The 112,252-nt window shown below is 70.2% G+C and carries 110 protein-coding genes, 1 tRNA gene and 1 riboswitch (1 of these 112 only partly in view); of the genes, 54 read left to right on the forward strand and 57 right to left on the reverse strand.

All coding sequences use genetic code 11. From position 1 onward, the window contains the following. Position 1 precedes the first annotated feature (1 nt). Both AKH00_RS04440 and AKH00_RS04445 read left to right on the forward strand, forming a co-directional pair. Positions 2-949, forward strand: coding sequence for a glycosyltransferase family 2 protein (locus AKH00_RS04440; RefSeq protein WP_327037260.1), 948 nt, complete (start codon positions 2-4; stop codon positions 947-949). 20 nt (positions 950-969) lie between these two features. Continuing rightward, positions 970-1,743: an SDR family NAD(P)-dependent oxidoreductase gene (locus tag AKH00_RS04445; protein ID WP_050721455.1), complete on the forward strand. Its 774-nt coding sequence runs from the start codon at positions 970-972 to the stop codon at positions 1,741-1,743. Between the two features lie 29 nt (positions 1,744-1,772). Here the strand turns inward: AKH00_RS04445 and AKH00_RS04450 are convergent, their stop codons facing one another. After that, positions 1,773-3,824, reverse strand: coding sequence for an ABC transporter ATP-binding protein (locus AKH00_RS04450; protein ID WP_050721456.1), 2,052 nt, complete (start codon positions 3,822-3,824; stop codon positions 1,773-1,775). 176 nt (positions 3,825-4,000) lie between these two features. On the opposite strand from AKH00_RS04450, the gene AKH00_RS04455 reads away from it, so the two are divergent. Beyond that, on the forward strand, positions 4,001-5,476 hold the full coding sequence (locus AKH00_RS04455; protein ID WP_050721457.1) for an MDR family MFS transporter: 1,476 nt from the start codon (positions 4,001-4,003) through the stop codon (positions 5,474-5,476). Positions 5,477-5,503: 27 nt separating this feature from the next. Here the strand turns inward: AKH00_RS04455 and AKH00_RS18100 are convergent, their stop codons facing one another. Then, positions 5,504-5,665, reverse strand: a complete 162-nt coding sequence (locus tag AKH00_RS18100; RefSeq protein WP_200903794.1) for a hypothetical protein — start codon at positions 5,663-5,665, stop codon at positions 5,504-5,506. A 94-nt stretch (positions 5,666-5,759) separates the two neighbouring features. On the opposite strand from AKH00_RS18100, the gene AKH00_RS04460 reads away from it, so the two are divergent. Beyond that, complete coding sequence (locus tag AKH00_RS04460; RefSeq protein ID WP_050721458.1) at positions 5,760-6,359, forward strand: 1-acyl-sn-glycerol-3-phosphate acyltransferase; 600 nt, start codon at positions 5,760-5,762, stop codon at positions 6,357-6,359. On the opposite strand, the gene AKH00_RS04465 is transcribed toward AKH00_RS04460, so the two are convergent. After that, positions 6,326-6,526, reverse strand: a complete 201-nt coding sequence (locus AKH00_RS04465; RefSeq protein WP_050721459.1) for a hypothetical protein — start codon at positions 6,524-6,526, stop codon at positions 6,326-6,328. The two genes, AKH00_RS04460 and AKH00_RS04465, sit on opposite strands and share 34 nt — an antisense overlap. 69 nt (positions 6,527-6,595) lie before the next feature. Between AKH00_RS04465 and AKH00_RS04470 the strand changes: the two genes are divergently transcribed. Next, positions 6,596-7,117 (forward strand): DUF6328 family protein, encoded by a 522-nt coding sequence (locus tag AKH00_RS04470; RefSeq protein WP_050721460.1) that lies wholly within the window; start codon positions 6,596-6,598, stop codon positions 7,115-7,117. 4 nt (positions 7,118-7,121) lie between these two features. Here the strand turns inward: AKH00_RS04470 and AKH00_RS04475 are convergent, their stop codons facing one another. Then, positions 7,122-7,658 carry a Dps family protein gene (locus tag AKH00_RS04475; protein WP_050721461.1) on the reverse strand — a complete coding sequence of 179 codons (537 nt, stop codon included), beginning with the start codon at positions 7,656-7,658 and terminating at the stop codon, positions 7,122-7,124. Positions 7,659-7,760: 102 nt separating this feature from the next. Between AKH00_RS04475 and AKH00_RS04480 the strand changes: the two genes are divergently transcribed. The 3 genes from AKH00_RS04480 (at position 7,761) to AKH00_RS04490 (ending at position 9,113) form a co-directional block, all read left to right on the forward strand. Beyond that, entirely contained in the window at positions 7,761-8,270 is a 510-nt protein-coding gene (locus AKH00_RS04480) for a GNAT family N-acetyltransferase (protein ID WP_050721462.1), read from the forward strand. A gap of 77 nt (positions 8,271-8,347) precedes the next feature. Further along, entirely contained in the window at positions 8,348-8,644 is a 297-nt protein-coding gene (locus AKH00_RS04485) for a Fe-S cluster assembly protein HesB (RefSeq protein WP_050721463.1), read from the forward strand. A gap of 124 nt (positions 8,645-8,768) precedes the next feature. Continuing rightward, on the forward strand, positions 8,769-9,113 hold the full coding sequence (locus AKH00_RS04490; RefSeq protein ID WP_050721464.1) for a LysR family transcriptional regulator: 345 nt from the start codon (positions 8,769-8,771) through the stop codon (positions 9,111-9,113). Positions 9,114-9,123: 10 nt separating this feature from the next. Here AKH00_RS04490 and AKH00_RS04495 read toward each other — a convergent pair whose 3' ends face one another. From AKH00_RS04495 to AKH00_RS04510, 4 genes are read right to left on the reverse strand one after another with little or no spacing between them, the layout of a single operon-like run. Next, complete coding sequence (locus AKH00_RS04495; protein WP_050721465.1) at positions 9,124-10,788, reverse strand: ABC-F family ATP-binding cassette domain-containing protein; 1,665 nt, start codon at positions 10,786-10,788, stop codon at positions 9,124-9,126. A 12-nt stretch (positions 10,789-10,800) separates the two neighbouring features. Further along, positions 10,801-11,361 (reverse strand): isochorismatase family protein, encoded by a 561-nt coding sequence (locus tag AKH00_RS04500; RefSeq protein WP_050721466.1) that lies wholly within the window; start codon positions 11,359-11,361, stop codon positions 10,801-10,803. A gap of 4 nt (positions 11,362-11,365) precedes the next feature. Continuing rightward, positions 11,366-11,926, reverse strand: a complete 561-nt coding sequence (locus AKH00_RS04505) for an alpha/beta fold hydrolase (protein WP_050721467.1) — start codon at positions 11,924-11,926, stop codon at positions 11,366-11,368. A gap of 57 nt (positions 11,927-11,983) precedes the next feature. Next, on the reverse strand, positions 11,984-13,147 hold the full coding sequence (locus AKH00_RS04510) for a condensation domain-containing protein (RefSeq protein ID WP_235556689.1): 1,164 nt from the start codon (positions 13,145-13,147) through the stop codon (positions 11,984-11,986). Positions 13,148-13,377: 230 nt separating this feature from the next. Here AKH00_RS04510 and AKH00_RS04515 point away from each other — a divergent pair, with 230 nt between their 5' ends. Continuing rightward, the gene (locus tag AKH00_RS04515) at positions 13,378-14,157 is read left to right on the forward strand and encodes an alpha/beta fold hydrolase (protein WP_050721468.1); all 780 of its coding nucleotides are present in this window, start codon (positions 13,378-13,380) and stop codon (positions 14,155-14,157) included. A gap of 49 nt (positions 14,158-14,206) precedes the next feature. Further along, positions 14,207-14,539: a hypothetical protein gene (locus AKH00_RS04520; RefSeq protein WP_050721469.1), complete on the forward strand. Its 333-nt coding sequence runs from the start codon at positions 14,207-14,209 to the stop codon at positions 14,537-14,539. A 23-nt stretch (positions 14,540-14,562) separates the two neighbouring features. On the opposite strand, the gene ychF is transcribed toward AKH00_RS04520, so the two are convergent. Together ychF and AKH00_RS04530 are read right to left on the reverse strand one after the other, a co-directional pair. Beyond that, positions 14,563-15,636, reverse strand: a complete 1,074-nt coding sequence (gene ychF, locus AKH00_RS04525; RefSeq protein WP_050721470.1) for a redox-regulated ATPase YchF — start codon at positions 15,634-15,636, stop codon at positions 14,563-14,565. 165 nt (positions 15,637-15,801) lie between these two features. Next, positions 15,802-16,542, reverse strand: a complete 741-nt coding sequence (locus AKH00_RS04530; protein ID WP_050721471.1) for a class I SAM-dependent methyltransferase — start codon at positions 16,540-16,542, stop codon at positions 15,802-15,804. Between the two features lie 59 nt (positions 16,543-16,601). Here AKH00_RS04530 and AKH00_RS04535 point away from each other — a divergent pair, with 59 nt between their 5' ends. After that, positions 16,602-17,195 carry an exonuclease domain-containing protein gene (locus AKH00_RS04535; RefSeq protein WP_050721472.1) on the forward strand — a complete coding sequence of 198 codons (594 nt, stop codon included), beginning with the start codon at positions 16,602-16,604 and terminating at the stop codon, positions 17,193-17,195. Positions 17,196-17,258: 63 nt separating this feature from the next. Further along, positions 17,259-18,584, forward strand: a complete 1,326-nt coding sequence (locus AKH00_RS04540) for a DNA recombination protein RmuC (protein WP_050721473.1) — start codon at positions 17,259-17,261, stop codon at positions 18,582-18,584. On the opposite strand, the gene AKH00_RS04545 is transcribed toward AKH00_RS04540, so the two are convergent. Together AKH00_RS04545 and glpX are read right to left on the reverse strand one after the other, a co-directional pair. Further along, positions 18,585-18,884, reverse strand: a complete 300-nt coding sequence (locus AKH00_RS04545) for a hypothetical protein (RefSeq protein WP_082297394.1) — start codon at positions 18,882-18,884, stop codon at positions 18,585-18,587. Positions 18,885-19,065: 181 nt separating this feature from the next. Beyond that, a complete protein-coding gene (gene glpX, locus AKH00_RS04550; protein WP_050721474.1) occupies positions 19,066-20,052 on the reverse strand; it encodes a class II fructose-bisphosphatase in 987 nt (328 codons plus the stop codon). 183 nt (positions 20,053-20,235) lie between these two features. On the opposite strand from glpX, the gene fbaA reads away from it, so the two are divergent. Then, positions 20,236-21,264, forward strand: coding sequence for a class II fructose-bisphosphate aldolase (fbaA, locus tag AKH00_RS04555; RefSeq protein ID WP_050721475.1), 1,029 nt, complete (start codon positions 20,236-20,238; stop codon positions 21,262-21,264). Between the two features lie 69 nt (positions 21,265-21,333). On the opposite strand, the gene AKH00_RS04560 is transcribed toward fbaA, so the two are convergent. The 3 genes from AKH00_RS04560 to AKH00_RS04570 form a co-directional block, all read right to left on the reverse strand. Then, positions 21,334-21,858 carry a DUF6264 family protein gene (locus AKH00_RS04560; protein ID WP_050721476.1) on the reverse strand — a complete coding sequence of 175 codons (525 nt, stop codon included), beginning with the start codon at positions 21,856-21,858 and terminating at the stop codon, positions 21,334-21,336. A gap of 254 nt (positions 21,859-22,112) precedes the next feature. Continuing rightward, the gene (locus AKH00_RS04565) at positions 22,113-22,904 is read right to left on the reverse strand and encodes an IclR family transcriptional regulator (protein WP_050722049.1); all 792 of its coding nucleotides are present in this window, start codon (positions 22,902-22,904) and stop codon (positions 22,113-22,115) included. 4 nt (positions 22,905-22,908) lie between these two features. Next, positions 22,909-23,988, reverse strand: coding sequence for a 4-hydroxy-3-methylbut-2-enyl diphosphate reductase (locus tag AKH00_RS04570; RefSeq protein ID WP_200903796.1), 1,080 nt, complete (start codon positions 23,986-23,988; stop codon positions 22,909-22,911). Positions 23,989-24,042: 54 nt separating this feature from the next. Here AKH00_RS04570 and xseA point away from each other — a divergent pair, with 54 nt between their 5' ends. The 6 genes from xseA to AKH00_RS04600 all read left to right on the forward strand — a co-directional run bounded on the left by xseA (position 24,043) and on the right by AKH00_RS04600 (position 29,404). Beyond that, positions 24,043-25,335, forward strand: a complete 1,293-nt coding sequence (gene xseA, locus AKH00_RS04575) for an exodeoxyribonuclease VII large subunit (protein WP_050721478.1) — start codon at positions 24,043-24,045, stop codon at positions 25,333-25,335. A 54-nt stretch (positions 25,336-25,389) separates the two neighbouring features. After that, complete coding sequence (locus AKH00_RS04580) at positions 25,390-25,629, forward strand: exodeoxyribonuclease VII small subunit (protein WP_235556690.1); 240 nt, start codon at positions 25,390-25,392, stop codon at positions 25,627-25,629. Then, on the forward strand, positions 25,626-26,270 hold the full coding sequence (locus AKH00_RS04585; RefSeq protein ID WP_050721480.1) for a DUF4245 family protein: 645 nt from the start codon (positions 25,626-25,628) through the stop codon (positions 26,268-26,270). Before AKH00_RS04580 ends, AKH00_RS04585 begins: the two co-directional genes overlap by 4 nt. Further along, positions 26,267-26,956: a carbonic anhydrase gene (locus tag AKH00_RS04590; protein WP_050721481.1), complete on the forward strand. Its 690-nt coding sequence runs from the start codon at positions 26,267-26,269 to the stop codon at positions 26,954-26,956. Before AKH00_RS04585 ends, AKH00_RS04590 begins: the two co-directional genes overlap by 4 nt. Next, a complete protein-coding gene (locus tag AKH00_RS04595) occupies positions 26,953-28,353 on the forward strand; it encodes a class II fumarate hydratase (protein ID WP_050721482.1) in 1,401 nt (466 codons plus the stop codon). The genes AKH00_RS04590 and AKH00_RS04595 overlap by 4 nt, the downstream gene beginning before the upstream one ends. Before the next feature lie 214 nt (positions 28,354-28,567). After that, entirely contained in the window at positions 28,568-29,404 is an 837-nt protein-coding gene (locus tag AKH00_RS04600) for a DUF559 domain-containing protein (protein WP_082297395.1), read from the forward strand. 174 nt (positions 29,405-29,578) lie between these two features. Here the strand turns inward: AKH00_RS04600 and AKH00_RS04605 are convergent, their stop codons facing one another. Next, positions 29,579-30,961 (reverse strand): PhoH family protein, encoded by a 1,383-nt coding sequence (locus AKH00_RS04605; protein WP_050721483.1) that lies wholly within the window; start codon positions 30,959-30,961, stop codon positions 29,579-29,581. 189 nt (positions 30,962-31,150) lie between these two features. Continuing rightward, entirely contained in the window at positions 31,151-31,930 is a 780-nt protein-coding gene (locus AKH00_RS04610; protein WP_050721484.1) for an isoprenyl transferase, read from the reverse strand. A 97-nt stretch (positions 31,931-32,027) separates the two neighbouring features. On the opposite strand from AKH00_RS04610, the gene trhA reads away from it, so the two are divergent. After that, positions 32,028-32,756: a PAQR family membrane homeostasis protein TrhA gene (gene trhA / locus AKH00_RS04615; RefSeq protein WP_050721485.1), complete on the forward strand. Its 729-nt coding sequence runs from the start codon at positions 32,028-32,030 to the stop codon at positions 32,754-32,756. A 24-nt stretch (positions 32,757-32,780) separates the two neighbouring features. Here the strand turns inward: trhA and AKH00_RS04620 are convergent, their stop codons facing one another. Then, positions 32,781-33,065, reverse strand: coding sequence for a hypothetical protein (locus tag AKH00_RS04620; protein WP_050721486.1), 285 nt, complete (start codon positions 33,063-33,065; stop codon positions 32,781-32,783). Positions 33,066-33,134: 69 nt separating this feature from the next. On the opposite strand from AKH00_RS04620, the gene AKH00_RS04625 reads away from it, so the two are divergent. Continuing rightward, positions 33,135-33,521, forward strand: coding sequence for a DUF4307 domain-containing protein (locus tag AKH00_RS04625; protein WP_050721487.1), 387 nt, complete (start codon positions 33,135-33,137; stop codon positions 33,519-33,521). Positions 33,522-33,615: 94 nt separating this feature from the next. Further along, complete coding sequence (greA, locus tag AKH00_RS04630; protein WP_050721488.1) at positions 33,616-34,104, forward strand: transcription elongation factor GreA; 489 nt, start codon at positions 33,616-33,618, stop codon at positions 34,102-34,104. A 64-nt stretch (positions 34,105-34,168) separates the two neighbouring features. Here the strand turns inward: greA and ilvA are convergent, their stop codons facing one another. Together ilvA and AKH00_RS04640 are read right to left on the reverse strand one after the other, a co-directional pair. After that, positions 34,169-35,398: a threonine ammonia-lyase gene (gene ilvA / locus AKH00_RS04635; protein ID WP_050721489.1), complete on the reverse strand. Its 1,230-nt coding sequence runs from the start codon at positions 35,396-35,398 to the stop codon at positions 34,169-34,171. Next, the gene (locus AKH00_RS04640) at positions 35,395-36,591 is read right to left on the reverse strand and encodes an AI-2E family transporter (protein ID WP_050721490.1); all 1,197 of its coding nucleotides are present in this window, start codon (positions 36,589-36,591) and stop codon (positions 35,395-35,397) included. The genes ilvA and AKH00_RS04640 overlap by 4 nt, the downstream gene beginning before the upstream one ends. 79 nt (positions 36,592-36,670) lie before the next feature. Here AKH00_RS04640 and AKH00_RS04645 point away from each other — a divergent pair, with 79 nt between their 5' ends. Next, positions 36,671-37,933 carry a winged helix-turn-helix domain-containing protein gene (locus tag AKH00_RS04645; protein WP_050721491.1) on the forward strand — a complete coding sequence of 421 codons (1,263 nt, stop codon included), beginning with the start codon at positions 36,671-36,673 and terminating at the stop codon, positions 37,931-37,933. Further along, positions 37,930-38,409 (forward strand): hypothetical protein, encoded by a 480-nt coding sequence (locus tag AKH00_RS04650; protein ID WP_050721492.1) that lies wholly within the window; start codon positions 37,930-37,932, stop codon positions 38,407-38,409. Before AKH00_RS04645 ends, AKH00_RS04650 begins: the two co-directional genes overlap by 4 nt. A gap of 36 nt (positions 38,410-38,445) precedes the next feature. On the opposite strand, the gene AKH00_RS04655 is transcribed toward AKH00_RS04650, so the two are convergent. The 3 genes from AKH00_RS04655 to AKH00_RS04665 all read right to left on the reverse strand — a co-directional run bounded on the left by AKH00_RS04655 (position 38,446) and on the right by AKH00_RS04665 (position 41,653). Then, entirely contained in the window at positions 38,446-39,012 is a 567-nt protein-coding gene (locus AKH00_RS04655; RefSeq protein ID WP_050721493.1) for a LemA family protein, read from the reverse strand. A gap of 86 nt (positions 39,013-39,098) precedes the next feature. Then, the gene (locus AKH00_RS04660; RefSeq protein WP_050721494.1) at positions 39,099-40,412 is read right to left on the reverse strand and encodes a D-arabinono-1,4-lactone oxidase; all 1,314 of its coding nucleotides are present in this window, start codon (positions 40,410-40,412) and stop codon (positions 39,099-39,101) included. Then, positions 40,409-41,653 (reverse strand): alanine racemase, encoded by a 1,245-nt coding sequence (locus AKH00_RS04665; protein WP_050721495.1) that lies wholly within the window; start codon positions 41,651-41,653, stop codon positions 40,409-40,411. The genes AKH00_RS04660 and AKH00_RS04665 overlap by 4 nt, the downstream gene beginning before the upstream one ends. An 86-nt stretch (positions 41,654-41,739) precedes the next feature. Here AKH00_RS04665 and AKH00_RS04670 point away from each other — a divergent pair. Beyond that, a tRNA-Leu gene (locus tag AKH00_RS04670) sits at positions 41,740-41,815 on the forward strand. Between the two features lie 44 nt (positions 41,816-41,859). On the opposite strand, the gene AKH00_RS04675 is transcribed toward AKH00_RS04670, so the two are convergent. The 10 genes from AKH00_RS04675 to AKH00_RS04720 form a co-directional block, all read right to left on the reverse strand. Then, positions 41,860-42,639 (reverse strand): hypothetical protein, encoded by a 780-nt coding sequence (locus AKH00_RS04675; protein ID WP_050721496.1) that lies wholly within the window; start codon positions 42,637-42,639, stop codon positions 41,860-41,862. A gap of 273 nt (positions 42,640-42,912) precedes the next feature. After that, positions 42,913-44,508, reverse strand: coding sequence for an NAD(P)/FAD-dependent oxidoreductase (locus AKH00_RS04680; protein WP_200903797.1), 1,596 nt, complete (start codon positions 44,506-44,508; stop codon positions 42,913-42,915). Between the two features lie 39 nt (positions 44,509-44,547). Continuing rightward, positions 44,548-45,837 carry a S8 family serine peptidase gene (locus tag AKH00_RS04685; protein WP_050721497.1) on the reverse strand — a complete coding sequence of 430 codons (1,290 nt, stop codon included), beginning with the start codon at positions 45,835-45,837 and terminating at the stop codon, positions 44,548-44,550. After that, positions 45,834-46,376, reverse strand: coding sequence for a DUF501 domain-containing protein (locus tag AKH00_RS04690; RefSeq protein WP_050721498.1), 543 nt, complete (start codon positions 46,374-46,376; stop codon positions 45,834-45,836). Before AKH00_RS04690 ends, AKH00_RS04685 begins: the two co-directional genes overlap by 4 nt. 57 nt (positions 46,377-46,433) lie before the next feature. Then, on the reverse strand, positions 46,434-46,862 hold the full coding sequence (locus tag AKH00_RS04695) for an FtsB family cell division protein (protein WP_050721499.1): 429 nt from the start codon (positions 46,860-46,862) through the stop codon (positions 46,434-46,436). A 178-nt stretch (positions 46,863-47,040) separates the two neighbouring features. Beyond that, on the reverse strand, positions 47,041-48,321 hold the full coding sequence (gene eno, locus AKH00_RS04700; protein WP_050721500.1) for a phosphopyruvate hydratase: 1,281 nt from the start codon (positions 48,319-48,321) through the stop codon (positions 47,041-47,043). Between the two features lie 99 nt (positions 48,322-48,420). Then, the gene (locus AKH00_RS04705) at positions 48,421-49,080 is read right to left on the reverse strand and encodes an O-methyltransferase (RefSeq protein WP_050721501.1); all 660 of its coding nucleotides are present in this window, start codon (positions 49,078-49,080) and stop codon (positions 48,421-48,423) included. Between the two features lie 31 nt (positions 49,081-49,111). Then, complete coding sequence (locus tag AKH00_RS04710) at positions 49,112-50,062, reverse strand: CPBP family intramembrane glutamic endopeptidase (RefSeq protein ID WP_050721502.1); 951 nt, start codon at positions 50,060-50,062, stop codon at positions 49,112-49,114. After that, positions 50,059-51,111 (reverse strand): DUF1648 domain-containing protein, encoded by a 1,053-nt coding sequence (locus AKH00_RS04715; RefSeq protein ID WP_050721503.1) that lies wholly within the window; start codon positions 51,109-51,111, stop codon positions 50,059-50,061. The genes AKH00_RS04710 and AKH00_RS04715 overlap by 4 nt, the downstream gene beginning before the upstream one ends. Then, positions 51,108-51,542, reverse strand: coding sequence for a GntR family transcriptional regulator (locus AKH00_RS04720; protein ID WP_082297396.1), 435 nt, complete (start codon positions 51,540-51,542; stop codon positions 51,108-51,110). Before AKH00_RS04720 ends, AKH00_RS04715 begins: the two co-directional genes overlap by 4 nt. A gap of 104 nt (positions 51,543-51,646) precedes the next feature. Here AKH00_RS04720 and AKH00_RS04725 point away from each other — a divergent pair, with 104 nt between their 5' ends. Together AKH00_RS04725 and AKH00_RS04730 are read left to right on the forward strand one after the other, a co-directional pair. Beyond that, a complete protein-coding gene (locus AKH00_RS04725) occupies positions 51,647-52,117 on the forward strand; it encodes a DUF4442 domain-containing protein (RefSeq protein ID WP_050721504.1) in 471 nt (156 codons plus the stop codon). Between the two features lie 56 nt (positions 52,118-52,173). Then, complete coding sequence (locus AKH00_RS04730) at positions 52,174-53,430, forward strand: APC family permease (protein ID WP_050721505.1); 1,257 nt, start codon at positions 52,174-52,176, stop codon at positions 53,428-53,430. On the opposite strand, the gene AKH00_RS04735 is transcribed toward AKH00_RS04730, so the two are convergent. The 3 genes from AKH00_RS04735 to AKH00_RS04745 form a co-directional block, all read right to left on the reverse strand. Further along, positions 53,396-54,211 carry an SGNH/GDSL hydrolase family protein gene (locus tag AKH00_RS04735; RefSeq protein WP_082297398.1) on the reverse strand — a complete coding sequence of 272 codons (816 nt, stop codon included), beginning with the start codon at positions 54,209-54,211 and terminating at the stop codon, positions 53,396-53,398. The two genes, AKH00_RS04730 and AKH00_RS04735, sit on opposite strands and share 35 nt — an antisense overlap. Positions 54,212-54,293: 82 nt before the next feature. After that, positions 54,294-55,544: a histidine--tRNA ligase gene (locus tag AKH00_RS04740; RefSeq protein ID WP_050721506.1), complete on the reverse strand. Its 1,251-nt coding sequence runs from the start codon at positions 55,542-55,544 to the stop codon at positions 54,294-54,296. A 64-nt stretch (positions 55,545-55,608) separates the two neighbouring features. Beyond that, a complete protein-coding gene (locus AKH00_RS04745; protein ID WP_082297402.1) occupies positions 55,609-56,205 on the reverse strand; it encodes a MazG family protein in 597 nt (198 codons plus the stop codon). 135 nt (positions 56,206-56,340) lie between these two features. Here AKH00_RS04745 and AKH00_RS04750 point away from each other — a divergent pair, with 135 nt between their 5' ends. Both AKH00_RS04750 and gdhA read left to right on the forward strand, forming a co-directional pair. Then, positions 56,341-59,028, forward strand: coding sequence for a phosphoenolpyruvate carboxylase (locus AKH00_RS04750; protein ID WP_050721508.1), 2,688 nt, complete (start codon positions 56,341-56,343; stop codon positions 59,026-59,028). 141 nt (positions 59,029-59,169) lie between these two features. Then, positions 59,170-60,531, forward strand: a complete 1,362-nt coding sequence (gene gdhA, locus AKH00_RS04755) for an NADP-specific glutamate dehydrogenase (protein WP_050722052.1) — start codon at positions 59,170-59,172, stop codon at positions 60,529-60,531. 34 nt (positions 60,532-60,565) lie between these two features. Here the strand turns inward: gdhA and AKH00_RS04760 are convergent, their stop codons facing one another. From AKH00_RS04760 to AKH00_RS18105, 4 genes are all read right to left on the reverse strand, one after another. Next, the gene (locus AKH00_RS04760) at positions 60,566-61,993 is read right to left on the reverse strand and encodes an APC family permease (RefSeq protein ID WP_050721509.1); all 1,428 of its coding nucleotides are present in this window, start codon (positions 61,991-61,993) and stop codon (positions 60,566-60,568) included. Between the two features lie 154 nt (positions 61,994-62,147). After that, on the reverse strand, positions 62,148-65,114 hold the full coding sequence (locus AKH00_RS04765; protein ID WP_050721510.1) for an aminotransferase: 2,967 nt from the start codon (positions 65,112-65,114) through the stop codon (positions 62,148-62,150). After that, a complete protein-coding gene (locus AKH00_RS04770) occupies positions 65,111-65,764 on the reverse strand; it encodes a gamma carbonic anhydrase family protein (RefSeq protein WP_050721511.1) in 654 nt (217 codons plus the stop codon). Before AKH00_RS04770 ends, AKH00_RS04765 begins: the two co-directional genes overlap by 4 nt. A gap of 39 nt (positions 65,765-65,803) precedes the next feature. Continuing rightward, positions 65,804-65,962 (reverse strand): hypothetical protein, encoded by a 159-nt coding sequence (locus tag AKH00_RS18105; protein ID WP_200903799.1) that lies wholly within the window; start codon positions 65,960-65,962, stop codon positions 65,804-65,806. A gap of 173 nt (positions 65,963-66,135) precedes the next feature. On the opposite strand from AKH00_RS18105, the gene AKH00_RS04775 reads away from it, so the two are divergent. Further along, the gene (locus AKH00_RS04775; protein WP_050721512.1) at positions 66,136-67,017 is read left to right on the forward strand and encodes an SDR family oxidoreductase; all 882 of its coding nucleotides are present in this window, start codon (positions 66,136-66,138) and stop codon (positions 67,015-67,017) included. 124 nt (positions 67,018-67,141) lie between these two features. Here the strand turns inward: AKH00_RS04775 and mfd are convergent, their stop codons facing one another. After that, positions 67,142-70,705 carry a transcription-repair coupling factor gene (gene mfd, locus AKH00_RS04780; RefSeq protein ID WP_050721513.1) on the reverse strand — a complete coding sequence of 1,188 codons (3,564 nt, stop codon included), beginning with the start codon at positions 70,703-70,705 and terminating at the stop codon, positions 67,142-67,144. 57 nt (positions 70,706-70,762) lie between these two features. Between mfd and AKH00_RS04785 the strand changes: the two genes are divergently transcribed. The 7 genes from AKH00_RS04785 to AKH00_RS04815 all read left to right on the forward strand — a co-directional run bounded on the left by AKH00_RS04785 (position 70,763) and on the right by AKH00_RS04815 (position 76,527). After that, positions 70,763-71,329, forward strand: a complete 567-nt coding sequence (locus tag AKH00_RS04785) for a GNAT family N-acetyltransferase (protein ID WP_050721514.1) — start codon at positions 70,763-70,765, stop codon at positions 71,327-71,329. Between the two features lie 165 nt (positions 71,330-71,494). Further along, entirely contained in the window at positions 71,495-72,358 is an 864-nt protein-coding gene (locus AKH00_RS04790) for an Fpg/Nei family DNA glycosylase (RefSeq protein WP_050721515.1), read from the forward strand. Positions 72,359-72,506: 148 nt separating this feature from the next. Continuing rightward, positions 72,507-72,652: riboswitch (FMN riboswitch) on the forward strand. 66 nt (positions 72,653-72,718) lie between these two features. Next, on the forward strand, positions 72,719-73,753 hold the full coding sequence (gene ribD / locus AKH00_RS04795; protein WP_050721516.1) for a bifunctional diaminohydroxyphosphoribosylaminopyrimidine deaminase/5-amino-6-(5-phosphoribosylamino)uracil reductase RibD: 1,035 nt from the start codon (positions 72,719-72,721) through the stop codon (positions 73,751-73,753). After that, positions 73,753-74,382: a riboflavin synthase gene (locus tag AKH00_RS04800; RefSeq protein ID WP_050721517.1), complete on the forward strand. Its 630-nt coding sequence runs from the start codon at positions 73,753-73,755 to the stop codon at positions 74,380-74,382. Before ribD ends, AKH00_RS04800 begins: the two co-directional genes overlap by 1 nt. After that, entirely contained in the window at positions 74,379-75,647 is a 1,269-nt protein-coding gene (locus AKH00_RS04805) for a bifunctional 3,4-dihydroxy-2-butanone-4-phosphate synthase/GTP cyclohydrolase II (protein WP_050721518.1), read from the forward strand. The genes AKH00_RS04800 and AKH00_RS04805 overlap by 4 nt, the downstream gene beginning before the upstream one ends. Beyond that, complete coding sequence (ribH, locus tag AKH00_RS04810) at positions 75,644-76,120, forward strand: 6,7-dimethyl-8-ribityllumazine synthase (protein WP_050721519.1); 477 nt, start codon at positions 75,644-75,646, stop codon at positions 76,118-76,120. Before AKH00_RS04805 ends, ribH begins: the two co-directional genes overlap by 4 nt. Positions 76,121-76,173: 53 nt before the next feature. After that, positions 76,174-76,527, forward strand: a complete 354-nt coding sequence (locus AKH00_RS04815) for a hypothetical protein (RefSeq protein ID WP_050721520.1) — start codon at positions 76,174-76,176, stop codon at positions 76,525-76,527. Between the two features lie 76 nt (positions 76,528-76,603). Here AKH00_RS04815 and AKH00_RS04820 read toward each other — a convergent pair whose 3' ends face one another. Together AKH00_RS04820 and AKH00_RS04825 are read right to left on the reverse strand one after the other, a co-directional pair. Beyond that, positions 76,604-76,981 carry a GAF domain-containing protein gene (locus AKH00_RS04820; protein WP_235556692.1) on the reverse strand — a complete coding sequence of 126 codons (378 nt, stop codon included), beginning with the start codon at positions 76,979-76,981 and terminating at the stop codon, positions 76,604-76,606. 113 nt (positions 76,982-77,094) lie between these two features. Further along, positions 77,095-77,592 carry a metallophosphoesterase family protein gene (locus AKH00_RS04825; RefSeq protein ID WP_050722054.1) on the reverse strand — a complete coding sequence of 166 codons (498 nt, stop codon included), beginning with the start codon at positions 77,590-77,592 and terminating at the stop codon, positions 77,095-77,097. A 142-nt stretch (positions 77,593-77,734) separates the two neighbouring features. Here AKH00_RS04825 and AKH00_RS04830 point away from each other — a divergent pair, with 142 nt between their 5' ends. After that, positions 77,735-79,195 carry an MFS transporter gene (locus AKH00_RS04830; RefSeq protein ID WP_050721521.1) on the forward strand — a complete coding sequence of 487 codons (1,461 nt, stop codon included), beginning with the start codon at positions 77,735-77,737 and terminating at the stop codon, positions 79,193-79,195. 53 nt (positions 79,196-79,248) lie between these two features. Here the strand turns inward: AKH00_RS04830 and AKH00_RS04835 are convergent, their stop codons facing one another. After that, complete coding sequence (locus tag AKH00_RS04835) at positions 79,249-79,881, reverse strand: HAD family hydrolase (RefSeq protein ID WP_235556693.1); 633 nt, start codon at positions 79,879-79,881, stop codon at positions 79,249-79,251. A 93-nt stretch (positions 79,882-79,974) separates the two neighbouring features. Between AKH00_RS04835 and AKH00_RS04840 the strand changes: the two genes are divergently transcribed. Together AKH00_RS04840 and AKH00_RS04845 are read left to right on the forward strand one after the other, a co-directional pair. Next, complete coding sequence (locus AKH00_RS04840) at positions 79,975-80,181, forward strand: hypothetical protein (protein ID WP_050721522.1); 207 nt, start codon at positions 79,975-79,977, stop codon at positions 80,179-80,181. 87 nt (positions 80,182-80,268) lie between these two features. Continuing rightward, positions 80,269-82,152 carry an ABC transporter ATP-binding protein gene (locus AKH00_RS04845; protein ID WP_050721523.1) on the forward strand — a complete coding sequence of 628 codons (1,884 nt, stop codon included), beginning with the start codon at positions 80,269-80,271 and terminating at the stop codon, positions 82,150-82,152. 148 nt (positions 82,153-82,300) lie between these two features. Here AKH00_RS04845 and AKH00_RS04850 read toward each other — a convergent pair whose 3' ends face one another. Continuing rightward, on the reverse strand, positions 82,301-84,163 hold the full coding sequence (locus AKH00_RS04850; RefSeq protein WP_050721524.1) for a phosphoenolpyruvate carboxykinase (GTP): 1,863 nt from the start codon (positions 84,161-84,163) through the stop codon (positions 82,301-82,303). Between the two features lie 112 nt (positions 84,164-84,275). Here AKH00_RS04850 and AKH00_RS04855 point away from each other — a divergent pair, with 112 nt between their 5' ends. Next, positions 84,276-85,718, forward strand: coding sequence for an XRE family transcriptional regulator (locus tag AKH00_RS04855; RefSeq protein ID WP_050721525.1), 1,443 nt, complete (start codon positions 84,276-84,278; stop codon positions 85,716-85,718). A 153-nt stretch (positions 85,719-85,871) separates the two neighbouring features. Here AKH00_RS04855 and AKH00_RS04860 read toward each other — a convergent pair whose 3' ends face one another. Then, entirely contained in the window at positions 85,872-86,930 is a 1,059-nt protein-coding gene (locus tag AKH00_RS04860; RefSeq protein WP_050721526.1) for a winged helix DNA-binding domain-containing protein, read from the reverse strand. Positions 86,931-86,968: 38 nt separating this feature from the next. Further along, positions 86,969-88,417 (reverse strand): glyceraldehyde-3-phosphate dehydrogenase, encoded by a 1,449-nt coding sequence (locus tag AKH00_RS04865; protein ID WP_050721527.1) that lies wholly within the window; start codon positions 88,415-88,417, stop codon positions 86,969-86,971. Between the two features lie 201 nt (positions 88,418-88,618). Here AKH00_RS04865 and AKH00_RS04870 point away from each other — a divergent pair, with 201 nt between their 5' ends. Together AKH00_RS04870 and AKH00_RS04875 are read left to right on the forward strand one after the other, a co-directional pair. After that, the gene (locus tag AKH00_RS04870; protein ID WP_050721528.1) at positions 88,619-88,999 is read left to right on the forward strand and encodes a DMT family transporter; all 381 of its coding nucleotides are present in this window, start codon (positions 88,619-88,621) and stop codon (positions 88,997-88,999) included. Beyond that, on the forward strand, positions 88,996-89,319 hold the full coding sequence (locus AKH00_RS04875; protein ID WP_050721529.1) for a DMT family transporter: 324 nt from the start codon (positions 88,996-88,998) through the stop codon (positions 89,317-89,319). The genes AKH00_RS04870 and AKH00_RS04875 overlap by 4 nt, the downstream gene beginning before the upstream one ends. A gap of 16 nt (positions 89,320-89,335) precedes the next feature. Here the strand turns inward: AKH00_RS04875 and AKH00_RS04880 are convergent, their stop codons facing one another. The 3 genes from AKH00_RS04880 to AKH00_RS04890 form a co-directional block, all read right to left on the reverse strand. Beyond that, entirely contained in the window at positions 89,336-89,863 is a 528-nt protein-coding gene (locus AKH00_RS04880; RefSeq protein ID WP_050721530.1) for a hypothetical protein, read from the reverse strand. A 70-nt stretch (positions 89,864-89,933) separates the two neighbouring features. Continuing rightward, positions 89,934-90,887 (reverse strand): N-acetylmuramic acid 6-phosphate etherase, encoded by a 954-nt coding sequence (murQ, locus tag AKH00_RS04885; RefSeq protein WP_050721531.1) that lies wholly within the window; start codon positions 90,885-90,887, stop codon positions 89,934-89,936. Beyond that, positions 90,877-91,779 (reverse strand): N-acetylglucosamine kinase, encoded by a 903-nt coding sequence (locus tag AKH00_RS04890; RefSeq protein WP_050721532.1) that lies wholly within the window; start codon positions 91,777-91,779, stop codon positions 90,877-90,879. Before AKH00_RS04890 ends, murQ begins: the two co-directional genes overlap by 11 nt. A 67-nt stretch (positions 91,780-91,846) precedes the next feature. On the opposite strand from AKH00_RS04890, the gene AKH00_RS04895 reads away from it, so the two are divergent. After that, on the forward strand, positions 91,847-92,704 hold the full coding sequence (locus AKH00_RS04895) for a MurR/RpiR family transcriptional regulator (RefSeq protein WP_050721533.1): 858 nt from the start codon (positions 91,847-91,849) through the stop codon (positions 92,702-92,704). Positions 92,705-92,794: 90 nt separating this feature from the next. Here AKH00_RS04895 and AKH00_RS04900 read toward each other — a convergent pair whose 3' ends face one another. Then, the gene (locus AKH00_RS04900; RefSeq protein WP_050721534.1) at positions 92,795-93,895 is read right to left on the reverse strand and encodes a DUF998 domain-containing protein; all 1,101 of its coding nucleotides are present in this window, start codon (positions 93,893-93,895) and stop codon (positions 92,795-92,797) included. A 76-nt stretch (positions 93,896-93,971) separates the two neighbouring features. Here AKH00_RS04900 and AKH00_RS04905 point away from each other — a divergent pair, with 76 nt between their 5' ends. Beyond that, positions 93,972-94,622: an HAD-IA family hydrolase gene (locus AKH00_RS04905; protein ID WP_082297403.1), complete on the forward strand. Its 651-nt coding sequence runs from the start codon at positions 93,972-93,974 to the stop codon at positions 94,620-94,622. 209 nt (positions 94,623-94,831) lie between these two features. Continuing rightward, positions 94,832-96,187, forward strand: a complete 1,356-nt coding sequence (locus AKH00_RS04910) for an HNH endonuclease signature motif containing protein (protein WP_050721535.1) — start codon at positions 94,832-94,834, stop codon at positions 96,185-96,187. 170 nt (positions 96,188-96,357) lie between these two features. On the opposite strand, the gene AKH00_RS04915 is transcribed toward AKH00_RS04910, so the two are convergent. Next, entirely contained in the window at positions 96,358-96,795 is a 438-nt protein-coding gene (locus tag AKH00_RS04915; RefSeq protein WP_200903800.1) for an Lrp/AsnC family transcriptional regulator, read from the reverse strand. 151 nt (positions 96,796-96,946) lie between these two features. Here AKH00_RS04915 and pdhA point away from each other — a divergent pair, with 151 nt between their 5' ends. Genes pdhA through AKH00_RS04930 form a run of 3 tightly spaced genes read left to right on the forward strand, consistent with a single transcriptional unit; the run spans position 96,947 to position 100,628 of the window. Continuing rightward, positions 96,947-98,059, forward strand: a complete 1,113-nt coding sequence (gene pdhA, locus AKH00_RS04920; RefSeq protein ID WP_050722058.1) for a pyruvate dehydrogenase (acetyl-transferring) E1 component subunit alpha — start codon at positions 96,947-96,949, stop codon at positions 98,057-98,059. After that, positions 98,056-99,084 carry an alpha-ketoacid dehydrogenase subunit beta gene (locus tag AKH00_RS04925; RefSeq protein WP_050721536.1) on the forward strand — a complete coding sequence of 343 codons (1,029 nt, stop codon included), beginning with the start codon at positions 98,056-98,058 and terminating at the stop codon, positions 99,082-99,084. The genes pdhA and AKH00_RS04925 overlap by 4 nt, the downstream gene beginning before the upstream one ends. Then, complete coding sequence (locus tag AKH00_RS04930; protein WP_050721537.1) at positions 99,081-100,628, forward strand: dihydrolipoamide acetyltransferase family protein; 1,548 nt, start codon at positions 99,081-99,083, stop codon at positions 100,626-100,628. Before AKH00_RS04925 ends, AKH00_RS04930 begins: the two co-directional genes overlap by 4 nt. 28 nt (positions 100,629-100,656) lie before the next feature. On the opposite strand, the gene AKH00_RS04935 is transcribed toward AKH00_RS04930, so the two are convergent. Next, positions 100,657-101,940 carry a hypothetical protein gene (locus tag AKH00_RS04935; RefSeq protein WP_050721538.1) on the reverse strand — a complete coding sequence of 428 codons (1,284 nt, stop codon included), beginning with the start codon at positions 101,938-101,940 and terminating at the stop codon, positions 100,657-100,659. Between the two features lie 276 nt (positions 101,941-102,216). On the opposite strand from AKH00_RS04935, the gene AKH00_RS04940 reads away from it, so the two are divergent. From AKH00_RS04940 to paaZ, 5 genes are all read left to right on the forward strand, one after another. Continuing rightward, positions 102,217-103,536 (forward strand): MFS transporter, encoded by a 1,320-nt coding sequence (locus AKH00_RS04940; protein WP_050721539.1) that lies wholly within the window; start codon positions 102,217-102,219, stop codon positions 103,534-103,536. Between the two features lie 99 nt (positions 103,537-103,635). Continuing rightward, positions 103,636-104,826, forward strand: a complete 1,191-nt coding sequence (locus AKH00_RS04945) for a thiolase family protein (protein WP_050721540.1) — start codon at positions 103,636-103,638, stop codon at positions 104,824-104,826. Further along, the gene (locus tag AKH00_RS04950; RefSeq protein ID WP_050721541.1) at positions 104,826-105,611 is read left to right on the forward strand and encodes an enoyl-CoA hydratase/isomerase family protein; all 786 of its coding nucleotides are present in this window, start codon (positions 104,826-104,828) and stop codon (positions 105,609-105,611) included. Before AKH00_RS04945 ends, AKH00_RS04950 begins: the two co-directional genes overlap by 1 nt. Beyond that, positions 105,608-106,471, forward strand: coding sequence for a 3-hydroxyacyl-CoA dehydrogenase family protein (locus tag AKH00_RS04955; protein ID WP_050721542.1), 864 nt, complete (start codon positions 105,608-105,610; stop codon positions 106,469-106,471). Before AKH00_RS04950 ends, AKH00_RS04955 begins: the two co-directional genes overlap by 4 nt. Beyond that, a complete protein-coding gene (paaZ, locus tag AKH00_RS04960; protein ID WP_082297404.1) occupies positions 106,468-108,552 on the forward strand; it encodes a phenylacetic acid degradation bifunctional protein PaaZ in 2,085 nt (694 codons plus the stop codon). Before AKH00_RS04955 ends, paaZ begins: the two co-directional genes overlap by 4 nt. Positions 108,553-108,569: 17 nt before the next feature. Here the strand turns inward: paaZ and AKH00_RS04965 are convergent, their stop codons facing one another. From AKH00_RS04965 to ptsP, 4 genes are all read right to left on the reverse strand, one after another. After that, positions 108,570-109,184: a TetR/AcrR family transcriptional regulator gene (locus AKH00_RS04965; protein WP_050721544.1), complete on the reverse strand. Its 615-nt coding sequence runs from the start codon at positions 109,182-109,184 to the stop codon at positions 108,570-108,572. A 44-nt stretch (positions 109,185-109,228) separates the two neighbouring features. Beyond that, positions 109,229-110,554, reverse strand: a complete 1,326-nt coding sequence (gene paaK / locus AKH00_RS04970; protein ID WP_050722059.1) for a phenylacetate--CoA ligase PaaK — start codon at positions 110,552-110,554, stop codon at positions 109,229-109,231. Positions 110,555-110,581: 27 nt separating this feature from the next. Continuing rightward, positions 110,582-111,025 carry a hydroxyphenylacetyl-CoA thioesterase PaaI gene (gene paaI, locus AKH00_RS04975; protein ID WP_050721545.1) on the reverse strand — a complete coding sequence of 148 codons (444 nt, stop codon included), beginning with the start codon at positions 111,023-111,025 and terminating at the stop codon, positions 110,582-110,584. An 84-nt stretch (positions 111,026-111,109) separates the two neighbouring features. Then, positions 111,110-112,252 carry the 3' portion of a phosphoenolpyruvate--protein phosphotransferase gene (gene ptsP, locus AKH00_RS04980; protein ID WP_082297406.1) on the reverse strand. It continues 1,329 nt past the right edge of the window, so the window shows 1,143 of its 2,472 coding nt (coding positions 1,330-2,472); its start codon lies beyond the right edge, outside the window; its stop codon occupies positions 111,110-111,112.

The raw sequence follows: 112,252 nt of genomic DNA on the forward strand, positions 1-112,252 counted from the left end.
GGTGACCGCCTCCGACCCGATCGTGACGATGATCGTCCCCGGCCGCGACGTCGCCGCGTTCGCCCCCGCCGCCCTCGACTCGTTGCGCGCGCAGACCGAGTCCCGCTGGCGTGCCGTGCTCGTCGACGACGGCTCGATCGATGAGACCGGCCGCGTGTTCGCCCGCGCCGCGCGCGAGGACCCCCGCTTCAGCGTGCTCACGCATGAGGCCTCCCGCGGTCTCGGTGCCGCCCGCAATGCCGCCCTCGAACTCGTCGACACGCCGCTCGTGGGCTTCCTCGACGGCGACGACGAGCTCACCCCGCACGCTCTGGAACGCCTCACCGGGACCCTGGCCGAGACGGGCAGCGACCTCGTCGCCGGGGCCTACGTCCGGACGCGCTTCGACGGCGAGCGCTACGCCCCCGGCCGGGTGCAGCCGTGGGTCGCGGCGGCGACGGCTCCCGAGCGGCATGCGACCAGCATCCACGCCCACCCCGCGGCGAGCGCGAACATCGTGGCCTGGTCGAAGATCAGCCGCACGGCGCTGTGGGCAGACCTCCGCTTTCCCGAGAACGTCGCCTACGAGGACCAGGTCGTCGCTCAGCAGCTCTATACGCGCGCCACGGCGTTCGACGTGATCCCCGATGTGGTGGTGCACTGGCGCCTGCGCGCGGACGGCACTTCCATCACGCAGGGAAGGACGCGGCTCCCGGTGCTCCGCGACTACCTGGCGGCGTTGCGGGGCGGCATCCGCGTGCTGCAGGATGCGGGGGCCACGGCAGCTGTGACCGCGCGGCTTGAGCTGATCCTCGCGATGGACCTCCCGCCCCTGATCGACATCGCGCGCACGCATCCCGACCCGGAGTACGCGGAGGCCGTCGAACGCTTCGTCGCCGAGCTGCGGGCACTCCCGGAGTTCGCCGACGCCTCCCCCGATCCCGCACTGGCCGCCGCGCTCGCGTGGTGACCCGACCCCCGAGGAACCCCATGGACGACTATCTCTCCGGACTGTTCTCGTTGCACGGCCGCACGGCGATCGTGACCGGCGGCAGCTCGGGCATCGGCCGCGGCATCGCGACCGCCCTCGCCAGGGCCGGAGCGTCGACCGTGATCGTCGCGCGCGGCGAGGAGCGCATCGCGCAGACCGTGCAGGAGCTGCGGGATGCCGGGGCGACCGCATCCGGCGTCGTGGGCGATCTCGCCTCGCGCACCGGAATCCATGCACTCGCCGAGGCGGCGACGGAGCCCTTCGGCGAGCCCGACATCCTCGTGAACTCCGCGGGCGTGAACATCCGTCCGCCCTATGCCGACATCACGGAGGACGACTGGGACACGACCATGACCGTGAACGCTCTGGCGCCGTTCCTGCTCGGCCAGCGCTACGGCGTCGGCATGGCGCAGCGTGGATACGGCCGGATCATCCACATCAGTTCGCAGCAGGCGCATCGTGCGTTCGTCTCGAGCGGCGTGTACGGCGCATCGAAGGGCGCTGTCGAGTCGCTCATGCGCTCGGAGGCCGAGGCGTGGGGAGGTACGGGCGTGACCAGCAACACGCTCGTGCCCGGCTTCGTGCTCACCCCGTTGAACGCCCGTCTGCAGGACGACCCGGAGAAGGTCGCCGCTCTCGCCGCGCGCACCATGATCGGACGCAACGGACTGCCGGAGGACTTCGCCGGCGCCGCAGTGTTCCTCGCCGGTGCGGGCTCGGGATACGTGACCGGGCATTCGCTCTTCGTCGACGGCGGCCTGTCGGTGCACTGACCCCACGACCGCCCACGCGCGCGGGCGGATCACGCCTCGTTCGGGTAGACCCGCTCGTCGTCGGGAGGGGCGTCCAGCAGCGGCACGCCGGCCGTGAGCGTCGCGACGGCATCCTCGCCCGCCGATCCCACCGGTGCCCGATCCGCGCGGCGCTCGGTGAGCGCGGCCTCCCCTTCGGACGCCACCGCATCCTCGATCTCCGTCTCGGTGTCGAGCACACGTGAGGCCGCCACCTGCTGCGCCGCGAGCTCCGCGTAGAGCCCGCCGAGAGCGAGCAGTTCGGCATGCGTGCCCGACTCGACGATCCGCCCTGCCTCGAGCACGTGGATCACGTCGGCGCCCATCACGGTCGAGAGCCGATGCGCGATCGTCAGCGTCGTGCGCCCCTTAGCGGCCTCGTCGAGCGCCTCCTGCACCACGCGCTCCGATACGGTGTCGAGCGCGGACGTCGCCTCGTCGAGCAGCAGCACGGGAGGGTCCTTCAGCAGCACGCGCGCGATCGCGATGCGCTGCTTCTCGCCGCCGGACAGCCGGTAGCCGCGCTCGCCGACGATCGTGTCGTAGCCCTCGTCGAATCCCGCGATGATGTGATGGATGTTGGCCGCCGTGCACGCGGCGATCATCTCGGCCTCGGTCGCCTCGGGCTTGGCGTACAGCAGGTTCTCGCGGATCGTGGCGTGGAACAGGTACGTCTCCTGCGACACGATCCCGACCTGGTCGATGATCGACTCCTGTGTGAGCGTCCGCACGTCCGCGCCGGCGAACAGCACCGCACCGCCGTGCGCCTCGTAGAGCCGCGGGGCGAGGTAGAGCACCGTGGTCTTGCCGGCGCCGGACGGGCCGACGAAGGCGACGTGCTGCCCCGGCTGGGCCGTGAACGACACGCCCTGCAGGGTCGGCCGTGCGTCCGCCGCGGCGTCGGGGTAGCGGAACACGACCTCGTCGAACTCGATGCGTCCGCGGGGCCCCGGAGCGTCGGCGACATCGATCGCTCCGGGGGCGTCGCGGATCTCGGGTACGAGGTCGAGGTACTCGAAGATGCGCGCGAACAGTGCCGAGGAGGTCTGCAGGTCGAGCGAGACGCGCATGAGGCCCATGAGCGGCTGCAGGAGGCGCGCCTGCACGGTCGTGAACGCGACGACGGTGCCGGCGGTGAGCGCGCCGGCGCCCCCGGCGATCAGGTAGCCCGCGACGAGGTAGATGACCGCGGGGACGCTCGCCATGAGCACCTGCACCACCGCGAAGAAGCCCTGGCCGCTCATCGCGCGGCGCACCTGGAGGCGGACCTGGTTGCGGTTCTCGGCCTGGTATCGCTCGGACTCGGTGCGCTGACGGTTGAAGGCCTTCGACAGCAGCATTCCCGACACGCTCAGCGTCTCCTGCGTGATCGACGTCAGCTCGGACAGCGATTCCTGCGTCTCCCCGGCGATCCGCGCCCTGACCTGGCCCACACGCCGCTGCACGACGACGAGGAACGGCATGAGGATGACGGCGATCAGTGTGAGGCGCCAATCGATCAGGATCATCGCCACGAGCGAGGCGATCACGGTCACGACGTTGCCGAGGATGCTCGTGACGGTGTTCGTGAGGACGCCCGAGACCCCTCCGACGTCGTTCTGCAGGCGCGACTGGATCACACCTGTCTTCGTGCGCGTGAAGAAGCCCAGTTCCATGGCCTGCAGGTGCTCGAACAGTCGAACGCGGAGATCGCCCGTCACGCTGTTGCCCACGGTCGACGTGAGCCAGGTCTGAGCCACCCCGAGTCCGGCGGAGAGGAGGAACAGTCCGATCATCGCCAGCACGAGCCAGAGCAGGAGCTGCACCTGCGGGGCGCCGCCGTCGACCGGGAAGAGCGCGTCGTCGAAGATGCGCTGCACGATGAGCGGCGGGATCACGGCGATCCCGGCTCCGACGACGACGAGCAGTCCCGTCACGGCGATGCGCCAGCGGTAGGGCCGGAACAGCCCGACGACGCGGGCGCCGAGCCCGCTGATCCGCGGCGCCTCCGCGTTCAGCCTGCGCTGCGCGGCCTCGTCGACGCCGCGGAAGCCTCCGCCGCGTCCACCGCCCATCCCGCCCATGCTCATGTCGTCAGCGTAGTCAGAGGCGGCGACGTCGGGGCGCGATGACGGTTCCTGACCGTCCGCTGTGAGCGGATTCGTCCGGATCCGGAATGAAATGTCGCACACCGCCGTTACGCTGAATGGTCCCCGCGCATTCGCGCACCTCTTCTTCTCCGCGCCTAGGAGGCCGCCGCATGTCTGCCGTCGACACCGGTTCCATCACCACGCCCCCTGCCGCGACCGCGGGCGGGATCGCGCGCAGCGACATGCGTGTGATCTGGCTGCTCCTCGTCGCCGCGTTCGTCGCGATCCTCAACGAGACGACGATGGGCATCGCGATCCCGCACCTGAACGCCGACCTGGGCATCCCGCCGGAGCTCGGGCAGTGGCTCACGAGCGCCTTCATGCTCACGATGGCGGTCGTGATCCCGACCACCGGCTTCATCCTGCAACGCTTCACGACACGTCAGGTGTTCATCGCCGCCATGACGGCGTTCTCCCTGGGAACCCTCGTGGCCATGCTCGCCCCCGGTTTCGCGGTGCTGCTCGCCGGTCGCGTGATCCAGGCCGCGGGTACCGGCATCATGATGCCGCTGCTCATGACGACGATCATGAACGTGGTGCCCCCGCAGTCGCGCGGTCGCATGATGGGTCGCGTCGGCCTGGTGATCTCGCTCGCCCCCGCGATCGGTCCGACCCTCGCAGGTGCCGTGCTCGAGACCCTGAATTGGCGCGCGCTGTTCGCGATCGTCCTGCCGATCGCGATCGTCTCGCTCGCGATGGGCGCCAAGTGGATGACGAACCTCGGCGAGACGCGCATCGCTCCGCTCGACATCGTGTCGATCCCGCTTGCCGCCCTCGGCTTCGGCGGCATCGTTTTCGGCCTGAGCCAGTTCGGCGGCCACGGCGGCTCCGGCGAGACCGTGGGCATCGCGTCCCTCGTGGGCGGCGCGATCGCGCTCGCGGCGTTCGTGTGGCGTCAGCTCGTGCTGCAGCGTGTCGACGACGCCCTGCTCGACCTGCGCGTGTTCCGCTCCGTGAACTTCACGTTCTCGGTCATCATCATGACGATCCTCGCGCTGTCGATGTTCGGCACACTCACGCTGCTGCCGCAGTACCTGCAGAACGTCGCGGGCCTGAACGCCCTCGAGTCGGGTCTCGTCCTGCTGCCCGGCTCCGTGCTCATGGGTCTGCTCGGCCCGATCATGGGACGCATCTACGACGCCAAGGGCACCCGCCCGCTGCTGATCCCCGGCACGATCCTCGTCTCGGCCGCCCTGTTCTTCTACTCGACGGTCGGTGAGCACACCGTGTTCTGGGTGCTCATCCTGGTGCAGGCCGCGATGTCGGTCGGCCTCGCGATGTCGTTCACCCCGCTGTTCTCGGCCTCCCTCGGCTCCCTCGACCGTTCGCTGTACTCGCACGGCTCCGCAGTGCTGAACACGCTGCAGCAGGTCGGCGGCGCCGCGGGTGTCGCGCTGCTCACCGTCACGTACTCGTCGATCCTGCACGCCGGTGAGGACCAGGGCCTGTCGACGGCGGTCGCCGGCGCACCCGGCGCGCGCATGGCCTTCCTCATCGCGGCGATCATCTCGCTCGCGGCCGTCGCGCTCAGCGCGTTCGTGCGCAAGCCGACCGAGGAGCCGAGCGGCGCCCACGTCGGGCACTGATCTCCCGCGCGGCGGTGTGCTGCTCTCCTAGGGCGCCTTGGGCGCCGGGAAGTGGCACACCCCGCCGCTGCAGAAGCCAGCTGTCTCCGACCCCTCGACCGAGAGTCCGTCGAGGAGATTCAGGGCGCCGGGCGGGGTCGCCGACGCATGCGGTGTCTCCTGTCCCACGGGTTCCTGTGTCGTAGCCATCCCTCGATCGTACGCCTGTCCAAGACGTGTGTCGCCGATCGGAGGATTCGACGGCAGACAGGAGAACGACAGGCGCGCCCTCTACGGTGGGGGGATGCTCACCCGATCCCTGGCCCGCGTGTACTGGACCTTCAGCCGCTGGACGCTCACAGTCGAGGCCGTCCCGACGCGGCCCACCGTGCTGATCGGAGCGCCACACACCTCCAACTGGGACTTCGTGCTCATGCTGGCGATCGCCTGGCGCCTGGGTGTCGACGTGCGGTGGCTCGGCAAAAAGAGCCTGTTCCGCGGCTGGCGCGGTCCGATCATGCGGCGGCTCGGAGGCATCCCCGTCGATCGCGCCGACCCCGCCCGAGTGGTCGGCGACGTGGTCGCGCAGGTCGAGGCCGGTGAGGTGTTCGGACTCGTCGTCACGCCCGACGGCACGCGACGCGGCAGTTCGCACTGGAAGTCGGGTTTCTATCGCATCGCGCGGGAGACAGGCATGCCCGTGACCCTCGGTTTCGTGGACAGAACGACCATGACCACGGGTCTCGGTCCCACGCTCGACCTCACGGGCGACGTCGCCGCCGACATGGACCGCATCCGCGCCTTCTACGCCGACAAGTCCGGCATCCGTCCGGAGTTCCGCCGCGAGCCGCGCCTGCGCGAGGAAGCGGATCAGACGCCCTTCTCGGTCTCCGATCGCGCGTAGTCGAGATCGTCGGCGTCGAGTTCCTCGGCCATGCCGACGACGGCGCCGGTGATCTCCCGGATCTCCTCTCGCGCGACCTCGCCGAGATGCGGCGCGTGCTCGAAGACATCGAGCCGCGCCTCGTCGGTCAGCTCGGGCCACCATTCCCTGATGGGTGGGAGCGTCATTCCGCACCCGCCGATATACGCGAGTCAAGAGTCTGGACACGATGCGACGCAGGCCGGAAGACTGAGCGGATGGACCCGGAAGAACGCCCCCTGCACCCGATCGAGCGCGACGACCGCGTCGACGGCCGCGACGAGACGCCCAACGAACGGGCCGACCGCAACTGGGACGAACTGCTGCAGGAGCTCCGGGTCATGCAGACCGGCACGCAGATCCTCACGGGCTTCCTCCTCGCAGTCGCGTTCCAGCCCCGGTTCACGGAACTGGATCTGTTCCAGCGCGACGTGTACGTGTTCCTCGTGGGCCTCGCCGCTCTGGCCACGATCCTGGCGCTCGCGCCGGTGGGCATGCACCGGGCTCTCTTCGGACGCGGCCGCAAGGCGCAGCTCGTCCGCATCGCCGCCCGGATCGTCCGCATCGACCTCATCGTGATTGCGGCGCTCACGGTCGGTGTGACGACCCTCATCATCGACTTCACGATCGGGCGCACTGCGGGCTTGATCGCGCTCATCGCCTCGATCGTCGTGGTGCTCGCGCTCTGGCTGGCGCTGCCGAGCCTCGCTCGCCGGGCCAAGGACGTCACGCAGAGCTGAGCGCTCAGCGCCCCGCAGGCGTGCGGTTCTCGGCACTCACCATCCACGCGAACTGCTCCAGGCTCTCCAGCACCGCATGCAGGATGTCGGCGGAGGTCGGATCCTCCTCGTCCACGGCGTCGTGCACGTCGCGCATCGTCGCGATCGCGGCCTCCAGCCGGGCGGTGATGAGGTCGATCGTCTCCTCGGTCGACACCTCGCCCATGGGGAACGCCGGCAGCGACGTCGTCTCGACGATCGTGTCGGTGCGTCCGTCCGGCACGGCGTGCAGCGCGCGCATGCGCTCGGCGACCGTGTCGCTGAACTCACGCGCCGCGTCGATGATCTCATCGAGCTGCCGGTGCGTGTCACGGAAATTGCGTCCGACGACATTCCAGTGCGCTTGCTTGCCCTGCAACGACAGTTCGATGAGGTCGACGAGCACGGTCTGCAGGTTCGCCGCCAGAGTCGGCGACGCCGTGAAGCCCTTCTCGGCGTTCTGACGACGGGTGGTCTTCGCGCCGCGCTTGGGGCCGGCGGTGGTGGTCTTCTTCTCAGCCATGATGTGTCCTCCTGGGCGGTGACGATAGCCCGTCGACCAGCGCGTTTCCGAGGGGGTTGACAGCCCCCGGCAGCCGGCCGATCGTGGCGGACGGAGGTACGGATGACCCACGGGAATCAACAGATCGACATCGCACCGCTCACCCCCGAGGATGCCGGGGAGGTGCTCACGCTGCAGCGGGCGGCGTTCGTGTCGGAGGCGCTGATCTACGGCAGCCCGGATATGCCGCCGCTCACCCAGACGCTCGCGGAGGTCGAGGCCGAGCTGAGATCAGGCAGCGGTCTGGGCGCGAGGATCGAGGGACGTCTCGTCGGGGCGATCCGATTCGTCGAGAATGACGGGATGCTGCTGGTCGGCCGCATCGCGATCGCCCCGGACGCGCAGGGTGAAGGCATCGGCCGGACGCTCCTCGACGCCGCCGAGCAGGCGTCGAATGCGCACACCGCCGAACTGTTCACGGGCAGCCTCAGCGAGGCCAACATCCGCCTCTACGAGGAGCTCGGCTACTCGGAGAGCGAGCGCATCCCCCAGGGCGACGGCACGGACCAGGTGTTCCTGCGCAAACCTCTGCATCCGGTGGGAGAACCCTCCGAACCGGGCGCGTCGGGTTGAACCGCGGGACGAGGTTCGGAATCGTGGCCCGGACACGTCGCGCCTGCCTCGTGTCCGCAACCGGAAGGAGAAAGCACATGCTCACCCTCACCGACAACGCCACCGCCATCGTCAACACTCTCGTCAGCCGTCAGACCGACGCCGCCGACGCCGGGCTCCGGATCCACTCCACGCCCGCCCCTGGACCCGACGGCGGCGCTCGCCTCGCCGTGCTGGTCACCCCCGACCCGGAGCCCGCCGACCAGGTCGTGGAGGTCTCGGGCACACGCCTCTTCCTCGACGAGACCGCGGCCGCCGCTCTCGACGACAAGATCCTCGACGCGGGTGTCGACGACGAGGGCTCCGTGTCCTTCGCCGTGCTCCCTCAGGCCTGACACACGGTCTTCACGGATGCCGCGGCTCGATGAGCCGCGGCATCCGTGCGTCCGCCTCGGTGCGCCGCTCGCGTAGGTTGGATGCTGAGCCCGCTTGTCCCGTCCCCCAAGGAGCGTCCCGCGCATGAAGATCGCGCTGCTGCGCCGTTACGTCGTCCTCGCCGAGACCCTGCACTTCCCGCGGGCCGCCGAGCAGCTCGGCATCCCGCTCGCGTCGCTCTACACCTCCCTCGACAAGCTCGAAGCCGAGGTCGGCCACACGCTCGTCAACCGGGAGGGAACCCCGCGGCTGACGAGCGTCGGAGCGCTCTTCCTCACTGAGGCGCGGGCCGCGGTCGCCGCCGCACCTCCGCCCGCGCCGAAAGCCGTGGCACCTGCCGGGGGCAAGGCCAAGGCGTCGAAGGGCAAGGGCCGCGCGCCGATCGTGAAGGGCCAGCCGAAGCCGTACAAGAAGCGCCAGGGACGCTGAGATCCCGAGATCAGCGCTCGGTGACCTGACCGTCTTCGACGATCCATCGACGGGTGGTCTGCACGGCATCCAGCATCCGCCGGTCGTGCGTCACGAGCAGCAAGGTCCCGGAGTATGTCTCGAGCGCCTGCTCCAGCTGCTCGATCGCCGGGAGGTCGAGGTGATTGGTGGGCTCGTCGAGAACCAGCAGGTTGACGCCGCGCGCTTGCAGGAGCGCAAGCGCGGCCCGGGTCCGCTCGCCCGGTGAGAGTCCGTCGACTCGGCGCGTCACGTGGTCGGCTTTGAGGCCGAACTTCGCGAGGAGCGTCCGCACGTCGGCGGAGGACATCTCCGGCACGAGGGCCTCGAACGCGTCGGCGAGCATGACATCGCCGTCGAGCAGGGACCGTGCCTGGTCGATCTCGCCGATCTGCACGCTGCTGCCGAGACTCGCGGTGCCCTCGCTCGGTTCCTGACGGCCGAGCAGCGTGCGCAGCAAGGTGGACTTCCCGGCGCCGTTCGGACCAGTGATACCGATGCGGTCGCCGGCGTCGACCTGCAACGAGACCGGACCGAGCGTGAACTCCCCCTGCCGCACGACCGCGCCGCTCAACGTCGACACGACGCTGCTGGAGCGCGGCGCCGAGCCGATCGTGAACTCGAGGCGCCATTCCTTGCGCGGCTCCTCGACCTCTTCGAGGCGAGCGATCCGGCTCTCCATCTGGCGCACCTTCTGCGCCTGCTTCTCGCTCGACTCCATCGACGCCTTGCGCTGGAGCTTGTCGTTGTCGGGCGACTTCTTCATTGCGTTGCGCACGCCCTGACTCGACCATTCGCGCTGCGTACGCGCGCGGGATACGAGGTCGGCCTTCTTCTCCGCGAACTCGTCGTACTTCTCGCGCAGGTGACGACGCACGACCGCCCGCTCCTCGATGTACGCGTCGTAGCCCCCGCCGTAGAGGCGATGCGAGTTCTGCGCGAGGTCCAGCTCCAGCACGCCGGTGACGCTGCGGGCCAGGAACTCCCGGTCGTGGCTGACCAGCACGACGCCGCCGCGCAAGCCGCGGACGAAAGCCTCGAGGCGGTCGAGCCCGTCCAGGTCGAGGTCGTTGGTCGGCTCGTCGAGGAACACGATGTCGAAGCGTGACAGGAGCAGCGCGGCGAGGCCCACGCGCGCGGCCTGGCCGCCCGAGAGACCCGTCATCTGCGCGTCGGCGACGGCGTCCGCGCCACCGGGGAAACCGAGGTCGGCGAGCACAGCAGGGATACGCTCGTCGAGGTCGGCCGCCCCGCTCGCGAGCCAGCGGTCGAGCGCCTCCGAGTACGCGTCGGCCGGATCGACGCCGACGGCGGCGAGCGCGGGATCGGCGAGCGCCGCGGCCGCAGCATCCATCTGCCGCGTCGCCTCGGCGCAACCGGTGCGGCGGGCGATGTACCCGGCGACGGTCTCGCCTTCGACGCGTTCGTGCTCCTGCGGGAGCCAACCCACGAAGGCGTCCGCCGGGGCGAGGGAGACCGTGCCGGAGATCGGCGAGTCGACGCCCGCGAGCAGGCGCAGCAGCGTCGACTTGCCGGCGCCGTTCGCGCCGACGACGCCGATCACATCGCCCGGGGCGACGGTCAGATCGAGTCCCTCGAACAGGATGCGGTGGCCGTGGCCTCCCGCGAGATCGTGGGCGACGAGGGTGGCGGTCATCAGACCATCCTCTCAGCCCGTGGCTGCGCGGACTCCGGATCGGGCTACTCGGAGCCGGACGGCGTCGTGGGTCTGGAGCTCGAAGCGCTGGCCCGGATAGCGGAGGCCCGAGAAGTACATGTTCGTGTGCGCGACGATTTGCTCGCCTGAGATCGGCACGCCTCCCCACTCGGTGTCGACCGTCGTGTGGGCGTCGCTCACGAGCGTGACGTCATAGCCGTCGGCGGCCGCGCGCTGCATGGTCGTGCGGACGCAGAAGTCCGACTGCGCCCCGGCGATCACGAGGCGCGTCGCACCGAGCCGGTCGAGCACCTCGCGCAGATCCGTGTCGGCGAACGAGTCACGATAGTCCTTGCGGATCACCGGCTCGTCGTCGGCACGACGCAGCGGCGCGGCGAGTTCCCACTCCGGGGTGCCGACGCCGACCGGGTCATGGTGCACCCAGATCACGGGCGTTCCCGCCTCGCGGGCACGCCGGACGAGGGCATCCGCGCGAGCGAGCACGCCGTGCTCGTCGACGCATCCCGTCATCACGCCGACCTGCATGTCGATCACCAGCACAGCGGTCGTCATGGCGTCAGTCCCAGTCGAGGTATTCCTCGATGATCACGCCGGTCTCGATCGGGTGATGCATCGGGAAGAGGTGGTCGCCGGCGATCGTCTTGATGCTGGAGCGATCGGGCACGCTCGCCTGCAGCGCCTCGGCGTTCGCGGGCGGGGTGTCGACGTCCTCCGTGCCCTGCACGATCAGCACCGGGATGGCCGGGGCGACCGGGATCTCGACGTCCTCGACGCCGAGCAGCAGCAGGCCGTTGGCGCGGTCGGTGTGCGCGGCGACGAGAGCGCGGGCGATCGTTCCGCCGTAGCCGTGCCCGCCGACCCAGGTGTCCTCGATGCCGACGTGGTCGATCACGGCGACGGCATCCGCGACCCGCTCTTCGAGCGAGGCCTCTCCGGTACGGTGACCGATGCGCAGGACGTGGAACCCGGCCTCCTCGGCGAGGTAGTGCGCGGCGACGCCCAGCACGTCGGCGGCGAGCCCCTGCTCCTGGATCAGGACCAGCTTGACCGGGCCGTCGCCCTCATCCGCGAAGGGGATGGCACGGCCGTCGGGCTCGAAGATCTGGGTGTCGGTCATGCGCGTGCGGCTCCTCGGTCGTCTGCAGGGGTCGTCGTCCAGCGTATCGCGGCGGGGTTAGGTTCGCCTCAGCGGGTGGTCGCGACGCGCGTCGCTCTGCAGGCGTGCGACGAGCAGGTCCAGCCATCCGCCGACACTGGCCCGTGCCTCGATCGTGTCGGGGTACCGGCACCGCAGATGCAGACCCGACTCGTCCAGGATGAACCACAGCATGACGCCGTCGGTGTCGGTCGCCGCGCTGACGTACTGGGCGTCGAGCCCGACGGAGTCGATGCGCACCGGCAAGCGTCGCAGGTCCAGCCAGGAGATCGCGAACATCCCCGGTGCGACGGGCATGCCACCCCAGGGGGCGAGGACATCGGCGAGCGGCCACCCGCCGAGTTGCACGGCCTCCTTCACCGCGGCTGCCGCGGCGTGGGGCTCGGCGGTGTCGGACTCGAGGACGGAGTTGGTGATGAACCACCCGACCGAGTCGTGCCATGTCTCCTCGAAGCGGCTGTGCACGGGGAACACTGCTCGCAGCGGGGCATCGGCGGACTCACGTGTGACCGCCGTCATCGCGACGACAGCGCGGACGAGCGTCGATACGCCGTCGTCACGGGCTTGCGCCGCAAATGCTGCGGCGTCGTCGACCCCGAACACATCGCGTACCTCCACGCGTTCGGGATGCCGCTCCGGAGTGCCGAGAGGCAGGGGGAACCGGGGCATGACACCACCGCTGTCGGCGATGATGTCCTCCCACCGCCGACGGACGCGGTCGGGGGCGGCATCCCGATCCCGCAGCGCCTGCGTGTGCTCGACGAACGCCGGCGCCGGTCCCGACAGGGATGCCGCGGCCGCCTCTCCCGCATCGAGCGCGGAAAGCAGGTCGCGCGCGATCACCAGCATCGACCACATGTCGACGTGCGCGTGGTCCGCCGCGATCACCACCGTGAGACCTGCGGCCGTCTCCAGCACGCACAGCCGGTGCGAGGGGCGCTGGTACGGCGAGCACGCGGCGTCGAGCACGTGTCGGAGCGCGTCGTTGACGGCCTGCCCCGGGGCCACCTCGTGCTCGACCCAGCGTCCGGGGCCGAGCTCGATCTCGTGCAGCGCCGGCTCTCCGTCGTCGCCGGGCACGAAGGCCGACCGCAGCGTGCCATGACGCGTGATGACGGCCAGCCAGGCCGCGGCGATCGCCTCCTTGCGGATGTGCGCCGGCAGTCGGAAGGAGAGGGCCATCCAGGAACCCGGCCGAGCACCGGCACCCACATGGAGCCTTTGGTCGAACGACACGGGAAGGCGCCGCCCGAGTGCGGACGCGCTGACGTCGTACCCCCACAGCCGCCCGAACGGAAGGCGGAGGTGTGTGACGTTGGTCAGCCGCATGGGGAGACCCTACCGTCCGGATACTCTGGAGCCCCGACACGACCGCCCCGCCGAGGCGGGTCGGTCTCTCACCGAGGAGTCTGATGCCCACATTCGAGGTCGCCGGAGCCGAGCTCGCTGTCGCGTTGAGCGATGAAGGCGGGCATCCGGTCGTCCAGCTGCATGGCCTCACGTCGAGCCGGGCCCGCGATCGGGTGCTCAACCTCGACCTCGGTCGGGGGCTCAGCGGCACTCGACTCCTCCGGTACGACGCGCGGGCACACGGCCGGTCGACCGGACGCTCCGTCGCCGAGGACTACCGGTGGCAGAACCTCGCCGACGACCTTCTGCGGCTGCTCGACCACTGGTTTCCCGGCGAGCGCGTCCACGGAGTCGGCCCCTCGATGGGAGCCGCGACCCTCGTGCATGCCGCGTCGCTCGAACCGGATCGCTTCACCGGGCTCACGCTCATGGTGCCCCCGACAGCCTGGGAGACCAGGCCCGCTCAGGCCGCGATCTACGGCGCAGCGGCCGCGCTGATCGAATCGGACGGCATCGACGCGTTCCTCGCCGTCTCGCGCATGTCCGCCCCGCCTCCGGCCACCGTCGGCGGCCCACAGACCCGACCCGACGTGCCGGATGCGCTGCTGCCGTCGCTCTTCCGGGGAGCAGCGCTCAGCGACCTGCCCGCCGCCGAGGCCGTCGCGCGCATCGAGGTGCCGACGACGATTCTGGCGTGGGTGGACGACCCCGGCCATCCACTCTCGACCGCAGAATCCCTCGTCGAGGTGCTCCCGCAGGCGACGCTGACGGTCGCCCGCACCCCGGAAGAGGTCGACGCCTGGCCCGAGGTCCTGCGGGCCGACGTCGATCGTCGGAGCTAGCCGCCGCACGCGAACGTCGCAGCGATATCCGCAGTGATATCTTCGTGCCGTGAAGCCGGAGTTCGGGGATGCCGCACGCGCGCCCTTCGTCGTGACGCTCGTCGTGGATCTGCCGATCACCAAGCTCGATGCGCTGGACACCATCGCGTTCGTGTCGGACAGCGCCGTCGCCGACGCACACACCGCGGCTCCTCGGGTGCCGCTGTCGTCCGACGCCTGGGCGGAGGTGCAGATCCCGCGCTTCGCCGACCCGCCGCCGCTCGCGATCGATGTCTGCTCCGACGCCAGCCGCACGACCGCGCGCGCGGCCGCAGACCGGCTCACGGAAGGGCTCGAGCGCGTCGGCTGGACCGTGCGTGCTCCGCACGAAGACGAGGTGTGAGCTCTGGCTCCCGGACCGCCGGCTCAGTTGTTGAAACGGAACTCCACGACGTCGCCGTCCTGCATGACGTAGTCCTTGCCCTCGAGGCGCGCCTTGCCCTTGGCGCGCGCCTCGACGACGGAACCGGTCTCGACGAGGTCGTCGAACGAGACGATCTCGGCCTTGATGAAGCCCTTCTCGAAGTCGGTGTGGATGACTCCGGCGGCCTGCGGCGCCTTGGCACCCTGCGGGATCGTCCACGCGCGAGCCTCCTTGGGGCCGGCGGTGAGGTACGTCTGCAGGCCGAGGGTGGCGAACCCGATACGGGCGAGCTGGTCGAGCCCGGACTCGTCCTGGCCGGTCGAGGCGAGCAGCTCCGCAGCATCCTCGGGGTCGAGGTCCTTGAGCTCCGACTCGATCTTCGCGTCGAGGAAGATCGCCTGCGCCGGCGCGACGAGCGCGGCCAGCTCCGCCTTGCGGGCGTCATCGGTGAGCACGCCCTCATCGACGTTGAAGACGAAGATCACGGGCTTCGAGGTCAGCAGACCGAGCTCGCGGATGGGGGCGAGGTCGAGTCCGCTGGTCGACAGCAGGATGCCGCGCTCGAGGGCATCCTTCGCGGCGACGGCCGTCTCGAGCACGAGGGGCTCGACCTTCTTGCCGCGCACCTCCTTCTCGTACCGTGCGATCGCCTTGTCGACGGTCTCGAGGTCGGCGAGCATGAGCTCGGCGTTGATGGTCTCCATGTCGGATGCCGGGTTCACGGCGCCGTCCACATGCACGACGTCGTCGTCGGCGAAGCCGCGGACGACCTGCGCGATCGCATCCGCCTCCCGGATGTTCGCGAGGAACTTGTTGCCGAGGCCCTCGCCCTCGCTCGCGCCCCGCACGATGCCGGCGATGTCGACGAACGACACCGCGGCGGGCAGGATGCGCTCGCTGTGGAAGATCTCGGCGAGCTTCTCGAGGCGCGGATCCGGCAGGTTCACCACACCGACGTTCGGCTCGATCGTCGCGAACGGATAGTTCGCCGCGAGCACGTCGTTCTTGGTCAGGGCGTTGAAGAGGGTGGACTTGCCGACGTTGGGCAGACCGACGATTCCGATAGTGAGAGCCACGGGGTACGAGTCTACCCGGCGCGCTCTTGAGCGCGGACCGGCCCGGCGCAGGCGCGGAGCGCGGAGGTAGGCGATGTCGCGGAGGTAGGCGGATTCGCCGCGAATCGTCCTTCCTCGGCGCCTCCTCCTACCTCGACGACCGGCGCGCACCTTCACGACGTAGACTCAGCTCTTGACGCTGCGATACGCCCTGGTCACGTAGGGCAGGTCGATCGTCGCCCCCTCCGCCAGCCCGAGCTCGTCGAACAGGGCGTCCATCTCGCGGCGGATGCGCTGCTTCTCCTCATCCGGCGCGGTGATGATGTAGCTGCGCGATGCGGCCATGCGGTGCAGCAGGTCGCGGGTGATCGGGCGCGCCCATTCCCAGGTGTGCTCCTCCAGCGCGCCCATCGGCGGTGCCACGACGGGTCCTCCCCCGGCCAGCATGACCTCGGCGTGGCTCCCGTGCATGATGCCGGTGAGGCGACGCACCCAGTCGACGCGCTCGTCGCGGATGTTCCAGATCAGACCCAGCACACCGCCGCCGCGCAGCACGCGTCCGACCTCCTCCGAGCCGCGCACCGGGTCGACCCAGTGCCAGGCCTGCCCGAGCACGACCGCGTCGACGCTCGCGTCCGGAAGGGGCAGCTGCTCGGCAGTGCCGACGAACGTGGGCACGCCGGGGACCCCTGCGCGCAGAGTAGCCAGCATCTCGGCATCCGGGTCGATCGCGACGACCTCGGCGCCCGGCGCCTTCGCGAGCACTCGAGTGAGCTTGCCCGTTCCCGCGCCGACGTCGGCGATCCGGTGCGAGTCCGCCGGCAGCGGCTCCAGCATCCACGCGACCGCCTCGAAGGGGTAATCGGGCCGGCCGAGCTCGTAGTTGTGCGCCTCGGCGCCGAAGGATGTCGACAGTCCATCACTCATGTCGCCAGCCTACGGCGCGTCCTCCTCGCACATCCGGCGCATCGGGAGAGAGTGAGGTCGTGCCCCTGGACTTCACCGCTATCGACTTCGAGACGGCGAACTCCAGCCCCGCCTCCGCGTGCTCCGTCGGACTCGTGCGGGTGCGCGACGGCCAGGTCGTCGCGACCGCCGGATGGCTCATCCGTCCGCCCGCCGGTCACGACGAGTTCCAGGAATGGAACGTCAAGATCCACGGCATCCGTCCGCACGACGTGCGCTCCGCCGCATCGTGGACCGAGCAGTTCGCGGACCTGTGCGACTTCGCAGGCTCAGACGTGCTCGTGGCCCACAACGCCGGCTTCGATCTCAACGTGCTGCGCCGCGCCTCGGAGGCGACCGCGACCAGCTGCCCTCCGTACCGCTCCCTGTGCAGCCTGCAGGTGGCCCGCAAGGTGTACGACCTCGACTCCTACCGGCTTCCGCGGGCCGCGGAAGCCGCGGGTTTCACCGGCTTCTCGCACCACGACGCCCTGGCCGACGCCCTCGCCTGCGCGCATATCGTGATGGATGCGGCCCGTCGCCTCGCGGCGCCCGATGTGTTCGCGCTTGCGAGCGTTCTCAAACTGCGCGTCACGGAGCCGGTCGTCGCGAGCCCCGAGCGCGCGGTCGCCTGAGCAACGGGCGGCTCTCCCCGAGTCGCTGCGCGGAATGTCCGAGGCCCCGGCCACCATGGACGCATGGATGCTCTCACGATCGTTCTCCTCCTGGTGGCGCTGCTCGTCGGCGGTGCCGTCGGGTGGATGCTGCGCTCCGGGCGTGGCGCGGCGGAGATCGCGCGCGCGGAGGCCGAGCTGGCTGCCGCGCGCGACGACCGCGACCGTCAGTACGACCTCTATCGCGACGCCGTCGAGCACAGTCGTCAGGAGCAGCGGGCCGAGGCGCAGCGCGTGCAGCAGCAGAACGCCGTGCTGACGGCTCTCGCGCCCGTGCGTGAGAGCCTGCAGCAGATGCAGAGCAAGGTCGCGGCGATGGAGACCGACCGTCAGGCGCAGTTCGGCTCCCTCGCCGAACAGCTGCGGCGCGCTCAGGAATCAGATGAGGCGCTGCGGGCGACGACGGAGTCCCTTGCCGGTGCGCTTCGCTCGACGGCCACCCGCGGCGTCTGGGGCGAGACTCAGCTGCGGCGTGTCGTCGAGGCCGCCGGGCTCACCCGGCACGTCGACTTCGACCTCCAGACGACCATCACCTCCGACCGCGGCCAGGGGCGCCCCGACATGGTGATCCGGCTCGCGGGCGGAGCCTCGATCGCAGTCGACGCGAAGGTGCCGCTCGACGCCTACCTGCAGGCGTCTGCACTCCCCCTCGGGGATGCGCACGAGACTCAGCGCCGTGCACTGCTTCAGAAGCACGTAAAGGCCGTGCGCGCGCACATCGACGCCCTCGCGAAGAAGGCGTACTGGTCAGGGCTCGAGGCGGGGCCGGAGTTCGTCATCTGCTTCCTGCCGAGCGAGTCTCTGCTGGCCGCGGCGATCGATGAGGATCCGACGTTACTCGATCACGCGTTCGGTCAGCGCGTCGCATTGGCCTCGCCCGTGAACCTCTGGGCCGTGCTGAAGACCGTCGCCTACACGTGGACGCAGCAAGAGGTGTCTACCGAGGCACGCGCCCTGTTGACGCTGGGCACGCAGCTGTATGACCGCCTCGGCGTGCTCGCCGGGCATGCCGACGACCTGCGTCGAGCGCTGGAGCGCACGGTCGACACCTACAACCGCTTCGCCGGGTCGCTCGAGAGCCGGGTGCTCGTCACCGCACGGCAGTTCCCCGGCATCGATGCGTCCGGTCTCGACAGCGCCCCCGCCCGGGTCACCGCGCAGCCTCGCCGCTTCACCGCGATCGAGCTTGTCGGCGACGAGGAGAGCACCCGCGCCGACGGTTCCGACGAGAAGATGGACGTGCAGATGGACGTGCGCACGGACGAACGCACTGAGGAGCCGCATCTCCGGGCAGACGTCGGCGAGGTCCGCGGCCGGCTGGATTCGGGGGGTGCGACCCACCGCCGCTGATCAGGCGACGCCGGGGACGCCGCTCAGCAGCAGGATGACGAGCCCGCTCGTGACGACGAACGCGCCGACCATCCACCACGAGCTGAGCTCGTGTCCTTCGTCCCGACGCTTGCGGAACAGCACGTCCGCACGGCGAGCAGGGTCCGTCACCACGACAGCCGGAGGGGCGGACGTGGACGCCGCGGGCGCTGCTGCTCCCGGCGCCGACGCCTCGTCGACGTTCACCCGAAGGATTCGACCGGTGTTCGTGGTGACGATCTTCGTCCGTGCGGGGATTCCGCTCGTGTGCTGCGTTGCCATGTGCTCGCCCTCCTCAGCCTGCGGTGCCTGGCGGCTCCGTCGACGGCGACAAACCCAGGCTCAATTGTGCCATGAGGGGCGTGCAAACCCGGTTTCGGGCCTCGAACGATGGATGACGGGTCGGTAACGATGCCCCGACGAACGGCTCCGATCGGGGCTCAGAGAGGGTCTCCGGAACGGCTCAGAGCCACTTGGAGACGAGGTGCTCCGAAGCGATTCGACGCAGCGTTCCCGAGGCGCCGCGCAGCACGACGCTCTCCGTGTAGATGTAGCCGCCCTCACGACGCACTCCACCGACCAGCTGTCCGTCGGTGACCCCCGTGGCGACGAAGATCGTGTTGTCGCCCCGCACGAGGTCGTCGGCCTCATAGACCTTGTCCATGTCGAGACCCGCGTCGATCCCGCGCTGGCGCTCATCGTCGTCTCGTGGCCACAGCCGCCCCTGGATGTGACCGCCGAGCGCCTTGATCGCGCAGGCCGTCACGATGCCCTCCGGGCTGCCGCCCACGCCCACGCACATGTCGGTGCGGGCCGCATGACGGGCGGCATTGATGCCGCCGGCGACATCGCCGTCGCTCATGAGGCGGGTTCCCGCACCGGCGTCGCGGATCTCCTGGATGAGCTTCTCGTGGCGCGGACGGTTCAGCACGGAGACGACGATCTCGTCGACCGGCTTGCCGAGAGCTCCGGCCAGCTTGCGGATGTTCTCGCCGATCGGGAGGCGGATGTCGACGACGCCGACGCCGGCAGGTCCCGTCACGAGCTTGTCCATGTAGAAGACGCTCGATGCGTCGAGCATCGAACCGCGATCGGACACCGCGATGACGGAGAGGGCGTTCTGCCGACCGGCGGCCGTGAGCGAGGTGCCGTCGATCGGGTCAACGGCGATGTCGCACTCCGGGCCGACACCCGTGCCGACCTCCTCGCCGTTGAACAGCATCGGCGCGTTGTCCTTCTCGCCCTCGCCGATCACGACACGGCCCTGGAACGCCACCGTCCCGAGGAACGCCCGCATGGCGTCGACGGCGGCGCCGTCCGCTGCCTCCTTGGCGCCGCGGCCGATGAACGGCACGGCGCGGATGGCCGCGGCCTCGGTCGCACGCACCAGCTCCATTGCGAGATTTCGGTCAGGACGCAGGGGGCTCAGATCGGCCGTCAGACTCACCATGCGGTCAGCATAGCCAGCCAGGGGCGCGCAAACGCTCCGTTTTCGTCTCCCGCGACACGAAGAAAGCACGATTCTTAACATCAGCGCAGGAGATCGCATCCCCCGATGTCGGCTCCCCGGCATCCACCTGTCGTCCCCGATAGAGTGACTGCTGTCCCGGCTTCACCTATCGCAGGAGTTCTCATGCCCGTCGCCACCCCGGATCAGTACGCCGAAATGCTCGACCGCGCGAAGGCCGGCGGCTTCGCGTACCCCGCATTCAACGTCTCGAGCTCGCAGACCATCAACTCCGTCCTCCAGGGCCTGACCGAGGCCGGCTCCGACGGCATCATCCAGGTCACGACGGGCGGTGCCGACTACTTCGCCGGCCACACCGTCAAGGCCCGCGCCACGGGCGCACTCGCGTTCGCGCGCTACGCCACCGAGGTCGCCAAGAACTACCCGGTCACGGTCGCCCTGCACACCGACCACTGCCCCAAGGATGCGCTCGCCGGCTTCGTCGAGCCCCTCATCGCCGCCTCGGAGGACGAGGTCAAGGCGGGTCGCAACCCGATCTTCCAGTCGCACATGTGGGACGGCTCGGCCGTGCCGCTCGCCGAGAACATCGAGATCGCCAAGGACCTCCTCCCTCGCATGAAGGCGATCAACGCGATCCTCGAGGTCGAGATCGGCGTCGTCGGAGGCGAGGAGGACGGCGTCGCGCACGAGGGCTCGAACGAGGCCCTCTACACGACCTTCGCCGACGTCGACCAGGCCGTCCAGGCGCTGGGCCTCGGCGAGCAGGGCCGCTACATCGCCGCCCTCACGTTCGGCAACGTGCACGGCGTGTACAAGCCCGGAGGCGTCAAGCTGCGCCCCGAGCTGCTGGGCGAGATCCAGCAGCAGGTCGCCGCGAAGTACAACACCTCGGAGAAGCCGCTCGACCTCGTCTTCCACGGCGGCTCGGGTTCGACCGACGAGGAGATCGCGCTCGCTGTCGCCAACGGCGTCATCAAGATGAACATCGACACCGACACGCAGTACGCCTACACGCGGGCGATCGCGGACTACATGTTCAAGAACTACGACGGCGTCCTCAAGGTCGACGGTGAGGTCGGGAACAAGAAGCAGTACGACCCGCGCGCCTGGGGCAAGATCGCGGAGACGGCGATGGCCGCCCGCGTCGTGGAGTCCACTCGCCAGCTCGGCTCCTACGGCCAGTCGCAGAGCTGACCCGCGCTCAGACGACGGATGCCCCCGGCCGATCGGCCGGGGGCATCCGTGTATCCGAGTCGACGAAGCTCAGGAGCCGGAGCTGCGAGCGATGTACTCCATGAACGCGGGATCCCCCATGAGCGGGATCGCGACGCAGATGGAGGTGGCGATCATGGTGACCACCGCTCCGACGAGTGGCACCCACCAGGCGACGAGTCCGCGACGCAGTCTGCGGATCGCGACCGCGGCGGTGAGCGACCAGCCGACGACCAGGACTATCGCGGCGATGGTCCCCCAGAGTCTGCCTTGCGCGTAGTTCGTGAACTCGCCCTCGACTCCGACGATGCGCATGACCTCGTTCATGGCCGTCGCGAAGTCGAGGTAGGACAGACCGGTCATGACGACGTTGATCAGGCCGTAGGCGAGCAGACCGATCGTGATGACCCGGTCCACCGGGTGCGAGCGTTTCACGGGCGCCTCGACAGCCGTGGGCGCGACAGGCGCCTGCTCGACCAGCACGGGAGGCGCTTGATCCAGCGGGGGCAGACCAGCGGCCCTGCGCTGCTCCTCGGGAGTCGCGAGCTCCCCGTACTGCGGACGCTGATCGCTCATTCCGACATGGTATCCGGCGCGCATCGGAGCGGCTCCCAGCCGGAAGGGTCCGAAGACGGTGACGGCCCCGGAGGCATGGGGAATCCTCGGGGCCGCGGACGGCGAGCACTGGGGACACCCGCCGTCCTGGTGGAACAGGACACTGGGGAGGCCCCGCCACCTGTGGACGTCGTTCGCACAGACGTCCACATCTTCGAGCCTAGGGAGGCGCGGAGTGGGTCGCCAGAGCTGTTTCTTCAGATGGTGAAACGGCGTCAGATCGAGAACTCGCCGGCCGGGAGGGCTCCATCGAGAGAGTCGGCTCCGAGCTGCAGGGACAGCCGCCGCGCGGTGCGCTGCAGGGATGTCACGAGAGCCCTGTCGACGACCGCATGGTCGGCGGGGAGCGAGATCGCGAGGGATGCGGAGACGTTCGGCGCCACGACGGGCACGGCCACGCAGGTGTTCCCGATCGCGTACTCCTCCTGATCGACCGTGAAGCCCGGCGAATGCTCGAGCTGCGTGAGCAGAGTGCGCCGATCGCTGATCGTCCGCGGCGTCAACTCCTCGAGACGATGGCGGGACAGGTAGTCGAGGCGCTCCTCGTCCGAAAGGTCCGTGAGGATCTGCTTGCCGAGCGCCGTCGCATGGGCGCTCGCATCCAGGCCGACCCAGAGCTCGATGCGCGGATTGCGCACGGCATCCACGATGTCCACCAGGTGCATCTCGCCGTCGTGGAAGCGAGACAGGTACGCCGTGGCGCCGACCTCCTCCGTCACCTCGCGCAGCGCGGAGCGCACCCGCGCGAGGAACACGCCCCGCGCATCGGCCTCGGTCTGGAACGCCGGGAACCGCGAACCCAGGACGAGGCCGTCAGGCTCGTTGGACAGGTAGCCCTCGTGGATGAGCGTCCGCACGAGGTTGTATGTCGTGCCGAGTGTGAGACCCGTGATCGCCGCGAGCATCTTGACCTGGAGCGGTCTCGGAGAGTTGGCGACGATGTCGACCAGGCGCAACGCGCGTTGCACGGACCCGATGAGGGTCGGCTCCGCTTCCGCGGCGCTCATCGTCCTACGCGCTTCCGCCGGATGCGCGTCCCCCCAGAGCGCGAGCGTCACGCTGACCGGACGAGTCCTGGCGCAGCTCCTTCGGCAGGGAGAACATCAGGTCCTCCTCTGCCGTCTTCACCTCTTCGACATCGCGGTAACCGGCATCGCCGATCGCGTCGAGGACCTCGCGCACGAGGACCTCAGGCACCGAGGCGCCGCTCGTCACGCCGACGGTCTCGACGCCGTCGAGCCACTCCTGCTGGATCTCCTCCGCATAGTCCACGCGGTAGGCGGCCTTCGCGCCGTACTCGAGGGCGACCTCGACCAGACGGACGCTGTTCGACGAGTTCGAGGATCCGACGACGATGACGAGATCGGCGTTCGCGGCGACCTTCTTGATGGCGACCTGGCGGTTCTGCGTCGCATAGCAGATGTCATCGGACGGCGGATTCTGCAGATCGGGGAAACGGGTGCGAAGCCGGTTGACGGTCTCCATGGTCTCGTCGACCGAGAGCGTGGTCTGCGACAGCCACACGACCTTCTTCGGATCCTTCACCTGCACGGTGTCGGCCTCCTCCGGGGAGTTCACGACCGTGACGTGGTTCGGCGCCTCGCCCGCCGTGCCCTCGACCTCCTCGTGGCCGTCGTGGCCGATCAGGAGGATCTCGAAGTCGTCACGCGCGAAGCGCACCGCCTCGCGATGCACTTTGGTGACCAGCGGACAGGTCGCGTCGATGGCGTGGAGACCGCGATCGGATGCCGCGTTCACGACCGCGGGCGACACGCCGTGCGCACTGAACACCACGTGAGCACCCTCGGGAACCTCATCGACCTCCTCCACGAAGATCGCGCCCTGCGCCTCGAGCTCGGTCACGACGTGGATGTTGTGGACGATCTGCTTGCGCACGTACACCGGCGCACCGTAGCGCTCGAGCGCCTTCTCCACGGCGACCACGGCGCGGTCGACGCCGGCGCAGTAACCACGCGGCGCCGCGAGCAGAACGCGCTTGTGTCCGGTGACCGGGTTATCCTGAAGCCGCCCGGCAGCCGCACGCACTCGAGGGACACGCGGGGCGGGGAGATGAACGGCAGTCGAAGTCACACTCCGATTCTACCGTCGGCTGCCTGAGCGGGACCGGGAAGGTGCAGTGAGCGGATGACCGTCTTCGAAGCGTCGACGAGATCGGGAGAGACCCCGCCGGCCGACGCCGTCGCCCCGCGCGACTCCTCGGCCGAAGCTCCTACCTCCGTCGCGCGGCTCAACGCGACCATCCGGGACTTCGTGGCGCGCTGGAACACCGTCTGGGTGGAGGGCGAGATCACGTCCTGGAACGTCCGCGCCGGCAACGTCTTCGCGCGACTCAAGGACACGCGCTCCGACGCGCAGATCTCGATCCGGATCTGGTCGAGCGTGCGTGCACGCATCCCGAACGACCTCGGCGTCGGCGACCACGTGGTCGCGGCGGTCAAGGCCGACTATTTCGTGAAGGCCGGCGACTTCAGCTTCGCGGTCTCCGCCATGAAGCACGTCGGGCTCGGCGACCAGCTCGAACGGCTCGAGCGCCTGCGCGCGCAGCTTCGCCAGGAAGGCCTCTTCGACCCCGCCCGCAAGAAGCGACTTCCGTTCCTGCCGCACATGATCGGCCTCATCACGGGTGAGAGATCGGATGCCGAGAAGGACGTGCACCGCAACGCGGAGCTGCGCTGGCCCCAGGTGCGCTTCCGCACGGAGTACGCGGCCGTGCAGGGCGACCGCTGCGTGCCCGACACCCTGGCGGCACTCGCGCGCCTGGATGCCGACCCCGACGTCGACGTGATCGTGATCGCCCGCGGCGGCGGGGATCCGCAGACGCTCCTCGGGTTCAGCGACGAGCGTCTCGTTCGAGCCGTCGCGGCGGCGAAGACGCCCATCGTGAGCGCGATCGGGCATGAGAACGACCACCCGCTGCTCGACGACGTGGCGGATCTCCGCGCCTCGACGCCGACCGACGCCGCGAAGCGCGTCGTCCCGGACGTGAGCGAGCAGCGCGCCCTCATCGCCCAGCTCCGCTCACGCGCCACCATGCGACTGACGCAGCGCGTGTCCCACGACATCGCCCAGCTCGAGCAGCTGCGGTCGCGTCCTGCGTTGCGCTCCCCCGACCCGATCACCGACGCACGCTCGCAGGAGGTCTGGCTGCTGCTCTCCCGCGGACGCGACACCGTCACCCGACGGCTGGACGCCGCCGGACGCGCCACGAGCGAGCTGCGCGCCTCGCTGCGAGCGCTGTCGCCCGCCGCGACGCTCGCCCGCGGTTACGCCATCGCGCACCTCGACGGCGGGGTGATCCTCCGCGACGCCGCCGACGCCCCGTCCGGAAGCACCCTCACGATCACGGTCGACCGAGGCTCGATCGCGGCCCGCTCGGAAGGCGAGATCGCCGAGAGCGCCGATCCCCGGCCCGCGTGATCGACGCCTGTCCGCCCGCAGGGGCGCCGTCGCGCACCGCGTAGGATGGATGGCGTGAGTGCGCTGAACGACACCCCCGTTGACACGCTGTCGTTCGAGGCCGCGCGTGACGAGCTCGTGAAGGTGGTGTCGGAGCTCGAACAGGGCGCGCCGACCCTCGAGCAGTCGCTCGCGCTGTGGGAGCGTGGCGAGGCCCTCGCGGCGCGCTGCGAGGAGTGGCTCCTGGGCGCGAAGCGCCGCCTCGACGCCGCGCGCGCCGCAGCATCCGATGCTCCCGACGAGGATGCGTCGTGAGCAAGCGCCCACCCGTGGTCGCCGAACTCGGCCGCCCGGAGACCCCGGAGGAGACGGCGACCCGCAAGGCGGAGTTCAGCCGGGCCTACCGGTCGAGCCAGACCATCCGCGGACTCGTCGCAGCGCTCATCGCGACCCTCGCGATCGTCGCCGTGATCGTGTTCGCGGTGCCACGCGGCGAGCCGGCAACCCCCCAGACGATCGATGTCGCCCGCATCGCCGCCGACGTCGAGACCACCATGGGCAGCCCCGTGATCGTCCCGATCGACGACGACTTCTGGCGGGTCAACGCCGCAGGTCTCACCAGCGACGCGACCGTGGTGTGGGACGTCACACTGGCCCCCGCATCCGAGAACGAACGCGGCTTCGTGAAGTTCGCCCAGGCGTTCGACGCCGATTCGTCCTGGGCCCCGCAGCGGTTGAACGGCATCGCACCCACCGACACGACGACGATCGGCGGGCTCGAGTGGGATGTCTACTCGCTCGGCGACGCCGGCGCGAAGCAGAACATCACCTACGCGATCGGCACGCAGGCCGGCGACGACTACGTGCTCCTGTACGGCTCACGATCGGCCGATTCGACCGCCGAGCTCGCGGAGTCCCTCGTCCCCCAGATCCGCGAACTCTCGGAGTCCTCATGACACAGACGCTCACCCCCACTGCCGCCTGGAAGCAGATGCAGGACGGCAACCAGCGGTTCGTCGACGACGCGCCCCGGCATCCGAATCAGGACGTCGCGCGTCGTCGCCACCTCGCCGAAGCCCAGCATCCCGTCGCGACGCTGTTCGGATGCTCGGACTCGCGACTCGCCGCCGAGATCATCTTCGACCTCGGCCTCGGCGACCTCTTCGTCGTCCGCAACGCCGGTCAGGTGATCGGCGAATCCATCGTCGCGAGCCTCGAGTACGCGGTCGCCGTGCTCGAAGTGCCTCTCATCGTCGTGCTCGCCCACGACTCGTGCGGCGCCGTGCGCGCCGCCATCGACGGCACCGCGATCGACGCGGCTCCCCTCCCCCCGCACATCTGGAAGCTCGTCGCCCCGATCGTCCCCGCCGCCCGCAAGGTCCTCGCCGAGAGCGGCGGGAGCACCGTCGACGAGATCGACGCCGAACTCGTCGGCCGAGAGCACCTGCGCAACACGGTCGGCGACCTGCTGCAGTCGTCCGAGATCATCTCGAACGCCGTCGCGGAGGGCCGCTTGGGCATCGTGGGTGCGAACTACCGCCTGGCGGAGGGCACCGCCGTGCCCGTCATCACGGTGGGCATCGAGACCGACGGAATCGAGACCGAGGGGCAGAGCCCCGCAACCAAGGAAGGTTCGGAATGACCGACACCCAGCAGGAGTACCGCATCGAGCACGACACCATGGGCGAGGTGCGGGTACCCGTGAACGCGCTCTACGGGGCGCAGACGCAGCGCGCCGTGGAGAACTTCCCGATCTCGGGCAAGGGACTGGAGTCGGCGCAGATCGCCGCGCTCGCGCGCATCAAGAAGGCCGCAGCGCTCGCGAACAAGGACCTCGGCACCCTCGACGGCGCGATCGCCGACGCCATCGCCCAGGCTGCCGACCAGGTCGCCACCGGTGCGCACGACGGCGAGTTCCCGGTCGACACGTACCAGACCGGATCCGGCACGTCGTCGAACATGAACATGAACGAGGTCCTCGCGACGCTCGCGACCCGCATCCTCGGCGCGAACGTCCACCCGAACGACCACGTGAACGCCTCGCAGTCGTCGAACGACGTCTTCCCGACCTCGGTGCACATCGCCGTCACGCAGGCCCTGATCGACACGCTCATCCCGGCCCTCGACCACCTCGCGGTCGCCCTGGAGGCCAAGGCCGAGCTGTGGAAGGACGCCGTCAAGTCCGGCCGCACGCATCTCATGGACGCGACTCCGGTCACGCTCGGCCAGGAGTTCGGCGGCTACGCGCGCCAGATCCGCCTCGGCATCGAGCGCGTGCAGTCGGCGCTCCCCCGCGTCGCCGAGGTGCCCCTGGGCGGCACCGCCACCGGCACCGGCATCAACACCCCTCTCGGCTTCCCGCAGAAGGTCATCGCGCTGCTCGCGGCCGAGACCGAGCTGCCGATCACCGAGGCCAAGGACCACTTCGAGGCGCAGGGAGCCCGCGACGGCCTCGTCGAGGCGTCCGGCGCGCTGCGCACGATCGCCGTCTCGCTCACCAAGATCAACAACGACCTGCGCTGGATGGGCTCCGGGCCGAACACGGGTCTCGGCGAGCTGCACATCCCCGACCTGCAGCCCGGCTCGTCGATCATGCCCGGCAAGGTCAACCCCGTCGTCCCGGAGGCCGTGCTCATGGTGTGCGCGCGCGTGATCGGCAACGACGCCACGGTCGCCTGGGCCGGAGCATCCGGGTCCTTCGAGCTCAACGTCGCGATCCCGGTCATGGGCACGGCGCTGCTCGAGTCGATCCGCCTCCTCGCGAACGCCTCGCGCGTGCTCGCCGACAAGACGGTCGACGGTCTGCAGGCCAACACCGAGCGCGCTGCGGCCTTCGCGGGCATGAGCCCGTCGATCGTGACTCCGCTCAACAAGCTCATCGGCTACGAGGCGGCCGCGAAGATCGCGAAGCACTCGGTCGCCAAGGGCATCACGGTGCGGGATGCCGTGATCGACCTCGGCTACGTCGAGCGCGGCGAGCTCACCCTGGAGCAGCTGGACGAGAAGCTCGACCTGCTGTCGATGACGCACCCGGGCTGACTCCGGATCACGGTCCCGGTTTCCACTTCGGGGGCCGACACGCCAGATCACCGCCGGGGCACGTGTTCCGGACCGAGATCTGGCGTGTCGGCCCCCATTCTGTGTCCCACGACATCTCCTCCACAGGAGTCGATTTCGGTGATGTGTCCCCGACTACCGGGGGAGATGACGAGCGACGGATGCCGGGGCGTGACGAGCCCGACACGCTGGGTCGATGCTCTCGCCTCACGACGTCATCACCAGCCTCGGCGGTCTCGCGCGCGGGACAACCCTGCAGAGTTTCGGTGTCACGCGTCAGCGTCTATCCCACGCGGTGCGCCGCGGTGAGATCGAGCGCGTGCGCCCCGGCTTGTTCGCGACAGGCTCCGTGCACGGCGACGTCCGTGAGGCAGCTCTGCATGGTGGCGCCCTCTCATGCACCTCTGCGCTGCGCCTGCACGGGGTCTGGGTGCTTGAGGACGGTCCTCGACCACACGTCTGGATCGGACGCCGAGGTCGCGCGCGCGAGCACGACGCATGCCGGTGCATCGGTCACTACTTCCGGGGCGACGTCCCGCTCGGCGCGGTCGATGTCGAGACGGCTCTCGTGCACGTCCACCGCTGTCGCGGAGACGAATCCTTCTTCGCGTCACTGGAGTCCGCTCTCAACCTCGGCCGACTGAGCCGGGCGGCGGTGCAGCGTATCCGCCGGGCTCTGCCGGGGTATGCCCGTTGGCTCGTCGACCTCGCACGAGCCGATGCCCAGAGCGGACTCGAGTCCCTGCTCCGCATCCGTCTCCACCTTCTGGGCTTCGTGCTCGCATGTCAGGTCGCCATTGACGGCGTCGGTCGCGTCGACTTCGTCGTCGGTGGGCGTCTGATCATCGAAGTCGACGGGCGAGAGAATCACACCGGGGCTGCGAGAAGACACCGCGATCTGATGCGGGATGCCGCGGCGTCGGCCGCCGGATACGAGACGTTGCGCTTCAGCTACGCCCAAATCGTCCACGACTGGCCGACAGTGCAGGCCGCTGTCCTCGGCGCCGCCGCACGCCTTCGCGACCACGCGTGACGGTTCGGGGGCCGACTCGCCACATGCCGCCCGTTCCCTCCCGAAACTGGTGCGATCTGGCGTGTCGGCCCCCGAAATGTCACCCCGGAACGACCGGCCCTGGACGGGTCGAACGGAACCGTCGCTCCGAGACGTCAGCGGATGCCGCCCCACGGCATCCGCTGACGGGCGGGCTCAGCTGAGCTCGCCACCCTCCAGGAGCTCGGTCACGAGCGCCGCGATCGCGGAGCGCTCGGACCTCGTGAGCGTGACGTGCGCGAACAGGTCGTGGCCCTTGAGCGTCTCGATGACGCTGGCGATGCCGTCGTGGCGGCCGACCCGGAGGTTGTCTCGCTGGCCGACGTCGTGCGTGAGGATGACTCGCGAGTTCTGTCCCATTCGGCTCAGGACCGTGAGGAGGACGTTCCGCTCGAGCGACTGCGCCTCGTCGACGATCACGAACGCATCGTGCAGCGAGCGACCGCGGATATGCGTGAGCGGGAGCACTTCGAGCAGTCCGCGCTCGACGACCTCCTCCATGACGTTGCCGGAGACCACGGAGCCGAGCGTGTCGAACACCGCCTGCCCCCAGGGGCCCATCTTCTCGCCCTGGTCTCCGGGGAGGTAGCCGAGCTCCTGCCCGCCGACCGCGAAGAGCGGCCGGAACACGATGATCTTCTTCTGCTGCTGGCGCTCCAGCACGGCCTCGAGGCCTGCGCACAGCGCGAGCGCCGACTTGCCGGTTCCCGCGCGCCCGCCGAGCGAGACGATGCCGACCTCGGGATCGAGCAGCAGATCGATCGCGATGCGCTGCTCGGCCGAGCGTCCGTGCATCCCGAAGATGTCGCGGTCGCCGCGCACCAGACGGTACTCGCCGTCGCCCGTGACCCGCCCCAGCGCCGAACCGCGCTCGGAGTGGATGATGAGCCCGGTGTTGATCGGCAGACCGCGGGCGTCCTCGCTGATGCCGACCTCGCTCTCGTACAGGTCGCTGATCTCGTCTCCCGAGAGATCCAGCGTCGTGATCCCGGTCCACCCGGAGTCGACGGCCTGCTCGGCGAGGTACTCCTCGGCGCGGAGGCCGAGCGACGCGGCCTTGACGCGCATCGGGAGGTCCTTCGACACGATCGTGACGTCCTGCCCGTCCTGCGCGAGATGCATCGCGACCGAGAGGATGCGGCTGTCGTTGTCGCTCAGGCGGATGCCGGCGGGGAGCACCGAGGTGTCGGCGTTGGCGAGCTCGACACGGAGCGTGCCGCCCTCGCCGACCTCCACCGGGAAGTCCAGGCGACCGTGCTCGATGCGGAGGTCGTCGAGGTGACGGAGGGCCTGCCGCGCGAAGTACCCGATCTCCGGGTCGTGGCGCTTGCCTTCGAGCTCGGTGATGACGACGACCGGGAGGACGACGGAGTGCTCCGCGAACCGGAACAGCGCCTGCGGATCGCTCAGCAGGACCGAGGTGTCCAGCACGTACGTGCGGAGATCCTGATCAGGGACCGCGGACGTCGCCCGCTTCGTCGTCTTACGGGTGGACTGCTGCGCGGTGCTGGTGGACTGCTGCGCTGTACGTGAGGTCACGACCCACTCCCGACCCGGGGAATCCCGGCTATTTCGAACGAGTCGACCAGGGGGTCACGAGTCGCGAACCTGAGGCCGACTCGACGGGCGCCTTGCCCGATGCCTAGAAGCTACGACCAGGGACCGACATCCACGTGATTCGACACGCCGCCGATTCGTTACGTGTTGATGAACGCCGAGGCGGAGAGGTCAGCGGCCGAATCGGCGGTCGCGGTCCGCGAAGTCGCGGATGGCGCGGAGGAAGTCGACCTGGCGGAGGTCGGGGCCGAGCGCCTCGACGAAGTAGAACTCGCTGTGGGCGCTCTGCCACAGCAGGAAGTCGCTGAGCCTCTGCTCGCCGCTCGTGCGGATGACGAGGTCGGGGTCGGGCTGGCCGCCCGTGTACAGGTGCTCGCCGATCATCTCCGGCGTGAGGTGGGCGGCGAGGTCCTCGATCGTGCCGCCGGAGGCCTGGTGCGCCGTGACGATGCTGCGCACGGCGTCGACGATCTCGTTGCGTCCGCCGTAGCCGACCGCGAGGTTCACGTGCAGCCCGGTGTGGTCCTTCGTGCGCTCCTGGGCGTCGTCGAGCACCCGCGCGAGTTCGGGCGGCAGGATGTCGGAGCGCCCGACGTGCTTGACCCGCCAGTTGCCCTCGCGCGACAGCGCCTCGGCCAGCTCGGCGATGATCTCGATGAGGTCGGCGAGCTCCGCGGAGTCGCGCTTGCGGAGGTTGTCGCTGGACAGCAGGTAGAGCGACACCACGCGGATGCCGAGCTCGTCGCACCAGCCGAGGAACTCCCGCATCTTGGCGGCGCCGGCGCGATGCCCTTCGGCGGGGGTGTCGTAGCCGAGCTGGCGCGCCCATCGGCGGTTGCCGTCGATCATCATGGCAACGTGATGCGGGACGGTCGCAGGGTCCAGGTGGCGACGCAGCCGGCTGGTGTAGAGCCGGTACAGCGGACCCCGCCCCTGACCCTCACGTGACATCACCTCCCTACGCTACCGCGCCGGGCGGGGGAACACCGAGGACGGACGCTCAGGATATGTACGCCTGGCGGAATGGCGCGGCACCTAGAGTGAGCACGTGAGCACCCCCGCCGACTCCGCCCCCGATCTTCCTCAGCTGCCTCTGCTCGACGAGGCCGCCGATGACGCGCACGTCGAGATCAAGCCGACCTGGCGCGGGTGGATCCACGCGGGCACGTTCCCCGTCGCGATCGCCGCCGGCGTGCTGCTCATCGTCTTCGCCCAGGGCGGCGCGGCCAAATGGGCGGCCGCGGTGTTCATGGCGACCTCGCTGCTGCTGTTCGGCAACTCGGCCGTCTACCACCGCTTCAACTGGGGACCGACGGTCAAGGTGGTCCTGAAGCGAATCGACCACGCGAACATCCTGCTGCTCATCGCCGGGACCTACACGCCGCTCGCGGTGCTCGCCCTACCGCCGGAGAAGGGGACGCTGCTGCTGGTCCTGGTGTGGAGCGGCGCGCTGCTCGGCATCCTGTTCCGCGTCTTCTGGATCAATGCGCCGCGCTGGCTCTACGTCGCCCTCTACCTGCTGCTGGGCTGGGCAGCGGTGATGTACATCGTCGATCTCCTGAACGCGAACGTCGCGATGATGGTGCTCGTGATCGTCGGCGGCCTGCTCTACACGGGCGGCGCGGTCGTCTACGCGCTCAAGAAGCCCAACCCGTGGCCGGGACATTTCGGGTTCCACGAGATCTTCCACGTCTGCACGGTGCTCGCGTTCCTGAGCCACTGGACCGCGTGCCTGCTCATCGCACTGGATCCGCTGTCGCCCTCGCTCGGCGCCTGATGCACTGAGCGACGAGCCCCGGGGTCAGCGTTTCTCGGGGTCGTCGTCGCCCTCGCGCACCTCGGGCAGGTCGGCGTCGGTCTCGGTCGCCTCGTCCGCGGCGAGGGCGGCCTCCTCGGCATCCAGCTCCTCCCGGACCTCCTCGCGGTAGCGCACGCGGCGGATCCGACGGTTCATGTCGAGGATGAGCAGGATCACCGCGACGAGCAGGATCACCACGGCCGCGAAGCCGACGAACCCCGGCGTGACCGCCTCGGGTTCCACCGTCATGGTCGGTGTCGGCATCGGGGTCTCGATCAGAGCGAGCATGGAGTCTGCCTTTCCTGCGCAGGTCGCATAACCTGGAGATACCAGCCTAACGACCGGAAGACCCACCCCGTGACGACCGCAGAACAGCTCGACGACCGCTACGGCCGCACCCGCAGACGGCGGGCTCCGTGGATCATCCTCATCGCGATCGGCGTGCTCGTCGTGGGCGCCTTCGGATGGATGACGGTCGCCTCGCAGATGAACAACGTCGACTCGGACGACCTGGGATTCGACCTGGTCGACGAGCACAGCGTCGACGTGCGCTTCCAGATCACCGGAGCGCAGGGTCGCGATGTCGTCTGCGTGGTCGAGGCGCTCGACGAGGAGTTCGGCGTGGTGGGGTGGAAGGTCGTCGAGATCCCGGCATCCGACAGCCATTCGCAGGCCCTCTCGGCGAGCATCCCGACCGTGTCCGAGGCGACCACAGGTTTGGTGAACAGCTGCTGGGTCGCCTAGACTCGGGGCAGACAGACGACGCCCCGGCACCGTGCCGGGGCGTCTTGGCATATCCCCGGGTAGATCGGCGGATACCGAAAGAAGGAGCTTCGTCATGTCTACTGACGCTCAGGTTCCCTTCCTCACGCAGGAAGCCTACGACCGGCTCGTCGCCGAGTTGGAGCACCTGTCCACGACGGGACGCGACGAGATCGCCAAGCGCATCGAGGCCGCCCGCGAGGAGGGCGACCTCAAGGAGAACGGCGGCTATCACGCCGCCAAGGACGAGCAGGGCAAGCAGGAGGCGCGCATCCGCACCCTCGAGGGCCTGCTGAAGACGGCCAAGGTCGGCGAGGCGCCCGCGAGCCGCGGCATCGTCGAGCCCGGCACGGTCGTCACCGCCGTCGTGGCCGGCGGTGAAGAGGTCTTCCTGCTGGGCAGCCGCGAGATCGCGGCCGGCAGCGACCTCGACGTGTACAGCGAGGCGAGCCCGCTCGGGCAGGCTATCCTCGGCCTCAAGGTCGGCGAGAAGTCGTCGTACGAGGCTCCGAACGGTCGCTCGATCTCCGTCGAGGTCGTCAAGGTCGAGACCTACACCGGCTGACCTCGGCGACACGACGAAGGCCCCCTCCATGCGGAGGGGGCCTTCGTCGTGTGCGGCTCCTGGATCAGTCGGGAACGACGATCGGCGTGAAGCCGGCGGTGCGGAGCGTGTCGAGCGTGAACTCGGAGTGCTCGGGTCCGCGGGTCTCGACGCTGAGCTCGAGGATGACGTCGCTGATCTGCAGTCCGTGCCCGTGCCGCGTGTGCATCGCCTCGATGACGTTCGCGCCGGCTTCGGCGATGAGCTCCGAGACCCGAGCGAGTTGACCGGGACGGTCGGGCAGGGGGATGCGGATGGTGAGGTACCGACCGGAGGCGGCGAGTCCGTGCGACACCACGCGCTGCAGCAGCAGCGGGTCGATGTTGCCTCCCGAGAGCACGGCCATCGTGGTGCCGCTCCCCTGCACCTTGCCCGCGAGGATCGCCGCGACGCTCGCGGCGCCTGCCGGCTCGGCGACGACGCGCGTCTGCTCGAGAAGGATGAGGATCGCCCGCGCGAGGTCGTCGTCCGACACCGTGACGACCTCGTCGACGAGGTCCTTGATGATGTCGAAGGGGATCGCGCCCGGACGCGCGACCAGGATGCCGTCGGCGATGGTCGGCCGGGTCTCGATGTCGACCGGATGTCCGGCCTCGAGCGACGGCGGCACGGCGGCCGCGTTCTCGGCCTGCACGCCGATGACCCGCACGCTGCGTCCGCGCTGCGCCGCACGCGCCTTGGCCGCGGCGGCGACGCCGGCGATGAGCCCGCCTCCGCCGATGCCCAGCACGATCGTGTCGACGTCGGGTGCGTCATCGAGCAGTTCGAGCCCCAGCGTGCCCTGGCCGATCACGACGTCACGGTGGTCGAAGGGGTGGATCAGTACCGCTCCGGTGCACTCGGCGAACTCGGCGGCGAGACGCAGCGACGTGGCGACGGTCTCGCCCTCGAGCACGACCTCGGCGCCGTATCCGCGGGTCGCGAGCAGCTTGGGGACCGGAACCCCGATCGGCATGAAGATCGTGGCGGGGATGCCGAGGGCCTGTGCCGCGAGCGCGACGCCCTGTGCGTGGTTGCCGGCGGACGCCGCCACGACGCCACGGGCCCGCTCCTCCTCGCTCAGACGCGACAGGCGGTACGCGGCGCCGCGGATCTTGAAGGATCCGGTCCGCTGGAGGTTCTCCATCTTCAGCAGCACGGGCGAGCCGAGCACGTCCGTCAGGGCGCGGGAGTGCAAGGTCGGCGTGTGCATGATGACCTCAGCCAGACCCTGAGCAGCGCTCTCGAACTCGGCCAGGCTGGGTACTGCGCTCATCGATTCCTCCGTGTCCGCTCGCGCGGGACTGTGCTCCAGATCAGGTCGGCGTCCGGTTGATGGCCGGTTCGCCACGACCCTGTGCTGATGGTGACTGCCGCGACGTTCACGAACGCTGCGAGGGGCACTGCGAACAGCGCCCCGGGGATGCCGCCGACCATCGATCCGCCGGCGACGACGAGCACCACCGCGAGCGGGTGCACCTTCACCGCCGACCCCATCATGATCGGCTGCAGGATGTGTCCCTCGAGCTGCTGCACCGCGAGGACGACTCCGAGCATCGCGAGAGCGATCCACGGACCGTTGTAGACGAGTGCGAGCAGCACGGCGATCGCGCCGGTGACCACGGCTCCGACGATCGGCACGAACGAGCCGAGGAAGACGAGGACCGCGACCGGGATCGCGAGCGGGACGCCGAGCAGTGCGGCGCCGACGCCGATGCCCACCGCGTCGATCGCGGCGACGAAGAGCTGGGTGCGGGCGTAGTTCACGAGGGTCGCGAAGCCGTTGGTGGCGGCCGCGTCGGCGGCGGGACGGGCTGCGCGGGGGAACAGGCGGAGCGTCCACCGCCAGATCCGACCGCCGTCCGCAAGGAGGCAGATGAGGATGAACAGGGCGAGAACCGCGCCGGTGACGACGTGCGCCGCGGTCGTGCCGACGGCGAGCGCGCCGTTGAAGAGCAGCTGAGCCTGCTCGTTGATGATCTGCAGTCCCTGATCGATGTACCCCTGGATCTGCTTCTCGCTGAGGTGCAGCGGGCCCTCGATGAGGAACTGCCGGAACTGCTCGATCGCCTCGGCGCTGCGCTTCTGCACGTCGGGCAGCTGCTGACGGATCTGCCAGATGACGAGCCACAGCAGCACCGTGACGATCGCGATGGTGCCGACGAGGGAGATCGCGACGGCGAGCCAGCGCGGGAACCGATGCCGGAGCATCCATTGGAAGGCGGGCCAGAGGAGCGCCGTGATGAGGATGCTGACCATGAGCGGGATCACGAGCAGTTTGAGCTGGATGACGATCCAGATGAACCCCGCGACGACAGCGGCGATGAGGAGCAGACGCCACGCGTAGGCGGCGGTCACGCGCAGTCCGCGCGGAACCGCCTCATCCGCCTGGGTGGTGACCGTACGATCCGTCGAGATCGCGCGCGGGCGGAAGAGATCCCTCAGCCGCGGCCGCTGCTCTTCGCTCATCGCCCAAGTCTACGGCGCTCGACGCCGCGCTCCCGACGGTGAGACGCAAGATGTCGGAGGTCGGGAATACGCTGGCCTCGTGACCGACACCCTCAGCTCCGCGCAGGCGCGCCGCATCGCCCTGGGCGCCCAGGGGTTCTCCCGAGCGCGGCCCGAGGCTCCCGCCGCACGCCACATCCACCGAGCGATGGAGCGGCTCGGCGTGCTCCAGATCGACTCGGTCAACGTCTTCGCACGCTCGCACTACATGCCTCTGTTCTCGCGCCTCGGGAGCTACGATCCCGCACTGCTCGATCGGGTCTTCCTGTCACGCACGACGCACTACGTGGAGTACCTCGCGCACGAGGCCACCTTCATCCCGATCGACGACTGGTCCCTGTGGCGGTTCCGCATGGACAGGTTCCGCGAACGGTGGGCGAAGCCCGACTCGTGGCCCAGCCAGAACCCGCGGACGCTGGCCTGGGTGCAGGACGAGCTGCGCACCCGCGGTCCTCTGCGCCCCGCCGACCTGCGTGCCGACGCCCCGCGCGAGCGCGGCACGTGGTGGGACTGGGACGACGTGAAGCTCGCGCTCGAGCATCTGTGGCGCACGGGCGACGTCGCGATCAGCGGGCGCACCGGCTTCGAGCGCACCTACGCACTGGCCGAGCACGTCATCCCTGACGCGATCCTCTCCCGCGAGGTCCCGCGCGCCGAGGCGATCCGCGAGCTCGTGCGTCGCGCCGCCCGCTCCTCCGGCGTCGCGACGCAGTCAGACCTCGCCGACTACTACCGCATCCGCGATCGCGCGGCCGTGGCGCAATCGATCGCTGACCTGGTGGACGCCGGCGAACTCCTCCCGGTGCAGGTACGCGGCTGGGAGCGCGGCGGACGCCCCCTCAGGGCGTGGCGCCATCGTGATGCGGCGCTCCCCCGCCGCATCGACAGCGCCGCGCTGCTCACGCCCTTCGATCCGGTGGTGTGGTTCCGCGACCGCGCCCTCCGCGCCTTCGACCTCGACTACCGCATCGAGATCTATGTCCCGGCCGAGAAGCGCCGGTTCGGGTACTACTCGCTCCCGGTGCTCGTGGGCGATCGCGTCGTAGCTCGCGTCGACCTCAAAGCCGACCGCGCCTCGTCGACGCTGCAGGTGCAGTCCGCCTGGTGGGAGCCGCAGGCGCGCCCGCTCGAGGACGCCGCCCGCATCGCCGAGGAACTCGCACTGGCCGCCGCATGGCAGGGGCTCGAGCACGTCTCGGTGTCGGGCTGGGGCACCGCGGCCGACGCCGTGCACGGAGCCCTCGTCGCGCTGCCGAGCGCCTCGGTACGGCGCCACGTGCACGCACGAGAGCCGGCGGCATGAGCAGGCGTGCCGGGTGGATCATGGCCGGCGTCGGCGCGCTGATCGTCGTGGCGGGCGTGGTGTGGCTCGCGCTGGCGGGCGCACCGACTGCGACCCCCTCGCCGGAGCCGACCCCCTCACCTTCCGTCTCGCTCGACATGCGCGCCGAGGCGCAGGCCGCCCTCGAGGAGCATCTGGAGGAGTGCACGGCCCTCGGCGCACCGAACGGCGCGGTGCCCGCGGGCTGCGGCATCCGCCTCCCCTGGGGCGCGGAGTTCGCGAGCGTGACGGATGTGAGGTTCCGCATCGAGCGACTGCCCGAACTCACCCTGTCCGATGACGGCGGCTTCACGGCCGACGGCGGGGTGCTCATCGCCACGGTGACCGGCATCGGTCAGGATGGCGCGGCACGCACCGAGACCTATCGCACCGAGTCCTGGGGTGTGCGCGGTGAGGTGGAGAGTTCCGACGACGGCGTCGCCGTCACAGTGTGGTGACGAGCTCTTCCCGGTCGGGACCAGGCGCCGCCGTGTTCAGAACTGAACGCGCGGCGGCTCGGAGATCGCGCCGCTGTCTGCGACCTCGAAGAACTCCCGCTCGGTGAAGCCGAGGCCCTTCGCGAACAGGTTGTTCGGGAAGACCTTGATCTTCGTGTTGAGCTCGCGGACGCCGCCGTTGTAGAACCGACGCGCCGCCTGGATCTTGTCCTCGGTGTCGACCAGCGCCTGCTGCACCTGGAGGAAGTTCTGGCTCGCCTGGAGCTGCGGGTACGCCTCGGCGACCGCGAAGAGACTGCGCAGCGCCTGCTGCAGGTGCCCCTCGGCGATGCCCGCCTCGCCCGGCCCGCTCGCCGAGAGCGTCTCGGCCCGCGCACGGGTCACGTTCTCGAAGACCGCCTTCTCATGTGACGCGTAGCCCTTGACGGTCTCGATGAGGTTGGGGATGAGGTCGGCTCGTCGCTTGAGCTGGACCGTGATGCCACTCCACGCCTCGTCGACGCGGACGTTCAGCTGCACCAGCGAGTTGTACGTCGCCCAGAGGTAGATGCCGACGAGCAGGATCACTCCGACGACGATCAGTACCGGCACGAGCCATTCCATCAGAGGCCCACCCTTCCTCGTGTTTGTCCCATCCTATCGGCGCTGTCTGCGCGTCGACTGGATGCGACGTCGCGGGATCGTGCCGCTCAGCTCCCGAGTACTCGTTCGAGATAGGCGTTCGAGAAGACCCGGTCAGGATCGAGTCGGTCGCGCAGCGCGACGAAGTCGTCGAAGCGAGGGTAGCTCTCGCGCAGCTGCTCCGCCGTGAGCGTGTGGAGCTTGCCCCAGTGCGGCCGCCCGCCGTGTTCGCGCATGATCTGCTCGACGGCCTCGAAGTACGCGGCGTGGTCGGCACGCCAGTAGCGGTGCACCGCGATGTAGCCGCTCTCGCGCCCGTGCGCGGTCGAGAGCCAGAGGTCGTCCGCCGCCGCGAATCGCACTTCGATCGGGAACTCGATGCGCCATCCCCGCTGCGCGATCAGCGCGCGCACGGCACGGAATGCCGGCACGACGTTCTCGGCAGGGAGGGCATACTCCATCTCGCGGAAGCGCACGGTGCGGCTCTGAGTGAGGACGCGATGCGAGCGATCGGTGTAGCGGCGATCGCCCGTGACCCGTACGGCCAGACGGCTGAAGGGCGGTGTGATGGCGGGGACGACCTGCGCGGTGGCGCACACCGCCCGGTACAGGCCGTTCGAGAGCAGGGTCTCGTCGATCCAGCGGCCGACGACGGGCAGCGGCTCCCGCCGGGTCGACTCCGGCATCCGCTGCTGTCGCTTCGTGAGCGCGACGTCGGTGTGCGGGAACCAGTAGAACTCGAAGTGATCGGATGCCGTGACCCGTGCACCGAGGGTCGACAGCACGTCGTCGAGCGGAGCGGGCTCGTCGATCGCCTGGAGCACGAATGCCGGCACGCACTGCAGCGTCACCTCGACGACGATGCCGAGGGCGCCGAGCCCGAGCGCCGCCGCCGGGAGCATCTCGGTGTTGTGGTGATCGTCGATGCGGAGGAACTCCCCTGCCGCCGTCACGAGCGTGAGACCCACGACCTGCGTGGCGAGGCCCCCGAATCGTGCGCCGGTGCCGTGCGTCCCGGTCGAGATCGCACCCGCGATCGACTGACGGTCGATGTCGCCGAGGTTCTCCATCGCGAGACCGTAGGGAGCGAGCAGGCGCGGAATCCGGTGCAGACGAGTGCCGGCGAGCAGTGTCACACGCCCCGACGTCGCGTCGGCGGCGACCAGCCCCTGCAGGTCGTCGAGCTCGAGCAGCACCCCCGGGGCGATCGCGATGCCGGTGAAGCTGTGTCCGGCCCCGACGGCTTTGATGCCGAGTCCCTGTGCCACGGCCGCCTGGACGGCACGTTGCACGCCCTCCGGGCTGCGCGGGCGCTCGACGCGCAACGGCTTGACCTGCGCCGAGCGTCCCCAGTTCTGCCAGGTGCCGCCGATCCGCGTCACAGGAACGCCCTCCCCTCGCCGCGGTACGTCGGCAGCTCGTCGACGACCTCGTCGCCCGAGACCAGGTGATAGCTGTCGATGCGTTCCGCCGGCTCGCCGCTCTTCGAATGGCGGAACCACACCCTGTCGCCGATGCCGAGCGTCACGGCCTTCGGTCCCTGCAGCGGCGTCTGCACCTCGCCGGCTGCCTCGCGCGGCAGGGTGCGCAGTCCCTCCGGCCATGCGGGAAGCGGTTGACGGGAGGCGAGGGGCGGACCCGAGGCGATCCATCCGCCGCCCAGCACGGTCGCGATATCGCGGGCAGGTCGCCGCACGACGTCGAAGGCGAAGGCCGAGGCGGGTGCCGGACGGAACGAGCGGTAGCCGTCGAACAGATGCCCGCCGAGGAGCCCGCTCCCCGCGCTCGCCTCGGTGAGCGACTCGTCGCTGCCGGTGAACTCGAGCGACCCGGTGCCTCCGCCGTTCAGGAACTCCAGGTGCGTGACGTCAGTGAGCGCGGACACGATCGCCGCACGCCGGTCCCGCAGCTCGGCGCGTGAGCGGGCCTGCACGAGGCGGATGAGGGGCGCGTCGGGCCCTGCGGCATCGCCCTGCCCGGCGATCTGCGCCTCGTACATCTGGAGCCCCACGAGGCGGAATCCCGGCCGACGGACGATCCTCCGAGCGAAGGCTGCGACCTCGCCCGCCGTGAACAGTGCGGAGCGGCGAACGCCGATGTGCCCGAGGGCGGCGGATCGCAGCGAGGCGTCGGCATCGATCGCAACCCGGATCTCCGGACGACGCCCTGCCGGTGCGACGCTGTCGACGAGATCGAGGTGGGCGGGATCGTCGACCATCAGGGTGATCCGTCGTGCGGCCTCCTCCGAGGCGAAGAGCCGCTCGAGGCCGGCACGATCCACGGTCGGGTACCCGAGCACGATGTCCTCGTGCGTCTCGGCGAGCCAGAGCGCCTCGTCGAGCGTGAAGGCGAGGATGCCGTGGTAGCCGGGCAGCGCGAGCACGGCGTCGAGCACGGCACGCACCCGCACCGACTTCGACGCGACGCGGATCGGCAGCCCGCCCGCGCGCACCAGCAGGTCGAGCGCGTTGTGTCGGAGCGCTTCGCGGTCGATCACCGCGACGGGTGCGGGGAGGTGACCGGTGGCGGCGGACAGGCGTGGCCAGTACCGCGCGGGATCCTCCCATTCGGGGGCCACGGCGTGGTCGGAGGTGGAGCTCAGGTCGGCGGTGAGGTCGAGCACTCCCCCACCCTACGGCCTCGCCGTACTCGGATTCATCCCTCGCGGGACCGAGTCGCACCGGCATCCCGCAGTAGGCTGACGGTCATGCCCCCGTAGCCCAATGGCAGAGGCAGGCGACTTAAAATCGCTTCAGTCTGGGTTCGAGTCCCAGCGGGGGCACCACCACCCGATCACTGTCGTCTCCGGGCACGGACGTCTCCGCCGGTTCAGCGCCCGAATAGGTCGCCAATGCCGGGGATGCCGAGGTCGCCGAGCTTCTGCCCCCACTCGCTCGCGGTGTCGCCGAGCCCGGAGACGGTCTCGCCCGCGGATCCGACGAGTCCCTCGGCCGCTCCGGCCAATTCCTCGCCGCCGAGTCCGCTCGCGATGGCCTCGAGGTCGACGCCCTGCGCGAGAGCGTCGAAGTCGACGCCGAGCCCCGCCGCCTGTTCGAGAAGCGGGCCCGCGACCGCGCTGCCGACCGCACCGACCGCGACGACTCCCAGCGCACCCACGGCCGCGCCGCCGACGACGCCTGCGGCACCGAGGCCTCCAACCCGCGAGAGGAGCCCGCGCATGCGGCCGGGCCGCGCCGCCTCGGTGCGTCCGGCGGCCCGAGCCAGATCGTCGGCCGAGGAGGAGGCCGGACGCTCCCCCGGGGAGAGCTCTGCGTCCATGCGCTGCTGCACCTGCGCGCGCTGCTCGGGCGTGAGGCGCGCGAAGGCCTCGCGGTGGATCTGCTCGATGCGGTGCGGATCCGCGGTCTGCAGGAGGTAGTCGTAGCGTGCGATCGCCGCGCGATCGGCATCCGATCCCTGCGTCGCGCCGCGGTGGCCACCGGCGGGCGGCGGCGCATAGGGATCATGCGCAGGCGGCGGGGCATACCGGTCGGTCGACGCGGGCGACGGGCGGCGGTCCTGCGCGGAGGGGCGCTGCTCGCGGCGATCCCCGCCGTCGAGGTCGAGCGCTTTCGCGGCCATTCCGAAGAGACGGTCGAGCTTTCCCATGGTGGCGGTTCCTTCGTGTGACGAGCGGACTGCCGGGATCCGGGTACGAGGCTCCGCGGCCGTCCGCGTGAGCGGACGCCCGGTCTCCTCCGCCCTCGCGGGCCGGTGGGCCGGGACATGACGACATGTCCGTAGTGACGACCGCACCGCAGATGGGAGTACTCCCCGTGCGCGATCCACGCTAGCGGCCGCGCCTATGAGCCGGGTGCGAGAGCTCCCGAGAAACGCCGAACGCCCCGATTCCGTGCGGGATCGGGGCGTTCGGCGAGCGGATCACTTGACCGTGGCGGTCTCCGCGGACTTCTTCTTCGCCGCGGGCTTCTTCGCGGCGGGCTTCTCGGCAGGAGCGTCGTCGGACACCGGCTCGTCGGCATCCGGAGAGCTCTTCGCGGCGGCGATCGTCGTCGCGGGCTCGGACGAGTGCGATCCGGGCAGCGCGGGAGCCGCGGCGGCGTCAGCCGACTTCTTCGCCGCGGGCTTCTTGGCAGCCGGCTTGACCGGAGCCTCGCCCTTGGCGGGAGCTGCCGCCGGAGCCGGGGCATCCGCAGCCGGACGCGGACGCGCGGCGAACTCCTCGAACACGTAGCGCGGGTTCTGCACGGTCTCGAGGTTCACGAGGTCGCGGCCGAGCCACAGGTTGTTCCACCAGCCCCAGATCACGCGGAACTTGCGCTCCCACGTCGGCATCGCGAGGCCGTGGTAGCCACGGTGCGCGACCCAGGCGACGAAGCCCTTGAGGGCGATCTTGCCGGACTGGAAGACACCGTTGTAGAGACCGAGGCCGGCCACCGCACCGAGGTTCTTGTGGAAGTACTCCTTGGGGGCCTCACCGCGCAGCACGGCCACGAGGTTCTTCGCGAGGAGCTTCGCCTGACGCACGGCGTGCTGGGCGTTCGGCACGCAGAAGCCGCCGACGCCACCGCCGGACAGGTCGGGCACGGCCGACACGTCACCGGCGGCCCAGGCGCCCTCGACGAACGCCTCGGGCGTGCCGACGCGCAGGTCGGCGCGGGTCTGGATGCGACCGCGCTCCTCGACCGGGAGGTCGCCGCCGCGCACGACGGTCGGGTTGGCCATGACACCGGCGGTCCAGACGATCAGGTCGGTCGGGATGACCTCGCCCGTGGAGAGCTCGACGTCGCCGCCGACGGCGCTCGTGAGCTGCGTGTCGAGGTGCACGTTGGCGCCGCGCTTCGCGAGGTCCTTGAGCACCCACTCGCTGGTCTGCAGGGAGACCTCCGGCATGATGCGGCCCATCGCCTCGATGAGGTGGAAGTGCGTGTCCTCGAAGCTGATCTGCGGGTACTTGCCCACGAGCGAGGACGCGAGCGAGCGGAGCTCGGCGAAGACCTCGATGCCCGCGAAGCCGCCGCCGACGACGACGACGGTCAGGAGACGGTCGCGCTCGGGGCCGGCCGGGAGCGACGCGGCCTTGTCGAAGTTCGACATCAGGCGGTCGCGGATCGCGACGGCCTCCTCGATCGTCTTGAGGCCGATCGCGTTGTCGGCGATGCCCGGGATCGGGAAGGTGCGCGAGACGGCACCGGCCGTGACGACGATCTGGTCGTACGCGAACTCGTACGGCTCGCCCAGCGGCGGCGTGATCGTCGCGACCTTCTCGGCGTGGTTGATGCCCGTGACCTTAGCCGTGAGCACGTTCGTGCGCTTGAGGTGGCGACGGTGCGCGACCACGGAGTGGCGGGCCTCGATGGAGCCTGCGGCGACCTCAGGGAGGAACGGCTGGTACGTCATGTACGGCAGCGGGTCGACCATGGTGACGTCGGCTTCACCCTTGCGAAGGTGCTTCTCCAGCTTCCACGCGGTGTAGAAGCCTGCGTAGCCTCCACCGACGATCAGAATCTTGGGCACAGTGCTGTTCTGAGGCACAGGGGGACAACTCCTCGGGAGTCAGGAATGTGGCGTGCGAGAGCGCGCCGATCGGATGCGCCGAGCGGCTGCGGTGACGCCAAGCGCTATCAGGATACCAGGGACTGTGAGTGCGATGAGCGGCAGGGTACCGTAGCGCAGCGACTCAGCGCTGGGAAGCAGCGGTGAACCAGGATCGGACGGCGCATCGGCCGCGGGCAGCGGAGGGATGTCCACCGGGGTCGCGGTGGGGTCCGGCTGGGGGACGGTCTCGGCGCGTCGATACAGACGCACCCACTCGGCGAGGTCGCCCATCGGATTGGCGTCGACCTTCGGCACGTCGGCGGTCAGTGCCGCCTGCGCGTCGATCAGCCCGTACCCGTAGAGCGGATCCGGGACGTCTGCCATCCCCTCGACGGGGATCGCGGTCCTGATGATGCGGTTGATGACGTTCGCGGCGTCGAGGTCGGGATGCGCCGATCGGATGAGCGCGGCGATGCCGGCGACGATCGGCGCCGCGCCACTGGTACCGCGCCACCTGACGAGCTCCCCGTCGGCCGAGACGCCGAGCAACCCCTCGCTCGGCGCCGAGATGCCGATCGTGATGCCCTGGGTCGAGGCCTCGATGCTCGCCGTGCCCGTCTGGTCCACTCCCCCGACCGTGAGGACGCCGGGGATGGTGGCCGGAGCGCCGATCATGTCGGTGCCGCTGCCGCGGTTGCCCGCGGCGACCACCACGACCACGTCGTGCTCGAATGCGTAGAGGAAGGCGTCGTCCCAGCTCCGGTCCCAGTCCAGCGTGTTGGTGGTGAAGGACAGGTTGATGATGTCCGCGCCGTTGTCCACTGCCCAGCGCATGGCCTTCGCGACCTGCTCCGTGAAGGGCACCGCGGCCGCGGCCCCGAAGCCCACCGAGACCGACAGCAGGTTCGCCTCGGGCGCGACGCCGATCATGCCCGTGCCGTCGGCGGCGCCCCGGCCGGCCGCGAGCGAGGCGACCCAGGACCCGTGGTTGCCGTCGACTGCGCCGAGCGGGGTGCGCCCGTCGGCCGTCCCCGTCCCGGACACGTCAGTGCCGCCGATCACGGCCCCGTCGAACACGCCCGGCACCTTGCCGATGCCGGTGTCGATCACCGCGATCGTGACGCCCTCGCCGCGGGTGGTCTGCCAGGCCTCGCGGATGCGGGCCCCGTCGAGCCAGTACTCGGCGGCGCGCGTCGGGTCCTGCGGATCGTCGGCCACCGGCGGTGGGGTGGCGGCGCCCAGCAGCAGCACGGATGCCGCGACGGTCGCCGCAGCGACGGTCGTGCGCAGCATCCGCAGCGGGCTCATGGCGTGGTCGTCCCGACGTCGCGCACGGCCGCACCGGGGTCCTCGCACCGGCAGACCTCGGGCGACCAGGACGATCGCGCGAGAGCCCGGTCGCCGATGGGGTTCACTCCGGGCCCCGCGGCCAGCGCATGGCCCGCGAGGGCGTGCAGGCACTTGACGCGAGTGGGCATGCCCCCGGCGGAGATCCCCTCGATCTCGGAGACCTCGCCGAACTGTGCCCGATCTGCGAGGTAGGCCTCGTGCGCGGCCAGATACGCGACGCGGACCTCGTCGTCCTCCTCGAGGAGCGCCGCGAGCTCGGGCATGACCTGCGTCGCCTCGAGGGTCGACATCGCTGCCGTGGCCGCCGGGTGCGTCAGATAGTAGAACGTCGGGAACGGCGATCCGTCGGGAAGACGGGGAGTCGTCGCGACCACGGTCGGGTTGCCGCAGGCGCAGCGCGCCGCGATGCCGAGCACGCCGCGTGCGGGACGCCCCAGCTGGGCCGACACGACGGCGAGCTCGGCGGACGTGGGGGCGGGATAGGGCGGCGTGGTCACCGTACAAGCGTACGGGAGGCCTCGACGCGGATGCTCCGAGAACTCCCGCGCGGCGGCTCAGCGCGGGGCGACGGCGGTGTCGCTGAGGCCGGCCGAGGTGAGGCTGCGCAGCAGCTGCGGCATCCAGTCCGTCGGCGTCTCCTCGAGCGTGTCGCTCACCGGCCCCTGCTCCTGCGGCAGCGCGGCAGGATCGAGGTCGTTGTCGACGAGGAACACGACCTCGCCGGGTTTGACGTAGTAGAGACGCTCGCGCGCCTGGGTGGTGATGTACGCCGGGTCCTCCCAGCGCTCGCGCTCCTTCTCGAGCGCCGTGATCTGCTCTTCGGACACCTGGATCGACTGCTCGAGTGCGGCGATCTTCTGCCGCTGGTCGATGTACGTGCCGAGGGTCGGCACGAGCACCCAGGCGCCGAGCACCACGAGCGAGAGCATGATGACGGAGAACGCCGAGAGGCGGATGCCGGACGCCCATTCGCGCACGTCCACCCGGCGTTCGCTCGCGTCTGCGCGCGTGCGAGGCGATCTCGCCGTCCGCGCCGCGGCCGGGGCGGTCTCCGTCGGACGGCTTCCGCGCGGAGACGCCGAAGGAGGAGCCGGTCGTCGTGCCACGGCTCCTCCTCCGGGTTCAGACCTCAGGGGTCCGGTGAATCGTCGTCAGCTGCGCTCAGCCCTGGTAACGGGGGAACGCGGAGCGGCCGGCGAACACCGCGGCGTCGCCGAGCTCCTCCTCGATGCGCAGAAGCTGATTGTACTTCGCGACGCGCTCGCTGCGGGCAGGCGCACCCGCCTTGATCTGACCCGCGTTCGTCGCGACCACGAGGTCGGCGATCGTGGTGTCCTCGGTCTCGCCGGAGCGGTGCGACAGCATGGCCGTGTAGCCCGAGCGCTGGGCGAGGCTCACCGCGTCGAACGTCTCGGTGAGCGTGCCGATCTGGTTGACCTTGACGAGCAGCGAGTTCGCGACGCCCCGCTTGATGCCGTCCGCGAGGCGGCTCGGGTTCGTGACGAACAGGTCGTCTCCGACGAGCTGGACCTTGGAGCCGAGAGCGTCGGTCAGGAGCTTCCAGTTGTCCCAGTCGTCCTCGGCGAGCGCGTCCTCGATCGTGACGATCGGGAAGTCGTTCACGAGCCCCTGGTAGTACTCGATCAGCTCGGGGCCGGTCCAGTCCTTGTTGTCGAGGCGGTACACGCCGTCGGAGAAGAACTCGGTCGCGGCGACGTCGAGGCCGAGGGCGATGTCGGTGCCGGGCGTGAAGCCCGCCTTCTCGATCGCCTTGACGAGGAAGTCGAGCCCCTCGCGGTTGCTGGGCAGATCGGGGGCGAAGCCGCCCTCGTCGCCGAGGCCGGTCGCGTAGCCGGCGGCCTTCAGCTCGCTGCGCAGCACGTGGTAGGTCTCGACGCCCCAGCGGAGCGACTCCGAGTACGTCTCCGCGCCGATCGGGGCGAGGAAGAACTCCTGCATGTCGATGCCGTTGTCGGCGTGCTCGCCGCCGTTGATGACGTTGAACAGCGGGACGGGCAGCACGTGGGCGTTGGGTCCGCCGAGGTAGCGGAAGAGCGGCAGGTCGGCCGAGTCGGCCGCGGCCTTCGCGACCGCGAGGCTCACGCCCAGGATCGCGTTCGCACCGGTGCGCTGCTTGTTCTCGGTGCCGTCGGTCTCGATGAGGATCTCGTCGACGATGCGCTGCTCGCTCGCCTCGACACCTTCGAGGGCCGGTCCGAGCTCGTCGATCACGGCCTCGACGGCCTTCAGGACGCCCTTGCCGCCGTACCGGCTCTTGTCGCCGTCGCGGAGCTCGTACGCCTCGAAGGCGCCCGTGGAGGCACCGGAGGGGACGGCCGCCCGCTGGACGACGCCGTCGTCGAGGAGCACCTCCACCTCGACGGTCGGGTTTCCGCGCGAGTCGAGAATCTCGCGTGCGCCTACAGCCTCGATCAGTGCCACTGATGTGCTCCTTGTTCAGAGAGAAGGGTGTGTGGAGCGTCGTCGATCCGCGCCCAGTCTAGCCCGCCGAGAGTCGACGCCCGAGGCGGGATCGTCGGCTCACACGACGACCGCGATCGCGACGCCGTCCCAGCCCTTGATGCCCACGGTCTGCAATGCGGTCGCGTCGAAGCGGGGGTCCTCGCCCAGCATCCGCAGTCCGTCCCGGGTGCCGACGACCTTCGGATCGGTCGAGTCCTCGCGTACGATCTCGCCCTCGCGGCCGATGTTGTCGAGCACGATCACGGTGCCGGGGTGCCCGAGCTTCGCGGCCCAGTCGAGGTAGATCGTATTGGACTCCTTGTCGGCGTCGATGAACACGAGATCGAAGCCGCCGACGAGCGTCGGCAGCACGTCAGCACCCCGCCCGATGCGGATGTCGACGCGGTCGCCCACGCCCGCCGCGTCGATGCTGGCGCGTGCGACGGCGGCGTTGTCGGCCTCCGCCTCGACGGTCACGACCCGCCCGTCCGCCCCGACGGCCCGTGCGAGCCAGATCGTGGAGTAGCCGCCCAGCGTGCCGATCTCGAGCACGCGCCGCGCGCCGCTGATGCGGGCGAGCAGGTGCAGCAGCTTGCCGCCGACCGGGGCGACCTCGATCTCGGGCAGACCGGCCTGGCGCTGTGCGGCCAGGGCTGCCTCGAGGTCCGGGTCGTGGCCGACCAGCACGTCGGCGAGGTAGGCGTCGGCGTTCGACCAGGCTGCGGGCGTGGAGTCCATGCCCTCAGCCAACCCCGCGCGCCGGCCGGGGTCAAGGGGCGGCAGGCGGGGATGCCGGAGTGTCCGCTTTCGGGGTCGCCACGCCGAGCTCGGGCTGCCGTCGGAACTGCCCCGTGACGAGCAGCGCCGCGATGACCACGGCCGCAGCGATCCACCCCGCGACGCCGAGCGGCCCGGCCAGGGCCTGGTCCGGCTGTCCGGCGGCGAAGATGAGGACCAGCCCCGCTGCGGCATTCAGCGACCCGTGGGCGACGACCGCCGGCCAGATCGATGCCGATCGCAGGCGCAGCCAGCCGAGCAGCACGCCCCAGGCCACGCAGCCGACCGTCATGAACAGCACGCCGGAGGCGTCGGTGCGGCCGAAGTTGTACCCGAGCAGGATCACCGGGCTGTGCCAGAGCCCCCAGATCACGCCGCTGAGGAGCAGGGTCGGCCACGTGCCGAGCGGCCGGAGCGCCGTCAGCAGCCACCCGCGCCATCCGAGTTCCTCACCGAGGGCCGGGATGCTGTTCAGAAGCGCGCCCAGCGGGAGGAAGGCGAGCTGTGAGAACACGATGACGCCGACGGGAGGCATCGGCGTCCCGGGCGGCAGCGCCTGCTCGAGCTGCGCCGAGAGCGCCGCGAACGTGAAGTCCAGCTGCACGAAGCCGAGTGCGACGGCGATGAGGATGCCGAGGACGACCACGACCGGAGGACCGAGCCAGCCGACCAGCAGGAGCCCGATCACCCTCTTCGCGGGCCGCAGCGGCCAGAGGCCGAGGAACCGCAGCCGCGCACCTCGCGCGGGGTACCCGAGCGCGAACGTCACGATGAGCGCGGCGACGGCGGGGGTCAGCATCATCGCGACGAGGATCAGCGGGGCCAGCGGCTCGGCGAGCCCGTCGCCGAGCCACAGCGGGAGCGCCACGAGCCAGGCGAGCCCGCACGCGAGAACCACGAAGGCGATGACGGCCGGCCAGCGGACCCGGTCCTGCACGGTCACGATGTTGCCTCCCCCGCGCTCGGGGCCGGACGCTCCGAGCGGCGATCGACATAGGTCTGCAGGAGCGCGGCGGCGTCCTCCGCACCGTCGATCGTGACGAGGAAGGGCTTGCGGTCACGACGGGACACCTCGACGGCCGGCCCGCGACGCGTGACGATCCCCGTGCGGCCGTCGACGGAGATCCGCCACCCCCACCCGCCGAACTCGCCGAACGGCGACACGTCGATCGCACGCGCGCTCACGACCTCGTCGATGGGGATCCGCATGCGCGGGCGTCCCAAGAGGGAGCGAGCGGTGAAGCCCTCGGGCGTGACGCTCACGCGATACGAGGCCGTGGCCGCGAGAGCGAGGGCGACGACGACCGCGACCACGGCGACGATCCATCCTCCGGCGACCCCGGCACTGAGCATGACGGCGGCGGGCGCGACCATCCCGGCGAGCACGAGACCGAGGAAGATCAGCACCCCGCGGGGCATGGTGGCGCTCGCGAGCCAGACGACACGCTCGTTCGCGGTGACGTTCAGGTCGCGCCTCGCCGTCAGAGCCTCCCCGTCGGGAGCGCGGTACTTCGGCTGCACCAGCCAGGCGAGAGCGCCGACGAGGAGCAGTCCCGCGAGGGCGATGCCGAGGACACCGCCGATACCGGGGATATCCGCTCCCGGTGCGAGGTCGCGCTGGATCCACAGCGAGCCGAGGCTCGTCGTCGCGGCGAACACCGACATGCCCGCGGCGAGCGCCCCCATCAGCCGAGCGGCGCCACCCCACTGCCCCCGTGCCGCGACCAGGGTCGTCACGTCCATGAGCAGCGGGACTCCGAGACCGACGCCGAGCAGCAGCCACAGATACAGGGATGCCGGGCCGAACCCGTCGGCACCCTCGAGGCCCCAGTGCGTCGCGACCTCCGCGGGGAAGGCGGGGAGCCACCCCGCGAGCACGATCGCGGCCACCGTCGTGATGACGAGGGGGACGGCGAGCGCGACCACGAGGAAGAGCAGTCGAGCGCGTCGCAGCGAGCTCGATGGGCGGGTTCGGGGGCTGGTGGTCGTCATGGCTGTGCCTCCTCGGTGTTCTGCGTGGATGTCGCGGTGCGCGCTCTCGACGGATCGTCCCGCGCGGGGTGGTCGGGTCGCCCGGCGGCGTGGGCGCGGATGATCCCGGCGAGGATCTCGGCGGACACGCCCATCTGCGCGGCGCGACCCACCAGATCGTCGATCTCGTGGGCGAGGTCGGCCAGCGGCGCAGCGGCCGCCGAGATCACGGCCCCTCGCCCACGCCGGAGGTCGATGAGCCCCTCGTCGCGCAACCGCTGATACGCGTGCAGCACCGTGTGCTGGTTGATCCGCAGCGCCGTGGCGACCTCTCGAGCGGCGGGCAGCCGGTCGCCGGGAGCGAGCACGCCGGCGAGGAGATCGGCGCGGATCGATGCGGCGACCTGGTCGTACAGCGGCCGCGCACTGTCGGGGTCGACTCTGATCAGCATCCGTATCACCCACCTGTTCGCTAGTAATTCTATGATAACTATAACAACTGTGACAACCTCCAGAGGAATTCCGCCGCGGGATAACGGCGTTCCACACTGACCTCATGCGCATCACACCTCGCCGCCTCGCGATCGGCATGAGCCTCTGGGCCCCGAATCTCTTCAGCGGCATCCGCATCCGTCGCTTCAGCGAGGACTGGACGCACGCTACGGTCGAGCTGCACGTCAACGCGTTCACGCGCAACTACGTGGGGACCGCGTTCGGCGGATCGATGTCGGCCATGACCGACCCGTACTTCTTCATGCTCGTGATGCACCAGCTCGGACGCGACCACGTCGTCTGGGACACCCGCGGCGAGATCGAGTTCCTCAAGCCCGGCCGAGGTGTGCTCACGGCGGAGTTCGACGTGCCGCGGGAGAAGGCGGAGGAGCTGCGCGAGCGCGCTCGCGGCGGTGCCAAGGTGCTCGAGTGGTTCGAGACCGAGATCACCGATGAGCAGGGCGACGTCGTGGCACGGGTACGCCGCGAGGTCTATGTGCGCGAGAAGAAGCGCGTCACCGCGGAGCGCGGCTGAGAACCCGGCGACGGACCCGATACCGGCCGTTCACCCGTGCGTGCCACGATGGCGGGATGCCCCTCGCCCGCCGCCTGACTCTGGGAGACGCCGTCGCCATCGGTCTCGGATCCATGGTCGGCGCGGGGGTGTTCGCCGTGTGGGCACCTGCGATCGGCGTCGCCGGCAGCGGCATCCTTGTCGCCCTCGCCATCGCCGCCCTCGTCGCGTACTGCAATGCGACGGCGTCGGCGCAGCTCGCCGCGGCGCACCCCGTCGCCGGCGGCACCTACGCGTACGCCCGCGCCGAGATCGGACCGTGGTGGGGCTTCGTCGCCGGCTGGAGCTTCGTGATCGGCAAGATCGCGAGCTGCGCGGCGATGGCGATGACGTTCGCCGCCTACGCCGCCCCCGAGAGCTGGCGCGTCCCGGTGTCCGTTGCCGCGGTCGCCGCGCTCACGGTCGTGAACTGCTTCGGGATCACCCGGACGGCGCTGCTCACGCGCATCCTCGTGGCCTGCGCGCTGCTCGGACTCGCGGTGGTCGTCGCATTCGGTCTGGGCTCGACCGCGATCGCCTCTCCCCCACCGCTCGAGGAGGCCACCGCGTACGGGGTCCTGCAGGGCGCGGGCCTGCTGTTCTTCGCGTTCGCCGGCTACGCGCGCATCGCGACCCTGGGCGAGGAGGTCGTGGATCCGGCGCGGACCATCCCTCGGGCCATCGTCCTCGCGCTCGGCGGCGCCGTGGCCGTCTATGCGCTCGTCGCCGTGACGGTCATCATGACCCTGGGAGCGGATGCCGCGACAAGCACTGCACCCCTCGTCGACGTGCTCACGGTCTCGGGCTGGCCCGCGCTCGCCCCGGTGGTGCGCATCGCCGCCGCGGCGGCCTCTCTCGGCGCCTTGCTCGCGCTGATCACCGGGATCGGGCGGACGACCCTCGCGATGGCGCGCGAGTCCGACCTCCCCCGCGCGCTCGCTCGCATCGACGAGCGGTGGCAGGTGCCGCGACGAGCCGAGATCGCGATCGGGGTCGCCGTGATCGGAATCCTGCTCGTCGCCGACCTCCGCGATGCGATCGGCTTCTCGTCGCTCGGCGTGCTGCTGTACTACCTCGTCGCGAACGCGGCGGCCTTCCGACAGGATGCGGCCGCGCGGCGCTACCCTCGAGCGCTGCAGGTGGTGGGCGCGCTCGGATGCCTGCTGCTCGTGAACACCCTGCCCGTGCTGGCGTCGCTCGTCGGGACGGCGGTCGTTCTGATCGGGGTCCTGTACCGGGCGATCCGACTGCGCATGGGGATCAGTCCGCCGTCGTCGGACGGCCGCGCCCGCTGAGCGCGATCTCCGCGGCGCGGAGCACCGCCGGCAGCAGCGCCTCGGCCGTGCGGCGATACCCGAGGGGGCTCGGGTGGAACCGGTCGAGGCTGAACATCGCCTCGGGATCGTCGAAGAACATCGGTCCGACGGCGCGACGCAGATCCACAGGGACGGCGCCAGCGTCGCGCGCGGTCCCGGTCTGCGCCTCCGCGAGACGACGGGACAGACTCGACACGAGCCGGCGCAGCGGCTGGGGAACCGGACGCAGCGCGCCCAGGTCGGGACACGTCCCGACGACGACCTCCGCGCCTCGGCCTCGCAGTTCGTCGATCGCCCGACGAAGGTGCCGGGTCGACGTCGACACCGGAAGCCGGTGGGTGACGTCGTTCCCGCCGACGACGATCACGGCGACGTCCGGTGCATAGTCGACGGGAAGCCCTGCGAGTTGATCGTCGAGGTCGGGCGACTCCGATCCGACCACCGCGATGGTGCGCAGGCGCACCGGCCGATGCAGACGACGTGCGAGGCCCTTGGCGAGGCGTCCGCCCAGCGTCTGCTTGCGTGTCTCGGCGCCCAGCCCCGCGGCGAGCGAATCACCGAGTACGAGGAGCTCGACCGGGTCGCCCTCGAGCCTCCGGCGCCAGACCCGATCGGCGTCGATCGACTCCTCGCCGAGCGGCTTGCCGATGCGGCCGCGCGCGATCGCGGCCTGGCGTACGAGCACCGCACGGAGACCGCACACGATCGCCACGGCGGCGACGCCGATGCCGACGGGGACGGCGAGGTACCGACGATGCATGCCTCGATTCGACCGGACGACCGTGAACGTCGCGTGAACGCATCCGCCGGGTGCTGCCGTCGCAGCTCAGGCAGGGATCCGGTCAGGACAGCGGCTTGAGCTCCAGCTCGGTCGCGCCCGCCCGCACGGCCGCGAACGACGTGTAGCCGTCGGCCGCCGAGCGCTCGAGCAGCGCCTTGAGGTTCTTGGGGCGCCGCTCCAGTCGCACGCGCGCGCCTCCGGCGATCAGGGACGCCTTGTGGCGCGCGAGCTCCGCGACCGGCACGTCGGCGTCGTGCACGAGCACGACCGCGCGCTCCTGGGCATCCGCTCCCGCGGTCACGAGGTCGACGAGGCGCTCGAAGCCGAGCGAGAACCCGACGGCGGCGACCTGCTGCCCGAGGAAGCGCCCGATCATGCCGTCGTAGCGACCTCCGCCACCGAGCGAGTACCCGACCGAGGGGTGGGCGAGTTCGAAGATCGTGCCCGTGTAGTACCCCATGCCGCGCACCAGGAACGGGTCGAACACGAGCGGAATGTCCGACGCGCTGCGCCCTGCGGCGACGGCGTCGCCGATGCCGACCAGGTGCCCCACGATCTCGTCGGGCACACCCTCGGGCAGGGCCGTGCGGATCTGCCGCTCGCCGTACGGGTTGTCCTCCAGGACCTGGGGACGCCCGAGGAACCCCTCGAACGCGTCGACCGCCGAGGCCGCGGCTCCGCGCTCGCGCAGCTCGGTCGCCACGCCCTCTGGTCCGATCTTGTCGAGCTTGTCGATCGTGATGAGCACGCCGGGGCGCTCCTCCGCCGAGAAGCCGAAGCTGTCGAGCATCCAGTCGAGAACGCGCCGGTCGTTGATCCGCACGGTCGCCCCCTCTAGTCCCAACGCGTCCACCGCATCCAGCGAGGCGACCATGAGCTCGGCCTCGGCGCGCGCGGAGTCGTCGCCGATGATGTCGATGTCGCACTGCACGAACTGCCGGTACCGGCCCTTCTGCGGGCGCTCCGCACGCCACACCGGCCCGATCTGGATCGCGCGGAACACTCCGGGCAGCTGGGCGCGGTTGCTGGCGTAGAAACGGGCGAGCGGCACGGTCAGGTCGTAGCGAAGACCCAGGTCGGCGAGCGCCGACTGGTCGTCCGCCGCGTCGCGGATCGTGTCGGCGTCGAGTCCCCGGCGCAGCACGTTGTAGGCGAGCTTCTCGTTGTCGCCGCCGATCCCCGCGTGCAGCCGCGAGTACTCCTCGAGCGCGGGCGTCTCGATCTCGTCGAAGCCGTGTGCGCGGTAGCGCTCGCGGATGACGGAGAGCACGCTCTCGCGGCGGGCCTTGTCGGCGGGGAGGATGTCGCGCATGCCGCGCGGCGGGTTCACAGTAGCCACGCCCCCATCCTTCCAGGTCGGAGGCGGATGCCGCGGCTCAGCCCGCCGCCTCCGCCGCCCGCACCTCGTCCTCGAGCGCCCGCAGACGCTCCCGCAGCGCGCGCTCGGCGTCCCAGCCGTGCACCCTGGCCGTCGCGACGAGCGAGAGCAGAGCGTCGCCGAGCTCGGATTCGCCGCGCGGCCCGTCCGCCGGAACGACGTCGACCCCGGCTCCCGCCGCACGACCCTCGATCTTCTGCGCGAGGGCGAGCGCCGGCATCCCCCGCGGTATCCCGTCGAGAACGCTCTCCCTCGTGCGCTTCTCGGCCGCCTTCGCGGCGTTCCAGTGCACGAGCACTTCCTCGGGAGTGTTCGCGACCTCCCCTGCGAACACGTGCGGATGCCGGCGCACCATCTTCTCGGTGAGCGTCTCCGCCACGTCGTCGATGTCGAAGGGATCGTCCGGATCCTGGGCCGCGATCGCCGCGTGGAACAGCACCTGCCACAGCAGGTCGCCGAGCTCCTCGCGCAGATCAGCGCGCGATCCGGTCTCGACCGCGTCGATGACCTCGTGCGACTCCTCGATCAGATAGGGCACGAGGTCGCGGTGCGTGATGCGCTGCGACCACACGCACCGCTCGCGCACCGCTCGCATGGTCTCGGCCGCCGCACGCAGCGGATCGGTGCGGGAGTGTTCGGTCACGTCTGCTCCTCGGTTCGCATCGACTCTCTCACGTCGCGCGGCGTCATGCGTGCAGGGCACCCCTCCCGAGCGGGATACTCTCGATGCGTGACCCCCGCACAGAGTTTTCCCGAGCCCACCGACACCTCGGCCATCCGCATCATCGGCCGGTTCGAAGCGGGCCGAGGCATCCCGGACGCGATGCGCTCCGACGTGAGGATGCTCGGCGCCCTCCTCGGCCAGGTGCTGCGCGAGTCCGGCGGCGACGAACTGTTCGCCGACGTCGAGCGGTTGCGTCTCGCCACGATCCAGGCCTATGACGAGGAGACCTCCGACGCGTTCGAGCGCGCCGCGTCGATCGCGGAGTCGTTCAGCATCGAGCGCGCCGACGAGGTCGCCCGGGCGTTCACCTGCTACTTCCATCTCGTCAACCTCGCCGAGGAGCACCAGCGCGTGCGCGTCCTGCGCGAACGCGCCGGGCAGCCCGGCCGGGAGGACGCCGCCGACACCGTCGCCTCCGCATACGCGCGGCTGAAGAGCGAGATCGGCGACGACGAGGCGCGTCGACGCCTCGAGGGCCTGCGTTTCCACCCGGTGTTCACGGCGCATCCGACCGAGGCGCGCCGTCGCGCCGTGTCGTCGAGCATCCGCCGCCTGTCCGAGCTGCTCACGCAGCACGATGCCGCGAGCGAGAACGGCGCCGAGCAGCACCGTGCCCGCCGCCGGATGCTCGAGGAGATCGACACGCTGTGGCGCACGGCGCCGCTCCGCGCCCAGAAGCCCTCGCCGACCGACGAGGTCCGCACGGTCATGAGCGTGTTCGACGAGACGCTGTTCACGACCGTGCCGCACGTGTACCGCCGCATCGACGACGCCCTGCGCGGCGACGATTCCGGGGCGAGCGCACCCGTCGTCCCGGCGTTCGTGCGCATCGGCTCGTGGGTCGGCGGCGACCGCGACGGCAACCCCTTCGTGACGGCATCCGTCACGCGTGAGGCATCGCAGATCGCCTCCGACCACGTGCTCCGCGGGTTGGAGCGGGCTCTCGAGCGCATCGGCCGCACCCTCACCCTGGATGCCGAGGACACGCCGCCCAGCGCCGAGGTCCAGGCGCTCTGGGAGCGCTTCGCCGCCGCCGAGCCGCGTCTCGCGGAGGAGCTCGGCGCCCGGTCCCCCGGTGAGCCGTACCGCCGGGTCGTGATCGCCCTCGCGCACCGCGTAGCGGCCACCCGACGCGGTGACGGCGAGCGGTACGCGGGCCCGGACGAGCTCCTCGCCGACCTCCGCGCCGTGCAGTCGTCCCTCGTCGAGGCCGGCGCGAAGCGCCACGCCTTCGGCGGCGTGCAGCACCTCATCTGGCAGGTCGAGACCTACGGCTTCCACCTCACCGAGCTCGAGGTGCGTCAGCACTCGCAGGTGCACGCGAAGGCCCTCGCCGAGCTCACGGGCGATGAGCCGATCAGCGCCCAGACCGAGGAGGTGCTCGAGGTCTTCCGCGCGATCGCGGAGATCCAGCGCGACCGCGGCCTGCGGGCGGCCGGACGCTACGTGGTGTCGTTCACGCAGGCAGCCAGCGACCTCGCGAACGTCTACGAGCTCGCCCGGCACGCGCTCGGCGACGACGCACCGGTGCTCGACGTGGTGCCGCTGTTCGAGACCTTCGCCGATCTGCAGGCCGCCCCCGGCATCCTCGCGGAGGCCGTGCAGTCGCCGGAGTTCCGCGAGCGGATGGCCGCGACCGGCAACCGCCTCGAGGTCATGCTCGGCTACTCCGACTCCTCGAAGGACGTCGGTCCGGTGGCCGCGAACCTCGCGCTGTACGAGGCGCAGGAGAAGATCGCGCACTGGGCGCAGGAGTCCGGCATCGAGCTGACGCTCTTCCACGGTCGCGGCGGCGCCCTCGGGCGCGGCGGCGGTCCCGCGAACTCGGCGATCCTCGCCCAGCCGCCGCATTCGGTCGACGGCCGCTTCAAGCTGACGGAGCAGGGTGAGGTCATCTTCGCCCGGTACGGCGAGCCGGCGATCGCGATGCGTCACATCGACCAGGTGGCTGCGGCGACCCTGCTCGCCTCCTCCCCGACCGTCGAGAAGCGCACGAGTGACGCGGCGCACCGTTTCGCCGACATCGCCGTGGTCATGGACTCGTCCTCGCGTGAGCGCTTCTTCTCGCTCGTGAAGGCGGAGGGCTTCGCGCCCTGGTTCGCGACCGTCACCCCGATGGAGGAGATCGGGCTCCTGGCCCTGGGCTCGCGCCCGGCGCGCCGCGGTCTCTCCGTCGAGTCGCTCGAGGACCTGCGGGCGATCCCGTGGGTGTTCGCGTGGACGCAGGCGCGCATCAACCTCGCGGGCTGGTTCGGTCTCGGCACGGCTCTGGCCGCCGTGGGCGACGAGGCCCGCCTCGTCGAGGCGTACCAGGAGTGGCCGCTGCTGCGCACGATGATCGACAACGTCGCGATGAGTCTCGCGAAGACCGACGAGCGCATCGCCCGCGAGTACCTCGCCCTGGGCGACCGCGACGATCTCGCGGCTCTCGTGCTCGACGAGCTCGCGCTCACCCGGGAGTGGGTCATCCGTCTCACCGGCGGAGTGGGACTGCTGGAGAACAAGCCGATCCTGCAGCGTGCCGTGCAGCTGCGCACGCCCTACGTCGATGCGCTGTCGCTCCTGCAGCTGCGCGCCCTGCGCGCGCTGCGCGATCCTTCCGAGGCGACGGGTTCGGGGTCCGAGGACGAGCAGCGCCGCCTGCTGCTGCTCTCGGTCAGCGGCGTCGCGGCTGGTCTGCAGAACACGGGGTGATCGGCGGAGGCCCGCAGGCGGGATGCTGAATACCGGTATCCCGATAGAGTGAAAAGCTCGCCCGACCAGGCGCCCTTCTCACGCGACACGATCGCACTCCCGCATCCCGTCAGAAAGCTCTCTCGCGTGCCCTCTTCCGTTCTGCCCTCCGCCGACTTCCAGCCCCTTGCCGCCTCCGTGCAGCCCGTGTTCGACACCGTGCTCGTCCGCAGCGCGCACGAACCCGAGTTCCAGCAGGCCGTGCACGAGGTACTGCACTCGATCGCCCCGGTGCTCGAGAAGCACCCGGAGTACGTCGACGGGGGCATCCTCGACCGCGTCGTGGAGCCCGAGCGGCAGATCCTCTTCCGGGTGCCGTGGGTCGACGACGCGGGTCGCCTGCAGGTCAACCGCGGCTACCGCATCCAGTTCTCCTCCGTGCTCGGCCCGTACAAGGGGGGTCTGCGCTTCCACCCCTCGGTGAACCTGTCGATCATCAAGTTCCTCGGCTTCGAGCAGATCTTCAAGAACGCGCTCACCGGTCAGGGCATCGGCGGCGGCAAGGGCGGCTCTGACTTCGACCCGCACGGTCGCTCCGACGCCGAGGTCATGCGCTTCTGCCAGTCGTTCATGAGCGAGCTGTACCGCCACCTCGGCGAGCACACCGACGTCCCCGCCGGCGACATCGGCGTCGGCGGCCGCGAGATCGGCTACCTGTTCGGCCAGTACCGCAAGATCACCAACCGCCACGAGTCCGGCATGTTCACGGGCAAGGGCACCGGCTGGGGCGGCGCCGAGGTGCGCACCGAGGCCACCGGCTACGGCGCGGTCTTCTTCGCGCAGGAGATGCTCGCGGTGCACGGCGACTCGCTCGACGGCAAGCGCGTCGGCGTCTCGGGCTCGGGCAACGTCGCGATCTACGCGATCCAGAAGGCGACCCAGCTCGGCGCGACCGCCGTCACGGCATCCGACTCCTCCGGCTATGTCGTGGACGACGCCGGCATCGACGTCGACCTGCTGCGTCAGATCAAGGAGGTCGAGCGCGCCCGCATCGTCGAGTACGCGAACCGTCGCCCGAGCGCCCGCTTCGTCGAGGGCGGGAGCGTCTGGGAGGTGCCCGTCGACATCGCGGTACCCTCGGCCACGCAGAACGAGCTCGATCTGGCCGCCGCCGAGACGCTCATCGCCAACGGCGTGCGTGCGGTGTCCGAGGGAGCCAACATGCCGTGCCTCCCCGCTGCCGTCGACGCGTTCCAGGCCGCAGGCGTGCTGTTCGCGCCGGGCAAGGCCGCCAACGCCGGCGGCGTCGCGACCTCAGCGCTCGAGATGAGCCAGAACGCCTCGCGCCAGCGGTGGACCTTCGACGCAAGCGAGAACAAGCTCCGCGAGATCATGGCCGACATCCACGCGGCCGCCTTCGACGCCGCCGAGCGCTACGACGTCGCGGGCGACTACGTGGCCGGCGCGAACATCGCCGGCTTCGAGCGGGTCGCCGCCGCGATGCTCGCGCAGGGCGTCATCTGAGCAGGAGGGGGCGCGTCGGCGCCCCCTCCTCCCCTCAGCTCTCGTCGACCGGCACCTTCACGACCTTGTTGTACCCCGTGACGGCCTGGTTCTCGTCGAACGCGACGACCTTCTTGCGGAAGCCCTTCGTGATGAACGCGAGGTAGATCACGCCGAGGACCGTCCAGGTGATGCCGCCGATCAGGGCGTCCTGGTGCAGGTTGACCCAGAGGAGCCCGGTGAGGAGCGTGCCGATCGCGGGCATCACGATGTACGAGAAGATCTCGCGCGGCGTGCGGCGCATCCCCTTGCGGATCGCGAACCACGCGATCACCGAGATGTTCACGAACGTGAACGCGATCAGCGCACCGTAATTGATCCACGCGGCGATCAGCTCGAGCGTGAACGGGATGGCGAGCAGCGAGATCGCGCCCACCAGCACGATGTTGAACGTCGGCGTATGCGTGCGCTGGTTGATGTAGCCGAACGCCCGCTGCGGCAGCACGTTGTTGCGCCCCATCACGAGCAGCATGCGCGACACCGAGGCGTGCGAGGCGAGACCTGAGGCGAGCGTCGCACAGAAGCCCGCCGCCGTGAGAACGGCCATCAGGACGTTGCCGCCGACGAGCTCGCCGATGATCGGGAGCGTGGAGTCCTCGACGAACTGCATGTCGCCGCCCGGGGCGAACTCGTTCCAGTCCGGGAACCGCAGCTGCGAGACGTACGAGGCGACGAGGAAGATCCCTCCGCCGAGGAGGACGGTGAGGAGGATCGCCTTCGGCATGATCTTCGGGTCCTTCGCCTCCTCGGCGTACATCGTGACGGCGTCGAAGCCGATGAACGAGAAGCAGACGATGGTCGCGCCGGTCAGCACGGCGCCCAGGGTCACGTCGTCGTGCAGGAACGCACCGACCGAGAGGATCGTCGCCGCGCCGTCCCCGCGCATCAGCTGCGCGACCACGAGCACGACGAACACGACCATGACGACGATCGAGAACACGAGCAGGATCATGTTGAGGTTCGACGTGCCGCGCATGGTCATGTAGATGATGCTCGTGACGGCGATGCAGTACAGCACGACCCAGATCCACGCGGGGACGTCGGGGAACATGGCCTCGAGGTAGCTCTTGATGATGAGGCAGTTCACCATGGGCAGAAGCACGTAGTCGATGAGCGAGGTCCAGCCGACCATGAAGCCGAGGTTCGGGTGGATCGATTCGCGCACGTAGGTGTACGCGGATCCGGCGCTGGGGATCGCGCTCGCGATCTTGCCGTAGCTGATGGCCGTGAACACCATGACGATCAGCGCCACGAGATACGCGGCGGGGACGACGTCGTCCGTGTCGCGAGCGACCATGCCGAAGGTGTCGAACACCACGGTCGGCGTCATGTAGCCGAGGCCGAGGCCGACGATCGCCCAGAGGCCGAGATTCCGTCGGAGGCTCCCACCGCCGTGAGCGAGCGGCTTCGTCTTCTCTGCCATGTGTACTCCTCGAGGGACAGCGCATGGGCCGGACTTCGGGTCGTCCGACGCTGAGCATCAGTATGTACCCCTGCTATTCGTCAGCGGAAGACCGAATCTGATTCGAAATACGCATTTAACATGACACCTCGAAGCGGGATTCGAAGGAAGGCTCTCACCAGCCTTCGGCGAGAACGCGATCGAGCATCGCGAGGACGTGATCTGCGCTCGCGATCGTGAGGCACAGCGGCGGCTTGATCTTCAGCACGTTCGAGCGCTCCGACGTCGTGAGCACGATCACGCCGAGCTCGCGCATCCGTTCGCAGATCGCCGCGGCCTCCGCTGCCGCGGGCTCCAGGGTCTCGCGGTCGCGCACGAGCTCGACACCCAGATAGAGGCCGGTGCCGTGCACCGGGCCGATCAGCGGATGCCGTCGCGCGAGCTCCTCGAAGCCCGCGACCAGGTGCGCGCCGACCTCGAGGGCGTTTCGCTGCAGGTCGTCTTCGACCATGGCATCGAGCACCGCGATTCCGACGCGGCAGCTGAGCGTGCTCCCTCCGGCGGAAGAGAAGAACTGTCCCTGGGCGCTCAGCGCGTCGGCGATGCGCCTCGTCGTGATCACGCCGCCGATCGGGAAGCCGTTGCCCATGGGCTTGGCGATGGTGATGATGTCGGGCACTGCTCCGGACTGCTCGAAGCCCCAGAACGTCGACCCCAGGCGACCGAACCCGACCTGCACCTCGTCGGCGATGCAGAGGCCGCCGTGCGCGCGCACCCGCTCGTACGCTCCGGCGAGGTACCCGTCCGGCAGCAGCACCCCGCCCGCGTTGCCCAGCACCGGTTCGCACAGGAACGCCGCGACGTCCCTCAGGTCGGCCGACAGGCGGTCGAGGTCGGCGTCGAGATCGGCGAGGTACGCGGCTGCCGTGTCGTCGCCCCGATAGGTGCCGCGGAACCGGTTGGGGACGTCGGCGACGTGCACCCAGCCCGGACGCGTGCCCACGGCATCCGGGTTGTCGTAGGCACTGGTCGTGACCGCGTCGCTCGCCTGGGTCCAGCCGTGATAGGCCTCGCGGAGCGCCACGACCGTCGACCGTCCCGTGGCCGCCTGCGCGAGCCTGATCGCCAGGTCGACCGCCTCCGAGCCGCTGTTGACGAGCAGCACGGTGTCGAGTCCGCTGCCCTCCGGCAGGAGCGCGAGCAGCCGTTCGTTGTACTCCGCGAGGTCGCGGAACAGGAAGCGCGAGTTCGTGCCGAGGAGACGCAGCTGCGCGTTCGCGGCGTCCGCGACGGTCGGATGCGCGTGCCCGAGTCCCGCGACGTTGTTGACCATGTCGACGTGGCTGCGCCCCGTCGTGTCGACCAGATAGTGGCGCCAGCCGCGCTCGATCTGCGGCGGATGCTCGTAGTACCGCTCCTGGGCCGCCGCGAAGATGCGCTCGCGGCGACGCAGCTCGTCGGCCGACTCGTCGCGCTGGGCAAGGGCGGGGATGCCGAGCAGCGGAGCGGGGTCGGCGGTCAGACGCGCCCAGGCCGCGACGACGTCAGGAGCGACGAGCCGGGCGCTCGCGGGTTCGGGTGCGAGGAGAGGCGAGGCATCCGACGGCGGCGTCGGCACCGGGGAGTCGGCGCGGCGGACGCCGACGACCACCACCCGGCCGTCGAACGAGGCGGCGAGTCTCCCGATCGCGTCACCGCTCTCGATAGGTCCGCCCCGCGCGGGTTCCACATCCGCGCCGCGGATCTCCACGATCCAGCCGTCGCCGGTGGCAAGCCGCACGCGACCCTCGAGCACCGTCATCTCGCCGTCGACCGGGGCCGTCAGCCGCATCGAGGGGCCAGGGGCGATGTGCAGCTCGGTCTCGACGGGCCAGGTCGCGGCGGCATCGGCGGCGTCGATCACCGAACGCGTGAGCCGGTACACGCCGTAGGGCATGACCGCCACCCGGGCGCCGGAGGCGTGCGCGTCCGCGATCAGCTGCGCCTCGGCATCCGATTCGAGCCACCGCCCGGCATCCAGGCCGGCAGCCTCCACCCCGGGGTCGAGGATCGACACCCGTCCTTCGAGGTCGGGGATCAGCGAGGAGAGGTCCGTGAGCCCGGTCGCCCGGAACGACGGGGCGTCGATCCCGAGCCGCGCGCGCACGTGCTCGACGGCCTCCACAAGGGGAACGGAGGTCGCGGCGTCGAAGATCGCCTGCTCCCCCGCCACCCGCTCGGCGGCGTACTCGTTGTCGCCGTCGATCTCGAGCTGCCGCCACCCGCTCGCCACGAGGAGCGCGGCGCGCAGCACGATGAGCGGCCACACGGCGTCGGCCTCCTCGTCGCACAGCGGCACGAGTTCGTGGAACGCGGCGATCGTGTCGAGCACGCGCAGCGGTCGAGCGGGCTCGTGATGCAGCATCGACGCGGCGCACACGGCGAGTTCGGCGACGCGCCACCCCGTCCCGAGGTCGCCCAGATCGATCACGACACGCGGATGCAGTCGCGAGTCGCTGCTGCGCTCCCCCATGACGTTGTCGTCGGTGAGGTCGCCGTGGATCGGCTGCACCGGAAGTCGATCGGCCACGACTGCGAGCGCGACCTCCGCCTCCTCGGCGGCCTCTCGCACGCGGGCGCGGAGCCGTGAGTCCGTGATCGACGGGGACAGCAGCCGCACCTGCGCGGCGGCGACCCGCATGTCCCACATCTGCTCGCGGTCGAGTCCCGGATGCCGGAGCCCGGCGAGGGCGGTGACGGAGGCCGCGGCGAGCGCCCCGAACTCCGAGAGCACGACCGGCGCGAGGTAGCCGGCATCGACGAGCGGCTCCCCCTCGGCGAACGCGCTGCGTCGTACGGCGAATCCGCCCCACCTCTGGGTGAGTGCACCGTCGAGTCCGGGCAGCACTGGGGGCACGTCGACGCCTGCCGCACGGTATGCCTCGATGGCGGCGTGCTGCGCATCGCGGGCCTCGTCGCCGGTCACCGGGTTGTCGACGCGGAGCACGCTGCGGGTGCCGTCGGCTTCGCGCAGCACGAAGTTGCGATCCTGATTACTGCCGAGCTCGGTCGCGGAGGCTTCGATGCCGTAGCACTCCCGGGCGATGACCTCGGCGTCCGCGGTCGTCACCGCCGGGCGGACGAGCCCGGTGCCCGCGCTCACCCCCGCCCCACCGCGGGGCCGTCGCCGCGGGCGCCGTCGGTGTGAACCGTCTTGTCGATGAGCACGTCGTCCGCGTGGCGGGCGAGCGAGGTGCCGTAGCGCTCCGTGAGCTGCACCATGAGGTCGGGGGTGTCGCGGTCCACGCCGAAGACGTGCCCGGGGAAGTCGAGGTCGGGCTGCGCGGCGGCGATCTCGTCCTCGCGGTCGGGCGACAGGAGCTGTACGGGGTCGCCCACCGCGACCCAGCCGATCGGCACGACGGTCCCCGCGGGAAGCACGGCGCGACGGTGCACGATCGCGTTGACGCGCACCTCGCAGCGGTCGCCGACCAGTGCGCCGTTGAAGATCCGAGCGCCCGAGGCGAAGAAGACCTCCTCGCCGACGGTCGCTCCCGCGATGCTCGCGAGCGTGCCGATGAGCGTGTGCGATCCGATGTGCACCGCGTTCGCAGCGGTCGCGCGGATCAGCGCGTTCTCCATCACGATCACGTGCTCGCAGAGCCGGATCGGGCCACCCTCGGCCGTGATCACGGCTCCGTGCAGCACCTGACAGTTCGGCCCGATCTCGACGTCGCCCGAGACGACGGCGGTGGGGGCGATGACGGCGGTGTCATGGATGCGGGGTCGAGCCCCGAGGTGCTCGTACAACATGACGTCAGCGTAGCGCCGTCGGAGTTCCGCGCGAGAGGACTACTTCCTGGCGCCGGCTCGGCGGACTATTCCGATCACGATCGTCGCCAGGAACAGGACGATGCCGAGGACCGCGAGCCAGAGGAGCCCCTTGACGACGAAGCCGAAGACCGCGAGACCGGCCCAGACGATGAGGAGGATGATCAGAAGTGCCCACATGGCTCCATCATCCCTCGCCCGCGGTCTGCCGTCACCCCGTTGACGTGCGGTGACCCTGTCGCTAGCTCTCCCACTGCTACGCTGGCGCACATGGCTGGCCTCTGAATCGATCCCCTCCCCGCCGTTCGGCTGCGTTCTCGCGCGCCTCGGCTCCTCGATCGAAAGGCTCACCCATGCACCCCACCGACCTTCCTCTCTCCGGCAGGACCGCCCTCGTCACCGGTGTCTCCCGACTGCGCGGCATCGGCTTCGCCACCGCCTCGATGCTCGCCAGCCTCGGCGCGAACGTCGTGATCCATCACTATCGTCCGCACGACCTCGACCAGCCCTGGGGCGGTGACGACCTCGACGAGGTGCGCTCCGGCATCGCCGCCGTCCTCGCTCCGGGCGCCGCGATGGCCGACCATCACGCCGATCTCCGCGATCCCGCCGCGATCGACCCGCTGCTCGACGCCGCCTCGGTGCTCACCGACCGGCTCGACATCCTCGTCTGCAACCAGGCGCTCACGGGCGGCGACGGATCGATCTTCGACATGACCCCCGATCGCCTCGACGCGCACTGGCAGACGAACGCGCGCGCGTCGCTGCTGCTCACGGCCGGGCTCGCGCGGCGCCGACGGCAGGAGCTCGGGGGCGCGGGGATCGACATCGCACGGCCGGGCGATCGCGTCGCCGACTTCGGACCGTTCGACGCGCCGACGGGACACGTCGTCTGGATGACCTCGGGTCAGGGTCACGGCGCGATGGTCGGCGAGATCGCCTATGCCACGAGCAAGGCCGCCCTCGCCGGCATCACGCGTTCGGTGGCCCGCGAGCTGCTCGACGTGGGGATCGTGCTGAACACCGTGAACCCCGGGCCCGTGAACACCGGCTATCTCGACGCCGACACGACCGACCGCGACCTCTCCGGCGTCGCGGACTGGATCACCACGCAGCCGTTCGGACGCGTGGGTCGACCGTCGGACCCCGCGAGCCTGATCGGCTGGCTGTGCACGCCGGCCGGGTCGTGGGTGGTGGGTCAGGTGGTCACCTCGGACGGCGGCTTCTCCCTCTGACCCGGGTCCTCCCCCTGTCCGCCCTGGGCACGGCTGCGGATGCCGGGCGCGACACGCCGCGGCATCCGCCCGGCCGGCGGCGTGTCGGCCGCCGTCTCCGAAGCTGTGCCCGGGACCGCCGACCTCACTCGGCCGGGACGGGCTCCGGGAAGATCGCGGTGAACAACTGGCCGACCCATTCGAGCAGCTCGGCGTCGGGCAGCGGCTCGAGACCGACGCCGACCGCTGCGGGGACCGTCGGCATCGGCACGACGAGCGCCTCACCGCTCGCGACGAGCTTGGCCTTGGGGTACAGCCTCTGGAGGCGCACCTTGATCGAGTCCTCCAGGCGTGCCGGGGCGATGCGCAGGTTCGAGCCCATCACGACGACGTCAGCGAGTCCCGCCCGCGCGGCACGACGGCGCAGGCGGGCGACGGCGACCAGACCCTCGACCTCCTCGGGCGGCGTGCCGTACCGGTCGGTGAGCTCTTCGATCACGAGGTCGATCGCGTCGTCCTTCGCGGTCGCCGCGGATGCGGCCGACAGCTTCTGGTACGCCTCCAGGCGCAGCCGCTCGCTGTCGATGTAGTGCTCCGGGATGCGCGCGTCCAACGGCAGCTCGAGTCGCAGTTCCTGCCCGGACTCCACCTCGTCGCCCCGGAACGTCGCGACGGCTTCGCCGATCATCCGCAGGTACAGGTCGAAACCGACGCCCGCGATGTGGCCGGCCTGCTCGCCGCCGAGCAGGTTGCCCGCGCCGCGCAGCTCGAGGTCCTTGAGCGCGACCTGCATGCCGGAGCCGAGGTCGTTGTTGACGGCGATGGTCTGCAGTCGGTCGGCCGCCGTCTCGCTGAGCGGCTTCATCTCGTCATAGAGGAAGTACGCGTAGGCCCGTTCGCGTCCGCGACCGACACGGCCCCGGAGCTGGTGCAGCTGGCTCAGACCGTACTTGTCGGCACGGTCGATGATGATGGTGTTCGCGTTCGAGATGTCGAGACCGGTCTCGATGATGGTGGTCGAGACGAGCACGTCGAACTTGCGCTCCCAGAAGTCGTCGACGACCTGTTCGAGCGCATGCTCGCCCATCTGCCCGTGCGCCACCGCGATGCGCGCCTCGGGAACGAGTTCGGCGAGCTGAGCCGCGACCCGCTGGATCGACTGCACGCGGTTGTGGACGAAGAACACCTGCCCCTCGCGGAGGATCTCGCGTCGGATCGCCGCGGCGATCTGCTTGTCGCTGCGCGGGCCCACGAAGGAGAGGATCGGATGCCGGTCCTCCGGCGGGGTCGCCAGGGTCGACATCTCACGGATGCCGGTGACGGCCATCTCGAGCGTGCGCGGGATCGGCGTCGCGCTCATCGCGAGGATGTCGACGTTCGTCTTCATCTTCTTGAGCGCGTCCTTGTGCTCGACGCCGAAGCGCTGCTCCTCGTCGATGATCATGAGGCCGAGGTCCTTGAACATCACCTGGTCGGTGAGGATGCGGTGCGTGCCGATGACCATGTCGACCGTCCCGTCGAGGAGGCCGGCGAGGGTGAGCTTCGCCTCCTTGTCGGTCTGGAAGCGCGAGAGCGGACGCACCTTGACCGGGAATCCGGCGAAGCGCTCGGTGAAGGTCTCGAGGTGCTGCTTCACGAGCAGCGTGGTCGGCACGAGCATCGCGACCTGCTTGCCGTCCTGGATCGCCTTGAACGCGGCGCGCACCGCGACCTCGGTCTTGCCGAAGCCGACGTCTCCCGACAGCAGGCGGTCCATGGGGATGGGCCGCTCCATGTCGGCCTTGATCTCGTCGATCGTCTGCAGCTGGTCTTGCGTCTCGGCGAAGGGGAACGCCTCTTCGAGCTCACGCTGCCACGGGGTGTCGGGCCCGAAGGCGTGGCCCTTGGCGGCCATGCGCGCCGAGTACAGCTTGACGAGCTCGACCGCGATGTCGCGCACGGCCTTGCGAGCCTTGCCCTTGGCCTGCGCCCAGTCGCTGCCGCCCATCTTCGAGAGCGTGGGGCCCTCGCCGCCGACGTACTTCGACAGCAGGTCGAGCTGGTCGGTCGGCACGAAGAGCTTGTCGCCCGGGTAGCCGCGCTTCGACGGCGCGTACTCGAGAACCAGGTAGTCGCGGGTCGACTTGGTCGCGTTGCGGCCTCCCGTCGACACCTCGCGCTTGGTCATCTCGACGAACCGTCCGATGCCATGGGTGTTGTGGACGACGAAGTCGCCCGGCTTCAGCTGCAGCGGGTCGACGACGTTCTTGCGCCGCGAGGCGAGCTTCTTGACGACGCGCTGGTCGCCGCCGATCGTGCGTCCGTAGAACTCGTTGTCGGTGAGCACGGCGAGCCTCGCGTCGGCCACCTGGAAGCCGGACTCGACCGTGCCCGTGACGAGGGTCGCGACTCCGGCATCCGGTGCCTCTGTCAGACTCTCGACGACGCGGGCGGCGATCCCCCGGTCGGAGAGCACGTCGCGTGCGCGGTCGACGAGTCCGGGTCCGGCGGCGATCACGACGACCCGCCAGCCGTCGGCGACCTTCGCGTCGACGAAGGAGATCGCACCGTCGACGTTGCCGTGGAACGAGGGGATCACCGCGGAGTCGACGGTCTCGGCGTCTTCTCCCCCCATCGCGAACGGGCTGAGCCGCCACCACACGCCGCCGCGGTCGCGGACGATCTCGCGGAGGCGCGCGATCGTGAGGAAGTCGCCGGCGCCGAGGTCGATCGGGGCCGAGGCGCCGGAGGTCGCGGCGCTCCACGCCGCGTCGAGGAACTCGCGGTTCGTCTCGCCCAGCGTGATCGCGCGGGCGCTGGAGCGCTCCGGGTCGACGACCGCGGTCGCGCTCCCCTCGGGCAGGTACTCGGCGAGGGACTTCAACGGTCCGGCGACGGCGGGCAGAAGCGATTCCATGCCCTCGACGGGGATGCCCTCGGCCATCTTCTCGAGCATCTGCGAGATCGCCGGGAACCCTCCGATCAGCGCCCGCGCACGGTCGCGCACATCGGGCGTGAGCAGCAGCTCGCGGCTGGGCGGCAGGTCGACGAGAGCGATGTCGCCGGGGAGCGAGCGCTGGTCGGCGACCGAGAAGGCTCGGATCTGGTCGACCTCGTCGCCGAAGAACTCGATGCGGTAGGGATGCTCGGACGTCGGCGGGAACACGTCGAGGATGCCGCCGCGCACCGCGAACTCTCCGCGACGCGACACCATGTCGACCCGCGAGTAGGCGCGCTCGACGAGCTGCTCGGCGACGCGGTCGAGCTCGTACCCGCGGGTGCCGACAGACAGCTCGAGCGGCGAGATGTCGCCGAGGTTCCCGGCGATGGGCTGCAGCGCGGCGCGGACGGAGGCGACCACGACCAGGGGGCGGTCGCCCGACCACTCCGCGATGCGGCGCAGCGTCTGCAGACGCTGTCCGACCGTGTCGGGGCTCGGGCTCAGCCGCTCGTGCGGGAGGGTCTCCCACGCGGGGAACGTCACGACCTCGGCATCCGGCAGGTAGGCGGCGAGCGCCTGGGACAGGCTCTCGGCGCGTCGCCCGGTGGGCACGACCGTGAGGAGCGCTGCGGGATGACCCGCGGCGCGGCGCTTCTCGAGCAGTCCGGCGAGCGCGGGCGCGTCGAGCCCGTCGACGAGCCCGAGATCGGCGTCGGTCTGCGCCCAGGTGAGGGCGTCACGATACAGAGACGCCTCTTCCAAGGCGCGCAGAATCCCCGGAACAGTCACCGGACAAGCCTAGCCGCGGCATCCGACATCGGGATCGCGCGTGGTTAGGATGCTCGGATGGAACCGGCCACCCTCACCACCGAGCGACTCGTGCTGCGGACGCCGACCGAGGCCGACGTCGACGCGATCACCCAGGCCTGCCAGGACCCGGAGATCCAGAGGTGGACCACGGTCCCGAGCCCCTATGCACGGACCGATGCCGAGGACTTCGTGCGTCTGGTCGAGGGCTGGTGGGCGGACGGCAGCGAGACGACCTGGGCGATGCACCGCGACGGCGAACTCGTGGGCATGATCGGTTTGCACCGCATCCGACGGCAGCCGAACGGCGGCGACGCCGAGATCGGGTTCTGGGTGACAGACGCCGCCCGCGGCCAAGGCTACGTCGTCGAGGCGGCGACCGCGGTGGTGGACTGGGGCTTCGGCGAACTCGGGCTCTCCCGGATCGAATGGCGCGCGATCGCCGACAACGTGCCCTCGGCGAAGACCGCACGGGCGCTCGGGTTCCGCTACGAGGGCCTCCTGCGGCAGGCCTTCGCGAGCGGCGAGCGGCGCGAGGACAGCTGGGTCGCCGGTCTCCTCCGGGACGACGACCGCACCCCTGCCCCCTGGCCCGTGCTCGCCTGATCGCGTCGCCCCGCCCGCCCCTCCCACGCGCACGCCGAGGTAGGCGATGACGCGGAGGTAGGTAGATTCGGACCGGAATGTCCTACGTCGGCGTGACCGCCTCGCTCCGCGTCCCCCGGTTCCGCCCCCTGGCCCGATGTCGGACCCGGGTGGCAGGATGGGCGCATGCCGGAGATGCCGGAGGTCCAGGGCCTGACGACGTTCCTTGCCGAGCGGGTGGTGGGGCACACGATCACGCGTACGAGCGTCGGGGCGATCGCCGCGCTCAAGACGTACGACCCGCCCAACACGGCGCTGCACGGTGCGGAGATCACGGCGGCCACGCGGCGGGGCAAGTTCATCGTGCTGTCCGCGGGCGACGACCTGCACCTCGTCTTCCATCTGGCCAAGGCCGGGTGGCTGCGCTGGTACGAGCTCCTCCCCACCACGCTCATCAAGCCGGGCAAGTCCCCGATCGCCCTGCGCGTCGCGCTCGACGACGACAGCGGCTTCGACCTGACCGAGGCGGGCACGAAGAAGTCGCTCGCCGTGTACGTCGTGCGCGATCCCGACGACGTCCCCGGCATCGCACGGCTCGGACCCGACCCGCTCGACGCGGCCTTCACGCGGGAGGCGTTCGGCGCCGTCCTCGACGGACGGCGGATGCAGATCAAGGGGCTCCTGCGAGACCAAGGCGTGATCGCGGGCATCGGCAACGCGTACTCCGACGAGATCCTGCACGCAGCCAAGATGTCGCCGTACGCGATCGCCGGCACGCTCGACGGCGCCGAGGTCGACCGCCTCTACACCGCGATGCAGACCACGCTGACGGATGCCGTCGCCGAGGCGTCGGGCAAACCTCCGGCCGAGCTCAAGGACGCGAAACGGCGAGGGATGCAGGTGCACGCCCGCCGCGGAGAAGCCTGCCCCGTGTGCGGCGATACCGTGCGGAGCGTGTTCTTCGCCGACCGCTCGCTGGAGTACTGCCCGACCTGCCAGACGGGTGGCAAGATCCTCGCCGACAGACGCCTCTCCCGCCTGCTGAAGTGAGTACTGCCCGACCTGCCAGACCGGCGGCAAGATCCTCGCCGATCGCCGCCTCTCCCGCCTGCTGAAGCGACACTTCCCTCCTCGCGCGCCCGCGCTGTATTACGCGGAATGAAACGCATCCAGGCGCGTTGAGTACACTCAGAGCATCAACGTGCTCCGGGGTCGGTGGGAATCCGAACCGGCGGTGACAGTCCGCGAGCGTCTCGATTCGTCGAGATGCCGATCCGGTGGAAATCCGGAACCGACGGTGATGCGAGGCGCAGCCTCGCTAGTCCGGAAGGGAGGCAGCACGGTGGGCCGCCGCATGCGCGTTCCCGCTGTCCTCCCCTGCGACCCTCGGAGTCCAGAGAGGACCAACGGATGGCAGTGAACGAGGCGGAACGCCGGGCGATGACCCGAGCGCTCGAACTCGCGACCCTCGGCCCGCGCGGCATCAATCCTCAGGTGGGCGCCGTCATCCTCTCCCCCGACGGCTCCGTGCTCGCTGAGGGCTGGCACCGCGGCGCCGGCACCCCGCACGCCGAGGTCGACGCCCTCGCCAAGCTCGCTCCGGGCGCGGCCCGCGGCGCCACCGCCGTCGTCACCCTCGAACCGTGCAACCACACCGGGCGCACCGGTCCGTGCGCCGTCGCGCTGATCGAGGCAGGCGTCGCCCGCGTCGTCTACGCGCTCGACGACCCCGGTGCCGTCTCGGGCGGCGGCGCCGATCGGCTGCGCGCCGCGGGGGTGAGCGTCGAGGCGGGCGAACAGGCCGACGCCGCCCTTCGCGTCATCGACGGATGGCTCAGGTCCCAGCGTCTCGGACGGCCGCACGTCACCGTGAAGTGGGCGCAGAGCCTCGACGGTCGTGCCGCGGCATCCGACGGGTCGAGCCAGTGGATCACCGGGCCGGAGGCCCGCGCGGACGTGCACCGTCGCCGCGCCGAAGCCGACGCGATCGTCGTCGGCACCGGCACCCTGCTCGCCGACGACCCCGCTCTCACCGCTCGCGACGGCGACGAGCTCTACGCCGCGCAGCCGGTCCCCGTCGTGATCGGCACGCGCCCCATCCCCGACGACGCCGCGATCCGCCGGCATCCGCATACAGCGCTCGCCTACGAGACCCACGACGTGCGGGCCGTGCTCGCCGACCTGCGCGAGCGCGGCATCCAGACCGTGTTCGTCGAGGGGGGACCCACGCTCGCGAGCGCGTTCCTCGCCGCGGGGCTCGCCGACCGCGTCCTCGCGTACATCGCGCCGGTGCTGCTGGGCGGCCCCCGTCTCGCAGTCACCGACATCGGCGTCCCCTCGATCGACGCCGCGCGCCGCCTGGCGGTCGAGGAGTGGGTGCCGCTCGGCGCCGATCTCCTGGCGATCGCGCACCCTGACACCACCCGACCAGAAGGAAGCCACTGATGTTCACCGGAATCATCGAGGAGATCGGCGAGATCACCGCCATCGCGCCGTCCGGCGACGGCTGGCGTCTCACGGTGCGCGCGCCGAAGGCCGCAGCGGATGCCGTGCACGGCGAGTCGATCGCGGTGTCGGGCGTGTGCCTGACGGTGGTCGACTCGACCGCCGACACCTTCGACGCCGACGTCATGAAGCAGACGCTCGACGTCGCGGCTCTCGGCGACGCGACCGTCGGCGCACGCGTGAACATCGAGAAGGCGATGCCCGTGGGCGCGCGCCTCGGCGGGCACATCGTCCAGGGCCACGTCGACGGCGTGGGCACCGTGATCGAGGTCCGGCACGGAGCTCAGTGGAGTGTCCTGCGCGTCGAGATCCCCGACGACCTCGCCCCGCTCGTGGTCGACAAGGGATCGATCTCGATCGACGGAACCTCGCTCACGGTCAGTGCGGTGAGTCCCGCCGACGCCGATCACCACTGGCTCGAGGTCTCCCTCATCCCGGAGACGCTCGCCGCGACCACCCTGGGCTCCCGCGCGGTCGGCGACCGCGTCAACCTCGAGACCGACATCCTCGCCCGTCACGTCGAGCGGCTGCTCGCGTTCCGGGCAGCACCGGAAGGAGGCTCACGATGAGCCTGTCCACCATCGCCGAGGCGATCGAGGCGCTGCGCGCCGGACGTCCCGTCCTCGTCGCGGACGACGAGAACCGCGAGAACGAGGGCGACGTCGTGCTCTCCGCCGAGCTCGCGACCCCCGAGTGGGTCGCGTGGACCGTGCGCTGGTCGTCGGGCTTCATCTGCGCACCGATGCCGGCCGACCTCGCCGACTCCCTCAACCTGCCGCCCATGGTCGCGGCCAGCGAGGACGCCCGCTCGACCGCGTACACCGTGAGCGTGGATGCCGCGGAGGGCGTCACGACGGGCATCAGCGCCCACGACCGGGCACACACCCTCAACGTGCTGGCGAACCCTGAGTCGACCGCCACGAGCATCATCCGCCCCGGCCACGTGCTGCCGTTGCGGGCGGTCGACGGCGGCGTGCGCGAGCGCAGCGGGCACACCGAGGCGGCTGTCGACCTCATGAAGCTCGCGGGCCTGAACCCGGTCGGGGCGATCGCCGAGGTGGTCGCCGAGGACGGGAGCATGATGCGCCTGCCCGGGCTGCTCGAACTCGGCGCGCGCGACGGCGTGCCGGTCATCACGATCGAACAGCTCATCGCGCACCTGAACGAGATCGACCCGTCGGGATGGGCGCCGGAGCGGGCGAGCCGCCGCGTGAGCCTGCGCGCCGATGCGACCGTGCCGACCACGCACGGCTCCTTCCGTTTCCTCGCCTATAAGGACCGGGTCACCGGCACCGACCACATCGCCGTGGTGTCGGGCGAACCCGGGGAGACCGCGCTCGTGCGCGTGCACTCGGAGTGCCTGACGGGCGAGGCGTTCGGCTCGCTCAAGTGCGAGTGCGGCCCGCAGCTCGACGCGGCGCTCGACGCGATCGAGCAGGAGGGCGGCGTCGTGATCTACATGCGCGGCCACGAGGGACGCGGGATCGGCCTCATCAACAAGCTGCGTGCGTACAGCCTCCAGGAGGAGGGCCTCGACACGGTCGACGCGAACCTCGCGCTCGGCCTGCCCGCCGACGCCCGCGACTACGCCGCGGCGGCCGGGATCCTCTCCGACCTCGGGATCTCCGCGGTCCGGCTGCTCACGAACAACACCGACAAGGTGGACCAGCTGCGCGCCCTCGGACTCGACGTGGTCGAGCAGGTGCCACTGATCGTGGGCGTCGGCCCGAACAACCACCAGTACCTCGAGACCAAGCGTGACCGGATGGGTCACATCATCGGAGAGGCGGAGCTCGCAGAGGCTCTCGCCGAAGGAAAGAAGGACGACGCATGAGCGGCGCAGGCGCAGCACCCCGCACGGAGAAGATCGACGGCGCAGGACTCGACGTCGTCGTGATCGCCGGAACCTGGCACGACGTCATCACGAACGGGCTCATCGCGGGTGCGCAGCGCGTGCTCGACGAGTCGGGTGCCGCGTACCGCGTGGTGCGCGTTCCCGGGTCGTTCGAACTCGCGGTGGCGGCGCAGGCCGCCTTCGCCGGCGGCGCGGACGCGGTGGTCGCGCTCGGCGTGATCATCCGCGGCGGGACGCCGCACTTCGAGTACGTGTCGGCCGCGACGACCGACGGGCTCACCCGGGTGTCGCTCGACGCCGGCAAGCCGGTCGGCTTCGGCGTGCTGACGCTCGACGACGAGAAGCAGGGACTCGACCGCGCGGGACTCGAGGGCTCGCACGAGGACAAGGGCGCGGAGGCGGCGGATGCGGCGCTGCGCACGGCGCTCGTGATCCGGGAGCTCCGCGGCTGAGGTGAGGCGGGCCTTGGTGGCGGAATATCGGTAGCGGTCACTACCGTGAGGGCATGGAGACCCTGCGCCACATCGTGCTCTTCGTCCACCTGATCGGCTTCGCCGTGCTGTTCGGAGCCTGGGCGGTGCAGGCGTTCGGCGGCAAGCGCGAGTTCACGCGCCTCATGAGCATCGGCATGACGATCGCCGCGATCGCCGGCCTCGCTCTCGCCGCCCCGTGGGGCATCGAGTACGACCTGAACTACGTCAAGATCGGCGTCAAGCTCCTGCTTCTGCTCGTGATCGGCGCGCTGCTCGGCATCGGCACGGCGCGTCAGAAGCGCGGCGCGGGCGTGCCCGCGGCGATGTTCTGGCTCGTCGGGATCCTCACCGCAGCGAACGCCGCGATCGCCGCGATCTGGCGCTGAGCCCATCCGGGATTCTCAGCACGTTCCGTCTCGCTTCGCTCGCTCAACGACCAGGGGCGTGAACCGGCGCTGACCCTCACGCCTCGGCGGCGGCGTCCCACACCGCCTGGGTCGGCGCGCTGACGCTCGCGGCGCGGATCCGCTGCCAGTTGCGTCCACCCCGGCCGAACGACGCCTGCACGTCTGCCGGCACCACCGCATCAGCGACGGGTTCCGGGAGCCACCGGCAGGCACGGACGTGCACGAGGTCGACGGCATCCGCTGCAGGGTCCGCGTCGTATGTCCAGGGCCCGATGATCCGCCCGAGATAGGTCAGGCCGTCGACGTCCTTCGTCCAGACGAAGGCACCGACCGGTGCCTTCGCGAACCGCTCGATGCGCCACGCCAGTCGGATGCCGGCCTGCGCGTCCGCCTTCGTGAGCGCATCCTCCAGCGAATCGGGTGCAGGGTGCAACCTGCCTCCGATCCCGCAGACCCCGAGCGTGAGAGCCCGCTCTGGTCCCGCCCCGCGCGGAACCGCATCGTCGCGCGATCTCATCGGCGCGCGATACACCGGGATCTCCTCGCTCACGTGACCGGCACCAGGGTCGCATCGATCGCCGCACCGTCGATCACGACGGTCATCAGGGTGCAGACGGGCTGACGGCGGCGATCGGTCGGCGAGCCGGGGTTCAGCAGGCGCATCCCCGAGGGCGCGCGCGTGTCCCACGGAATGTGCGAGTGGCCGAACACGAGCAGGTCGATGTCGGGGAAAGCCTCGTCCAAGCGATGCTCCCGACGCGTGGCCGAGCCGGTCTCGTGCACGACCGCGATCCTCACGTCCTCGACCGAGAAGCGGGCGACCTCGGGGAGGCGTGCACGCAGATCCGCGCCGTCGTTGTTGCCGTACACGCCGTGGAACTCGCGCGACCGCGATTCGATCAGGTCGAGGGTCTCGACGTCGACCCAGTCCCCCGCGTGCACGACGATCTCCGCGTCGTCGATCGCTCGGAGCACCGCGTCGGGCAGGCGTCGTGCGCGCTTCGGCACATGGGTGTCGGCGAGCAGCAGCATCCTCGTCGTCATGGGCACCTCCATCGTCCGGGTCCCTCCGACTCTACGCACGCGATTCGCCGATCTCACCCGTCTCCGCACCCAGGGAACTCCCAGGTAGGCGTAAGATCGCCCGAGTGCTCCGGTATACCGGCGCACGGATCTAAGGAGCAGCATGAGCACGTCCACAGCGCCCGCGAATCCGCGATCGCGCGTCATCACCGCCAGCCTCGTCGGCACGACGATCGAGTTCTACGACTTCTACGCGTACGCGACCGCCGCGGTCCTCGTCTTCCCCATCCTCTTCTTCCCGACCGGCAACGACACCACCTCACTCCTCGCGTCCTTCGGCGTCTTCGGTGCCGCGATGGTCGCGCGGCCGATCGGCGCCGTCGTCTTCGGGCACTTCGGCGACCGATTCGGCCGCAAGGCGACCCTCGTGGCCTCGCTGCTCACGATGGGGATCGCGACGTTCCTCATCGGCCTTCTGCCCACGTTCCAGCAGATCGGCTGGGTCGCGGCGCTGCTGCTGCTGATCATGCGTCTGTTCCAGGGCTTCGCGCTCGGCGGCGAGTGGTCGGGTGCCGCGCTCGTCGCGACCGAGAACGCGCCGAAGGGCAAGCGCGCCTGGTACGGCACTTTCCCGCAGCTGGGCGCACCGCTCGGCTTCATCATCGCGAACCTGCTCTTCCTCGCGATCAACTGGCTTCTCCCCCACGCCGAGAACCCGGCCCTCAAGTCGCAGGCCTTCCTCGACTGGGGCTGGCGCATCCCGTTCCTGTTCTCCGCTGTGATGGTCATCATCGGCCTGTGGGTGCGACTCAAGCTCGTCGAGTCCGACACGTTCAAGAAGGCCGAGAAGGTCGGTGCGATCCGCAAGCTGCCCCTGGGCACGGTGTTCCGTCACCACTGGAAGGCGCTGATCCTCGGCACGTTCATCATGCTGGCGACGTACGTGCTGTTCTACCTGATGACGAACTTCACGCTCGCCTACGGCACGAAGCCGGCCTCGCTCGAGACGGCATCCGCCGCGGCGCAGGCTGCCGCGGAGGCGGCGGGCAAGGACTTCGACGCCTCGGCGTTCGCCGCCCAGTTCTATCCGGGTCTGGGCTTCGGCTACACGGACTTCGTGCTCATGCAGATCGTCGGCGTCGTCTTCTTCGGCATCTTCACCCTGCTGTCCGGTCCGATCGCCGACAAGGTCGGCCGACGCAAGCTCCTGTTGTGGGTCACAGGCCTCATCATCGTGTTCGGCCTCACCTTCAACGCATTCCTGCTCCCTGCCATGGATCCGAAGTTCACGGGCGCGCTCGCCCAGGCGTTCCTCGTGTTCGGCTTCATGCTCATGGGCGCGACCTTCGGGCCGATGGGCGCCCTGCTGCCCGAGCTTTTCCCGACGAACGTCCGCTACACGGGATCGGCGATCTCGTACAACGTGTCGTCGATCCTCGGTGCCGCCGTCGCGCCGATCATCGCGGTGTGGCTGTGGGAGCTCGGCGACGGCGCTCCCTGGCTCGTCGGCCTGTATCTGTCGGCGATGGGCGTGCTGACCTTCATCGCATTGATCTTCTCGCCCGAGACCAAGGACACCGACTACGAGTCCGACCTCGGCGTCGCGGCGGCCGTCGAGCTCTGACGCGCGCGACCACGAGAACGGCCGCATCCCTCACGGGGTGCGGCCGTTCTCATTCATCCCCGATCGCGCAGGAACCTCTCGATCGCGGCGATCGTCGCCGCGTTGTCGCGATGCAGGACCCCGCGGATGCCGACGGCGGCAGCCCCGTCGATCGCGAACTCGTGGTCGTCGATGAAGAGCACGTCCACAGGTTCGGCGCCGAGGGCCTCCAGGGCGCGGCGGTACGCCTCCGGCTCGGGCTTCGCGACGCCGAGTTCGTGGCTGTAGCAGATCGGGTCGAAGATCGACGCGAACCCGAATCGTCTCTCCTCCTCCTCCCGCGCGCCGTCTGCGGAGTTCGACAGGATCGCGGTCCGAGCCCTGCCGCGCAGCGAACGTGCGTAGGCGATCATCTCGTCGTTCGCGGTGCCGCAGTACGCGTCCCAGAAGTCGGCGCGGACCGCATCCCGTTGCACATCGTCGAGGTCGAGGGCGGCTGCCAACCCGGACCAGAAGGCCTGCTCGGTGCCGACCGTGACGTCGATGCGCGGGAGGTCAGCTGCAGCGACTCGCCCTTCGACGGCATCGCGGGGCAGCCCGCACATCTCCCGCACCCGTTCCCACCACTGCTCCTGCCAGGTGTCGTCGTCGACGACCTCCAGTACGCCCCCGATGTCGAACAGGATCCATGTCGTCTTCTCCGGCATCCGCACACCCTAGGCGACGACCCTGGAGGGATGCACGTCAACAAGGGTTGACAGGCTGACCCGCGTCAACAAGTATTGACGCAGGAGGCAGTCATGACCACGAAGACCGCACATTCCCTCGAAGAACCGGGCGAGCCGATCGCCGAACTGCACCGGCTCGCGGGCGTCCGCCGTGAGATCGCTCGCGCCGAGGAGACCCAGGTGCGCCGCGCCCGCAATCTCGGCTACTCCTGGCAGGCGATCGCGGGCGCGCTCGGCGTGACGAAGCAAGCCGCGCACCGGCGCTTCGGCCGCCGCTGAGCGGCATCCCGCCGTTTACAGCCCCTCCATAGAAACCGACCGGGAACGAAGTACGGTCGAAGTACCCCTTTCAGAACGAGGTCCCGCATGTCCAGCACGGCGACGTCACGCCGACGCGGAAGGGGCGCACCGCAGGACGGTCCGCGCGCCACCTTCCGCCAGCTCCTCCCTTTCCTCTTCGAACACAAGCGCACGCTCATCATCGTCGCCGTGCTCAGCGTGTTCGGCGCCGCGACCTCCCTCGTGCAGCCGCTGCTCGTCGGCCAGGTGATCGAAGCCGTGCAGTCGAACGCCGGCATCGGGATCCTCGTGTGGCTCCTGATCGGGTTCGTGATCGTGTCGTCGGTGATCTCCGGCTATCAGCACTACCTCCTGCAGCGCACCGGAACGGCGGTCGTGTACTCGAGTCGCCGCAAGCTCATCTCCCGCATCCTGCACCTGCCCGTGAGCGAGTTCGACGCTCGCCGCACGGGCGACCTCGTCTCCCGGGTCGGCACCGACACGACCCTGCTGTACGCCGTGCTCACCCAGGGGCTCGCCGATGCCGTCGGCAGCGCGCTCCTGTTCGTCGGCGCGCTCGTCGCCATGCTCGTGATCGACCCCGTGCTGCTGCTGCTCATCGTGATCGTGATCGGCGCTTCGGTGGTCGTCGTCACGGTGCTCAGCGGACGCATCCGCACCGCCTCCACGGCACAGCAGGAGAAGGTGGGCGAGCTCGCGTCCGGAGTCGAGCGCGCGGTCGGCTCGATCCGCACGGTGCGCGCCTCGGGCGCCACCGAGCGCGAGACCGAGGCCGTGTCGACGCTCGCTTCGGACGCCTACGGCATCGGCGTGCGGATCGCGAAGATCTCGTCGCTGGTCGTGCCGATCGCCGGGGTCGCGCTGCAGCTGTCGCTCCTGGTCGTGCTCGGCGTCGGCGGCTTCCGCGTCGCCGCGGGGACGATCACGATCGCCGCGCTCATCACGTTCATCATGTTCCTCTTCATGCTGGTGATGCCGCTCGCGACCACGTTCGGCGCGATCACCTCCGTGAATCAGGCACTCGGCGCGCTCGGCCGCATCCAGGAGATACTGAACCTCCCGACCGAGACGCAGGAGGATGCAGCGACCGCTGCCGCCCTCCCCCGCGACGACGTCGCCCCTGACGCCCCGGCGATCGAGTTCCGCGACGTGCGCTTCCAGTACCCGGAGAACGTCGTGGCGGCCCGCGCGGCGGCCGAGAAGGAGGCGCGGACGCTGCTCGCCGACGCGCACCTGGATCCGGCCGAGGAGACCGCGCCGCAGTCCGACCGCGAGGTGCTGCGCGGCGTCTCCTTCGCCGTGCCGCGCGGCGCTCGCGTGGCGCTCGTGGGCCCCAGCGGTGCCGGCAAGAGCACGATCCTCTCGCTCATCGAGCGCTTCTACGATCCGACGGGCGGCTCGATCCGCCTGCACGGTCACGATGCGCGCACCTACCCACGCGACGAGCTGCGCGCGCAGTTCGGCTACGTCGAGCAGGATGCGCCGACCCTCGCGGGCACGCTCGCCGACAATCTGCGTCTCGCCTCACCCGACGCCACCGACGAGGCCTGCGAGGGAGTGCTGCGCGCCGTGAACCTCGGCGACGTGCTGGAGCGCAGCCCGCTCGGGCTCCAGGCCCCGGTCGGCGAGGACGGCGTGATGCTGTCAGGCGGCGAGCGCCAGCGGCTCGCGATCGCCCGCGCACTGCTGACCGAGGCTCCGATCCTGCTGCTCGACGAGTCGACGTCCTCGCTCGACGGCGTGAACGAGCAGCGCATGCGCGAGGCCATCGATGCCGTGTCGACCGACCGCACGCTGATCGTGATCGCTCACCGGCTCTCGACCGTGGTCGACAGCGACCTCATCGTGGTGCTGCAGGACGGCGTCGTCGTCGGGCAGGGCACGCACACCGAGCTCGTCGAGTCGACGCCGCTGTATCGCGACCTCGCGCGACACCAGCTGCTGGCATAGCGGGAACGAGTACGCGAAGGCGGGATGCCGGAGACCACTCAGCCATGGGTTCGTCTCTGACTTCCCGCCTTCGCGGGTTCGGGGGCTCTCCCACCCTCAGGGGCGGAAGCAGTAGGACGCCGGCTCCCCCGAACCGGCGCCCGGCCTGTCACGCCTTGTCGAGGCGGTAGCGCAGGGACGACAGCTCGGCGCGGAGAGCCGCCGGGACCTTGTCGCCGAACGTGTCGTAGAACTCCTCGGTGAGGTCGGCCTCGGTCTTCCACGCCTCGGCGTCGACCGAGAACAGCTCGTCGAGGTCCTCCTGCGGCACCTCGATGCCGTCGAGGTTGAGATCGGACACGATCGGCAGGCGGCCGATCGGGCTGTCGACCGTCGACACCTCGCCGGTGATGCGGCGGATGATCCAGTCCACGACACGCGAGTTGTCGCCGAATCCAGGCCACAGGAAGCGGCCGTCGGAACCGCGGCGGAACCAGTTCACCTGGAAGATGCGCGGTGCCCGGTCGAAGCGCAGGCCGCGACCGACCTTCAGCCAGTGACCGAAGTAGTCGGCCATGTTGTAGCCGCAGAACGGCAGCATCGCGAAGGGGTCGCGGCGCAGCTCGCCGACCGTGCCCTCTGCGGCGGCGGTGCGCTCCGAGGAGATGTTCGAGCCGAGGAAGACGCCGTGCGTCCAGTCGGTGGCCTCGACCACGAGCGGCACGTTGCTGGCACGACGTCCGCCGAAGAGGATCACGTCGAGCGGGACGGCGTCCTCCCAGTCCTCGGAGATCTGCGGGCACTGAGCGGCCGAGACCGTGAAGCGCGAGTTCGGGTGCGCCGCGGGGCGACCGGAGTCCGGCGTCCAGGCGTTGCCCTCCCAGTCGATGAGCTCGGCCGGCGCGTTGTCGGTCAGCCCCTCCCACCACACGTCGCCGTCGGGACGCAGAGCCACGTTCGTGAAGATCGTGTTGCCCCACAGCGTCTCGACCGCCGTGACGTTGGTCGACTCGCCGGTGCCCGGTGCCACGCCGAAGAACCCGGCCTCGGGGTTGATGGCCCACAGGCGCCCGTCCTCGCCGGGACGGATCCAGGCGATGTCGTCGCCGAGCGTCTCGACGCGCCATCCGGGGATGGTCGGACGCAGCATCGCGAGGTTCGTCTTGCCGCACGCGGAGGGGAACGCCGCAGCGACGTGGAACGCCCGGCCGTTCGGGTCGATCACGCGGATCAGCAGCATGTGCTCGGCGAGCCAGCCCTCGTCGCGGGCGATCACCGAGGCGATGCGCAGCGCGAAGCACTTCTTGGCGAGGATCGCGTTGCCGCCGTAGCCGGAGCCGAACGAGTAGACCTCGAGCGTCTCGGGGAAGTGCACGATGTACTTGTCGTCGTTGCACGGCCATTCGACGTCGGGCTCGCCGGCGGCGAGCGGTGCGCCGACCGAGTGCACGGTGCGCACCCAGGGGGCGCCTTCGGCGATCTGCCGCGTCACGGCATCGCCGACGCGGGTCATGATGCCGATCGAGGCGACCGCGTAGGCGCTGTCGGTGACCTGCACGCCGATGTGCGAGAGCGGGCCGCCGACGGGGCCCATCGAGAACGGGACGACGAACATCGTGCGTCCACGCATCGAGCCCTCGAAGATCTCGGTCATCTTCTCGCGCATCTGCGCGGGGTCTGCCCAGTTGTTCGTCGGGCCGGCGTCCTCCTCGCGCTCGGAGGCGATGTACGTGCGGCCCTCGGTGCGGGCGACGTCGCTGGGGTGCGAGCGGGCCAGGTACGAGCCGGGACGCCATTCGGGGTTGAGCTTGATGAGCTTGCCCTCGTCGACGAGGCCGCGCAGCAGCCAGTCGTTCTCGGCGCGCGAGCCATCGACCCAGTGGATGCGGTCCGGCTGCGTGAGCGCGGCGATCTCGTCGACCCAGGCTGCGAGCTCCGCCATGGCCGGGGTGTCATAGGTCGGAGCCGTCCCGAAGGTGCGCACGGGTGCGACGGATGCGGCACGAGGGGTGAAGACTTCGGCGATCGCCATGACATCTGCTCCTTGGAAGTAGGGGGCGTTGCACCCATCTTCTTCCGGATTCATCGTGACTTTTCACCGATTTAGGTGATAAGAAACTCGTTTCTTTCGCTAGGATCAAGGAATGGCTCCCTCCGGCATCCATCTCACGACCCTCGGGCACCGCATCAGGCACCACCGCCTCGCGAACGGCCACACGCTCGACGAGCTCGGCGCGCTGGTCGGCGTCGCCGGCTCCCAGCTCAGCCTCATCGAGAACGGCAAGCGCGAGCCCAAGCTCTCCCTCCTGCAGGCGATCGCACTGGCGACGGGCACCGAGGTGACGGACCTCATCTCGGGCGAGCCGCCGAACCGCCGGGCAGCGCTGGAGATCGAGCTGGACCGCGCCCAGGCGAGTCCCGTCTTCCGCCAGCTCGGGGTCGCTCCCGTGCGGGTCACCAAGGGCATGAGCGACGAGACCATCGAGTCCGTGCTCGGCCTGCACCGCGAACTGCAGCGCCGCGAACGCGAGGCGATCGCCACCCCCGAGGAGGCGCGCCGCGCCAACACCGAGCTCCGGCTGCGCATGCGCGCGCAGAACAACTACCTCGGCGACATCGAGAAGCTCGCCGAGAAGCAGCTCAAGGCCGCCGGCCACGTGCAGGGCGCGCTGACCCACCGCACCGTGAGCATCATGGCGGAGAAGCTCGGCTTCGAGCTCATCTACGCCAACGACCTGCCGCACTCCACGAGGTCGGTGACCGATCTGGAGAACGGCCGCATCTACCTGCCGCCGGCGTCGATTCCGGGCGGTCACGGACTGCGGTCGATGGCGCTGCAGGCCATGGCCCACCGCCTGCTCGGCCACACGCCGCCCACCGACTACGCCGACTTCCTGCAGCAGCGACTCGAGATCAACTACTTCGCGGCGTGCTGTCTGATGCCGGAGACCGCAGCGGTGGCGTTCCTGCAGCAGGCCAAGAAGGACCGCAATCTCGCGGTCGAGGACTTCCGCGACGGCTTCGGCGTCACGCACGAAGCAGCGGGCATGCGGATGACGAACCTCATGACGCAGCACCTCGGCATGTCGCTGCACTTCCTGCGCGTCGATGAGACCGGCGCGATCACGCGCGTGTACGAGAACGACGACCTGCCGCTGCCGATGGACGTCACGGGCGCGGTCGAGGGCCAGCGGGTGTGCCGCAAGTTCCAGGCGCGGAGCGCGTTCACCCAGCAGAACCGCACGACGGAGCACCACCAGTACACGGACACGCCCTCCGGCACGTTCTGGTGCTCCACGCAGACCGGCTCGTCGACCGACGGCGAGTTCTCGGTCACCGTGGGGGTCCCCTTCGACGACGCACGATGGTGGCGCGGGCGCGAGACGTCCGATCGCGCGGTGTCGACGTGTCCCGACGAGGCGTGCTGCCGCCGACCGTCCGCCGAGCTCACGGAACGCTGGAAGGGCAGGGCCTGGCCGAGCGCGCGGGTGCACACGCACATGTTCTCGCCGCTCCCCCGCGGCGCCTTCCCCGGTGTCGACGACAACGAGGTGTACGCGTTCCTCGGACGCCACGCGGACGAGTGACGGACCCGGCTCATCCTGCGCGTCCGGCAAGAACCCGTGTACGCGTTCCTCGAACGGCACGCGGACGAGTGACGGACCCGGCTCATCCTGCGCGTCCGTCAACAACCCGTGTACGCGTTCCTCGGACGCCACGCGGACGAGTGACGGGCAGGACTACTCGCCCAGGAACCGGGTGAACCGCGCGAGCGCCTCCTGCACGGCATCTGCGTCGACCGCTTCCCCACCCGCATCCTCGAACAGCTCGGGCGGCGTGCCGAGGGATGCTGCGGCATGCGTCCAGCATCCGACCACCCGTCCCCCGGCGACGATCGTGGCCCGCACCATGCCGTTCTTGCCCGGGCCGACGGCCGCGAGGTGTTCGGGAGCGCAGACCGCGCTGCGGTCGGCGTACGAGATGTAGTACTCGTCGAACGCGCCGAGCGCGTGCACGGACGCTGCGTCCGCGGTGCGCCTCGGCCGGCGGGCTGCCGTGAACAACCCGTCGTCGACCTCGACGACCCGCCCGGAGGCGCGCTCCCGCGCCTCGCGGGACAGCCCGAGCGTGAGCCCCGACCACCACGCGAAGTCTGCGACGGTCGCAGGCCCGTGCCCGTCGATGTAGCGGACGAAGAGCTCGGCAAGCGGATCCGCCGGGTGTTCGTGCTCGCGGATGTGCTCCTCGACCAGCACGAAGCGCTGCTCGCGGCTCACCCCCTCGCGCGCGACGACGGGGCCCTGGCACACGAGTCCGCGCAGCGTGAGCTCGCTGAGCAGATGGATGCCGCGCTGCCCGGTCGGGTCGATCCCCGCCCCCTGGAAGGCGAGGAACATCTCGGCGCGGGTCAGGCCGCCATCGCGCAGCCTCGGCACGACCGCCTCGCGGACCGCCGCGAGCATGAGCTCGTCGATCCCGAGGTCGCGGCGACGTCCCGCGGCCTGCTGGCGCTGTCGTTCACCCGTGACCGACAGCACCCAGCCCAGGTCGCGCGCGGCGATCGTGTGCAGAGTGCCGCGCATGGTCCAGGCGCGCACGAGATGGCCGCGGTCGAAGGCGCGGTCGACGGCGGCGAGCGTCGGCGCTCCACGGGTGCGGGAGGCGAGCACCCACCGTCCTGCGGTGAAGTCCTGGCTCTGCACCGCGAGCATGTGGGCCGCGGCATCCGTCACCGTGCGCGCGGGAGCCGAGAGGCGGTGGGAACGGAGGCGCTCCGACAGCAGCGTCGCGGACTTCATGCCCCCATCATGCCCCGCTGGCCCGACATCCCGCCCGTCTATCCGTGCAGCGTCACCTCGCGCCGCTCCGGCAGCACGATCGGGTGGGATCCCGCCATGACCTCCAGCACGCGGATGACCTGGCACGAGTAGCCGTACTCGTTGTCGTACCAGACGTACAGCACGACGTCGTGGTCGTTCGCGATGGTCGCGAGGCCGTCGACGATGCCGGCGCGGTGCGAACCCACGAAGTCGGTGGAGACCACCTCCGGGCTCTCGACGTAGTCGATCTGCTGACGCAGCCGCGAGTGCAGCGACACGCGCCGCAGGTAGTCGTTGAGCTCGTCCTTGACGGCGGGACGGTCGAGCGTCAGGTGCAGCACCGCGAGCGATACGTCGGGTGTGGGCACGCGGATCGCCGACCCCGTGAGCTTGCCCTCGAGCTCGGGGAGCGCACGGGCGACAGCCTTCGCCGCCCCGGTCTCGGTGATGACCATGTTGAGCACGGCGGAGCGTCCGCGGCGATCTCCGCTGTGGAAGTTGTCGATCAGGTTCTGGTCGTTCGTGAAGGAGTGCACGGTCTCGACGTGTCCGCGCACGATGCCGTACGCCTCGTCGACGGCCTTGAGCACGGGCGTGATGGCGTTGGTGGTGCAGGACGCGGCGGTGACGATGCGGTCGTCGGGGGTGATCGTGCGGTCGTTGATGCCGTGCACGATGTTCTTCAGCGCACCCTTGCCGGGTGCCGTCAGCAGCACTCGGGCGACCCCGGTGGACTCGAGGTGCTTGCTGAGGCCCGCTTCGTCGCGCCAGCGCCCCGTGTTGTCGACCACGATCGCATCGTGGATGCCGTGGGCGGTGTAGTCGATGGATGCCGGGTCGTCGGAGTAGATCACCTGGATGCGCGTGCCGTTCGCGATGATCTGCTCGGCCTCCTCGTCGACCGTGACGGAGCCCGCGAAACGACCGTGCACGGAGTCGCGCAGCAGAAGGGATGCCCGCTTGACGAGGTCGTTCGCCGAGCCGCGGCGCACGACGATGGCCCGCAGGCGCAGTCCGCTGCCGCCGCCGGTGTGCGCGATGAGGATGCGTGCGAGCAGCCGGCCGATGCGCCCGAACCCGTACAGCACGACGTCGGTGGGCGCAGCGGCGACGGCGCCGACCGCCGGGGCGAGCACCTCGGTGAGGTAGTCCTGCAGTGACGCGCCGGAGGCGGCGTGGCCCTCGACCAGACGAGCGACATCGAGCGAGGAGGCTCCGGGAGCGAGCGCGTGCACGGCCTCGATCACCGCGAGCGTGTCGTCGAGGGCGAGTTCGGCGTGCCCGAGCTGCGCGACGCGATCGTGCATCTCCACGATCCCGGTGGCCGACAGCCCGACGAGCCGGTGGCCGTGCAGCGAGGTCACGACGTCGCGGTCGCGCTTGAGAGCGCCGATCAGCGGGATCATCCGCTCGGCGAGCTCCTCGCGTGCCGTCCAGTCGTCGTGGGGTTCCGTGATGCCGTTCATCTGCGTCCTTGCGATGTGTGAGCGCGCCGAGGTCGCCGGCGCGCGAGTGTGCCGGGTGTGCTTCGGGGGATGCTCCCAGGGTACGGTGCGCGGAGGGATGCGCTGAAATCGGATGCCGTTCACCTGCCGGACAGGGAATCCTGTCAGCATCCGACGGGTTGTCTCCGATGCTCGTGCCCGCCTCCCTCACGAAAGGCCTTCATGACCACGTCCCGCCCGTCGGCCTGGCCGCCCCTGCTGCTCGCGATCGTGCTCGAGGTCGGCGCGACGCTGTCCCTGCGCACTGCCGAGGGGTTCACACACCCGCTCTGGCTGATCGCCGTGGTGGTCGGGTACACGTCCTCGCTGCTGCTGCTCTCGGTCGTGCTCGATCGGGGCATGGCGGTCGGAGTCGCATACGGCATCTGGTCGGCCATCGGCGTCGTGCTCACGGCGGTCCTCGGTGGGATGCTCTTCGGCGAGCTCCTCGGTGCGGTGCAGATCGTCGGCATCGGCGTGATCGTGGTCGGGGTGCTGTTGGTCGAGCTCGGCTCGCACGCCCGCTCGGAGCACGCGGCGGCTCCGGTCGAGGCCGCCCCATGACCTGGATGCTGCTGGTTCTCGCGATCGCGAGCGAGGTCACGGCGACGTTGAGCCTGCGTGCGTCAGAGGGGCTGCGGCGGCGGCGATGGATCCCGGTGATCGTGGTCGGCTACGTTCTCGCGTTCAGCCTTCTCGGCGCGGTGCTCGCCCTGGGCATGCCGGTCGGGGTGGCGTACGGCGTGTGGGCCGCCACGGGTGTCGCGGTCACGGCCGTCCTGGGCCGGGTGATCTTCAAGGACCACTTCTCGGTCGTGATGGCGATCGGCGTCGCTCTGATCGCGGTCGGGGTCGTGCTGATCGAACTCGGCGGAGCGCACTGAGTCGGGATCTTCTCGCTCACATCGCGAGGCACAGCAGGGCGACGCTCGTGGCCATGGCCCACGACTCGATCGTGAGGAGCCGAGCCGCCCGGCGATCCTTCGGCGCGGGTAGCACCCGATCGGCGATGACGGTCCACAGCACGACGCCGATCACGCCGACGACGCCTGCGATCGAGAGCACCCCGGACAGACCGGAGCCGTGATGGCCTGTCGGTGTCACGGCCTGCCCGGTCGTGAGCCCGTCCCACACGCAGATCGCCAGCACGAGCGACACGGCCGCGCGGTGCACGCACACCACGGTGGACGACGAACCGCGCACCCCGATCGTTCCGAGCATGGCGGAAAGCAGCAGTACGACACCGAGCGCCACGCGCACCAGCGGGTGGTCCCCCAGCGTGGCGACCAGCACGAGCGCCGCGACGCGGACGACGGCCATCTGCCGCGCCTGCCAGGGAGCCGCGGATCCGGTGGCGATGCAGGCTGCCCCCGCGACGACGCCGGCGAGCGCCAGCATCCAGGGTGCGGCGGGCAGGACGGGATCCACATCCGCATCCTATGGTCGAGGCGCACCTTGCGGCGGTCAGACCTGGTGTCGCTCTCCCATCCTGCGGCGTTCAGACCTGCGGCGAGCGCTCTCCGACGGCTGCGATCGCGACGCGCAGCACGCCGTCGGCGTCGCGGAGCGCGTTCGCGGCGGCATCCGCCCCTGCCCCTGTCGTGAGCATGAGGATCGCGAGCTTGACCGAGCCGTCCGCGGCGGAGAGCGCGGCGGACGCCTCTTCCACGGATGCGCCGGTGAGCTCGGTCACGGTGCGGATCGAACGCGCGTGCAGCTTCTCGTTGGTGGCGAGCAGGTCCACCATGACGCCGTGGTACGTCTTGCCGAGCTTGATCATCGACAACGTCGTGAGCATGTTCACGACGAGCTTCTGGGCCGTGCCGGATTTGAGGCGGGTCGATCCGGAGATGAACTCGGGACCCGTGACCACCTCGATGGCGATCTCGGCGGCCGCGCCGATCTCGGAGTCGGAGTTCGAGGCGATCGCGACCGTGAGAGCGCCCTCCGAGCGCGCGAAGACGAGTCCGCCGAGGACGTACGGCGTGCGGCCGGAGGCCGAGATGCCGACGACCGTGTCATCCGCCGTGAGTCCGAGCTCCCGCAGGGTGGCCTCGGCGGCGTGCTCGTCGTCCTCCGCGTTCTCCACGGCCGAGCGGATCGCGGTCTCGCCGCCCGCGATGAGTCCGACCACCATCGACGGGTCCGTGCCGAACGTCGGCGGGCATTCGCTCGCGTCGAGAACTCCGACCCGGCCCGCGGTGCCGGCGCCGATGTAGACGAGGCGTCCGCCCCGCCGGAAGCGCTCGGTGATGCCGTCGACGGCTGCGCTGATCTCCGCAGAGCGTTCGGCGACCGCATCCGCGACGCGGTGGTCCTCCGCGTTCATGCGACGCACGAGCTCGGCGGTGTCGAGCAGGTCGAGGTCGCCTCGTTCGGTCGTCGAGGCCTCGGTGCCGAGGGAGGAGAGCACGTCGAGGAGCTCATGGAGTCGGTGGTCGTCATTCGGCACGGTGCACGAACCTTTCGTGGGGGAGATCGGCGCGGTCGGCGAGGAGGAGAGCGCCGTCGAGCGCGTCGCCTCGTGGGGAGACCGGCGTGCGGCCGACGGCGCGCAGAGCGTCTTCGAGTCGGGCGCGGAACCAGCGATGCTCGGTGAGTCCGCCGTGCAGGGCGACGTCGTGCGACCGGGTCGACGCGGCGCTCGCGGAGGCGACGAGCAGCCGCACGGCCTCCCGGGCGATCTCGAGTGCCACCGGGTCGTCCTCGGCGGCGGAGTCGAGCACGAGCGGGGCGAGGGAGGCGAGTCGACGAGCGAGGGGGCCGTCGTGAGCGAGCCAGCGCTGCACCTCGTCGACCGACCCCACCGGCTCTCGCACGAGATCGGTGAGCGCGGTGCGAGGCCCGAGACCGACGGAGGCCCGCAGCACGGCGCGCAGCGCTTCACGGCCGAACCACGATCCGCTGCCGAAGTCGCCGAGCTCGGGACCCCAGCCGTCGACGAGACGGATGCCGTCGCCGTCCACTCCGAGCGCGGCCGCTCCGGTGCCGGCGATGAGCAGCACACCCTCTCCCCCGGCGAGCGCCCCCGCGTGCGCCGTCACGACGTCAGAGGTGACGGCGACCCGTGAGGCGAGTGCTGTCCGGAGCCGCTCGGCGAGGGTCGATGCCGCAGCGGGGGCGGCCCACGCGCCGGCGGCGCCGACCGCGACGGCGGCGAAGGGGCCGGGAGCATCGGCTGCGAAGGGGAGGATCGCGGCGAGCGCGGCGTCGACGCCTCGCGCTGCGGCGAGTCCCGGTGCGCCGACACCCTGGAAGACCGGTCGACGGTTCGGGGCGGACATGACCACCCGGCACCGCGACTTACCGAGATCGACGGCGATGACACGGCGATCGGAACTCATGTAAATAGTCTACGCACGTAATGCATCCTGTGAAAGAATTCTTGAACGCAGTCCGAGGAGGCGCAGCATGAGCATCCAGACCACGATCGCGGGCGCCGCGGAGACACTGCCGCCCTCACTCGCGCGGATCGCGCGTGTGATCGCGGACAGGCCGCGCGTCGTGATCGACAGCACCATCACCGAGCTCGCCACGACGTGCGACACCTCGGTCGCCTCCGTGATCCGCTTCTGCCGCTCGATCGGCGTGAACGGGTACGCCGCGCTGCGCATGACGCTCGCCGCCGAACTCGGGCGCGAATCCGCGCAGTTCCGCGAGTCCTCCGGATTCGGGTCGGAGATCTCCCCCACGGACTCCCTGCGCGAAGCGGCATCCAAGGTCGCCGCCCTCGAACTCCTCGCGATCGAGGAGACGATCGCCGGACTCGACGACGACGTTCTCGATGCCGCCGTCTCAGCGCTCGACGCCGCACCGCGCATCCTCCTCTTCGGCATCGGGGCGAGCGGCCTCGTGGCGGCTGACTTCGCGCACAAGCTCCTTCGCATCGGCCGCACCGCCGTCGTGCTGAGCGATGCCCACGTGGCAAGCGCCGTCGCAGCGCTCGGCGACGCCGGCACCGTCGCCCTGGGCATCTCGCACTCCGGAGCGACGATCGAGACGCAGCGCTTCCTCGAGGCCGCGCGTGACGCCGGAGTCACGACGATCGCGATCACCGGCGCATCCGACTCCCCCGTCGCCGGCATCGCCGCTCACACCCTCGTGACCCGGGCCCGCGAGCCCCGCCTCCGCGCCGGAGCGATGGTGAGCCGCATCGCGCAGCTCGCGCTCGTCGACTGCCTGTTCGTGGGGGTCGCCCAGCGCCGTCACGCCGACGCTGTCGACGCCCTGCAGCGCACGGCGGACGCGACCCGGGCTCTGCGCGAGTGACGGCCGCTGCCAGTCCGCCGGATGGTGCCTGTCGACGCCCCGCAGCGCACAGCGGACGCGACCCGGGCCCTGCGCGAGTGACTGCCGCTGCTAGTCCGCCGGATGGTGCCTGTCGACGCCGACCGAACCCGCAGTGCGCAGGAAGACGATGATCCAGCTGAAGATCAGGACGGCCGCGATCAGCTCGACGGCCGTGAGGTTGTAGTACCCCACCGCGAAGAACGCCGCGAGCAGCACGATCACGAGCACATAGACCCAGCCGAACACGACGAACACCTTCGGGATGCTGCGCAGGAACCAGGGCAGTCCGACCACGACCACGGCGAACGCCACCGCCATGCCGGTCGCCACGGTGTTGTGCACGAGGAAGAACTCGTCGACGGGGAAGATGCCGACGCACGCCAGGAAGACGCCGATCAAGATGAGCCCTCCGCGCACGATCAGACGCCCGCGCCGGTCGACCGGGTCGTCGAGGGGCAGGCCCGCAGTCGCGTAGCGCGCGATCGTGGTGACCATGATGCCCGCGATGATGAGCGTCATGTTGAAGGCGAGCGAGGCGCTGTTCGTGCTCATCCCGAGCGCGGAGAGGTTGTCGCGCCACCAGTGCACGTCGCTCGACGCGAGCATGCTCGCGAACGCGCCGACCACCAGGAACACGGCGAGCACGAGCGACAGCACCGTCGGCGTGAGAGCCACGGCGCTGAGGAACGAGACGTAGGCGGTGAGTGCCAAGGCGACGCCGATCAGCACCGCTCCGGGGAAGGCGTACACGGGGGCGTCGGTGAAGCTGCGTTCGAGCAGCTCGGCGATCCCGATCCAGCCCAGGTAGGCGATCGCGGCATGCGCGAACGCGATCGCGGCGATGTCGTACCAGCGGAGTCGATCGCCCGGCACCGCGAAACCGTCGCGGACGCCGTCAGGGCTCGGCGCGTCGGGGCGTACGACCAGGCGTCCGAGCGCGAAGGCGAGAGCCGCCGTGATCGCCCCGCCGATCGCCGCGAACACCCCGATCGAGCCCGTGCCGCTGATGGGGAGCTCGCGACCCCAGAACGCGGGCAGGCCGATCGCGAACCCCGCGACGAGGAACAGGGCGCCGACGATGAGCGCGGTGGCTTCGAACACGGCGTCCGAGGTCTCGGGTCCGCGGAGCTGCCTCAGCACGGCCAGGATCCTGTCGCGAAGAACTCGCATGTCGCCCCCCTCTCGGGGACATCCTAGGAGCGTCTCATTCGGGATGCGCTCGGGATCCCGGCGGTAGCCTGGTCGGGTGACCGAGACGATCTCCGCCCGCGCCCTCCTGCTCGACATGGACGGCACTCTCGTCGATTCGACCGCCGTCGTGGAGCGGCTGTGGCTGTCGTGGGCCGAGCCGCACGGCCTCGATCCCGCGACGGTCCTGGGCGTGATCCACGGACGCCAGGGTCACCAGAGCATGGCGATCATGCTCCCTGAGCGCGACCACTCCATCAACCTGGTCGAGAATCAGCAGATGCTGGCGACGGAGGCGAGCGACGTCGACGGGGTGATCGAGATCAGCGGGGCCGGCGCTTTCCTCCGTTCCCTCGAGGGGCTTCCGCACGCGATCGTCACCTCGGCCAACGTGCCCCTCATGAACGCGCGCATGACGGCGGCGGGACTCACCGTCCCCGAACTCGCCGTGACGGCCGAGAGCGTGTCGGCGTCGAAGCCCGACCCCGAGGGGTTCCTGCTCGGTGCGTCGCTGCTCGGCATCGCCCCCGCCGACTGCATCGTGTTCGAGGACTCGGGCGCGGGGATCCAGGCGGCGCACGCGGCCGGGATGCGGGTGATCGGCATCGGCGCGCACGCGCGGACCCACTCACCGGAGTTCCACGTCGACGACCTGACCCAGGTCGCGGTGGTGCGCACGACGGACGGGTTCGAGCTGCGCGTCGGCTGAAGGCTGGCCCGGGGTCGCGCTCTCCTTTCATCTCCTTCTCCCCCGCCTCCCTCGCCCCTGATCCCTCATCCCTCATCCCTCATCCCTCATCCCTCATCCCTCATCCCCGATGAGGCGATATCCCGGAACTCCGAAATACGCTTTCATCAGGATGTTTTCTCGCGCTTTCCGGGCCCACGAATGTCGGTGGCCCCTGGTTGAGTGAGGGCATGACAGCACTGAGGGATGCGAGCGCCGAGCAGATCGGCGCTCTCGACGCCGTGACCGCGACGCTCGTCGAGGTGGAGCGGACGATCGGGTCGCTGCAAGCCGCGCGCGACGGTCTGCTCGCCGTCGGTGCGCGGCTCGCGATCGACATCGCCCGAACTGACGAGGCCCGTGACGGCGGCGACATGACGACCCGTGCGGTCGCCTCCGAGTTCGGGGCAGCGCTGCACATGAGCGATCGTACGATCGAGCGCCGCATGGCCGAGGCAGACCTCGTCGTGACGCTGTTTCCGCGCCTGTGGCAGGCGCAGGGCGCCGGCATCCTGAGCGCTGCTCACGTGCGCTCGATCGTGGATGCGGGACTGCACCTGAGCGACGATGCCGATCGCGACGCCTACGCCGGCGAGATGATCGAGGTCGCGCGCACCGAGTCGCCGAACCGTGTGGCGCGACGAGCGCGTCGGACCGCCGAGCGCTATCAGCGCCGCACGATCGAGGAGCGTCACCGTGATGCCCGCGCACAGCGCGCGGTCTGGGTGAAGGACCGCACCGACGGCATGGCGGAACTCGGTCTCCTCGGTCCGGCTGTGCTCGTGCACGGCGCGTTCGCACGGCTGACCGACATGGCGAAGTCCCTGAGCGACGAGGGCGAACACCATGCCACGGCCGTCGTCCCTCACGGTGCGGCGGTTCACGAAGACGCGGAAGCAGCCGACTCCTCTTCCGGCGCCGCGTCCGGCGGTTCCACGCCTGACGCCCGCACGCTCGCCGAGACCCGCTGCGACCTCGCGCTCGACCTGCTCCTCTCCGGCACTCCGGTCGGACACGACTCCCCCACCCGGATGCTGTCGACGATCCGCGGTTCGGTTTCAGTGACCGTGCCGGCCCTGACGCTTTTCGGTGAGACCGACACCCCCGCAGAGATCAACGACCGCACGCCGATCGACACCTCGACGGCGAAGCATCTGGCCGGTACGGCCTCCGGATGGGACCGGATCCTGACGCACCCCGTCACCGGAGCCCTGCTCGCGGTTGATCGGTATCGCCCGTCGGCGGAGATGAAGCGACATCTCCTCGCGCGGGATCAGCGCTGCCGCTTCCCGACCTGCGGTCAGCCGGCGCGCGACTGCGACCTCGACCACACGCGCGACCACGCGCTCGGTGGGGAGACAGCCGTCGACAACCTCGCGACCCTGTGCCGTCGACACCACTCCCTCAAGCACCACACACCCTGGCACGTCGAGCATCTGGGCGCGGGAGTCCTCGCGTGGACGAGTCCGGCGGGCCGAACGTACCTCGACGCACCTCCCGCTCCGAACACCGTCACCGCAAGAGAGCCCGCACCGCCACCGTTCTGAGCGCGCACCGCCACCGTTCTAAGCACCGCCACCGTTCTGAGCACGCAGACCCCCCGTTGTTCAGAGAGCGCACCGACCGAGCGCGAGCCACCAGACGAGCGCGAGCCATCAGACGTGCGCGAGCGATCAGACCACCGTGCGCGAGCAATCAGACCACCGTGCGCGAGCCATCACACGAGCGTGAAGTCCTCGAAGATCAGCGTCGTGCGTGTCGAGCGGATCGAGGGGATCGCCTGGATGTCCTCCAGCACGATGCGGCGGAGATCGCGGGCGTCGCTCGCGCGCACCAGCAGGATCACGTCGAAGTCGCCTCCCACGAGCGCCATGTGCTCGATCTCCGGAATCGCGCGCAGCCTGGCACTCACGTCCTGCCACGTAGCCTGCTCGATCGCCAGAGTGACATACGCGCTGGCGTGATGCCCGAGCAGCACAGGATCCGTGCGCACGGTGTAGCCGGTGATCACCCCCGCATCCGACATCCGCTTGATACGCGCGTGCGCCCCCGCACGCGAGATGTGCACCGCGTCGGCGATCGCCGTCATCGACGAGCGCGCGTCGCGCCTCAGCTCCTCGAGGATCGCGAGATCGACACCGTCCAACGAGATCATGACGCCCTTTCCTCCACTGCTCGAATTCTGACACTTCGTCGCTCAGAACAACAAGCAACGCACAAACATCCATGAAAGTCTCCTTACCCTTGGACAGGTGGTCATCCCCCGTCATGCTGGTCCCATCGAGTTCGGCAAGGAGGGCGAACGGATGCTGCACGAGGAACTGCTACCGCGAGACGTGGCGGTGCAACTGATCGATCCCGAAGGCACCGCGGTGGACGATGCGCGCTACGCCCGCCCCGACACCGACCGGCTGCTCGCCGCCTACCGCGGCCTCGTCGAAGGCCGTCGGATCAACGACCAGGCCGGCGCCCTGGTGAGGCAGGGCCGCCTCGCCGTCTACCCCTCCTCGCACGGCCAGGAGGCATGCCAGATCGGCGTCGCCCTCGCGCTCGGTTCCGAGGACTGGCTGTTCCCCACCTACCGCGACTCCGTGGCAGTGATCGCCCGCGGCGTCGACCCGGCCGAGGCGATGGTGCTCCTCAAAGGCGACTGGCATTCCGGCTACGACGTCCGCGCGAATCGCGTGGCGCCGCAGGCGACGCCGCTCGCGACCCAGCTGCTGCACGCCGTCGGTTTCGCCTACGCGGCCCGGCGCCGCGGCGAGGACACGGTCGTCGTGGCGCTGTGCGGCGACGGCGCCACCAGCGAGGGCGACTTCCATGAGGCGATGAACTTCGCCGCCGTGTTCCACGTTCCCGTCGTGTTCTTCGTGCAGAACAACGAGTTCGCGATCTCCGTGCCCCTCAGCCGCCAGACGGCGGCCCCGTCCCTGGCGCATAAGGCGATCGGATACGGGATGCCGGGTCAGCGCGTCGACGGCAACGACGTCGCGGGCGTCCTCGCGGTGCTCGGCGACGCGATCGACCGCGCACGGACCGGCGACGGCCCCACGCTCATCGAGGCGCACACCTATCGCATGCAGGCCCACACCAACGCCGACGACGACACGCGCTACCGGGCACGCGATGAGGTCAGAGCCTGGGTCGAGCGCGACCCGCTCACCCGGCTCCGCGCCCACCTCGTCGACGCAGGCGCGCTCACGCCCGAGCTCGAGGCCGAGTACGCCGCGGGCGCCGAGACGATCGCCGCCGCCATGCGCGAGGCGCTGAACACCGATGCCGACCTCGACCCCGAGGATCTCTTCCGCTTCGTGACGAGCACCCGATCGCCACAGCTCCAGGAGCAGTGGCAGCTCCTACGAGACGAGATCGACCGCGAGACGAGCGCCGCGCCGCAGACCGCAGGAGGCACCCGATGACCATCGCCCACGACGACATCCGCCTCGATGCCGCTCCCGCCGACGTGCGGGTGCTGAGCATGTCCGCGGCCCTCAACCTCGCCCTCGCCGACGCGATCGCCGCCGATCCCGAAGTCGTGGTGTTCGGCGAGGACGTCGGCGCACTGGGCGGCGTGTTCCGCATCACCGACGGCCTCACCGAACGGTTCGGCGAGGACCGCTGCTTCGACACACCGCTCGCGGAGTCGGGGATCGTCGGCACAGCCGTGGGAATGGCGATGAACGGCATGCGCCCGGTCGTCGAGCTGCAGTTCGACGCCTTCGCGCTCCCCGCGTTCGAGCAGATCGTCAGCCACGTCGCCAAGCTCGGAAACCGGACACGCGGTGGCGTGCGGATGCCGCTCGTCATCCGCATCCCCTTCGGCGGCGGGATCGGCGGCGTCGAGCACCACTGCGACTCCTCGGAGGCGTACTACGCGCACACCCCGGGACTGACCGTCGTGAGTCCCTCGACCCCGCAGGATGCCTACTCGCTGCTGCGCGCCGCAATCTCCTCGCCCGACCCCGTGATCTTCCTCGAGCCGAAGAAGCTCTACTGGGGCAAGGGCGAGGTCGACACCTCGACGACCGTCGACATCGGGTCGGCCCGCATCGCGCGCGAGGGTAGCGACGTGACACTGCTCGCGTACGGGGCCTCCGTCCCGCTCGCGTTGGAAGCCGCCGAGACCGCCGCCGCCGAGGGGCGCAGCGTCCAGGTCGTCGACATCCGCTCGCTCACGCCGTTCGATGACGCGACCGTCACGGCGGCCGTGCGCTCGACCGGACGCGCGGTCGTCATCGCCGAGGCTCCGGGCTTCGCGAGCGTCGCCTCGGAGATCCAGGCTCGGGTGTTCGAGCGGTGCTTCGAATACCTCGAGGCCCCCGTCCGCCGGGTGACCGGATTCGACACCCCCTTCGCACCGCCGAAGCTCGAGCACTGGTACCTGCCCGACGTCGACCGCGTCCTCGACGCGATCGACAGCCTGCACTGGGAGGACGGCGCATGACATCGCTCACGACCCGCGTGTTCCGCCTCCCCGACCTCGGCGAAGGGCTCACCGAGGCCGGACTCGTGCAGTGGCTGGTCGCCGTCGGCGACACGATCGCCACCGATCAGCCGATAGCCGAGGTCGAGACGGCCAAGAGCATCGTCGAGCTGCCCTCTCCGTTCGCGGGCGTGGTCACGGCGCTGCACGGCGAAGCGGGCGACACGATCGACGTCGGTTCGCCGGTCCTCGAAGTGGAGGATGCCCGCGCGAGTGCGGATGCGGATGCGGGTGCGGATGCGCCCGCCGGCCCCGCCGACAAGCTGGCTTCCGAGACCGAGGTCGAGCACGAGGCCTACCGGACCGAGGAGCGGGCGGGCTCCGGCAACGTCCTGATCGGCTACGGCACGACCGCGCGCACGGGCTCGGGGCGCCGTCGCCCTGCCCGCACTGCGACGTATGCGTCGACGGGCTCCACCGGCCCCGACGCCCCCGCTCCCGCCGCCGCTGCCGGCGGCGACGCCCCCGCTCCGCACAGCGGACCGGTCGCCGTGCGCTCACCGCTCGTGCGACGTCTCGCCCGAGACCTGGGCGTCGATGTGCGCGCCATCACCCCGACTGGGCACGACGGCGCCGTCACGCGCGCCGATGTCCTGGCCGCGGCCGTCGACAGCGCGGTCGACGGCGCGCACTCCCACGCGCGAAGCACAGCGCTACCCCTGTCCCACCCCATGCCCCCGGCCCACACCACGCCCCCGGCCCACACCACGCCCCCGGCCCACACCACGCCCCCGGCCCACACCACGCCCCCGGCCCACACCATGCCCCCGGCCGGCGCGATCACCGACTCCGGGAGCGAGGTCGACGGGCTCGTCGTGAGCTGCCGCGAGCGCCTCTCACCGCTGCGCAAGGCCGTGAGCGCCAAGCTCGCCCGAAGCAGAGCCGAGATCCCCGAGGCCACCGTGTGGGTCGACGTCGACGCCACCGAGCTCTGGGACCTGCGCTCGCGCATGGCCCCGGCGGAGGGCCGCGCCCCGTCGCTCACTGCGCTGCTCGCCCGCTTCGTGCTGATCGCCCTCTCCGAGCATCCCGTGCTCGCCTCACGACTCGACGACGCCGCCTCCGAACTGATCTCCTTCGACGGCGTCAACCTCGGCGTCGCGGTCGACACCGAGCGCGGACTCCTGGTGCCGGTGATCCCCCGCGCCCACGAGCTGAGCGTCGACACGCTCGACACGGCGCTGCGCGAAGTCGCCGACACCGCGCGCCGCGGATCGCTGCCACCCGAGCGGCTGCGCGGTTCCACGTTCACGCTGAACAACTACGGCGGGCTCGGCGTGGACGGGTCTGCGGCCATCATCAACCACCCCGACGTCGCGATCCTCGGCATCGGCCGGATCATCGCGCGCCCCTGGGTCGTCGACGGCGAGATCGTGGCGCGGAGGATCGTCCAGCTGTCGCTCGTCTTCGACCATCGGGTGTGCGACGGCGGCTACGCCGCGAGCTTCCTGCGGCGCGTGACCGAGCTGATCGAGCATCCGCTGCGCGCGTTCGGTCGCGTCTGAATCCGCGCGAGGGCGGCGGGATCCGAGATCAGCCGAACACGAGACTCTTCCGCTGGGTGGCATCCTCCACCGTGATTCCGATGATCGAGGAGCCGGCCTCATCGGCCCTGATGTCCGTGTGGAAGACGAACAGCACGCCCTCGCGAGTCGACACCGCGTAGTAGTAGTCGCCGGACGAGGCGACGACGACGGTCGTCCCGCCCGGATACGCGGTCATCGCCTTCGCCGCCGTGTCGCCGACTCTCACGTCACCGCGCGAGGGCAGGTCTGCGCCGGTCTGCGTCGGCTCGTCGAAGGTGCGGCTGTTCCCCGCCGTGATCGACGCGAGTGTCGTCCCACCCTCGACAGGCTGCAGCGACAGCGTCCCGGACTGCCGCTCGTTCACGATCGTCCAGGGTCCACCGTCGTACTCCGGCGCGGACGCGGTACCTCCCGCGGCGGATACCGCAGCGTCGATCGGGTCGCCTAGTCGCACAGGACCGATCCCGCCGACCCCGATCGGCCACTCGCTCCATGCCGCGCCCGTGGACGGCGCCGCGCCGCCCTCCGGAATCGGCGGATTCGCGGTCAGATCCTCGATCAGCCCGTCGCGAGCTTCCTGCGCGCGTGACTGCAGCAGAGACGCCGCCGCCTGCGCGTCGAACGTCCGCTCGCCGCTGAAGGGCTGCCACAGCTCCACGAGCACGTTGCCCGTGGAGGCATACGCCGTGAACGAGCGCCAGGCGTTGCTGCTCGCCGTGTCCCGCAGCGTGCCGGCGAATGCACGGACGTCTCCGGAGTCCGCAGTGATCACCGCCTCGTAGGTGGCCGGGGTCTCCTTCACGAACGATGCGCACTGCTGCGCCGCCTTGAGGAGCTGGTCCATGCGCTGCTGCGCCTGCACCTCATCGGCGAACTGGATCACGAGGAGGCGGCCGAATCCGACATCGGGATCGGACGGCACCTTCCACCCGATCGTCCGCGCCCCGACAGCACCCAGCGACTGCTCGGCATAGAACGTCTCGCAGATCTCGGGCACTGCGGTCATGCCGCCCCCGTCCGAGACCTGCTCGAGGACAGGGGAGATCTCGGCCACGTCGGTCGCCTCCGGAACCAGTCCGGTGATCTCCTCGGCCGTGAGAGCGAACGCATCGAGCTCATCTCCGACGAAGGCGATCGGCCCGTCGTACGTTGCGTCCTCGCTCGACGTGGGCGTCGGCTCTGGCGTCGGAGACGCCGCAGGTTCCGGTGCGCACGCGGCGAGAACGAGCATGCTGCCGGTCACGATGACAGCGAGCAGCGACCGCCCGCGCCTGCCGTTCTGAACGTTCATGTGATCCTCCGTGTCGCGTGCTCTGCGTCGTGTCCGACGCCCCCTGATCGGAAGCATAGGGTTCGATCACGATCCGTCGAACGATGCGTTCCGTGTCGAGACAGGAAAGTGACATGGTTCATGCCGCATCCGGCATGCTTCCCGATGCCGAGAGGATCCGGGGTGTTCCTCGCCGACGTCATGCGCTACGCTCGGCAATTACTGACCGATCATTCGGTCAGGAAAGCGGAGTCCCGATGCCTCCGCCGTCCCGAATCGCAGAACAACGGAGTTCTCATGTCGTCAGCAGTCTCAGACCCGACCTCGACACGACGGATGCCCGCGGAGGAGCGCCGCGTGCTCGCCGGCACCCTCGTCGGCACCTCGATCGAGTGGTACGACTTCTTCATCTACGCGCAGGCGGCGGGCCTCGTTCTCGCGCCGCTGTTCCTCGCCCCGATCGCGGAATCCAACCCCGGCCTCGCGCAGGTGCTCTCCTTCGCCACGATCGGCATCTCGTTCCTGTTCCGCCCCCTCGGCGCGATCATCGCCGGGCACCTCGGCGACAAGCTCGGACGCAAGAAGATGCTCGTATTCACGCTGATCCTGATGGGGCTCTCGACATCGCTGATCGGCGTCCTCCCGACCTACGCCGCGATCGGCATCGCGGCGCCGATCCTCCTGATCGCGCTGCGCATCCTGCAGGGCTTCTCGGCCGGCGGCGAGTGGGGCGGGGCCGCTCTCATGGCGGTGGAGCACGCGCCGCACGGACGTCGCGGGCTTTTCGGCGCCTTCCCGCAGATCGGCGTGCCCGTCGGCATGATCCTCGCGACCGCGACGCTGTGGGTCCTCACGACCTCCATGTCGCCCGAGGCCTTCCTCGAGTGGGGCTGGCGCATCCCGTTCCTGCTGTCAATCGTCCTGATCGGCGTCGGCTACCTGATCCGTCGCGCCGTCGACGAGAGTCCGATCTTCGAGGAGCTGCAGCGTCGACGCAAGGAGGCCTCCGCACCCCTCGGCCAGCTGTTCCGCAAGAACACCAAGCAGGTCGTCCTCACGGCGCTGATCTTCATCGCCAACAATGCGGCCGGCTACCTGCTGATCGCGTTCTTCGCGACCTACGCCGTCACCGCCCTTGGAATGGAGCGCCCTCCCGTGCTGCTGGCGACCACGCTCGCCTCCTTCGGCTGGCTGATCTTCACGCTATGGGGCGGTCATCTGTCCGACCGTCTCGGCCGCGTGCGCACGTTCCAGATCGGGTACGTCGCCCTCGCGCTGTGGGCAGTGCCGATGTGGTTCCTCATCGACACCGCGAACATCGTCTGGTACTTCGTCGCGCTGTTCGTGATGACGTTCGCACTGGGTCTCTCCTACGGTCCGCAGGCGGCACTGTACGCCGAGATGTTCCCCGCGAACGTGCGGTACTCGGGCGTCTCGATCGGCTACGCGCTCGGCGCCATCCTGGGCGGTGCTTTCGCCCCGATGATCGCGGAGGCTCTCCTGAACCAGTTCCAGGCCGCCTGGACGATCGGCGTGTACATCGCGATCGCCTCGGTCGTCTCGCTGATCGCCGTGTCGCTCGTCAAGGAGACCAAGGGCGTCGACCTTCTCGCATGACGACGGACGGACGTGCCATAATTACCATACGATCGGTCAGTAAATAGGGCGATCGATCGGGAACGGTCCCCGTCGAGACGACGAAGTCAGGAGATCCGCATGGCAGAGGCCTACCTCGTCGGTGGCGCGCGCACGCCCGTGGGCCGCTACGGCGGAGCACTCGCCGCCGTCCGTCCCGATGATCTGGCCGCGGTCGCCGTCGGCGAGGCCGTGCGCCGCTCGGGGATCGACCCGGCATCCGCGGAGATCGACGAGGTGATCCTCGGAGCCGCCAATCAGGCGGGCGAGGACAACCGCAACGTCGCGCGGATGGCCGTGCTGCTGGCCGGCCTCCCTGACACCGTTCCGGGGATCACCGTGAACCGACTCTGCGCCTCCGGGATGTCGGCGGTCACGATGGCCGCGCAGGCCATCCGCGCCGGCGACGCCGACCTGATCGTCGCCGGCGGCGTCGAGTCGATGACACGCGCTCCCTGGGTGCAGGCCAAGCCCGAGAAGGCCTGGGGCAAGCCCGGCGCGGCGTTCGACACCTCGATCGGCTGGCGCTTCCCAAACCCGCGGCTCCTCGCCCGCGACAAGACCACGTTCACGATGCCCGAGACCGCCGAGGAGGTCGCTCGGCTCGACGGGATCGGTCGCGAGGAGGCGGATGCCTTCGCGCTGCGCTCCCAGCAGCGCGCGGCCGCCGCGATCGCCGTGGGGAGGTTCGCTCCCGAGATCGTGGGCGTGCCCGTGGGCGACGGCATCGTGCTCGCCGACGAGGGACCGCGCCCCGAGACGACGCTCGAGGGCCTTGCCCGACTGCGTCCCGTCGTGGCCGGCGGCAGCGTGGTCACCGCAGGGAACTCGAGCGCCCTGAACGACGGGGCCTCGGCCGTCGTCGTCGCGAGCGCCGAGGCGGTGGAGCGCTACGGCCTCGTGCCGCGGGCACGGATCGTCGTCGGCACCAGCGCGGGCCTCGCCCCGGAGATCATGGGGCTCGGCCCTGTCCCGGCGACCGAGAAGGCGTTGCGACGGTCCGGGCTGACCCTCGACGACATCGGAGCGGTCGAGCTGAACGAGGCTTTCGCGACCCAGTCGATCGCCTGCATCCGACGCCTCGGACTCGACGAGTCGATCGTGAACGCCGACGGTGGAGCGATCGCCCTCGGGCACCCGCTCGGATCGTCGGGCTCGAGACTTCTCGTGACCCTGATGGGGCGGATGGAGCGCGAGGACGCACGCTACGGCCTGGCGACCATGTGCGTGGGCGTCGGCCAGGGCGCGGCCGTGATCCTGGAGCGCGTGTGATGGGCGGCGCCCAGAGCAGCCCCCTGATCGTCGAGAGGGCGGACGGACGCGTGATCGCGACCCTCGACCGACCGGCCAAGCGCAACGCGATCGACCAGGCCATGATCGACGCCCTGCACGCGCTCTGCGAGGAGCTCGAACACGACCCCCGCACCCTCATCCTCGTCGGCGCGGGCGGAGTATTCGCCGCCGGCGCCGACATCGCGGAGCTGCGGGAGCGCCGTGCCGCCGACGCCCTGCGCGGCATCAACGCGCACGCGTTCGTGCGGATCGCCGAGCTCCCCATGCCCGTCATCGCGGCGATCGACGGCTATGCCCTCGGTGGCGGCGCGGAGCTCGCCTACGCCGCGGACATCCGGATCGGCACGCCGGACCTCGTGATAGGCAACCCCGAGACCGGCCTCGGCATCCTCGCGGCGGCCGGCGCGAGCTGGCGGCTCAAGGAGATCGTGGGCGACGCCCGGGCGGCGGAACTCCTCCTGACGGGCCGCAGCGTGAAGGCCGAGGAGGCGCTGCGCATCGGACTGGTGTCGTCGGTGCACGACACGGCCGACCTGCTGCCCGCGGCGCACGCGATCGCCGACCGCATCGCGCGCAACGACCGCGCCGCGACGATCGCCACCAAGCGCGTGTTCCGCGCACCGCGCGCCGAGCATCCCGCGGTCGATCTCGACGCGCAGGCCGCGCTGTTCGAGAGTCCCGAGAAGTTCCGCCGGATGACCGAGTTCCTCGAGCGCAGAGTTGGGTCTAACGACCGAGCCGGGTCGGAGAAGGGAGAACGATGAGCACGACAGCCCCCGCGCATGTCGGCGTCCTCGGCGGCGGACGCATGGGAGCCGGCATCGCGCACGCCTTCCTGCTGGCCGGGTCGCGCGTGACGGTGGTCGAGCGCGACGATGATGCGGCGAGCGCGGCGTCGACCCGGGTGCTCGGCTCGATCGACGCCTCGATCGCTCGTGCCACGGCTCTCGAGCCGGTGGACGCCTATCGCGCGCGCTTCATCTCCTCCGCCGACCGCGCCGCCTTCGCCACATGCGGCCTGGTCGTCGAAGCCGTGCCCGAGGATCTCGCGCTCAAAGTCGAGGCGCTGACCGGGATCGAGGAGCACGTCGCCGCAGACGCCGTGATCGCCTCCAACACGTCGTCGATCTCGATCGACGAGCTCGCCGCGACGCTCACGGACCCCGCGCGCTTCCTGGGGATGCACTTCTTCAACCCCGTGCCCGCCTCGGCCCTCGTGGAGATCGTGCGCGGCGCCGCCACCGCTCCCCCGCTCATCGAGTCCGCCCGAGCCTGGGTACAGGCGCTCGGTAAGACGCCCGTCGTCGTCGCGGACGCCCCGGGCTTCGCGTCCTCGCGTCTCGGCGTCGCGCTCGGCCTCGAGGCCATCCGCATGGTCGAGGAGGGCGTCGCCTCCGCCGAGGACATCGACGCGGCGATGACCCTGGGATACAAGCATCCGATCGGACCGCTCCGGCTCACCGACATCGTCGGGCTCGACGTGCGCCTCGGCATCGCCGAGTACCTCGAAGCACAGCTCGGCGAACGGTTCGCACCGCCTGCCCTGCTGCGGCGACTCGTGGCCGAAGGCCACCTGGGACGCAAGACCGGCCGCGGCTTCTACGAATGGAAGGACGAGAGATGACAGAGATCCTCCCCAGCTACGTGCAGGGATCCTGGTGGACGCCCGCCGACGGAGCGCGGACCACCGAGGTGCGCGACGCCTCGACCGGCGAGGTCGTCGCACGCGTCTCGACCGAAGGGCTCGACCTGGGCGCCGCCCTCGACTACGCGCGGAGCACCGGCCAGGACGCCCTCGGCGAGCTGACGTTCCACCAGCGTGCCGTCCTGCTCAAGCAACTCGCCCTCGTCCTGACGGAACGCAAGTCGGAGCTGTACGAGATCTCCCGTCGCACCGGCGCGACGACCCAGGACTCCTGGGTCGACATCGACGGCGGCATCGGCGTGCTCTTCGCGTACTCCAGCAAGGGCCGCCGCGAGCTGCCGAACGCGAAGGTCTACGTCGACGGCCCAGTCGAGAACCTCTCGCGCGACGGCTCGTTCATCGGCCGCCACATCTACACGCGCCTGCGCGGAGCGGCCGTGCAGATCAACGCCTTCAACTTCCCCGTGTGGGGCTCGCTCGAGAAGTTCGCCCCCGCGTTCCTCGCGGGCGTGCCCACGATCGTCAAGCCGGCGACGCCGACCGGCTACCTGGCCGAGGCGATGGTACGCATCATGGTCGAGTCCGGGCTGCTCCCCGAGGGCTCGCTGCAGCTCGTGTCCGGAAGCGTGCCCACGCTGTTCGACGAACTGCGCCTCGGCGACCTCGTCGCCTTCACGGGGTCCGCGTCGACGGCCGAACGCCTCCGGTCACACGACGCCGTGCAGACCGGCGGGGTGCGCTTCACCAGCGAGACCGACTCGATCAACGCCTCGATCCTCGGGACGGATGCCGTGACCGGCACTCCCGAGTTCGACGCCTACGTGCGTCAGCTCGTCGCCGAGATGACCAGCAAGGCCGGACAGAAGTGCACCGCGATCCGTCGCGCGATCGTGCCGGACGGACTCGTCGACGCCGTGATCGACGCGGTGCGCGCACGACTCTCGGAGCGGGTGGTCGTCGGCGACCCTCGCGCCGAGGGCGTGACCATGGGTCCGCTCGCCTCGACCGAGCAGCGCGACGAGGTGCTGCGCCAGGTCGAGCGGCTGCGCGCCGGCGGGGGCGAGCTCGTGATCGGCTCGACGGATGCCCCCGCGGTGCGCCGCGCCGACGGCAGCGACGGCGAAGTGCCGGACGGCGCTTTCGTCTCGCCCATGCTCCTGCGCTTCGACGACCCAGAGAGTCCGGCCGTGAACGAGATCGAGGCATTCGGGCCGGTGTCGAGCATCGTCGGCTACCGGACCCTCGACGAGGCGAGCGCCCTGGTCGCACGCGGTGGCGGATCGCTCGTGACCAGCGTCGCGACGCACGACCCCGAGGTCGCGGTGGCACTCGCAGCGGGCATCGCGGCCTACAACGGGCGCGTACTGTTCCTCGACCGTGACGACGCTCGCAGCTCGACCGGTCATGGCTCGCCCCTGCCGAACCTGGTGCACGGAGGCCCGGGCCGCGCCGGCGGCGGCGAGGAGCTCGGCGGCATCCGGGCCGTGCTCCACCACATGCAGCGCACCGCCGTGCAGGGCTCCCCGGCCATGATGACCGCACTCACGGGCGTCTGGCACCAGGGAGCGGCGGCACGCCCGTTCGCCGATGCCGACGGCGTGCACCCCTTCCGCAAGTCGCTCGCGGAGCTGCGGATCGGCGACCAGGTCGCCAGCGGATCGCGCACCGTGACGCTCGACGACATCGAGACGTTCGCGGCGTTCACCGGCGACACCTTCTACGCCCACATGGACGAGGCCTCGGCCGCCGCGAACCCGTTCTTCCCCGGTCGCGTCGCGCACGGATACCTGCTCGTGTCGTGGGCCGCCGGGCTGTTCGTCGACCCCGCACCGGGACCGGTGCTCGCGAACTCCGGTCTCGAGAACCTGCGGTTCGTGACCCCGGTGTCCCCGGGCGACGAGATCCGCGTGGAGCTCACCGCCAAGCAGATCACCCCGCGCGAGACAGACGAGTACGGCGAGGTGCGGTGGGATGCCGTGCTGAAGAACCAGGATGACGAGATCGTCGCGACCTACGACGTGCTCACGCTCGTCGCGAAGGAGCTCGAGACGGCGGCGTGAGAGCCGCGCGCCGGGGGCTACGGCCTCCGGCGCAGCCCGTCAAGAGCGATCGCGACGACGTCGTCCGCAAGGCGGTCCGCACCTTCGCGCCCTCCAGGCCGGTACCACTCGACGAGCGAGTTGATCATGCCGAACGTGAGACGCGCCGCGACGCTCGCGTCGATGTCCTCACGGAGGGCGCCCTCCTCCTGCGCGGCTGAGACCAGTGCCGTGATCCGACGATCGAACGTGCGTCGTCGTGCGAGTGCGGTGCGCTCGACCTCGGTGTTCCCGCGCACCCGCAGCAGCAGGGTGACGGCGGGCAGCTGATCCACCAGCACGTGCACGGCACCGCGCAGCACGTGCTCGAGACGGTCCGCCGCGCTCGCCGTCGCGCGATCGCCCGCCGGCGCGGGATCGTCGACCACGGCCTCGAGCCCGCTGAGCGCGGCGTCGAGCGCGAGGTCGAGCATCTCCTCCTTCGACCCGAAGTGGTGGTAGATCGCCGACTTCGACAGACCCAGACGCTCGGCGAGCATGCCGATCGACGTGGCGTCGTAGCCGTGCTCGTTGAACGCCGCGATCGCGACGGCGAGGATCCCCTGCTGGTCGTATCCCGGGCGACCACGTCGCGCGCTCTGCATCTCGGACATCACGCCTCAGTCTCGCACCGTTCGGTCCCGTGACCGCGCAGGAGTCAGCGCAGGTCGTAGACGCGCTTGTACTTCCCCTCGCTGCGCGGCAGGGCGCCGGGCTCTTCCAGTCGCACGGCGACGGTCGAGCCGACGAACACCTTGATGCGCTGCGCGAGCACCTCGGCGGCGGCCCGACAGGTGTCCACCGGCAGATCCGGATGCCGCTCGATGCGCACCGTCAACGCATCCATCCGCCCCTCCTTCGTGAGCTCGAGGATGAAATGCGGGGTCAGCTGCTCGATGCCGAGCACGAGCTCCTCGATCTGCGTGGGGAAGAGGTTCACACCGCGCACGATGATCATGTCGTCGTTGCGGCCGGTGACCTTCTCCATGCGCCGCATCGCGGGGCGGGCCGTACCGGGCAGAAGGCGCGTGAGATCGCGAGTGCGGTAGCGGATGACCGGGAACGCCTCCTTCGTGAGCGAGGTGAACACGAGCTCGCCCAGCTCGCCGTCAGGCAGGGCCGCGCCGGACTCGGCGTCGATGACCTCGGGGAGGAAGTGGTCCTCCCAGATGTGGGGTCCGTCCTTGCCCTCGAGGCACTCGCTGCCGACGCCCGGCCCCATGACCTCGCTGAGACCGTAGATGTCGAGTGCGTCGATGCCCATCCGCTGTTCGAGTTCTCGCCGCATCTCGTTCGTCCACGGCTCGGCGCCCAGCACCGCGACCTTGAGCGAGGTGGACCGCGGGTCGATGCCCTGGGCCACCATCGCGTCCGCGATCGTGAGCAGATAGCTGGGTGTGCAGAGGATCGCGTCGGGTTCGAAGTCGCGGATCAGCTGCACCTGCCGCGCGGTCTGACCACCCGACACGGGGATCACGGTCGCGCCGAGCGCCTCGATGCCGGCGTGCGCGCCGAGACCGCCCGTGAACAGCCCGTAGCCGTAGGCGTTGTGCACCTTCATCCCTGCGCGGATGCCGGCAGCGCGCAGCGAGCGTGCGACCAGAGCGCCCCAGCGGTCGAGGTCGCCGCGCGTGTAGCCGACGACCGTCGGGCGCCCGGTCGTGCCGCTCGACGCATGGATTCGGGCGACATCGCTCATCGGCACAGCGAACATGCCGAACGGGTAGGTCTCGCGCAGGTCCGCCTTGGTCGTGAACGGCAGCCGCTCGATATCGGCGAGGACGCGGATGTCTTCGGGGTGCACGCCCGCCTCATCGAACTTGCGGGTGTAGAGCGGCACGTTCGCGTAGGCGTGGCGCACGGTCTGCTGCAGGCGCTGGAGTTGCAGCTCCTCCAGCTCGGCGCGTGTCAGCCGTTCCTCGGCGTCGAGCGCGGCGAGGGCGGGAGCGCGGACGGCAGCGCGGGAGGTGGAGTGATCGGTCATCGTCGACATGAGTGCTCCGGGGTCTGTTCAGAACGTCTGGGAGGTGGTGCGTGACCGGCCGCGGAACTCGGCGACCGTGTCGCCCTGCTCGTCGACGACCGTCACGTCGTAGATGCCGGAGCGCCCCGATCGGGAGCGGCGCACGGCGGTCGCGGTCAGGGTCTGACCCGACACCGTCGGCTTGAGGAACGAGATGTCGGCGCCGGCGGCGACCGTGACGCGGTCGTCCTCGTTGCAGGCGATCGCGAAGGCCGTGTCCGCGAGCGCGAAGACGAAGCCGCCGTGCGTGATGGCGAAGCCGTTGGTCATGTCATCGCGCACGCGCATCGAGACGACGGCGTGGCCGGGGTCGTCGCGCTCCACCAGGAGGCCGAGGGATGCCGACGCGCGATCGCGCTGCATCATGGCCCGGTTGGGCGGGACGCTCGTCGCCGTCGTCCGGGTCGTCGTACCCGTCGTCGCATCCGTCATCGTCGACCTCCTCGTCGCGTGAGACGCCGCGCTGCGGCATCCGACCCGACCATACTAACTGAACGATCGGTTAGTAAAGAGGGATCATGCGTCGACCACGGCGCGCGCCGCCTCCCGCGCCTCCTCCGCCGACGACGACGACCGTGCAGCGTCGGCCGCCCGATGACACTGCTCCGTCGTGACGCGGCGCAACGCGGCTCCCACCCGCCCGAGGGCGCGCGACGTCATCGAGAGCGAGCTCGCCCCCAATCCCACCAGCACGGGCGCGAGCGCCGGGTCGCCCGCAGCCTCGCCGCACACCCCGACCGGCTTCCCGCTGGCACGGCCCGCGTCGCCCACCGCGCCGATGAGACGCAGGACGGCAGGCTGCCACGGATCGTTGAGATCTCCGAGCGCGCCGAGCAGGCGGTCCGCGGCCATCGTGTACTGGGCCAGGTCGTTCGTGCCGATGCTGACGAAGTCGACGACGTCGAACAGCTCGGAGGCGAGGAGCGCCGCGGACGGCGTCTCGACCATGATGCCGGCGCGGGTCAGCCCCGCTGCGCGGCAGCGCTCGACAAAGGCCTGCGCCTCCTCGATCGTCGCCACCATCGGCGCCATGACCTCGACGCGCGCAGACTCGGCCTCCGCGGCCTCGGCGACTGCGCGCAGCTGGTCGTCGAGCAGCTGCGAAGCGCGACGGGCGAGGCGAAGCCCCCGGACGCCGAGCGCCGGGTTCTCCTCCGGCTCGGGGTGCGTGAAGGGCAACGGCTTATCGCTTCCCGCGTCGAGAGTGCGCACCACCACCCGGTGCCCCGCGAAAGGCGCGAGCACGGCACGGTAGGCGGCCACCTGTTCGGCGACGTCAGGTGCGTCGACGCGATCGAGGAAGCAGAACTCGGTGCGGAACAGCCCGACCCCCTCGGCCCCCGCCGCGGCTGCCGTCTCGGCATCGGCCGCCCCACCCACGTTGGCGAGCAGCGGAACGGCGTGGCGATCGGCGAGCACCCCGGCACCGTCGAACGCGACGACCTCGGATCCTGCTCGCACCCTCTCGACGGCCGCGGGCGACGGGTCCAGCTGCACGGTGCCGCGATCCCCGTCCACGAGCACCGTCGCTCCCGCGGGGATCCGCGCCGCGCCCTCGACGCCCACGACGGCCGGAAGCCCCAGCGCACGCGCGATGATCGCCGTATGCGAGGTCGGTCCCCCGTCCTCCGTCACGAGCGCCACGCACTGCCCTCCCTC

Origin of the sequence: Microbacterium sp. GCS4 (assembly GCF_001262495.1) — a bacterium.
GTDB lineage: Bacteria > Actinomycetota > Actinomycetes > Actinomycetales > Microbacteriaceae > Microbacterium.

Bases quoted from the DNA above. Each gene is read 5' to 3' on its own strand.
- AKH00_RS04825 (WP_050722054.1), bottom strand. From the start codon at position 77,592: ATGACGACGAGGATGCTGCTGCTCGCCGACACCCATGTGCCGAAGCGC.
- AKH00_RS04890 (WP_050721532.1), bottom strand. From the start codon at position 91,779: ATGAGTTCCGATCGCCGTGTCATCGCCGTCGATCTCGGTAAGTCGCGG.
- AKH00_RS04595 (WP_050721482.1), top strand. From the start codon at position 26,953: ATGACCGACACCCAGCAGGAGTACCGCATCGAGCACGACACCATGGGC.
- AKH00_RS04505 (WP_050721467.1), bottom strand. From the start codon at position 11,926: ATGACCGACACCCAGATCTTCGAGCCCGACGGCCGTGCCATCCCCTTC.
- AKH00_RS04915 (WP_200903800.1), bottom strand. From the start codon at position 96,795: ATGATCTCGTTGGACGGTGTCGATCTCGCGATCCTCGAGGAGCTGAGG.
- AKH00_RS04865 (WP_050721527.1), bottom strand. From the start codon at position 88,417: ATGAACGGCATCACGGAACCCCACGACGACTGGACGGCACGCGAGGAG.
- AKH00_RS04460 (WP_050721458.1), top strand. From the start codon at position 5,760: ATGCTCACCCGATCCCTGGCCCGCGTGTACTGGACCTTCAGCCGCTGG.
- AKH00_RS04930 (WP_050721537.1), top strand. From the start codon at position 99,081: ATGACATCGCTCACGACCCGCGTGTTCCGCCTCCCCGACCTCGGCGAA.
- xseA (WP_050721478.1), top strand. From the start codon at position 24,043: ATGACCGTCTTCGAAGCGTCGACGAGATCGGGAGAGACCCCGCCGGCC.
- fbaA (WP_050721475.1), top strand. From the start codon at position 20,236: ATGCCCGTCGCCACCCCGGATCAGTACGCCGAAATGCTCGACCGCGCG.
- AKH00_RS04640 (WP_050721490.1), bottom strand. From the start codon at position 36,591: ATGAGCGAAGAGCAGCGGCCGCGGCTGAGGGATCTCTTCCGCCCGCGC.
- ribH (WP_050721519.1), top strand. From the start codon at position 75,644: ATGAGCGGCGCAGGCGCAGCACCCCGCACGGAGAAGATCGACGGCGCA.
- AKH00_RS04860 (WP_050721526.1), bottom strand. From the start codon at position 86,930: ATGAAGTCCGCGACGCTGCTGTCGGAGCGCCTCCGTTCCCACCGCCTC.
- AKH00_RS04835 (WP_235556693.1), bottom strand. From the start codon at position 79,881: ATGCCGGAGAAGACGACATGGATCCTGTTCGACATCGGGGGCGTACTG.
- AKH00_RS04545 (WP_082297394.1), bottom strand. From the start codon at position 18,884: ATGGCAACGCAGCACACGAGCGGAATCCCCGCACGGACGAAGATCGTC.
- AKH00_RS04455 (WP_050721457.1), top strand. From the start codon at position 4,001: ATGTCTGCCGTCGACACCGGTTCCATCACCACGCCCCCTGCCGCGACC.
- AKH00_RS04445 (WP_050721455.1), top strand. From the start codon at position 970: ATGGACGACTATCTCTCCGGACTGTTCTCGTTGCACGGCCGCACGGCG.
- AKH00_RS04725 (WP_050721504.1), top strand. From the start codon at position 51,647: ATGCGCATCACACCTCGCCGCCTCGCGATCGGCATGAGCCTCTGGGCC.
- ribD (WP_050721516.1), top strand. From the start codon at position 72,719: ATGGCAGTGAACGAGGCGGAACGCCGGGCGATGACCCGAGCGCTCGAA.
- AKH00_RS04530 (WP_050721471.1), bottom strand. From the start codon at position 16,542: ATGAGTGATGGACTGTCGACATCCTTCGGCGCCGAGGCGCACAACTAC.
- AKH00_RS04770 (WP_050721511.1), bottom strand. From the start codon at position 65,764: ATGTTGTACGAGCACCTCGGGGCTCGACCCCGCATCCATGACACCGCC.
- AKH00_RS04620 (WP_050721486.1), bottom strand. From the start codon at position 33,065: ATGCTCGCTCTGATCGAGACCCCGATGCCGACACCGACCATGACGGTG.
- AKH00_RS04495 (WP_050721465.1), bottom strand. From the start codon at position 10,788: ATGACCGCCACCCTCGTCGCCCACGATCTCGCGGGAGGCCACGGCCAC.
- paaK (WP_050722059.1), bottom strand. From the start codon at position 110,554: ATGACCGATCACTCCACCTCCCGCGCTGCCGTCCGCGCTCCCGCCCTC.
- AKH00_RS04945 (WP_050721540.1), top strand. From the start codon at position 103,636: ATGGCAGAGGCCTACCTCGTCGGTGGCGCGCGCACGCCCGTGGGCCGC.
- AKH00_RS04705 (WP_050721501.1), bottom strand. From the start codon at position 49,080: ATGGACTCCACGCCCGCAGCCTGGTCGAACGCCGACGCCTACCTCGCC.
- AKH00_RS04785 (WP_050721514.1), top strand. From the start codon at position 70,763: ATGGAACCGGCCACCCTCACCACCGAGCGACTCGTGCTGCGGACGCCG.
- greA (WP_050721488.1), top strand. From the start codon at position 33,616: ATGTCTACTGACGCTCAGGTTCCCTTCCTCACGCAGGAAGCCTACGAC.
- AKH00_RS04675 (WP_050721496.1), bottom strand. From the start codon at position 42,639: ATGGGAAAGCTCGACCGTCTCTTCGGAATGGCCGCGAAAGCGCTCGAC.
- AKH00_RS04955 (WP_050721542.1), top strand. From the start codon at position 105,608: ATGAGCACGACAGCCCCCGCGCATGTCGGCGTCCTCGGCGGCGGACGC.
- AKH00_RS04500 (WP_050721466.1), bottom strand. From the start codon at position 11,361: ATGACGACCGCTGTGCTGGTGATCGACATGCAGGTCGGCGTGATGACG.
- AKH00_RS04590 (WP_050721481.1), top strand. From the start codon at position 26,267: ATGACACAGACGCTCACCCCCACTGCCGCCTGGAAGCAGATGCAGGAC.
- AKH00_RS04540 (WP_050721473.1), top strand. From the start codon at position 17,259: ATGGATGCTCTCACGATCGTTCTCCTCCTGGTGGCGCTGCTCGTCGGC.
- paaZ (WP_082297404.1), top strand. From the start codon at position 106,468: ATGACAGAGATCCTCCCCAGCTACGTGCAGGGATCCTGGTGGACGCCC.
- AKH00_RS04735 (WP_082297398.1), bottom strand. From the start codon at position 54,211: ATGCATCGTCGGTACCTCGCCGTCCCCGTCGGCATCGGCGTCGCCGCC.
- AKH00_RS04805 (WP_050721518.1), top strand. From the start codon at position 74,379: ATGAGCCTGTCCACCATCGCCGAGGCGATCGAGGCGCTGCGCGCCGGA.
- AKH00_RS04740 (WP_050721506.1), bottom strand. From the start codon at position 55,544: ATGCGCGACATCCTCCCCGCCGACAAGGCCCGCCGCGAGAGCGTGCTC.
- AKH00_RS04850 (WP_050721524.1), bottom strand. From the start codon at position 84,163: ATGGCGATCGCCGAAGTCTTCACCCCTCGTGCCGCATCCGTCGCACCC.
- AKH00_RS04610 (WP_050721484.1), bottom strand. From the start codon at position 31,930: ATGTCACGTGAGGGTCAGGGGCGGGGTCCGCTGTACCGGCTCTACACC.
- AKH00_RS04830 (WP_050721521.1), top strand. From the start codon at position 77,735: ATGAGCACGTCCACAGCGCCCGCGAATCCGCGATCGCGCGTCATCACC.
- AKH00_RS04940 (WP_050721539.1), top strand. From the start codon at position 102,217: ATGTCGTCAGCAGTCTCAGACCCGACCTCGACACGACGGATGCCCGCG.
- AKH00_RS04790 (WP_050721515.1), top strand. From the start codon at position 71,495: ATGCCGGAGATGCCGGAGGTCCAGGGCCTGACGACGTTCCTTGCCGAG.
- AKH00_RS04760 (WP_050721509.1), bottom strand. From the start codon at position 61,993: ATGGCAGAGAAGACGAAGCCGCTCGCTCACGGCGGTGGGAGCCTCCGA.
- AKH00_RS04475 (WP_050721461.1), bottom strand. From the start codon at position 7,658: ATGGCTGAGAAGAAGACCACCACCGCCGGCCCCAAGCGCGGCGCGAAG.
- AKH00_RS04565 (WP_050722049.1), bottom strand. From the start codon at position 22,904: ATGAGCGCCGCGGAAGCGGAGCCGACCCTCATCGGGTCCGTGCAACGC.
- AKH00_RS04560 (WP_050721476.1), bottom strand. From the start codon at position 21,858: ATGAGCGATCAGCGTCCGCAGTACGGGGAGCTCGCGACTCCCGAGGAG.
- AKH00_RS04490 (WP_050721464.1), top strand. From the start codon at position 8,769: ATGAAGATCGCGCTGCTGCGCCGTTACGTCGTCCTCGCCGAGACCCTG.
- AKH00_RS04965 (WP_050721544.1), bottom strand. From the start codon at position 109,184: ATGTCCGAGATGCAGAGCGCGCGACGTGGTCGCCCGGGATACGACCAG.
- paaI (WP_050721545.1), bottom strand. From the start codon at position 111,025: ATGACGGATGCGACGACGGGTACGACGACCCGGACGACGGCGACGAGC.
- AKH00_RS04655 (WP_050721493.1), bottom strand. From the start codon at position 39,012: ATGGAATGGCTCGTGCCGGTACTGATCGTCGTCGGAGTGATCCTGCTC.
- pdhA (WP_050722058.1), top strand. From the start codon at position 96,947: ATGCTGCACGAGGAACTGCTACCGCGAGACGTGGCGGTGCAACTGATC.
- AKH00_RS04480 (WP_050721462.1), top strand. From the start codon at position 7,761: ATGACCCACGGGAATCAACAGATCGACATCGCACCGCTCACCCCCGAG.
- AKH00_RS04515 (WP_050721468.1), top strand. From the start codon at position 13,378: ATGCCCACATTCGAGGTCGCCGGAGCCGAGCTCGCTGTCGCGTTGAGC.
- ilvA (WP_050721489.1), bottom strand. From the start codon at position 35,398: ATGAGCGCAGTACCCAGCCTGGCCGAGTTCGAGAGCGCTGCTCAGGGT.
- AKH00_RS04775 (WP_050721512.1), top strand. From the start codon at position 66,136: ATGCACCCCACCGACCTTCCTCTCTCCGGCAGGACCGCCCTCGTCACC.
- AKH00_RS04800 (WP_050721517.1), top strand. From the start codon at position 73,753: ATGTTCACCGGAATCATCGAGGAGATCGGCGAGATCACCGCCATCGCG.
- AKH00_RS04470 (WP_050721460.1), top strand. From the start codon at position 6,596: ATGGACCCGGAAGAACGCCCCCTGCACCCGATCGAGCGCGACGACCGC.
- AKH00_RS04745 (WP_082297402.1), bottom strand. From the start codon at position 56,205: ATGCGAGCGGTGCGCGAGCGGTGCGTGTGGTCGCAGCGCATCACGCAC.
- AKH00_RS04730 (WP_050721505.1), top strand. From the start codon at position 52,174: ATGCCCCTCGCCCGCCGCCTGACTCTGGGAGACGCCGTCGCCATCGGT.
- AKH00_RS18100 (WP_200903794.1), bottom strand. From the start codon at position 5,665: ATGGCTACGACACAGGAACCCGTGGGACAGGAGACACCGCATGCGTCG.
- AKH00_RS04870 (WP_050721528.1), top strand. From the start codon at position 88,619: ATGACCACGTCCCGCCCGTCGGCCTGGCCGCCCCTGCTGCTCGCGATC.
- AKH00_RS04875 (WP_050721529.1), top strand. From the start codon at position 88,996: ATGACCTGGATGCTGCTGGTTCTCGCGATCGCGAGCGAGGTCACGGCG.
- glpX (WP_050721474.1), bottom strand. From the start codon at position 20,052: ATGGTGAGTCTGACGGCCGATCTGAGCCCCCTGCGTCCTGACCGAAAT.
- AKH00_RS04720 (WP_082297396.1), bottom strand. From the start codon at position 51,542: ATGCTGATCAGAGTCGACCCCGACAGTGCGCGGCCGCTGTACGACCAG.
- AKH00_RS04715 (WP_050721503.1), bottom strand. From the start codon at position 51,111: ATGACGACCACCAGCCCCCGAACCCGCCCATCGAGCTCGCTGCGACGC.
- AKH00_RS04900 (WP_050721534.1), bottom strand. From the start codon at position 93,895: ATGCGAGTTCTTCGCGACAGGATCCTGGCCGTGCTGAGGCAGCTCCGC.
- AKH00_RS04510 (WP_235556689.1), bottom strand. From the start codon at position 13,147: ATGGCCCTCTCCTTCCGACTGCCGGCGCACATCCGCAAGGAGGCGATC.
- AKH00_RS18105 (WP_200903799.1), bottom strand. From the start codon at position 65,962: ATGTGGGCACTTCTGATCATCCTCCTCATCGTCTGGGCCGGTCTCGCG.
- AKH00_RS04650 (WP_050721492.1), top strand. From the start codon at position 37,930: ATGAGCAGGCGTGCCGGGTGGATCATGGCCGGCGTCGGCGCGCTGATC.
- AKH00_RS04895 (WP_050721533.1), top strand. From the start codon at position 91,847: ATGAGCATCCAGACCACGATCGCGGGCGCCGCGGAGACACTGCCGCCC.
- AKH00_RS04855 (WP_050721525.1), top strand. From the start codon at position 84,276: ATGGCTCCCTCCGGCATCCATCTCACGACCCTCGGGCACCGCATCAGG.
- AKH00_RS04925 (WP_050721536.1), top strand. From the start codon at position 98,056: ATGACCATCGCCCACGACGACATCCGCCTCGATGCCGCTCCCGCCGAC.
- AKH00_RS04450 (WP_050721456.1), bottom strand. From the start codon at position 3,824: ATGGGCGGGATGGGCGGTGGACGCGGCGGAGGCTTCCGCGGCGTCGAC.
- AKH00_RS04845 (WP_050721523.1), top strand. From the start codon at position 80,269: ATGTCCAGCACGGCGACGTCACGCCGACGCGGAAGGGGCGCACCGCAG.
- AKH00_RS04600 (WP_082297395.1), top strand. From the start codon at position 28,568: ATGCTCTCGCCTCACGACGTCATCACCAGCCTCGGCGGTCTCGCGCGC.
- AKH00_RS04485 (WP_050721463.1), top strand. From the start codon at position 8,348: ATGCTCACCCTCACCGACAACGCCACCGCCATCGTCAACACTCTCGTC.
- AKH00_RS04910 (WP_050721535.1), top strand. From the start codon at position 94,832: ATGACAGCACTGAGGGATGCGAGCGCCGAGCAGATCGGCGCTCTCGAC.
- AKH00_RS04935 (WP_050721538.1), bottom strand. From the start codon at position 101,940: ATGAACGTTCAGAACGGCAGGCGCGGGCGGTCGCTGCTCGCTGTCATC.
- AKH00_RS04685 (WP_050721497.1), bottom strand. From the start codon at position 45,837: ATGAGCCCGCTGCGGATGCTGCGCACGACCGTCGCTGCGGCGACCGTC.
- AKH00_RS04815 (WP_050721520.1), top strand. From the start codon at position 76,174: ATGGAGACCCTGCGCCACATCGTGCTCTTCGTCCACCTGATCGGCTTC.
- AKH00_RS04950 (WP_050721541.1), top strand. From the start codon at position 104,826: ATGGGCGGCGCCCAGAGCAGCCCCCTGATCGTCGAGAGGGCGGACGGA.
- AKH00_RS04840 (WP_050721522.1), top strand. From the start codon at position 79,975: ATGACCACGAAGACCGCACATTCCCTCGAAGAACCGGGCGAGCCGATC.
- AKH00_RS04465 (WP_050721459.1), bottom strand. From the start codon at position 6,526: ATGACGCTCCCACCCATCAGGGAATGGTGGCCCGAGCTGACCGACGAG.